This window comes from Pseudohaliea sp., from assembly GCF_054552115.1.
Genome location: NZ_JBTOLW010000003.1, coordinates 57,672 through 171,981, shown reverse-complemented (window position 1 = coordinate 171,981; position 114,310 = coordinate 57,672). Strand labels below are relative to the sequence as shown.

Below are 114,310 nucleotides of genomic sequence, written 5' to 3'. Positions count from 1 at the left end.
CTCACGGCCGATGTCCGGGTCATCGCCGCGACCCACCGGGATATCGAGGAGCGGATCGGCGAGGGCCTGTTCCGCGAAGATCTCTACTACCGCCTCAACGTGTTCCCGATCCACATGCCCGCGCTGCGTGAGCGGCAGGAGGATGTGCCGCTGCTGGTCCGCCATTTCCAGTCATTGCTGCCCGAGCCGGTCGAGTTCACCCCGCCCGCCCTGGCCGCCCTGCAGGGCTACGACTGGCCGGGCAACGTCCGTGAACTCGCCAACCTGGTGGAGCGCATGGGTATCATGCAGCCCGGGCGCCAGGTGCAGCTGCAGGACCTGCCGGAGCGCTACCGCGCGGGCTGCGCCCTGGGCAGTGTCGAGGCGGTGGCCGGCAGTGCGGAAGCGGCGCCGGCAGCCGCTGGCGCCGATGCGGCGCTGCCGGCCGAGGGGGTGGACCTGAAGCAGTACCTCGCCGATGTGGAGGTGTCCCTCATCCGGCAGGCCCTCGAGCGCTCCGGGGGGGTGGTCGCGCACAGCGCCGCGCTGCTCGGCCTGCGCCGCACGACGCTGGTCGAGAAGATCAAGAAGTACGGTATCGAGCTGGACCCGGCCTGAGCCGCCCATCGCCGCCGGCGTAGCTTGGTACGCTTATTGCAGTCCCCTGCTTGCACGCACTGTGGCAGCAGGAGAAACCGGTCCGATGGACGACAGGCACGAGTCGCCCGAGAACCCCTACCGCGCCTTCAACCGGCTCTCGGAGGAGCTGTCCTCCGCCTATTTCGGGCTGGCGGACCGGGTCGCAGGCCTCGAGGCGGAGCTCGCCCGTTCCCGGCAGGAGAAAGAGCGCCAGCGGGAGGAGAAACAGCACCTCGCGGACCGGCTCTCGGCACTGCTGGATTCCCTGCCGGGCGGCGTCGTCGTCCATGACAGCGCGGGTCGCGTTACGGCCGGCAACGCCGTGGCCCGCAGCTGGTTCGGCCTCGAGCTCACGGGACGGACCTGGCCGGAACTGCTGGCCGCGGGCCGGCTGCGCCCGGTGGATGGTGGCCGGGAGCTGGAGGCCGAGGACGGCAGCCAGCTGACCACGTCGCGGCGCTACCTCCCGGGCCGCCGGGAGACGATCATCCTGCTCACGGATGTCACCGAGCAGCGGCAGCTGCAGGCCGCCCTGGAGCAGAACCGCCGCCTCGCCACCATGGGCGAGATGGCCGCCCGGGTGGCGCACCAGCTGCGCACGCCGCTGTCCACCGCCCTGCTGTACGCCAATCATTTGACTGAGGCGGAACTGGAGCCCGGCCAGCGTCAGGCTTTTGGCGCCAAGCTGCTGGCGCGCCTGCGGGATCTCGACCGGTTGACCCGCGACATGCTCGGCTTTGTCCGCGGCAGCCGACGCCGGCCCCGCGACCTGTCCCTGGCCGCACTCTTCGACGACGTCCGGCAGACCCTCGACGCCGGGGTTCGCGAGGGCGGTGCGCTGCGCATCGGCGGCGATGGCGGCTTCGACGGCTCGCTGTGCGGTGACCGCCAGGCGCTGGCCGGTGCCCTCTGCAATCTCGTGGAGAACGCCTGGCAGGTCGGCGGCCCCGGCACCCTGGTCGAGCTGTCCGCGCGCAGGGCCGCGGGCGGCTGTGTCGAGATCCTCGTGGACGATGACGGCCCCGGGGTCAGCGACGAGCTCCGGGAGCGGATCTTCGAACCCTTTTTCTCCGACCGCAGCGGGGGTACCGGCCTGGGGCTGCCCCTGGCCCGCTCCGTGGCCGAGGCGCACGGGGGAACGCTGCGCCTGGTTGCGCGGCCGGGCGGTGGTGCGCGCTTCGTCCTGGCGCTGCCCCTGGCGCCGGGCCGCGGCGACGCGGTCGCCCCCCTGGCCCTGGCGGAGGGCGCGCCGTGAGTGACTTTCGCGTACTGCTGGTGGAAGACGACGACGATCTCCGCGAGGCGCTGAAGGACACCCTGCTCCTGGGTGGACAGCCGGTACGGGCCGTCAGCGACGGGCGCGAGGCGCTGCGCGCCCTCGACGAGGAACCCTTTGGCCTGGTGCTCTCGGACATCCAGATGGCGCCCATGGGCGGCCTCGAGCTGCTTGCCCGCGTGCGCGAGCGACACCGGGAGACGCCGGTGGCGCTGATGACCGCTTTCGGCAGCGTACCGCAGGCCGTGGAGGCGATCCGCCAGGGCGCCATGGACTACCTGGTCAAGCCGGTAGAGGCCCGGGCGCTGCGTGAGCTGGTGGGGCGTTTCCGCGAGCTTGCCGCGGGCTCTGTCGACCTCGTGGCGGAGGACCCGCAGTCGCTGGAGCTGGTCGGCCTCGCGCGCAAGGTCGCGGCGGCGGATATCAGCGTGCTCTTGTCCGGCCCCAGCGGCAGCGGCAAGGAGGTGTTCGCACGCTTCATCCACGGCCATTCCGAGCGCGCCGGGGGGCCCTTCGTCGCCGTCAACTGCGCCGCGATCCCCGAGCAGATGCTGGAAGCGGAACTCTTCGGCCACGAGAAGGGCGCCTTCACCGGGGCGGCCCGCGCCCGGGCCGGGAAGTTCGAGTGCGCCCACGGGGGAACGCTGCTGCTGGACGAGATCTCCGAGATGGACCTGGCGCTGCAGGCGAAACTGCTGCGCGTCCTGCAGGAGCGCGAGGTCGAGCGCCTCGGCAGCAACCGGGCCACGGTGCTGGATGTGCGCGTGGTGGCGACCACCAACCGCGACCTGGGCGCCGAGGTCGCGGCGGGCCGTTTCCGCGAGGACCTTTACTACCGGCTCAACGTCTTTCCGCTGCACCTGCCGCCGCTGCGGGCGCGGCCCGGCGACATCGAGCCCCTGGCGCGGCGTGCCCTGGCCCGCCACGCCCGCGGCCGTCCTCCCGCGCTCGCCGCGCCGGCGCTGCGCCGGCTCGAGGCCTATCACTGGCCCGGGAACGTGCGCGAGCTGGAGAACGTCATCCAGCGCGCGCTGGTGCTGGCGGCGGGCGACGACGAGCTGCAGGCGGAGGACCTCTACTTCGAACAGGCCGCGGAGGTGCCCGCGGCCCCGCCGGCGCCCGGCCGCGGCGCGACCCTGCAGGCGGCCCTCGAGGACCGGGAGTCCGACGAGATCATCGCTGTCCTGGAGCAGGAGGCGGGCCACCGCGGCCGCGCCGCCGAGCGCCTGGGGATCAGTCCGCGCACGCTGCGCTACAAGCTGTCGCGCCTGCGCAAGAGCGGCGTGCCGATTCCCGGTGACCAGGGCGTGGCCCGTGCCGCCGCCGAGCGCTGACGCGCCGGCGGTCGGGTGATTCCAGAGGAGTACAAGCATGAAGGACATGGCCATTCAGCAGGTGCTGACGCAGATGCGCCAACTCAAGGCGGAGGCGGCGGCCGGCGCCCGGGAGACGGCGCCCGCGGACGAGGGGCAGTTCGCCAGCCTCCTCAGCCACTCCATCGAGCAGGTGAACGCGAGCCAGCAGGCCTCCGCCGAACTCAAGGCGGCCTTCGAGCGCGGCGACCCCGATGCCGACCTCGCCAGCGTCATGATCGCCGGGCAGAAGGCCCGGGTGTCCTTCGAGGCCCTGGTACAGGTGCGCAACCGCCTGGTAGACGCGTACCGCGAAATCCAGAACATGCCGATATGATGACCGTGAGCGGGAGGGGCTGAGGCGATGGCGGCGCAGGAATTGACGACGGCGGGTCCCCGCCAGAGCCTCCTGGACCAGGTGCCTGGCCTGCGCCAGCTGTTGCTGCTGCTCGGCCTTGCGGCCGCCGTGGCCGTCGGCGTGTGGGTCGTGCTCTGGTCCCGGGAGGACAGCTACCGGGTACTGTTCAGCAACCTGACCGATCGCGACGCCCTCGAGATTGTCCAGGTGCTGGAATCCTCGGGGGTGCCCAACCGCTACGAGCCCGGCGGCGGCGCCGTCCTCGTCCCCGCCGACCAGGTTCATGCGGCGCGGCTCCAGCTGGCGTCCCAGGACCTGCCGAACAGTGGCGGCGTGGGTTTCGAGATGCTCAACGAGAGTAACGGCATCTCCGACAGCCAGTTCGTGGAGAATGCGCGCTTCAAGCGGGCCCTGGAAGTGGAACTGCAGCGGACCATCGCCAGCATCAGCGCCGTGGCGGGGGCGCGGGTGCACCTGGCGGTGCCGCGGCAGACGGTCTTCGTTCGTGACCGCTCGCCTGCCGGGGCGTCGGTTCTGGTCAATCTCTACCCAGGGCGCCGTCTCGAGCCGGGCCAGGTGGAGAGCATCGTCAACCTGATTGCCTCGTCCGTGCCCGACATGGAGCGCGGCCAGGTCACGGTGGTGGACCAGAACGGCAGCCTCCTGACCCGGGATCCGGAAGCCGAGGAAGCGAACGGCGCGAACAGCATCGACGAGCAGGCCGAGCGTATCGAGCAGCGCCTCACCCGCCGGGTGGAGGAGCTGCTGGCACCGATCGTCGGCCCCGACAACGTCCAGGCCCAGGTGGCGGTCAGCCTGAACCCGGAAATCCGCGAAGAGACCCAGGAACTCTACGACCCGGAAAGCCAGGTCGTGCGCAGCGAGCAGCTCAGCGAACAGCCCGCTACCGGCCTGGGCGACGGCCTCGGCGTGCCCGGCGCGCTCTCCAACGAACCGCCTGCCGCCGAGCCCGCGGCGCCCGCGGCGCCCGCGCCGGGCGGCGAAGCGCCCGCGGAGCCGGAGCCGGAGCCGCTGGCCACCAAAGCCCTGCGCAACTACGAGATCAGCCGCACGGTCCGCTACGTGCAGGCCCCGGTGGGTGCCATCCGGCGGCTCAATGTCGCGGTGGTGCTCAACCAGCGCACCCTGGCCAACGAGGACGGCGAGGTGGAGCCGGTGCCCTACACGGCCGAGGAACTGGAGCGCTTCACGGAGCTGGTGCGCAAGGCGGTCGGCTTCGAGGAGGCCCGCGGCGACGCCGTGAGCGTGGTGGGCACGAACTTCCTGGCCCGGGAAGACCTCGACGACCGGGACATCCCCGAGCCGTCATTCCTGGACCGCTTCGACCTGCTCGGCGCGCTGCGAGTGCTCGCCGCCCTCGTGGTGCTTATAATACTGCTGTTGATGATCGTCCGGCCGACGCTGCGCCAGCTGCTCACGGTCCCGGCGCCGCGCACACAGATGCTGCCGCCGGCCTACGAGGGCCTGCCCGCCGCCGCACCGGGCGGCGCGGATGCGGCGCCGCCCGGTGCGGGCGGTGGCGGCCCGGCGCAAGCGGCGCGCGGCCCGGCGCAGGAGTTTGAGCAGCGCGTGTCGAACGCCAGGGACATCGTCAGGCAGGACCCGAAGCGGGTCGCCCAGGTCGTCAATGACTGGGTCAACGAGGGCGAAGGACAGTGAGCGAGGAAACGGAAGGCGCGGGGGAGAAGCTGTCCGGGGTGGACCGGGCGGCCATCCTGCTCATGTCGCTCGGTGAGCAGGAGGCCTCTGCGGTGCTCAAGCACATGGGCGCCCGGGAGGTTCAGAAGGTCGGCAATTCCATGGCCTCGCTCACCGGTGTCAAGCGCGAGCAGGTGTCGCGGGTGCTCGACGAGTTCATCGCCACCGTGGACGAAAAGACCTCCCTCGGCGTGGACGCGGATGACTACGTGCGCAAGGTCATGCAGGAGGCCCTCGGCGACAAGGCCTCGAACATGATCGACCGGATCCTCCTCGGGCGGGACAGCAAGGGCCTCGAGTCCCTCAAGTGGATGGATCCACGCAGCGTGGCGGAGATGATCCGCCAGGAGCACCCGCAGATCATCGCCATTGTGCTGTCCTACCTCGACAGCGACCAGGCCGCGGAGGTCCTCGGCTTTCTTCCCGAGCGCGCGCGTCCCGACGTGATCATGCGCATCGCCACCCTGGACGGGATTCCGCCGTCGGCCCTGAGCGAGCTGGACGACGTCATCCAGCGCCAGTCCTCGGGCAGCGAGAACGTGAAGTCCTCGAGCGTGGGCGGCGTGCGTACGGCGGCGGAAATCCTGAACCTCGTCGACGGCGTGACCGAGCAGGGCGTGCTGGACTCGGTCAAGGAGACGGATGAGAGCCTCGGCCAGCGCATCCAGGACGAGATGTTCGTCTTCGAGAACCTCATCGACATCGATGACCGCAGCATCCAGACCATCCTCCGGGAGGTGCAGTCGGAGCAGCTCATTGTCGCCCTCAAGGGTGCCGACCAGGCCATCAAGGAGAAGCTGCTGAAAAACATGTCCCGCCGCGCCGCGGAGATGCTCGAGGAAGACCTCGAGGCCAAGGGCCCGGTCAAGGTGGCGGAGGTGGAAGCCGCCCAGAAGGAGATCCTGGTGACCGTGCGCAACCTCGCCGACCAGGGCCAGATCGAGCTTGGCGGCAAGGGCGACGAGTATGTCTGACCTCCTGCTGCGCGAGCACCTGCCGGCCCTGGAGCGCTGGCAGCTGCAGGACGTGGCCGGCGCCGCGCCGGCGCGCAGCGGCGGCCCCCGCCGGGCTGAGGCGCCGCCCCCGCAAAGCGCTGCCGAGCTCGAGGCGCTGCAGAAGCGGGCCTGGGACGAGGCCTACGCCCGGGGCCTGGAGGCGGGGCGCGCCGCGGGCCGGGAGGAACTGGAGCGCGCCGCCGGTCGGCTGGAGAAACTGCTCGACGCCATGGCCCGTCCGCTCGCGGACATCGACGACGAAGTGGAGGAGGAACTCACCCACCTCGCCCTGGCGGTCGCCCGGCAGATCCTTCGCCGGGAGCTTGCGACCAACCCGGCCCACGTCATCGCCGCCGTGCGCGAGGCCCTCGCGGAGCTGCCGGCCAGCAGCCGCGATATCCGTGTGGTCCTCAACCCCGACGACGCGCAGCTGGTGCGCGAGGCCCTGTCCCAGCCCAGCGGCCACGCCCACTGGGAAATTGTCGAGGACCCGGTCATCGCGCATGGCGGCTGCGAGGTGCTCACGCCGCACACCACCGTGGACGCCTCCCTGGAGGCGCGCATCCGCGCCGTGGCGTCCCGCGTGCTCGGCGGCGAACGCGAGGCCGATGCGCCCGCCGACGGGGAGGCGCCGCCGCCGTGAATGCCGCCCGCAGCGCGCGCTGGGCGGCGAACCTGCGCCAGTGCCGGGAGAAGGCGGTGCCTGGGCCGACCCTGTGGGCCACCGGGCGGCTGCGGCGGGTGGTCGGCCTCACCCTCGAGGCCGTGGGCGTCGAGGCGGCCCTCGGTGAGCGCTGCTGGGTTATTCCCGACGACGGCCCCCGGCTGGAAGCGGAGGTCGTGGGCTTCGCGGAGGAGAGCCTGTTCCTCATGCCGGTCGAGGAAATCCGCGGCCTGTCGCCGCGCGCGCGGGTCGTGCCGGCCGGCATGGCGCTCGATGCGCCGGTCGGCGACAGCCTGCTGGGCCGGGTGATCAACGGGGCCGGCATCCCGCTGGATGCCGAGAGCCCGCTGTTGACGGAATCGCGCGCCCCGCTCCGCGGGCCGCTCATCAACCCGCTGGACCGCCACCCGATCAGCGAACCGCTGGACGTGGGCGTACGCACCATCAATTCCCTGCTCACCGTCGGTCGCGGCCAGCGCCTCGGCCTGTTTGCCGGTTCCGGCGTCGGCAAGTCGACGCTGCTGGGGATGATGACCCGCTTCACCACCGCCGACGTGGTGGTGGTGGCGCTGATCGGCGAGCGCGGCCGGGAAGTCCGCGACTTCATCGAGAACATCCTCGGGACCGAGGGCCTGCGCCGGGCCGTGGTCGTCGCCACACCGGCGGACCAGGCGCCCCTGATGCGCATGCGCGGCGCCTGGCTGGCGACGGCGATCGCCGAGTACTTCCGCGACCAGGGCCTGGAAGTGCTCCTGCTCATGGATTCGCTCACCCGCTTCGCCCAGGCCAAGCGGGAGATCGCGCTGGCGGTGGGGGAGCCGCCGGCGACCAAGGGCTACCCGCCATCGGTCTTCGCGAGCCTGCCGGCGCTGGTGGAGCGCGCGGGTACCGGCGTGGCCGGCGGCGGCTCCATCACGGCCTTCTACACGGTGCTGGTCGAGGGCGACGACAGCAACGACCCGGTCGCGGATTCGGCCCGCGCGATCCTCGACGGCCATATCGTGCTCTCCCGCAGCCTGGCCGAAGAGGGCATCTACCCCGCCATCGACGTGGAGGCCTCCATCAGCCGGGTGATGCCCGACATCACCTCCGGGCAGCACCAGGCCGCCGTGCAGCGCTTCCGGCAGATTTTTGCCGCCTACCGGCAAAACCAGGACCTGATCGCCGTCGGCGCCTACCGCAAGGGCTCGGACCCGCGCATCGACGAGGCCATCGCCATGCGGCCGCTGATGATCGATTTCCTCCGCCAGGGCAGCGCGGAGCCGATGAGTCTCGACGCCAGCTTCGGCGCCCTGCACGGTCTCGTTGCCCGCGGCGGCGAAGAGGAGGACAATGGCACGTGAATTGCAGAGCCCACCCGGGAAGGCCGCGCCAGGCGTGTGGCCTCCGTTGACCACAGGCCGACACAACGGGAGTTGAAACTTGGGCATGAAGCGCTCGGATCGTCTGAAACGCGTCGCGGAACACTTCGCCGGGGATCGCGACCTCGCCTCGCGCAAGCTGGTCGAGCTGCGCTCGGCCATGGACGGGGCCGAGCAGCGCCTCGAGGAACTGCGCGCCTATCTCGACGCCTACCACGCGGAACTCGACCAGATCCGCCGCGCCGGCACCAGCTCCGCGAAGCTGCAGAACTACACGGCCTTCCTCAGCCAGCTTCGGGCCGCCCTCGAGCAGCAGGAGCGGCACGCGGAGCAGGCCCGCGATGCCTTCGAACAGCAGATGGCCGTCTGGTACCAGGCGCGCAGCCAGGTGCGCGCGGTGGAGCAGGCCGCGGAGCGGACGGTGGCCGTCGAGCGCAAGGTGCAGGACCGCGTGGAGCAGCGGGAGCTGGATGAACTGGCTCGCTACCGTTTCCTGGAGAAACAGGGGTGACAGCGTCCCCGGCCGCGCTTCCGGTCGCTGCCCAGGTCAGTGCCCCGGCCAGCCCGGGTGGCACCGGCACGCCGGCGGGCGCGTCCGCGCCGGCAACGGCCTTTGCCGCGCTGCTCGGCCTCGTGGCGGCTCAGCCCCCCGGCGGCCGGCCAGCGGCCGGTGGCGCACTGCTCCCGGCGGCGGAGCCGCCCGCCGTCGGTGGCTGGCAGATGCCGGCAGCAGGTGAGGCGGGGGAATCCGCCTGGGGCGCGCCCGAGGCGGTGAGCGCCGGACTCCTGGCGCTTATCGCCGACCTCGACACCGATAGCTTCGCCCTGCCGGGACAGGCGCCGGCGCCGTTGCCGGCGGCCGCTGAAGCGCTCGATCGTCTGCTGCCCGCGCCCGGCCGATCACCGGCGGGCGCCGGCGCCGCGGGTGCCCCGGCCCTCGCCCCGGCCCTTGCCGAAGGCGGTGCGCCCGGGGCGGCGTCGCTGCTCCAGGAGGGCCCCAGGGCCCTGCCGGAGACGCTGCCGTCCGCGGCGATGGGCGCCGGTGCGCCCGCCGGGGCGGCGTCGCCGTCACCGGCAGCCGGCGCGATGCCGCCGCCGGTCCTCGAGGCGCTGCGCAGTGCGGCGCTGTCGGGGCAGCCGGCTTCCGCCGAGGGCGGCAGCGGCAGCGCGCTCACGGCCCTGCTGCAGGCCGGTGGCGCCGAGCGGCTTGCCGAGACACCCCCCGGCCGCCTTCCCCAGGGCGTCCCCCTGCCTCCGCGGGAGCTGAATGCCGCCGCTTCCCAGACACTGGAGCAGGTGGCCTGGATGAGCCGGGAAGGGGTTCACCAGGCGCGGCTGCAGCTGGAGCCCGCCCACCTCGGCCGGGTGGATATCCGCCTCGACCTGGAGGGCGGTGAAGCCCGGCTGCACCTGGGCGCGCAGCAGCCGCAGGTCCGCGAGGCCCTGGAGGCGGTCATGCCGCGCTTGCGCGACGCCCTGGCCGAGCACGGCATGACCCTGACCGACGCGTCCGTTTCGCATTCCGGCCACGAGGGGCCGGCCGCGGAGGGCGAGGGAGAGCGCTTTGCCGGTACCCCGGCAGAGTCCGCGGAGGACGACGGCCCGCTGCGGGCCGATGAGCCCCGGCAGGGCGTCTCCGCGCGCTCGGGGCTGCTCGACCTCTACGCCTGAGGGCGCCTTTCCCCGCCGGCGCACCGCGCGCCAGCGTTCCGTCACCGGGGCTGCAGCGCGCCGGCTGAATAGTCAAGAAATCGACGCCACTCGTCCCCGGTGCCGCCCCGCGGCCAGGAATCGCCCGGCCTTTCCTGGCTGTCAGGGCGCCGATGTGCTGGCACGCCTATTGCAATGACCGGGTGCAGGCAGTAGCGTCCATCGGGCCCTATACACAGCTTCAAGGAACCCTGGTTATGGCAGTCGACGACGATTTCAACGACGGGGCAGACGGTTCCGGGGGGGCGCAGCAAAGCTCGCCCGGCCTCGGCAAGCTCCTGCTGGTCAGCCTGCTGGTCAGCCTGATCAGTGCCGGTGGCGTCGGCGCCGGCGTTTACTTCCTCCTCAAGGCGGACATCGCCGCTCAGCAGCAGGCTGAAGGCGAGGAGGCCGGGGAGGTGGAGGAGGAGGAAGAGGAACCCAAGGAACCGCCAATCTACTACTCCCTGGAGGACCCCTTCATCGTCAACCTGTCCAATGATACGCGGCGCTTCCTGCAGCTCACCGTCGAGCTCATGGCGCGGGACCAGGCTGTGATCGACGCGGTGAAGGAACACCGGCCCCGGCTGCGCAACAACCTGCTGCTGCTGTTCTCCGCGGAGACGCCGGAGTCCATCAGCGCGGCCGAGGGCAAGGAGGCGCTGCGCCTCGCGGCGCTGGCCGAGGTGCAGTCGGTGCTGGAGGACCTGGGCGAGCCGACGGAGGTGGAAGAGCTCTACTTCACCTCCCTGGTGATGCAGTAGGCCGGGGGCGCCGGACTCATGAGCCAGGAAGACGTCCTCTCCCAGGACGAGATCGACGCGCTCCTCTACGGCGTCGATTCCGGCGAGGTGGAAAGTGGCGCGGGCACCGCCGTCGAGGGGGAGGTGCAGTCCTTCGACCTCTCCAGCCAGGACCGCATCGTCCGCGGGCGCCTGCCCACGCTGGAGATGATCAACGAGCGCTTCGCGCGCTACCTGCGCCTCGGGCTCTTCAACATGCTGCGCCGCTCCGCGGAGGTCTCCGTCGCCGGCGTCGAGATGATCAAGTTCCAGGACTACATGCGCACGCTGCCGCTGCCCACGAGCCTCAACGTCATGTCCGTGCCGCCGCTGCGCGGCACCAGCCTGCTGGTCCTCGACGCGCGGCTGATCTTCGCGGTGGTGGACAGCTATTTCGGCGGTGACGGCAGCTATTACACGCGTATCGAGGGCCGGGAGTTCACGCCGGTGGAAACGCGCATTATCGAGCGCCTGCGCGGCCTGATCTTCGGCGATCTCAAGGAAGCCTGGAAGCCGGTCATGGACATCGACTTCAACTTCCACAGCATGGAGATCAACCCCCAGTTCGCCAACATCGTCAGCCCCTCGGAGATCGTCGTGATCAGCCGCTTCGACGTCGAGATCGAGGGCGCGACGGGCCAGGTCCATTTCACCATCCCCTACGCGGCGATCGAGCCGATCCGCGAGGCGCTTGATTCGGGCATGGCCTCGGACCGCATGGAGAAGGACGAGCGCTGGATGCACGCGCTGCGCGAGGAGATCCGCGATGCGCCGATGGATCTCAGCGTCGTGCTGTGCCGGAAGAAGCTCCCGCTCCGGGAGCTGGTCCGCATGAGACCCGGCGACGTGATAGCCGTGGACATACCGGATTACGCGACGGTCCTCGTCGAGGGGGTGCCCTGCTTCGAAGGGGAGGTGGGCCTGTCGAGGAACAAGTACGCGGTCAGCATCGCCAGGCCGCTGAAGCGCGGCAACAACCAGTGAGCGGGAGAGTGACGTGACAGCTGACAACGAAGACCAGGCAGGCGGCGGCGCGGACGAAGCGCCGGAGAAGGCCCAGTTCGACAACCTGGAAAAGGGCGCGGAACCCGCCGAGGGCGATGTCAACCTGGACCTGATCGTGGACGTGCCGGTGACCCTGTCCATGGAGGTGGGCCGCACGGCGATCAGTATCCGCAACCTGCTGCAGCTCAACCAGGGTTCCGTGGTCGAACTGGACCGGGTCGCCGGGGAACCGCTGGACGTGTTCGTCAACGGGACCCTGGTCGCCCACGGCGAGGTGGTGGTGGTGAACGAGAAGTTCGGTATCCGGCTCACGGACGTCATCAGCCCCTCGGAACGGATCAAGAAGCTGCAATGAAGGTCCGCCCGCTGCAGTTCCTGCCCCTCGCCTGGCTGGCCCTGCCGGCCCTGGCCGCCGAGGTGCCCGGCGTCGCCTCCGCGGGCAATCTGGGGCGGATGCTCCTGGGCCTCGGGGTCGTCGTCGCGCTGGTTTTTGCGCTGGCCTGGGCCGCGAAGCGGGTCTCGGGCCTGCGCGGCCTCGGGGCGGCGGGCTCGGGGCCGATCCAGGTGATTTCGCAGCTCCCCCTCGGCACCCGCGAGCGCCTGCTGCTGGTGGAGGTCGACGGCAGGCGGCTGCTGCTCGGCGTGGTGCCGGGGTCCATTACCCGCCTGGACGGCGACGGCGCCCCGGCCGGCGAGGCCTTCAGCGCGCGCCTGGACGCCGCCCGCCGCGGGCAGGGCTGAGACCCCATGGCTTCCCGGCTGCTTTTCCCTCTGCTCCTGCTCCTGCTGCCCCTGCCCGCTGTCGCACAGGGTGTAGGTGAACTGGAGCTGCTGAAAGTCACGCCGGCGGAGGATGGCAGCCAGACCTGGAGCCTGACGCTGCAGGTGCTGGCCCTGATGACGGTGCTCACGCTGCTGCCGTCGATCCTGCTCATGTTCACCTCCTTCACCCGCATCATCGTGGTCCTGGCGATCCTGCGCCAGGCCCTGGGCACGGGCACCACGCCCTCGAACCAGGTGCTCATCGGCCTGGCCCTGTTCCTTACCCTGTTCGTGATGATGCCGGTCGCGCGGGAGGTCTACGAGGTGGCGGCCGCGCCCTACCTCGAGGAGGAGGTCACGCTGCAGGAGGCGCTGGCCAGCGGGGCGGCGCCGCTGCACCGCTTCATGCGCCACCAGGTGCGCGAGAGCGACCTGTCGATGTTCGCCTCCCTGGGCGGCTACGACGAGGGGTTCGCGGCGCCGGAGGACGTTCCGCTCACGGTGCTCATTCCCGCCTTTCTCACCAGCGAGCTGAAGACCGCCTTCCAGATCGGTTTCCTCATGTTCATCCCCTTCGTGATCATCGACCTCGCGGTCGCCAGCGTGCTCATGTCCATGGGCATGATCATGCTGTCGCCGATGATCGTCTCGCTCCCCTTCAAGCTCATGCTGTTCGTGCTAATCGACGGCTGGAGCCTGGTCATGGGGACGCTGGCGTCCAGCTTCTACACGGGAGTGCCCTGACATGTCCCCCGACCTGGTGGTGGAGATCGGGCGCCAGGCGCTCTGGCTGATCGCGCTGCTCGTCGGCCCGCTGCTCCTCTCCGCGCTCGCGGCCGGCCTGCTCATCGGCATGTTCCAGGCGGCGACCTCGATCAACGAGATGACCCTGAGCTTCATTCCCAAGCTGATCGTACTGGCCATCGCCCTGATGCTGACCGGCTCCTGGATGCTGGACCTGCTGGTGTCCTTCTCCCGGGAGCTGATCAAGAGCATACCGGAGCTGATCGGGCTGCCATGACCCCCTTCGCGCTGGACGAGGGCGCGCTGCTCGAGTGGCTCGGGCAGTTTGCCTGGGCGCTGTTCCGTATCGCCGGGATGTTCATGGTCGCGCCGGTCTTCGGCGCCCGCTACATCCCGGCACGCATCCGCGTCGCCCTCGCCTTTGCCAGTGCCCTGGTGCTGTTCCCGCTGCTGCCCGCGGCGCCTGCCGTGGAACCCTTCTCGCTGGCCGGTATCGTGCTGGCGCTTGAGCAGGTGCTGATCGGTGTCGCCCTGGGCTTCGTGCTGCAGCTCGTCTTCGATGCCATCGTCATCGGCATCCAGACGGTGTCCATGAGCATGGGTCTCGGCTTCGCCGTCTTCCTGGACAGCCAGAACGGCGTCCAGGTGCCGGTCCTGAGCCAGCTCCACCTGCTCCTCGCCATGCTCCTGTTCCTGTCCTTCGACGGCCACCTGATGCTGGTCCAGCTCCTCGCCGACAGCTTCCGGGTTCTGCCGATCGGTGCCGGCGCCCTGAACGCGGACGCCTTCTGGCTGGTGGCCTCCCGAGGCAGCGCGCTCTTTCTCGGCGCGCTGAAGATCGCGCTGCCGGCGGCGACGGCGATCCTCATCGTGAACCTGTCCATCGGCGTGATCAGCCGGGCGGCGCCGACGCTCAACCTGTTCGCCATCGGCCTGCCGCTGACCATGCTGGTCGGTTTCCTGGTCATGTTCGCGACCATGCCCACGCTGCAGGGCTCGCTGCTGTTCCTCCTCGAGCAGGCGATGCTCGCCGCTGACCGCCTGCTGCTGCTGGTGAGCTGATGGCCGAAGAGCGCGACGACAACCAGGAACGCACGGAACAGCCTACCCCCAAGCGGCTCCAGGAGAGCCGCGAGAAGGGCCAGGTACCGCGATCCCGGGAGCTGACCATGACCCTCGTGATGCTGGTCGGCTCCGGCTCGCTGCTGGTGTTCGGCGGCTGGTTCGCGGACCGCTTCCGGGCGCTGCTGGCCGGTGGCTTCCGGATCGAGCGGGCCTCGCTCTACGACGACGGCTTCATGCTGCGCCGGCTCGTGGACCTCACCGTGGACAGTTTCGTGCTCCTGGGGCCGCTCCTCTTCGCGCTCCTGGTGGCGGCCCTCGCCGCCCCGGCGCTGCTCGGGGGCTGGGTGTTCAGCTGGCAGGCGATGGCGCCGAAGCTCGACCGCATGGACCCGCTCAAGGGCCTGAAGCGGGTCTTCGGCAGCCAGGGCCTGATGGAACTGTTGAAGGCCATGGGCAAGTTCCTGGTGGTCGCCGCTGCCGCCGCGTTCTTTCTCTGGCTGATCGCCGACCGCTTCCTGGCCCTGTCCCGGCTGCCTGTGGTACCGGCCATCGCCGATGCCGTGTGGCTGGCCGGCCTGGCGCTGCTGGTGACCAGTGCCGCCCTGGTCGTGATCGCGGCCGTGGACGTCCCCTTCCAGCTGGTGACCCACTACAAGCAGCTGCGCATGACCCGCCAGGAAGTGCGCGAGGAGCTCAAGCAGACGGAGGGCCGCCCCGAGGTCAAGGGGCGTATCCGCAGCCTGCAGCAGGAACTGGCCAACCGCCGCATGATGGAGGCGGTACCGGATGCCGATATCGTCATTACCAACCCGGTGCACTTCGCCGTCGCCCTGCGTTTCGATGCGCAGAAGATGGTGGCGCCGGTGGTGGTGGCGAAGGGGTCCGAGCTGGTCGCCCTGGCGATCCGCCGGGTGGCGGAGGACGCCGGCGTGCCCCTGCTGGAAGCGCCGCCGCTTGCCCGGGCCCTGTACCGCAGCGTCGATCTCGGCCAGGCCATCCCGCCGCAGCTCTACGTGGCCGTCGCCGAGGTCCTGGCCTGGGTACACCAGGTGCGCACGCGGCCGGTCGATGCGCCGCCACCGCCGCCCCCGAACCCGGACGTCGGCAACAGCGAGGAAGACGGCCCCTGACTGGTTGGCGCAATTCTTGCTGAACTAGCGGAAAGCCCGCTGACGGTGCCCGTTCTTGCTTGAAAGTGTCAAATTGCCGGCGTTCTTCCAGCGCTCCAGCCTCGTCGGGGTGGGCGGCCCGCTCCTCGTGCTGCTCGTGCTGGCCATGGTGGTGCTGCCGCTGCCCGCACCGGTGCTGGACATCCTGTTCACCTTCAACATCACCCTGTCGATCGCGGTGATCCTCGCCGTGATCTACATCCTCAAGCCGCTGGAGTTCGGCGTGTTTCCCACGGTGCTCCTGCTCGGCACGCTGCTGCGGCTGGCGCTGAACATCGCCTCGACGCGCGTGGTGCTGCTCAACGGACACATCGGGCCGGATGCCGCGGGCAAGGTCATCCAGGCCTTCGGGGACTTCGTGATCGGCGGCAACTACGCCGTGGGCCTGGTGGTGTTCGCGATCCTGGTCATTATCAATTTCGTCGTGGTCACGAAGGGCGCCACGCGGGTTTCCGAGGTCACCGCGCGGTTCACCCTCGATGCCATGCCGGGCAAGCAGATGGCGATCGACGCGGACGTCAATGCCGGCCTCATTGACCAGCAGGAGGCGCGGGCCAGGCGCGAGGAGATCCGCCAGGAGGCTGATTTCTACGGCGCGATGGACGGTTCCAGCAAGTTCGTGCGCGGCGACGCGGTAGCAGGGATCATCATCCTGCTCATCAACATCGTCGGCGGCCTGCTCATCGGCACGCTGCAGCACGGCATGGCCTTCGGCACGGCGGTCGAGCGTTACGCCCTGCTCACGGTCGGCGACGGCCTGGTGGCCCAGATCCCGGCCCTGCTTTTGTCCACCTCCGTGGCCATCATCGTGACCCGCATGTCGCGCTCCCAGGACATGGGCCAGCAGCTCCTGCAGCAGGTCTTCGGGCCGCCGAAGGTGCTGATCTTCACCGCCCTGCTGCTGCTGATGATGGGGCTGATCCCGGGGATGCCCAACGTGGCCTTCCTGCTGCTCGCCGCGGTGGCGGGGGCCGCGGCCTGGCTGATGCACAAGCGCCGGGAAGAGGTCCTGGAACAGGCCCGGGAGGCGGAGCAGCGGGAGCCGGAGGTTCCCCGGGAAGCGCCGCGGGAGCTCGACTGGGAGGACATCGCGCAGGTGGACCCCGTGGGCCTGGAGGTCGGTTACCGGCTCGTGCCGCTGGTCGACCGCGACCAGGGCGGTGAGCTCATGCCCCGCATCAAGGGGGTGCGCAAGAAGCTCTCGCAGTCCCTCGGCTTCCTTATCCCGGCGGTGCACATCCGCGACAACCTGGAGCTCGCGCCCAACCAGTACCGCGTCTCCGTATTCGGGGTCCCCTGCGCCCAGGGGGAGGTGCGCCCCGACCGCGAACTGGCCATCAATCCCGGCAATGTCAGCGCCCCGGTGCAGGGTATCGAGGCCACCGATCCGGCCTTCGGCATGCCGGCGGTATGGATCGATCCGGCGTCCCGGGAGCACGCGCAGACCATGGGCTACACGGTCGCGGATTCGGCCACCGTGATCGCCACGCACCTGAGCCAGCTGCTCAAGAAGCACGCCCACGAACTCCTCGGCCACCAGGAAGTGCAGAACCTGCTCGACCAGCTCGCGAAGACGGCGCCGAAGCTGGTCGAGGACCTCACGCCGAAGACCCTGCCGCTCGCGGTCATCGTCCGGGTGCTGCAGCAGCTGCTGGCGGAAAAGGTACCGGTGCGCAATTTCCGCGGCATCTGCGAGGCCCTCGCCGAGCACGGGGCGCGCAGTCAGGATATTGACACCCTGGTGAGCGGCGTCCGCGTGGCGCTGGGGCGCCAGATCGTCCAGGAGCTCATCGGCATGGCCGAAGAGCTCCCGGTGGTCACGCTCGCGCCGGACCTGGAACAGCTGCTCCTGCAGCTGTCGCAGCAGGATGCGCCGGCGCTGGAGCCCGGTCTCGCGGAGCGCATCCAGGAATCGCTGCGGGCCGCGACCCGGGAGCAGGAGGCGCGCGGTGAGCCCGCGGTACTGCTGGTGCCGGCGGAGTTGCGCGGCATGCTGGCCCGCTTCGCGCGCCAGGCGGTCCCGGGGCTGCATGTGCTCGCACACAATGAAATTCCTGAGGACAGGCAATTGCGCCTGGTGCAGTCGGTTTCCCGCTCCACGGCCGAGACCGCCTGAGCGGGCTGTAACCGGGGCTTAACCGGGGCATACCCGGGGTATGAAAAGGGAGTAAGGCAATGCAGATCAAGCGCTACCTGGCGGAGGACATGCGCCAGGCACTGAAGCAGGTGCGGGAAGAGCAGGGGCCGGACGCGGTGATCCTCTCGACCCGGCAGCTGGCGGAGGGCCTCGAGGTGGTCGCGGCCCTGGACTACGATGCGTCCCTGTTCAACCCGGCGCCCGAGGCACAGGCGGCGCCATCGCCGTCCGGGCAAGGCTTGAAGGCCGGCGCGGAGACGGCCGGGTCCGCCGCGGCGTCCTCCGCAGCGGGAGCCGCGAGCGAAAGCTTCGCCTACCGCCCGTCGCCGCAAACGGGGGAGACCGCGCCGGCGCCCGGTGACGACGATTCGCTGGCGGCGATGCGCCGGGAGATCAAGGCGCTGCGCCGGATGCTCGAGTGCCAGCTCTCCAGTCTCGCTTTCAACGATTTCTCCCGGCGCAGCCCGGTGCGCGCCGATCTCCTGGCCCGGCTGATCCACCTCGGTCTCTCGTCCCCCCTGGCGCAGGACCTGGTGGCGCGCGTGCCGGCCGAGGAACGCGACCCCGCGCGGGCCTGGCAGCACGCGCTGTCCGACCTGTGCCGCATGCTGCCGGTGGATAACAAGGACCCGCTGGCGCAGGGAGGGGTACTCTCCCTGGTGGGCCCCACCGGTGTCGGCAAGACCACGGCGATCGCCCGGCTCGCGGTGCGCTATGCGGAACTGCACGGCCCGGAGCGCGTCGCCATGATCAGTGCCGACAGCAAGCGTCCGGGCGCGCAGGAGTGCCTGTTCTCCTGCGGGCGGCAGCTGAACATCCCCGTCTACCTCGCCGCCGATGCGGACGAGGTGCACGAGCGGCTGGCGCGGCTCGCGCATGTGCCCGTCGTCCTGGTGGACACCGCCGGCGGACTGCGGGACGATCCGCATGCCCACCGGGTTTCGGGGCTCCTGCGCCCCGGCGGGCGGCCGATGACCCGCTGGCTCGTGCTCGCGGCCAACGCCCAGCTGCAGACCCTGGAAGAGGCGCTCATGCTCTACAGTAATCTGCCGCTGAGCGGTATCATTGCCACGAAACTGGACGAGACGGCGAGTCTCGGAGGGTTGCTTAGCGTGATCGCCCGGAATGATGTGCCGCTGACCCTGGTGTCGGACAGCCCGGACCTGCGTCGTCCCCTGCAGTCCGTGAGCGGGCGGCAGTTGCTCAAGCGCGCCGTCGCGCAGCTGCGTGCCTCGCCGCCGCGGCGCATGGACCGGGAGTCACTCGCCCAGCATGTCGGGGAACTGCACTATGCCCTTGGATAAGCCGGCGGGCGCCAGCCCCGCGAACGGCGCGGCTGCGGTGGCGAAGCGCCCGGGCCTGGTGATCGCGGTGACCAGCGGCAAGGGCGGTGTCGGCAAGACCAACGTCTCCGTCAACCTGGCCGTCGCCCTGGCACTTCGGGGGCGAAAGGCCTGGATTCTCGACGCGGACCTGGGCCTGGCCAACGTCGACGTCCTGCTCGGGCTCAACCCGCGGAACAACCTCTCCCACGTGCTGCAGGGCGAATGCGAACTCCGGGATATCGTCCTCGAAGGGCCGGCCGGCGTGAGGATCGTGCCTGCCTCCTCGGGGATCCAGCGTATGGCGGAACTCTCCCGGCTAGAGTCCAGCGGCATCATCCACGCCTTCTCCGAGATGGCCGATGACATCGACGTGCTCATCGTCGATACCGCCGCCGGTATCAGCAGCTCGGTCTCGATGTTTGCCGCCGCCGCGCACCAGGTCCTGCTGGTGGTCTGCAACGAGCCTGCCTCGATCACCGACGGTTACGCGCTGGTCAAGGTGCTGTCGCGGGACCACGGCATCCGCGACGTCCAGGTCCTGTCCAATATGGTTCGGAGCCAGCTCGAGGGCCGCGAACTCTACCAGAAGATCGCGCGGGTAACCGATCGCTACCTCGATGTCACCGCGCGCTACGCCGGTTTCGTGCCCCATGACGACTTCCTGCGCCGGGCGCTGCAGCGCCAGGAGCCGGTTGTCACGGCCTTTCCCGCCTGCCGGGCGACGGACGCATTCAAGAAACTCGCGCAGATGGCCGATACATGGGATGGGCCTGGCGGTGCGCAGGGGCAGGTGGAATTTTTCCTTGAGCAGGCGCTTGGCGTGGCAAGATGACGAGCAGCAACTCCAGGGATGTGTCCCTGGCGGCGGAATACGCGGTGGTCCGCGACCTGTCGCCGGACGCGCTGATCGAGAAGTATGCGCACCTGGTCCGGCGCATTGCCCATCACCTGGGCGGGCGACTGCCGCCCAGCGTGGATGTCGACGACCTGATGCAGGCGGGCATGATGGGCCTGATGGAGGCGGCGAAGAAGTATGCGGGAGACCGCGGCGCCAACTTCGAGACCTACGCGGGGATCCGCATCCGCGGCGCCATGCTCGATGAACTGCGGGGCATGGACTGGGTGCCGCGGTCGGTGCATCGGCGGGTCCGCGACATGATCGAGGCGATGCGCGTGGTCGAGGGGCAGAGCGGCGGCCGGGCAAGCGACGCCGAGGTGGCTGCCCAGATGCAGGTGCCGCTCGAGGAGTACCAGGAGATCGCCCGCGAGGCGGCGCACTGCAGGATGTTCAGCATGGAAGAACTGGCGGGAGGGGACAGCGACCTGCGCGACGCCAGCGAGCGGGCCGGGTCGCCGGAACAGCAGCTGGAGCTCGAGGCGGTCACGGAGCTCCTGGCCCGGACCATCGACGAGCTGCCCGAACGCGAGCGGCTGATCGTCAGCCTGTACTATACGGAGGAGCTGAACCTGCGCGAGATCGGAGAGGTTCTCGGGGTCAGCGAATCCCGGGTCTGCCAGTTGCACGGGCAGGCCCTGGCGCGCCTGCGGGCGCGCTCGGCGTTATGAACAAGCCCCGCCCCGGCGCGGCAGGCAATCACGGAGGTGAGTTTTGAACAAGGACATGCAGATCCTGGTGGTGGACGACTTCTCCACCATGCGCCGGATCGTGAAGAACCAGCTCCGGGAGCTCGGCTTCAGCAACATGCGGGAGGCCGATGACGGCTCTTCCGCCCTCGACGTGCTGAAAGCGACGCACATCGACTTCGTCGTCACTGACTGGAACATGCCCGGCATGGCCGGCATCGATCTTCTGAAGGCCATTCGCGCCGACGACAAGCTCAAGCACCTCCCCGTGCTGATGGTGACCGCGGAAGCCAAGCGGGAGCAGATCATCGAGGCCGCGCAGGCCGGCGTCAACGGCTACGTGGTCAAGCCCTTCACCGCCGCGGCGCTGAAGGAGAAGATCGACCGTATCTTCGAACGCATGGAGCAGGCGCAATGAGCGGACAGGGCGGCATGGACGTAACGGGAGACGCGGCGGAGCGCCAGGCGCCGGCAGACTACATCGGCGCCCTGGAAGCGCTCCTCGAGGCGGCGCGCAAGGATGATGAACAGTTGTTCTCCGCGCTGCTCGATGATCTCACGGCGATGCGGGAGCAGGCGCTCTTCCAGGATGTCGGCAGGCTGACCCGCCAGCTGCACGAGGCGCTCACCAGCTTCCAGCTCGACTCGCGCCTGGCGGATTTTGCCAGCGACGAGTTCCCCGACGCCCGCCAGCGCCTGGACCAGGTCATCACCGTCACCGAGCAGTCGGCGCACAAGACCATGGACCTGGTCGAGGCGATGCTGCCCCGCGCCGAGGCGCTTGCCTCGGGCGCTGAAGCACTCGCCGCGGCCGCGGAAAAGGCCCCGGACGGGGAGGCGCTGAAGCGCGAGGCCGCGTCCTTCGCCCGGGAAGTGACCGAACAGGCCGGTGAGATCCGCAGCGGCCTCTCGGAAGTCATCATCTCCCAGAATTTCCAGGACCTCGCCGGGCAGGAGATCCGCAAGGTCATCCGCCTGGTGACAGAGGTGGAGGAAACGCTGATCAACATGATTCGCGTGGCCGGCAAGAGCGGCCTGCTCACCGACCGCAAGCGGGCGGGGGAGGCCGCCAGCGTGCCGGAAGGGGAGCAGCGGATCACCAGCCAGGACGAGGCTGACGAACTGCTCTCGAGCCTGGGGTTCTGACGGAGGCGGCCATGAGCTTTGAACTGGACGACAGTATTCGCGAAGACTTCCTGGTCGAGGCCAATGAGATCATCGAGCACCTGGGATCGGAACTGGTGCAACTCGAGCAGCAGCCGGAGGACCGGGAGCTCCTGAACAGCATCTTCCGCGGCTTCCACACGATCAAGGGCGGGGCCGGCTTTCTCAATGTCGAGCCGCTGGTGCTCATCTGCCACGGCGCGGAAGAGGTCTTCGACTCGCTGCGCAACGGCAAGCTCGCCCTGGACAACGACATCATGGACAGCGTCCTGCAGGTGGCGGACCTCGTGGTGGAGATGCTGGGCCAGGTGTCCGAGGGTGAAACGCCCTCGCCGCCCCCCCCGGAGCTGGTCAGGAAGCTCCAGCACTATGTCGCCGCTGCCAACGGGGCGCCCGCGAGTGCGCCCGGGGCCGCTGCGGAGGACGCAGGCGAGGCGGAGCCGCCCGGGGCGGAGCCGGCCGGGGCGGAGCCGGCAGAGGATGCCGCGGACCGCGAGTTCGACGCGATGCTCGACGGGGTGCGCGCGGGTCTGTTCGAGGACGAACCCGGGGAGGCGGCACCGGCGGCTGCTGAAGCGCCGGCGGCGGCCGGCGGCGACGAGATCACCGAGGAGGAGTTCGAGGCCCTGCTGGATCAGCTGGAGCAGGGCGGCGGCCAGGGCGCGGCGACTGCGCAGGAGGCTGCGGCCGAAGCCCCGCCGCCGGCCGAGGCCCCGCCGCCGGCCGAGGCCGAGCCGCCGGCCCCGGGAGCGGTGCCGGCTGCCGCCAGTGCCGCGGGCAGCCCGGGTGCTGCGGCCCCGCGGGACAACGCGCCTGCCGCCCCGCCCGAGTCGACGATCCGGGTCAGTGTCTCCCGCCTCGATACGGTCATGAACCTGGTCGGCGAGCTGGTCCTGGTGCGCAACCGCCTGACCAACCTCGGCGCGGACCTGGAGAACGAGGAGCTGAAGAAGACCGTTGCCAACCTCGACCTGGTCACGGCGGACCTGCAGAACGGTGTCATGCAGACGCGCATGCAGCCGATCGGCAAGGTGTTCTCCCGCTTCCCCCGGCTCGCCCGGGATGTCGCCCGCAACCTGCGCAAGGAGATCGAGCTGACCATGCGCGGCGAGGACACGGACCTCGACAAGAACCTCGTCCAGGCGCTGTCGGACCCGCTGGTGCACCTCGTGCGCAACGCCATGGACCACGGCATCGAGGATCCCGCCGTGCGCGAGGCGAACGGGAAACCCCGCAAGGGGCAGGTGGAGCTCTCCGCCGAGCAGGAAGGCAACAACATTGTCATCATCATCCGTGACGACGGCGCCGGCATGGATCCGGAGGTGCTGCGCGCCAAGGCTGTGCGCAAGGGGCTGTTCTCCGCCGAGGCGGCGGCCAAGCTCAGTGACCCGGAGTGCTTCGACCTGGTGTTCCTGCCCGGCTTCTCGACCAAGGAACAGGTATCGGACCTGTCCGGGCGCGGGGTCGGCATGGACGTGGTCAAGACCCGCATCGCCGAGCTGAACGGCAATGTCGAGATCCAGTCGGAGCTGGGCAAGGGCACCTCGGTGCGTGTCCGGGTGCCGCTGACCCTCGCCATCATGCCCACCCTGATGGTGCGCCTGCAGCAGCGTACCTATGCCTTCCCGCTGTCGCAGGTGCTGGAGGTGTTCTCCCTCGACGCGAACAGCGTGCACCAGGTCGCCGGGCGGCCGGTCATGATGGTGCGCGGCAAGCCGCTGCCGCTGGTGTTCCTGCGCAGCTGCCTGGCGAGCAGCGAGGACGACACGGAGGCCGCCAGCCCCTACGTGGTCGTGCTGCAGGTGGGCAGCGGCATGGTCGGTTTCGTCACCGACGACGTGCTCGGCCAGGAGGAGGTGGTGATCAAGCCCCTTGGCTCGATGCTCCACGAGGTGCCCGGCTTTGCCGGTGCGACGATCACCGGCGACGGCAACATCGCCCTGATTTTCGACGTCAATGGACTGATGACACGAGCCGGCAAGCAGGCGGCCTGAACGGGACGAGCCCGGGCGGTCGATCGACCCGGCACGGGCTGCGGAGGCTGACCCATGAGAATCTGGACCATTGCGAACCAGAAAGGCGGGGTGGGGAAGACCACCACCGCGGTAACCCTTGCCGGCTGGCTCCAGGGGCGCGGCCGCCGGGTCCTGCTGGTCGACCTCGACCCGCAGGCGTCGCTCACCAGCTATTTCGGCGTGGACGCCGCCGCCGCGGAACGCAGCGTCTACGAGCTCTTCAACGACCGGGATACCCCCGCGAACGAACTGCTGCTCGAAGCCGATGGCGAGCCGCCGCTCTCGCTGCTGGCCGCGGTACCGGCACTGGCCACGCTCGATCGGCAGCTGGGCAGCCGCCAGGGGCAGGGGCTCATCCTGCGGCGGGCGCTGGAGGCGCTCGAGGGACAGTTTGACAACGTGCTGCTCGACTGCCCGCCGTCGCTCGGTATTCTCATGATCAATGCCCTCGCCGCCGCGCACCGGGTGGTGGTGCCGACCCAGACCGAACACCTGGCCCTCAAGGGGCTGGAGCGCATGATCCGGACGCTGGAGATGGTGAACCGCTCGCGCCCGCGGCGCCTGGAACACCTGGTGGTGCCGACCCTGTTCGATCGCCGGACCCGCGCCGCGAACCACGCGCTGGAAACACTGCGCCAGCGCTACGGCGGGCACACGCTCTGGGACGGCGTGGTGCCGGTGGATACCCGTTTTCGCGAGGCGAGCGAGCGCGGCGTGCCGCTGCCGCGCATTGCCCCGGACAGCCGGGGAGCCGCGGCCTTTCGCGGCCTGCTCGACGATCTGCTGGCGCTCGACGAGCTCGAGAGCGGGGAGCGTGTCGTGGCATGAGCGAAGGCGCACGGGAACTGACCGCTTCCGAGCAGGCCCTCGACCTCTACCTCGAGGACCTGCTGTGGGAGGACGGGGGCGGCGGACCCGGTGAGGAAGCGGGCCGCTATTTCATGTTCGGGCTGGGCGGGCTCGCGGTTGCCGTCCCCGCTGACCGGGTCAAGGGGGAAAGCGCTGATGTGCCCCCGCTGCTTCCCCCGGACGGAGCGCCGTGGCTGCGCCGCAGCGCGGCCGGTGACGGGGGACCCACCGTGATCGACCTTGCCCTGCTCGTGCTGCCGGACGACCTGGCGCCGCGGGCAAGGCCCCTCGAAGGCCGCTTCGAACGGCTGCTGCTGCTGGATGACGGCAGCCTGGGGCTGGCACTGCCGGCGCCGGGCCGCGAGGAACTGATCGACCACGGCCCGGTGTGCTGGCGGGGGCCCCGGGGCCGACGCCCCTGGCTGGCCGGGACCCTGGCGGAGCGGCGCTGCGTGCTGCTCGATGCCGACAGTATTCCGGCCCTGGTGGAGGCTGCCCTGCAGCCGACGCCGGGCACGGGAAGGAAACTTGACAGGACCATATCGCTCGAGGGAGCGAGGGAGACGGGCTGATGAACAGTGAACAGCTGGCGCAGGCCAGTGCGGGCAGCGTGCGTGACGACGCGCTGGATGACCTCAATGCCCGCGTCAGCGCCAACCGGAACGAGTGGCTGCGCTTCGTCGTCGACCGGCAGGATTACGGCATCAACGTGCTGCAGGTGCAGGAGATCCTTTGCGCCGGGGACATCACACCCGTTTCCGGCGCTGCGCCCTTCGTGCTCGGCGTGATCAACGTACGCGGCAATATCGTGACCGTCGTCGACGCCAGGCGTCGCCTCGGGCTGCCGCCCCGGGAGGCTGACGGGGGCATCGACTGGATCGTGATCCTCGATGTCAACGACGAACATGTGGGCCTGGTCGTGGATGAGGTGCTCGAGGTCGAAGTGCTCGACGACAGCCTGGTGGAGAACCTGCAGGGCGATGCCTCCTTCCAGGTCGAGGGGGTGATCGAGAAGGAGACGGGCATGATGATCCTCGTGGACGCGTCCACGATGGCAGGCATCAACGAGGCTTCCGGCCAGCATGGCGCAGCCGCTTGATCCGCTGACGCCCCTGGTGCCGCCGCGGCCTCCCCTGCGTCACCGTGTGCCCGGCCAGGGGCGCCCGCCCCGGGAGCGGCCGGAAGATCGCGGTCAGGAAGATCATGGGGACAAGGAAGGCAAGGAAGGCAAGGAAGACCAGGAAGAGCAACAGCCGCCCGGCGGCATTGGTACCGGCGACCGGGCGGGCTACCCGGATTCCCCCGGGAAAGAGCGGCCGGGGGATGACGAGCACCTGATTGACGACTGGGCCTGAGCGGGGCGGCGGCTCAGAAAAGGTCCACGGACCCCTCGTCGAGATTCTTTTGTAACACGGCCTTGCGTCGCAGCTTCGACCAGGCCTCGTGCTGCCTGCTGATGCGGTTGGCGAGGTCGCCGGTATCGCGGACCGTTTTCACCTCTTCCGCCACGTCGCGCAGGTAGGCGACGCTGCGCCGTGCCTCGGCGAGTGCCTGGCTCGCGATATCCTCGAACTGCAGCGCCCGCACCGCGTCGGACACGGCCTGCTCGAGTTCCTCCTGCCGCCCGGGCTCCGCGGGCTGCTGTCCGGCCAGCCGGTAGAGCTCGTCGAAGCCGGAGGACAGCGCCCCGACCGCTTCGGCGATGATCTCGGCGACGCGCTCGATCTCCTCGTCCACCTGCCCGAGTTCGCTGCCGAGCATGGTGCCGAGTTCCTTGCAGGCCTCGACCGCCGGCGCGCCGTCCGCCCCGGCCTCGTGCTCCGGGGTGTTGCCGGGGCCGCTGGTTCCCGCGCGGCGTGAGGGCGACATGGGGCGGCCTACCCGGACTGCCTGGCCGTGGGCTCGCGCCCGGCCGCAGCCAGCAGGTGTTCAGCGATGGCCTCGAGGGGCAGGACCTCGTCGGCACCCCCGCGCTTGACCGCCTCGCCGGGCATGCCCCAGACCACGCTCGTCTCCTCGTCCTGGGCGATGGTGTGCAGGCCGGCCTCGTGCAGCTCGAGCAGCCCCGCGGCGCCGTCGGCCCCCATGCCGGTGAGCAGGGCGGCGACGGCATTGTTGCCGGCGGATTGCAGCACCGAGCGGAAGAGCACATCGACGCTGGGCCGGTGCCGGTTGACCGGTTCGCCGTCGCTCAGCCTGCACACGTAGCGCGCCCCGTCGCGGACCAGCAGCAGGTGCCGGTCCCCGGGAGCGACGAAGGCGTGCCCGGGCAGCACCTGGTCGCCGTCCTCGGCTTCCTTGACCGACAGCGGTGTCATCCGGTCCATGCGGTCGGCGAAGGCGGCGCTGAAACCGGGGGGGATATGCTGGGCAATGACGATGCCTGGCGACGTGGGCGACATGCCCATGAGCACGCTCTTGATGGCCTCCGTGCCGCCGGTGGAGGCGCCGATGGCGATGATCCGGTCGGTGGTGCGGAAGTGCCGCGCCGGGCGTTTCGGGATCACGGCGTCGGAGGAATGCAGCGGCTGCGGCTCCTCCAGCCTGGCGAGGCGCTTGACGCGGGCCGAGGCCGCGGCGCGCACCTTCGCCGTGAGTTCGTCGACGTAATCGGTCAGCGTGCGGGCAACGTCCAGCTTGGGCTTGGCGACGAAATCCACGGCGCCGAGTTCGAGCGCCTCGAGGGTGACTTCGGCGCCCTGTTCGGTCAGCGTCGAGACCATGACCACCGGCATCGGGCGCAGGCGCATCAGGTTGCGCAGGAAGGTGATCCCGTCCATGCGCGGCATCTCGACGTCCAGGGTCAGCACGTCCGGCTCCAGGCTCTTGATCTTGTCGCGGGCGACGAGCGGATCGGGGGCCGCGCCGACCACCTCGATGTCCGGCGCGCTGTTGAGCATGTCGGTGAGCAGGCGTCGGATCAGCGCCGAATCGTCCACCACCAGAACACGGATCTTTCCTGCCATTCCCTGGGTCAACCCCGTTTGTTAGAAGAGTTCCACGTCGCCCTGCACGGGAGCTTCGACCAGTTCCTCCAGGTACTGGTTCTCGCGCTCGACGATTGTATCGTTGTGCATCGAGCGCAGCTTCTTGACCTGTGCGCGGCCGCTGTCGGGGAAGAAGTTGACCTTGCGCGGATAGGGACTTCCCAGGTCCTCCGAGACCAGCTGCAGGCCCTCAATTTGCAGAAATTCCCGCAGAAAAGCAATGTTTTTCCGGCCGACGCTGGACAGCTTGGAGACGATGGCGCCGCCCCCGAAGGCCTTTACCTCGAGGTTTTCCCGGCGCCCTCCCGCCTTCAGCACTTCGTTGATCAGCTGCTCCATCGCGTAGCTGCCGTAGCGCGCGGAACTGGAGCTTCCGCCCCAGTCGTCCAGCTGCGCGCTGTCGGGCAGCATGAAGTGGTTCATGCCGCCGATGCCGAGCTTGCGATCGCGGATGCAGGCGGAGATGCAGGAGCCCAGCACCGTGGTGATCATCTCTCCGCGCAGGGTGATGTAGTACTCGCCCGGGAGAAGCTTGGCCACGTAGAGCTTGCGGGACGGATCCCAGTAGCGCTTGATGTGCCCAAAGCCCGGCAGGGCGGGGGGGCACTCCGGAATGGCTGCTTTCTGCATGGACAGGACTCCCACGCTTCCGCTCCGTCCTAACCGGTCCGCTGGTAAATGGTGCTGCCCAGCAGCTTGAAGCGGTCGCTGACCCGGTAGAGAGTCTCCGAGTGGCCGATGAACAGGTGGCCGTCGGTCTGGAGCTGGTCCGCGTAGCGCTCGAACAGGGCGCGCTGCGTGTCCTTGCTGAAGTAGATCACGACGTTGCGGCAGAAAATGAAGTCGAAGCGGTTGCGGAAAGGCCACGGGTCCAGCAGGTTCAGCCGCCGGAAGGTGATCATGTCGCGCAGCTCCTGGCGTACCCGCACCTGGCCTTCCCGGGGGCCCCTGCCGCGGAGGAACCAGCGCTTGCGGCGCGCGTCGGAGATCCCGGTGATGCGGTCGAGGGCGTACTCGCCGGCGGCGCCGGTGGCCACCACCGAGCTGTCCAGGTCGGTGGCCAGCAGCTTGATGTTCCAGTCCTCCGGGACCCGCTCCGCGAGCACCATGGCCAGGGAGTAGGGCTCCTCGCCGGTGGAGCAGCCCGCCGACCAGACGCGCAGTTCCTTCTCCCGCTTCTCGCGCAGGAGGCGGGGCAGCAGTTCCCGCTCGAGGAACTCGAAATGGTGCGGCTCCCGGAAAAACGCCGTCAGGTTGGTGGTCAGCGCGTTGACGCAGTGCTCGAGCTCCTCCTCGTTACCGGTCTCGAGGTAGCTGCAGTAGGCGCTGAAGCTTGGCAGCCCCAGGGCCCGCAGCCGCCGCACGAGTCGGCTGTAGACCAGGTTGCGCTTGGCGTCGCTCAGCTCGATGCCGGCTTCCCTGGCGATGAACTGCTTGACGAAGCTGAAGTCACGGTCCGTGAGCTCGAATTCCCGGCTCGGCGCTGGTGCCGTCGTGCCCGCAGGAGCCCGCGCGGTCTCTGCTTCCATGTTGTCGTTATCCCGAAGCTACTGCCTGGTTACGCCCCGGCGCCCGCCCGCGAAGCGCGGCCCGGGGCGCCGGCGACCCGTTGGCCTAGAACTCTTCCCATTCTTCGCCGGCGTCGGCGGCCGGTGCCGGACGCGGCTTGGCGGCGCGGGTGGGCGCCGGGCTGCGCCGCGGCTGGCTGGCCGCTGCCGGCTGCACCCGGCTCTTGGGCGTGGGTCCGGGCTCGGCGGGGGCGTCACCGGTCTTGAAGATGGACACGAGTTCCTGGAGGTTCTTCGACTGGTCATCCATGGACTTGGAGGCGGCCGCGGCCTCCTCGACCAGCGCGGCATTCTGCTGGGTCACCTCGTCGAGCTGCGTGACCGCCTTGTTGACCTCCTCGATGCCCGAGGACTGCTCCTGCGCCGCCGCGGCTATCTCCGCGATGATGTCGCTGACCTTTTTGACCGCCGTGACGATCTCGTTGAGGGTCTCGCCGGACTGGTCGACCAGCTTGCTGCCGTCCTCGACCTTGCTGACGCTGTCCTTGATCAGCGTTTTGATCTCCTTCGCGGCCTGGGCGCTGCGCTGGGCGAGGTTGCGCACCTCTGCTGCGACGACCGCGAAGCCCCGTCCCTGCTCGCCGGCGCGCGCCGCCTCGACGGCCGCGTTCAGCGCGAGGAGGTTGGTCTGGAAGGCGATCTCGTCGATGACGCCGATGATCTCCGAGATCTTGCTCGAGGACTCGTTGATCTCCGCCATGGCGGCCACGGCCTGGCTGACCACCTCGCCGCCCTTTTCCGCTTCCTCGCGGGCGCTGGCGGAGAGCTGGTTGGCCTGGCGGGCATTGTCGGCGCTGGATTTCACCGCCGAGGTCATCTGCTCCATGCTGGACGCGGTCTCCTCCAGGGAGGAGGCCTGTTCCTCCGTGCGCTGGGACAGGTCGGCGTTGCCCTGGGAGATCTCCGAGGCCGAGGAGCCGATGCTCTGGGCCCCGTCGCGGATCTGGCCGATCATGTTGCGCAGGTTCTCCACCGTGCTGTTGGTGTCGTCCTTCAGCTGGCCGAAGAGGCCCTTGTAGTCCTGCTCGATGGTCTGCGTCAGGTCGCCCTCGGCGAGCGCCTGGATCACCTGGCCGACGTCGGTCAGGCCCTGCTCGGAGATTGTCATGAGGCTGTTGAGCAGCTCGCCGAGCTGCTCGAAGAACCCTTCGTAGTGGCTCGTGTCGATGCGCGCGGAGAACTCGCCCTCGGTGGCGCCGGCGACGAGGCCGCGGATCTGGCGCTCGGCGTCCTTCATCTCCGTGATGTCCTTCCACTCGACCATGTTGCCCATGTACTCGCCGTTCGGGCCCTTGATCATGGTGGCGTTGACTTCGAGTTCGACCCCCACGATCTCCATTTCTGCCCTTGCAGGAAGGCGATTCGGGTCCTTGAGCAGGGCCCGCTGGTGCGCCGGATCCTTGTGGAACTGGTCGATGTTCTGCCCGACCAGGTTGTCCGGGTCGAAGCCCGGGAAGCGCTGCCGCATTTCGCTCGCGCGGTTGCGGAACATGGCCATGACCGCGGGGTTGGCGTAGACGATGTTCAGGTCATCGTCACAGAGCATGAGGTTGGAGGTGGCGCCCTCGATTGCCGAGGTCAGGCGCGCCACTTCCTGTTCCCGCTGGCGCGTTTCCGTGACGTCGGACCACTCCAGCGTGTTGCCGACATAATTGCCGTCGGCGTCGATCTGCGCCGTGACGTTCAGGTTGAAGCGCAGCGGGCCCACCTTGATGTCTGTCTTCCAGGGCAGGTTGGCGGGATCGTCGAGGATCCGGCGCTGGTGGGCCGGGTTGGCGTGGAACTGGTCGATGCAGCTGCCCACCAGCCTGCGGGAATCGAAGCCCGCGAACTCCTGGCGCATGACCGCCTCGTTGTCCTGCATGAGCGCCACGGTGGCCTTGTTGACGTAGGTGATGATCATGTCGCGGTCGACCATCATGATCGGCGTCATGGCATTGTCGATCGCCGCGAGCATGACGTCGCCGTCCATGCCGCCGTCGCTCCCGTGCTGGCCCTGCTTGTCCTTGCTGATCGCTGCGTCCATCACGTTGCTCCTCGCCGTCATGGGTTGTTCCTCCGGTAGTGTGTAGGCGCTCAGCATCACCTCGCCGACCATGGTCAGGGCGTTGCGCCAGGCATCCTCGTAATACGTATTCCACGCCCCGCCCGCTGCTTCCGCCATGGCGTCGAGCAGGGTGGCCGCCACCGCTTCGTAGTGCGCCGGCTCGGCGCCGTAGAGCTGGTGCCGGGCGCCCAGGTCAAGCAGCGCTTCCCTGAGTTTTTCGGGCTTGCGCAGGTTGTTGACGACCAGTTGCAGGGCCGCCAGGAGCATGGCCCGCTGCTTGGCCATGTTCGTATCGGCGAACAGCGGCTCGACCGCCGGGTAGTCCTCGAACAGCTTCTCGTAGAAGCGCCCCACGAGCCGCTCCGCCTGGGGCTCGAGGAGCGCAAAGCTCTCTTCCAGCAGCTCGAGGTCCGCGGCGGCGGCTGTCTCGTCGGTCTTCAGCGTGGCTTCCGTGGTCATGGTCATGCCTCCCCGGCGAGCGCATCCGGGCTCGCCGCACCTGCCTTGAAGACCCCCTCGCGCAGGCGGTCCATGTCGAGCAGGAAGATCAGTTTCTCGTTCACCTTCGCGATGCCCTTGATCAGCTGATCATCGATCGAGCCGGAGACTTCCGGGGCGCCCTTCACGGCTTCCGGGTCGACGCTGTAGACCTCGGAGACGGCGTCCACGATCAGGCCCAGGTCCCGCTGCTTGCGGTTGTCCCCTCCGCTGTAGCGCACCACGATGACCACGGTCGTCGGTCCGTAGGCCAGCGGCTCCAGGGAAAAGCGCTCGCGCAGGTCGATGATGGGTACGATGCTGCCGCGCAGGTCGATGATCCCCTTGAGCCAGGCGGGGGCATTGGGTATCGGCCGGGTCTTCGTCCAGCCGCGGATCTCCTGGACCCGGAGGATATCGATACCGTACTCCTCACCATCCAGGATGAAGGTGAGATACTGGTTCATGTCGTCACCGTTACCGCCGACGTGGAGGGCCTCCGCTGGGTTCATGGTCGCCGCCTCATCCCGTGCCCGTTCTGCCGAGCACCTTCTCCACGATCGCCAGTAGCTGCTCCGGGCTGAAGGGCTTGACGATCCAGCCCGTGGCGCCGGCCTGCCGTCCCTCCTGCTTTTTCTCGTCGCTCGATTCGGTGGTGAGCATGAGAATGGGCGTTCGCGCGTACTGGGGCAGCGTGCGCATTTCCCGGACCATCTCGATCCCGCCCATGGACGGCATGTTGACGTCCACCAGGGCGAGGTCGACCTGATGTTCCCGGACCTTTTCCAGGCCATCGCTGCCATCGACCGCCTCCACGACGTCGTGTCCCGCCTGCTTCAGGGTGAAGGCCACCATGCGGCGGAGCGAATTCGAGTCATCCACGGTGAGTATTCGTGCCAAGGTCTCATTCCTTCCCGGTTTTTTCGGTTCCAGTCTGTCACACAGCGTGGTGACCCGCGAGGCTATGGGGGTTAGCGGCATCGCGGCCGATAACTTGAGCCCCGCCCGGGCTTTGTCCACCCCGGGCTGTCGCCGACAGGGGCGCCCATGCCGTCCTGACCTGCAGCGGCCGGCCGGCGAGGGCGGGCCGCCTCCCAAAGGTGACCAGATGTCGATGGAAAAATAAAGCTTTTGTTGTGACGCAAATGGGTACCCGTGCCGCCGGGGCGGCCGGGGGAGCGACCCGGCCGTCGCCGCCGGCTCGGCAGGGCCCGGTGACGTCGCCGGCAGGACCGCTGGACGGCCCTCACCGGCTCCAATACGATCGTCTACCTCCGGGGCAATGACCGGGAAGAGCGTTCGCGGGCGGTGTGCTGTCCGGGTTACGCCCGGGTCCGGGGGTTGCGATATACTCCCCTGCGCCTGGACTCCCCGCAGCCTGCGGCGCTGGAAACCGACAAGGAACAGACACTATGGACCTGGCGACATTACTGGGGATGGTTGGTGCCCTCGGCGTGGTGATGGCGGCGATCATCACCGGTGGTTCGCCCGTCATCTTCATCAACGTCCCCTCGGTCCTGATCGTGCTCGCCGGGACCATGCTGGTGGTGATGATCAAGTTCGACCTCGGCCACTTCCTCGGCGCCTTCAAGGTCGCCCTCGGCGCCTTCTCCAAGAAACTCGAGAATCCCGAGGACATCGTGCAGAAGATCATCGAGCTGGCGACCATCGCCCGCAAGGACGGCCTGCTCGCCCTCGAGAACGTCGAGATCGAGAACGAGTTCCTGCAGCACGGTGTGCAGATGGTGTCCGACGGCCACGCCCCGGATGTCGTCAACACCCTCCTCACCAAGGACCTGCAGCAGACCATCGACCGCCACCAGTGGAGCGCCAAGGTGTTCACGGCGACCGGCGATGTCGCGCCGGCCATGGGCATGATCGGCACGCTCATCGGCCTCGTGCAGATGCTGTCGACCATGAACGATCCGAAAACCATCGGCCCGGCCATGGCCATCGCCCTGCTGACGACGCTCTACGGCGCCATTCTCGCCAACATGGTGGCCTTTCCCATCGCCGACAAGCTCAACCTGCGCAAGGTGGAGGAGGGGCGGATCAAGGCGATCTGCATCGACGGCCTGCTGGCGATCCAGGACGGGCAGAACCCGCGGGTGATCGAGTCCATGCTCAAGACCTACCTCGCCCCCGCCAAGCGCGAGGGGGATGAGAAGAGCGCCGCATGATCGATTTCGGCTCGGAGGAGGAAGAGAACCGGGGGGCGCCCCAGTGGATGGCGACCTTCGCCGACCTGATGTCCCTGCTGCTGGCTTTCTTCGTGCTGCTGTTGTCTTTCTCCAAGATGGATCTCGAGCGCTACAAGACCATCGCCGGCTCCATGAAAATGGCTTTCGGCGTGCAGCAGGAGATGCAGGTCGAGGATATCCCCAAGGGCACGAGCATCATTGCCCGCGAGTTCAGCCCGGGCCAGGCGCGCCCGACACCGATCCGCCAGCTCCAGCAGCAGACGGCGGACACCAGCCGTCCCGATCTGCAGGTGGGCAATCCCGACGCGCCCCCCCTGACCGCGGAGGAGGCCGAAAAGGCCCGGGAGCTGCTGGAGAAACAGCTCGCCGCGCTGGAGCGCGAGACCGCCGCCGACGCCGAGCGGCTCCGCGAGCTGTTCGAGGAAGAGATCCGCGAGGGCCAGATCGAGATCGAGACGAACGGCCGCTTCATTACCATCCGCATCCGCGAGAACGCCTCCTTTCCCTCGGGGTCCGCCACGCTGACGGAGGGTTTCCTGCCGGTCATGGGCAAGCTGCGCACGGCGCTGGCGGACATTCCCGGCGAGATCGCCATCGAGGGCCACACGGACAACGTGCCCATCAGCTCCAGCACGTTTCCCTCGAACTGGGCCCTGTCCGCCGGCCGCGCCGTGTCGGTGACCCACGAGCTTTTGCGCGAGCCCGGTCTCGAGGACCGGCGCATGCGGGTCGTGGGCTACGGGGAGATCCACCCGCTGGCGGATAACGACACGGACGAGGGGCGCGCCAGCAACCGGCGCGTGGAGATTGTCGTCCGCCAGCCACTGGTCGAAGGCGAGGAGGCACCATGAGCAGCGAGCGCGAACGCCGGGAGTACTACCGCATCGACGACGTCCTGCCGCTCTGGCACACGCCTGTTCCGGAACCCGGGGGCGGGGCCGCGGATGCCGGGCCGCAGGACCCGCTCGCGCAACTCGACAGCGAGCTGAACGATGCCATCAACCACGTCTTCCAGGCGGATCCGGCGGCCGGCCAGGCGCTGGGGCTGCTCAACCGCAAGCTGGACCTGCTCGCGGCGCTGCTGCCGGGGCGGGCCGGCGACGGCGAGCGCCGCCACGTTCCCACCGCCGTGAACGTCAGCGGCAGCGGCATCGCCTTCGATAGCTGCGAGCCGCTGCCGGTCGGTGCGCGGCGGCGCCTCGGGCTCCTGCTTCAGCCCTCGCAGGTGGCCGTGGAACTGGATGGCACGGTGCAGGAGAGCGAGGCGAGCGACAACCCGGCTATGCCCTATCGCATCCGCGTGGCCTTCGACGACGACGAGTTCTCCCAGGAGCAGATCATCCGCTACGTGGTCCAGCGCCAGGCGATGCGCAGGGCGGAGGAAGTGGCCGCAGAAGGCGGAGACAGCCCGCCGGACAGCTAGGTCGCCCAGAGGGCCCGGACCTGCTCGGCCAGGGTCATCGGGTCGAAGGGCTTGGCGATCACGCCCCGGGCGCCCAGGCCCTTGAGTCGAGCGACCTCCCCGGGCTGTACCTTGGCGGTGAGGAAGGCAGCGGGCGTGTCCGCCAGCGCCGGCAGTTCACGCAGGGCCGCCAGGGTGGCCGGCCCGTCCATGGCGGGCATCATCACGTCGAGCAGAACAAGGTCCGGGGCGAAGGCCTCCGCCGCTGCCAGGGCTTCGGCGCCGCTGGCGCAGAGTAGAACCTCGAAGCCGCCGACGGTCTCCAGGGCGAGCCCGGCCACGGCCCGGATGTCGGGGTCGTCTTCCACCAGGAGCAGCCGCCGCAGCGCGCGCATCACCGGTGCTCGCCGCCGGTGCCCGGCGCCGCCGTGTTTGCGCGCAGCGCCGGCTCGCCCGCGGGCAGCTCGAACCAGAACGTGGCGCCTTCGCCCTCCACGGAGTCGACGCCGACCCGGCCGCCCATGTGCTCAAGCAACTCGCGGGTTATCGCGAGGCCCAGCCCGGTGCCGCCCCGCTGGCGCGTATCGGAACTGTCCGCCTGGGAGAAACGCTCAAAGATCCGCCCGCGGAAGGCCGCCGGAATGCCGGGGCCCCGGTCGATGACCGCGACGCGCACCGGGTTGCCGGAGGCCTGCAGCACCACGCGAACCATCGCGTCCCGGGGGGAGAACTTGATCGCATTGGACAGCAGGTTGGCCAGGACCTGCTCCAGCCGCCGGGCATCGACCCGTACCTCGGGGCTGGCCGCCGTGACTTCAAGGCGCAATGCCACGCCGTGCTCGGCGGCGTGGCTGCGCTGGTTCTCCAGCGCCTGTTCGAGGAGCGGCACCAGGGGCCGCAGCTCCGCCTCGAAGCGCAGCTTCCCGGCGCTGATCTTCTCGAAATCGAGGAGGTCGTTGATCAGGTGGGAAAGCCGCTGGCCATTGCGGTAGGCGGTGTCGACCAGCTGTCGCATCGGTTCCGGCAGTTCGCCCTGGCTTCTGCCGGCGAGCAGCCCGAGGGCGCCGGTGATCGAGGTCAGCGGCGTGCGCAGCTCGTGGCTGACTGTGGCGACGAACTCGCTCTTGATGCGCTCGGCGCGCCTGCGCTCGGAGATATCCTCGACCATGGACCAGATGAGCTTCCGGCCGCCGTCGTCGCGCAGCATCATGCCGTTCAGCCGCACCGGGTAGCGGCTGCCGTCCTTGCGCAGATACTCCTTCTCGAAGGGGCCGTAGCGGCCGGTGCGCGCCAGGCTTTCCCGCTGCTGCGCCTCCTGCGGTCCGTATTCGGCCGGTGTCAGGTCCCAGTAGCTCAGCCCGATGAACTCCTCGCGCGTGTAGCCGCTGGGCTGGAGCAGGGCGTCGTTCACCTCGAGGAAGGCGCCGCTGTCGTAGTCGTTCAGGGCGATGCCGATCGGCGACAGGTCGAACAGCGCGCGCAGCCGCTCTTCGCTACTGGCCAGCCGGGCCCGGAGCTGCTTTTCCACGAGCAGGTTGATTTCGTCCTCGACGCAGTCGGCGAGGTCGCGCAGGGCCGCGCGCTCGCCGCTATCGAGGGCGCGCGGCCGGCGGTCGATCAGGCACAGCGTGCCGACCCGGTAGCCCTGCGGCGTATGCAGGGGCGCGCCGGCATAGAAGCGGATATGGGGTGCACCGGTCACCAGGGGATTGTCGGCGAAGCGGGGGTCCTCGCTCGCGTCGCCGACCAGGAACACCGCCTCGTCGAGGATGGCGTAGCCGCAGAAGGAGATGTCACGCGCCGTCTCGCAGGCGTCCAGTCCCTGGCGGGATTTGAACCACTGGCGCTGCTCGTCGACCAGCGAGACCAGGGCAATGGGTACGTCGAAAAGCCGCCGGGCCAGGCGGGTCAGCCGGTCGAAGCGCTCCTCCGGCAGGGTGTCGAGCAGCTTCAGGTCGGCAAGGGCGCGCAGGCGCTGCCGTTCGTCCGCGGGTAGCGGTGGAGCCTGCATCAGGCGGATTCCCCTTCACCGTCGGAGCGTGGCAGCTCGAACCAGAAGGTGCTGCCCTCGCCGGGAGTGCTGTCCACACCGATGCGACCGCCCATGCCCTCGACCAGCTGTTTCGCCAGGGCCAGCCCGATGCCGGTACCCTCGATGGCCTCGTAGGCCGACTCGAGGCGTTCGAAGGGCCGGAAGAGCCGGGCCTGTTCCGCGTCGCTGAGGCCGCGCCCCGTGTCGCGCACACTGACCCGGACCCGCCCTTCGGCGGCCGCCGCGCAGGCCACGGCCAGGGTGCCGCCCTCGCTGTTGTACTTGATCGCATTGGAGAGCAGGTTGAGCAGTACCTGCTTCACCCGCACCGGGTCCGCGGCGACCACGAAGTCGCCGCCGCCGGCGAAGGACGGCGCAATGCCGCGCTGGCGCGCCGTGGTCTCCAGCTGTACCAGGCAGTGCTCGATCGCCGCTCCGAGGGCGACCGGCTCGCGCTTGAATTCCAGGTGTCCGCTCTCGATGCGTGCGAGGTCGAGGGTCTCGTTGACCAGCGTCAGCAGGTGCTCGCCTGCCAGGTGGATCTCGCGCACCTGCTCCCCCTGCCCCGTGCTCAGGGGATCGTCGTCCGCCATTTCCAGCAGCTGCGTGAAGCCCAGGATGGCGTTCAGGGGGGTGCGCAGCTCGTGGCTCATGCGCGACAGGAAGTCGTTCTTCGCGGCGGTGGTGCGCACCGCCTCGTCCCGGGCCCGGCTCAGGGCCGCCACGGCGGCCTTGCGCAGGCTGATATCGCGCGCGAAGGCGAAAAACATGGGCTCTTCATCCAGCTGCACCCGGCTGACGCTGATCTCCACCTCTAGGGTGCTGCCGTCCTTGCGGCGGTGGACCGTGTCGAAGCGGTCGTGGCCCCGGGCCAGCACCCGCTGGATGTGCGCCGCGGTTTCCTCGGGGGTTTCCGCCGCCTCGATATCGGGGAGGCTCAGCGCCAGCAGTTCGGCCTCCCCGTAACCGAGCATCGCGCAGAAGGCCGGGTTGGCCCGCCGGATACGCCCGCTGCCATCGACGGCGAAGAACCCCTCGATCGCGGTGCCGAGGATGGCCTCGTTGCGGTGCAGCTCCCGCTCGAGCTCGGCGGTGCGCTGCGCCACGCGCTGTTCGAGGTCTTCGTTGAGCCGGCGCAGCCGGTCCTCGAGCGACTCGCGCTCGGTGACGTCCATGCCGATGGCCAGCAGGCCGCTCACCCGGCCGTCCCCGTCGCGCAGGGCATCGGCGTACCACTCGATGATCCGCTCCGATCCGTCGCGCGTGGCAATGGGCTCGATGTTACTGCTCACCGCCTCGTCCCGGATGGCACCGGCAAAGAGCCCGCGCACATGCGCCTCCTTTCGGGGGGGCACGCAGCTGGTGAACCATTCCCGGCCGCGGAGCTCGTCGAGCCGATAGCCCGACAACCGCTCGAACCAGCGATTGACGTAGTCGATCCGGCCCTGCGGGTCCAGGAGCAGGATAATCACCGGCGCGGTGTCGATCAGGCGCTTGTTGAAATCCCGTTCCCGCTCCAGCGCTTCCTGCGCCGCCTGGCGCGCCTCGTCATTGCGCACCAGGCCTTCGAGGTACTGCAGTTCGCCGCGGCTGTCGAAGACCCCGCGGCCCTCCTCGTAGCACCAGCGGACCGTACCCGCGCGGTCGATCAGCCGATAGTGCAGCTGGAAGTCCCGGCGTTCCGCGACTGCCGCCTGGACCGTGTCCCAGGCCCGCTCCCGGTCGTCGGGATGAATGAGGTCGGCGAAGCTGATCCGTCCGGCCATGAAGGCCTCCGGGGAGTGTCCGGTCAGTATCTCGCCGCCGCCGGACATGAAGGTCACGGTCCAGTTGCGGTCGTTCCGGCAGCGGTAGACATAGCCGTTGAGGCGGTCCGTGACCCGGCGCAGGGTGGTGGCGGTCAGCGTGGTCGTACGCCGGTGGAAGCCGATGAGCCCGGCGGCGAGGAGCAGCGCCGACAGCGTGTGCATGGTGCCCGGCAGGCCGGACCAGGTGGGCGCCGCCGTCCCCCCCGGCAGCCCCGGGAACAGCTGCTGGACGCCGGGGGCCTCGAACAGTGTCAGCACCGCGTAGCTGAGCATGGCAAGGGTCGCCAGGTACAGCCAGCGGATGATGGCAACCGTGTCCTCGACCCGCATCGTGGTCCTGGCCTGGCAGAACAGGCCGCCGGCCGCGAGCGCCGCGGCCGGCGCCCCCAGCAGGCAATGGGCGGCGATCGCCGGGCCGCTGTCCGGCAGGGTGATGGCCAGGGCCGCGGTGCCGAGGCCCACGGCCCCGTAGACGGGCGGCGCCGTCAGGCGGCCGCGGCCGGGGCCGTCGTTCCACAGGCGCCGTCCGAACTCCAGCAGCGCGAGGAAGGAAGCGAAGAGCAGCGCGATGTCCAGCGGTGCCTGCCAGGGTTCGGCATCGCCGGAGACACCCCGCGGGAAGAACTCCCGCAAGCCGTGCAGGCCGGCGAAGAGGGCCAGCCACCCGACGTGCCGGCCGAGCCCGGTGGCTTCACCGCGGCGCAGGGTCAGCAGAGCCGTCAGGGCGAGCAGGAAAAAGGCCAGGCTGTGCAGCTGGAGGACCAGCGCCGGGAAAACATCCGCCCGCTCGGGGATCACGGCGCCGACTCGCCCAGGTAGCGGTTCACTGTCTCGACGAAACGCGGGACGTCGAGGGGCTTGGTCAGGTAGTCGCTGAAGCCCGAGGCCATGCCGCGCTCGATATCACGGGGGATTGCGTTGGCGGTCAGCGCGACCACCGGGACATTGCGCAGGCTGTCCGAGGCCTTGAAGACCTCCAGGACCTGGTACCCGTCCATGGTGGGCAGGTTGATGTCCAGCAGGATCAGGTCCGGCTGCTGGCCCAGCGCCAGCTCGATGCCGCGGGCGGGGGTCGAGGCGGTGAGCAGCCGGAGCGGCGGCCGCTGCTCGAGGAGCTGCGCCACCATCCTGAGGTTGGCGGGATTGTCCTCGATATAGAGCAGCGTCGGGCTGCTGTCAGCGTCTGCCTCAGCGCTCGTAGCGGCCACCTCGGCCGTTGCGGTGTCGGCCTGGACGGTCGCCGGGGGCGGTGCCCCGGCGGGCAGGTCGATCCAAAAGCTGCTGCCCACGCCCGCTTCGCTCTCGACATCCACGGTTCCCCCCATGATCTCGACCAGGTGACGGGTGATGCTGAGGCCGACGCCGGTACCCTCGATGCCCGTGCTCTCGGCACCAAGGCGGTTGAAGGGCTGGAACAGCTCGGGCAGCTTCTCCGCCGGGATGCCCCGGCCGCTGTCGGTCACCCGGATGCGCAACCGGCCCTCGCCATCGGCGTCCGCCGCCAGCCGTACCGTTCCGTCTTCGCGGTTGTACTTGACGGCGTTGGAGAGCAGGTTGAGCAACGCCTGCTTCAGCCGCATCCGGTCGGCCTGAACCACGGCGCCCTCCGTCCCCTCCCGGGCGACGGTGATGCCGCGCAGCGCTGCCTGCGGCCCGACCAGGGCGAGGCATTCATCGACGACGGGGCCGAGGTCCACGGCCTCGATCGAGAGCTCCATCCTGCCCGATTCGACCTTGGCCAGGTCCAGGACCTCGTTGATCAGCTCGAGCAGGTGGTGGCCGGCCTTGAGCATTTCATCCACGCTCTCCCGCTGCTCCCCGTCGAGCTTCTCGTCGTAGGCCAGCAGCTGGCCGAAGCCGAGGATCGCGTTCATGGGCGTACGCAGTTCGTGGCTCATGCTGGAGAGGAAGGCGGACTTGGCCTGGTTGGCCTCGTCGGCCGCCCGCAGGGCGGCGACCAGGGTCTGCTCGAACTCCACGCGCTCGCTGACGTCCTGCACGGTGCCCGTCAGCCGCAGCGGTCTGCCCTCCGCGTCACGATCCATCCGCGCCCGTTCGTGCAGGTGGCGGATCGAGCCGTCGGGCCGGGTGATGCGATAGATCTGGTCCCGGTACCCCGACGCTGCCGCCAGGCGCTCGTTCTCCCGGACCTGGGCCCGGTCGTCCGGGTGCACCGCCGCCTCGAAGACCTCGAAGGTCGGCGTGAAGCCGCCGGGCTCGTGGCCGAAGATCCGGTAGACCTCGTCGGACCAGGCCAGTTCGCGGCTTGCGAAGTCGGCGGTCCAGCTGCCGATGGATGCCAGCCGCTGGGCCTCCACCAGCTGCCGCTCCCGCTCGCCCAGGGCGAGCTCGGCGAGGCGGCGCTCAGTGATGTCCGTGCGGATCGAGACATACTGGTAGGGCCTGCCATCCTCGTCGAGGAAGGGCGTGATCGTGGATTCGACCCAGTAGGGCTCGCCGCTCTTGCGCCGGTTGCAGAGGACGCCCTGCCAGACCTTCCCTCCGGCGATGGTGCGCCAGAGGTCCCGGTAGAACGCCGGCGGGTGTTCGCCGGACTTGACGATGCGGTGGTTCTGGCCGAGCAACTCGTCGAGGCGGTAGCCGCTGACCCGGCAGAACATCTCGTTGGCGTAGGTGATGCGGCCCGCGGCGTCGGTGGCGCTGACCAGCGCGTGCCGGTTCAGTGCCAGGTGTTCGCGCTCGCGCTCGTAGAGCGTCAGCTCCAGGCGCCGCTGTACCGCGGCGCTCTGCCGCGCGCGCCGCGCCCGGGCCGTGACCGCAGAGACGAGGTGTTCGGAGGACACCGGCTTGGTGAGAAAGTCGTCGCCGCCCAGGTTCAGCGCCAGCAGCTGCTGGTCGCTATCGGTTTCCGCGGACAGGAACAGGATCGGCAGATCCGGGAAGTCGTCGCTGTCGCGCACCAGGGCGGCCAGCTCCAGGCCGCTGATATCCGGCATGTAGATGTCCAGCACCAGGGCATCGGGGCGGAAGTCCTCCAGGGCCCTCAAGGTGTCGCGCGGCTCCTCCACGGCCCGGACGGTCATGCCGGCCGCGCGCAAGGCCGCGGCCCCGGCCTCCAGCAGCAGGGGGTCATCATCGACCAGGAGCACCCGGTAGGGCTCCGCCGGGACGCGCTCGGTGAACGCGTCCAGCAGGTCGATCAACACCGCGGGCATGAACGGCTTGCGCAGGTAGCGGCAGGCGCCGGCCCGGCAGGCCGCGAGGCGGAGTTCCAGGTCGTCGCTGGTCGAGGTGACGACCAGTGGCGGGCAGTCTTCCCGGGTGGTCTTCAGCGCCCCGAGGAGTTCGACCCCGGCGGTGTCGCTCCCGGGCGCATCCATCGTGACGACGACTGCGTCGGGGCGTTCCTTCCCGGCGAGTGCTGTGCTCAGTGCGCCGGGGTCGTTGAACAGGCGCACCCGGTAGCCGACCCCACGCAGGGCGGTCGCGAGCTGCCTCGCCTCTTCCCGGTCCGTTTCCAGCAGCGAGATCAGTGGCCGGCGCTCGCTGTGTTGCCGGGCCGCGGGTGGCGGCAGGGTGGGGGCTCTTTCCTGCAGCGTGTCGGCTGCCAGCCGCTCGAGGCGCGCCAGTGCCTCGCCGAGGGCGGCCCAGGTCGCGTCGTCCGGCTGCGTGCCGGCTTCCAGCATTGCCTTGAGCCCCTGTTCGACCTGCCGTGCCGCGCTCGACAGCGAAGGCAGCCCGAAGGTTCCGGCGCTCCCGGTCAGGCTGTGAAGCCTGTGGTGCAGGGTGCGGGCCGCGGCAGGCTGCCACGCCGGGGGGGCGAGCTCCCGGTGCAGGACGCGCAGTTCCGCGAGCCGGTCCGGAAGCTCTTCGGCGAAGCGGCGTTGCAGGGCCTGCAGCGGGTTTCCTTTGGGAGACATGGTGTGGAACTCGTTTCCGGAACGGCGGCCAGCCTGAATCGGTGCACGGCACTGGGAAGTGTACCCCGAGGCAGCGCGCCCATCATCTCAATAACCCGGCTCGTCGCAACCCCGGGGCCGCCGGCGGTCAGCAGGCGCTACTGCAGCCAGATCCGGTAGCGCTTCGGCCCTTTCTCGAAGCACATGATCTCGCGTGGGGAGACGCCGTGCGCCCGGATGTCGTCCATGATCGCGGGCAGGTCCCAGTCGTCTGACTCCCGCAGGTACGCCAGCGTGTCCTCCGGGATGAGCTCCTCCAGCCGGAGCACGGCCTCGGCCGGCATGGACAGGTCGACGATGCTGTCCTGGCCCTCCGACACGTTGACGCGGAGGTAATCCGCGAGCCGGACCGAGGAAAGCACCTGCCGCGCCCGCGCGGCGATGTCCGGCGCCACCGGGGGAACGGCCATGGCGCGCGCCTCCGCGATCACCTCCGCCGCCAGCACCTCGTGCAGGACCTGCCACCACTTCATCCCCGCCCGCAGTTCGTTGAGCTGCTGCGCGAGACCGAAGAAGCCGCGGAGCAGCAGGATATGGGAGGGTGGCCCGGAGGCACGGAACCACCACCTGTTCTCGCCCAGCAGGCTTTCGAAGCGGGCTTTCAGGTCCCAGTGCTGAATGAAGAAATTCTGTTCTTCCTTGAACGGCGCGAAAAGGATATGCGCCAGCGTGCCCAGGCCGCCGGAGATGAGCGCCAGCTTCTCGGCGTCGAAGCCCATGGCGCCAAAGGCGTCGAGGGCGTTCAGGTCCTCGCCCTCGCGCACCGCGATGATCGTGCGCAGGAGCGCCATGCGCTCGGACCGGGCCACCGGCACCGTGCAGCCGAAGTCCATCAGCACCACCTCCGGTGAGCCGTCGGCGCGCTTGCGGAAGGCATAGTTGCCGGCGTGCGGGTCGCCGTGGACCTCGCCGACCTCGATCATGCTCTTGAGCAGGGTGCCGAGGAGGGTGCGCCCGATGGCGGCGCGCGCGTCCACCGGCCAGGTCGCCGCCCGCGCCAGCGGAACCCCCGACTCCCAGGCCTGGGTCAGGACCCGCGCCGTGGTGAATTCGGGAAAGACTTCCGGCACCACGAGGCCGGGGATGCGGACGGCCTCGCGGAAGCGCCGCTGCCGCCCGGCCTCGTTGCGGTAGTCGAGCTCGCGGACCATGTTGTCTTTCAGGGCGCGCTTGTAGCCGTCGAGATCGAAACCCCATTTGCGCACCGGCCCGACGCCGGGCATCAGGCCGAACAGCCGCATTTCCCCATCGATGGCATCGGCGATGAAGGGGTACTGGATCTTGACCGCGACATCGGTGCCGTCCGGCAGGGTCCCCCGGTGCACCTGGCCCAGGGAGGCCGCGTGCTCGGATTCGCGCAGGTCCGCAAAAACCTGTTCCGCCGGCCTGCCGAACTCCGCCTCGATCACCGGCAGCATGTCCGCCAGGGGCAGCGGCTCGATGGAGTGCACCAGGTCGCTGAACGCGTCGCCGTGCTCTCCGGCCGCCATGAGCTGGCCGAACTTCATGGTGACACCGCGGGAGTCCGCGAACATGGCCGCCAGCGCCCGTCGTGCCTTGTCGCGGGTGTCGGGGTCGTCGGCGTTCTTCAGCTTGCGGGCAGCGAGGCCGATCCTCGCTGCCCGCACGCCCCGGTCGAGGAAGTTCGAAGCAGCCATCGATTGCCCTCAGTGCCTGGCGCGGGTTTCGCGCCAGGCGGCCTCGAACGGCGTCTCGGGAAAGTGACTCTGCCGGGCGGGCCGCACGCGCGGTGCGAAATAGTCGATGTATTGCGACGTCCAATGGTCCCAGAGCCGGGGGTCATCGCGGCCCCAGTCGCGGTAACAGGCCTTGAGCCTGTCGAAGACGTCCGGCGCGGCCGCAACCTCGCCGGCCGGGACCGTGGCTTCCAGGAGGGGCGGGCCCTTGCCCCGGTAGGGGTCGACGTAGACCGTGACGCGCCGCAGCGGGGTGACCGCGTCGCCGTCGACGTCGGCCTCGAACACGAGGTCGAGGCGGTCCCGGTGGCGGCGCTTTTCGTTGACACGGCCGAGGCTCAGCATCACGCCCTCGCGCAGGCCTTCCCGGGAATCCGCTTCGTGAAAGAAGAGGAAGCCCATCAGCTTCTCCCGCGCCGCCGGTCCATCGTCGAGGAGCTCGTCGATGAAGTCCCGCGCCTCGCCCTCCTGGGTGAAGGCAGGCGAGGCCAGCACGGCCCGGGCATCCGCCACCAGTTCCCCGTCCCGCGTGAAGTCGAGCCGGTAGCTCTGGAAGTTGCGCACGCCGTACTTGTTCCAGGGCCGGGACCAGCCGATCTTGCGTGCCGCCCGGTAGGCTTCAAAGGCGTTCATGATCGCACGCAGGACCGCCGGGGGCTGCGAACGCCTGTTGAGCGCATTCATCGCTGCCCGGTAGGCTTCGCCGTCCCTGATCTCGTAGGTGGCGTCTCCGTCCATCGGCCGCTCCCGGTCTGCCTGCGAGTTGCTGTGGGTTGCTGTGGCGGGGTGAGCGCTGCTTCGGGCCCCTTCCTGCGGGGAAGTGGCCACGCGACACCCGGTGTTGAGTGTAAACTACCCATCGCCGCCCCGCAGCAGGCGCGCTGCCCCGACGGGGGCAGGTCTCAAGGACCCGTTCCGCCGTCCCCGGCGGGGGGGCTGCCCGGGAGACCGGGGTGCGGCCCCCTCCGCCCGGGTTTTCCTGCGCGCTTTCCTCGGGGCTTTCCTCCCGGTGACGAAACACCGGAAACAGGGTATGTTGCGGTGCATGAACTGCCTGCATACGACTATCGGCTGAAAGGTCGCCGGCCGGGCACGTCTCGGGCCGGCAGCCGGTGCCTGGGCGCCCGGTTCCTTCGCGGCCTTGTGAACAAGGGATGACAGCAACCATGGATCGGCCCGGTGCGCCCCCGGCGCGGTGGCGGGGAATTCCGTCGGCATTGTTTCTGCCGATGCTGCTCTCCGCCTGCGCGGGGCTGCCCTCGGTGGAGCCCGACGGCCAAAGCGTGCATGAGCGCATCGATCGCGTGGCGGAGGAACTGGCCGGGCTTGCGGCGGATCTCGAGGCCGCGCGGGAAGAGCGCCGGAACCTGGCCGGAAACGTGGCAGCGGCGCAGGCTGCGCTCTCCGCTTTGCCCCCGAAGCTTGACGCCCTGGAGCAGCTCGTCGCTACAGAAAAGCCGCCGCCGGCCCCGGCGTCCGGCTGCGAGCCCGCGGAAGCCGCCGACGCCCTGGCGGACAAGCAGGTGGTCGGCCGCCGCGAGGAAGTCTGGATCGAGGATCTGCAGCTGGCGCTGCCGGCACGCATCGATACCGGGGCCGAGACCGCCTCCCTGGATGCCCGCGCGATACGCGAGTTCGAGCGTGACGGCGACGAGTGGGTCCGCTTTGACATCGTCCATCCCGGGACCGGGGAGCCCCTTACCCTGGAACGCCCCGTCGCCCGCGTCGTGCGCATCCTCCAGTCCACCTCCGAAGAGGCGGAGCGGCGCGTGGTCATCGAGCTCGGCATCGTCCTCGGCGAGGTGCGGCAGATGGCCGAATTCACCCTCAGCGACCGCAGCCACCTGGATTTCCAGATGCTCGTCGGCCGAAATATCCTCAAGGACCTGATGGTCGTCGACGTGGGCCAGTCCAATATCGCGCCCTACCGCGCGGCCGAGCCGCCCGCTCCGTGAGCCCGCGCGTCACCTTTTTTGGCACGGTGGCGCTCCTCGCCGCCTCGGGCATCCTCATCGCGATCCTGCGCTTCCTGGAAACGGGTACGCCCTTCCTGCCGGGGCAGGAGCGCTCGGTCTGGCAGGTGGAGGCGCGGGTGGATCTCGTGGCCCTCGGTGGCCCGGTCACCGTGAGCCTGTCCGTGCCCGAGGAACTGCCGCAGTTCACGGTGACCCAGGAGCAGGCCGCTTCCCCCGGCTACGGCTTCGCCATCGTGGAAGACGGCGGCGACCGGCGGGCGGAGTGGACGCGGCGGGAGGCGCAGGGCGCGCAATCGCTCTACTATTCGGCCCAGTTCCTGCCCCGCCCGCGGGCACCCGCGGCGCCGCCACCGGAACGGCCGCGGCCGGACTCCGTGTTCTGGACCGAGGTGCAGGGCACCGCCGCGGCGGAACTCCTGGCCCGGGCCGGGGAGACGAGCAGCGACCCGTCGAGTCTCGCCCGGGAACTCGTCAAGCTCATGGCGGCCCGCCAGGGCGACCAGAATGCCGCGCTGCTCCTGGGCCAGGCCGAGTCCCGCGCCGCGCTTCTGAACAAGCTCCTCAACGATGCCGGCGTGCCGGCGCGGCAGGTGCTCGCGCTGCAGCTGGAGGACGCGCGCCGCCGCCAGGACCTGAGGCCCATGGTGGAGGTTTTCCAGGCCGGCGAGTGGACGCTCATCGACCCGCAGACCGGGGCTGCCGGCGTCCCGGAAGACCTGCTCCTCTGGCACCGCAGGGGCCGCTCCCTCATCGACGTGAGCGGCGCCCGCCAGTCCCGGGTGAACTTCTCCATGCTGCGCCAGTCCGTGCCGGCGGAGACGCTTGCGCGGGCGGCGGCCGGCGACAGCGCCTTCTACAAGGTCGGGCTGCACAGCCTGCCCATCGAGGAGCAGGGCATGTTCAAGATGCTCCTGCTCCTGCCCCTGGGGGCGATGGTGGTGGTCTTCATGCGGGTCCTCGTGGGCGTCCGTACCGCGGGCACCTTCATGCCCGTCCTCATCGCCCTGGCGTTCCTGCAGACATCCCTGCTGCCGGGGCTGGCGAGCTTCATTTCCGTCGTCGCCCTGGGCCTCATGATGCGCGGCTACCTGTCGCGGCTGAACCTCCTGCTGGTCGCGCGGATCGCGACGCTCATCGTGCTGGTGATCTTCATCATCTCGGCGCTGAGCATTCTCGGCTATCAGCTCGGCTACAGCACCGGCATGATCATCACCTTCTTCCCGATGATCATCATCGCCTGGACCATCGAACGTATGAGTATTCTCCGGGAGGAGGAGGGGGGACGCGAGGTACTGGTACAGGGTGCCGGCAGCCTGGTCGTTGCCGTCGCGGCCTATGCCCTCATGCGCTGGCCCCTGGTGCAGCACCTCACCTTCAACTTCCCGGAGCTGAATCTCGTGCTGCTCGCCGCAATCCTGGCCATGGGGCAGTACACCGGCTACAAGCTGTCGGAACTGCGCCGCTTCCACGCCATCGAGGAGGAGTGGCGGTGAGGCGCTGGGTTTCACCGCGGCGTCTCGAGCGCTACGGTATGCTCGGCATGAACGCGCGCAACCTCGACTTCGTCCAGCGCTACAACGAGCGTTCGCACTTTCCGCTGGTGGACGACAAGCTGCGCACCAAGCTCCTCGCGGAGGAGCATGGCGTGCCGACGCCCTCCCTGCGCCTGGTCCTGCGCGCCCAGCACCAGGTCGGGCGCGTGGGCAGCCGGCTGGAGGCCCTCGAGGGCTTTGCGATGAAGCCCGCCAAGGGCTCGGGCGGCAAGGGCATCTGGGTCATCCGGCGCCAGGATGAAGACGGGTGGGTCAAGGCCTCCGGCGCCCGGGTGGGCCTCGCCGACCTGCAGCGGCACCTGTCCAACACGCTCGCCGGGCTCTATTCCCTCGGCGGCAATCCGGACGCGGTGCTGCTGGAGGACCTGATCAGCGCCGACGACTGTTTCAGCGGCTATTCTTTCGAGGGCGTGCCGGATATTCGGGTCGTCGTCTTCCGCGGCTTTCCGGTGATGGCCATGCTGCGCCTCTCGACCCACGACTCGGACGGCAAGGCCAACCTGCACCAGGGCGCGGTGGGCGTGGGCCTGGCCCTGGACAGTGGCCGCTGCCTGCGCGCGGTGCAGTTCGGCCAGCCGCTGACCCTGCACCCGGACACGGGCCGCCCCCTGGATGCCATCCGCGTTCCGGGCTGGCGTGAGCTGCTGTTGCTCGCGGCACGCTGCCACGACATGACCGGGCTTGGCTACCTCGGGGCAGACCTGGTCCTGGACCGGCAGCGGGGTCCGCTGCTCCTTGAGCTGAACGCCCGGCCCGGCCTGGCCATCCAGATCGCCAACGGCTGCGGCCTGCTGCCGCGGCTGCGCCGCGTGGAGGCACTCGGCGACCGGCGCCTCCCGGAGCCCGCCGAGCGCGTGGCTTGGGCCATGGAAGCCTTTGCGGGCCGCTGATCGGCCGCGGCCTTGATCCAGGTCACTGCACCCGGGCGGTGGATGCTTAAACTGAAAGCTGCCGGGTCGTGCCGCGCGCACGCTCCGGCGAGACCTCAATAACGCTAACAGTCCAGAGAAACATGGCCGGCGCGGAAGGCGTGCGGCAACGCGTTACCGTTATTGGGAGAGATTCATGCAACCCCTGGCAACCCTGAAAGCCCTGGCGGCAGCCGTCGCCCTCAGCGCGCCCCTCGCGCAGGCTGTCGAACCCATCGCTCCGATCGAGCCGCCAACCGGCGTGAACAGCGCCAAGGCGGCAATCGGCAAGCAGCTGTTCTTTGACCCGCGCCTGTCGAAGTCCGGCTTCCTTTCCTGCAATTCCTGCCACAACCTGTCCATGGGCGGCTCGGACAACCTGCCGTCTTCCATCGGTCACGGCTGGCAGCAGGGCCCGATCAACTCGCCGACGGTGCTGAATGCGCGCTACAACGTCGCGCAGTTCTGGGATGGCCGCGCCGGCGACCTCCAGGAGCAGGCTGCGGGACCGATCGCCAACCCGAAGGAAATGGCCATGCCCCACGACCTCGCCCTTGAGGTCATCGCGTCGATTCCCGGCTACCTGGAGGCGTTCGCGGCGGCCTATGGCGACGAGGCTGTGACCCTGGAGCGGGTCACGGAGACCATCGCCGAGTTTGAACGCACCCTGGTGACCCCCGGCGCCCCCTTCGACCGCTGGCTCCAGGGCGACGAGGCCGCGCTCAGTGATGATGAAAAGGCGGGTTACGCCCTGTTCAAGGACAGCGGCTGCACGGCCTGCCATAACGGCCCGGCGGTCGGCGGTGGCATGTTCCAGAAGATGGGCCTGGTCCGGCCCTACGAGACCGACAACCCCGCCCAGGGCCGCTACGCGCTGACCGGCAAGGAAAGTGACCGGATGGTCTTCAAGGTGCCGACGCTGCGCAATGTCGAGCTGACCTATCCCTACTTTCACGACGGGGGCGCCGAGACCCTGGACGAGGCGGTGCGTGTCATGGGCCGGCTGCAGCTCGGCCGCGAGTTCAGCGACAGCGAGGTGGCGCAGCTGGTGGCTTTCCTGAAGTCGCTGACCGGTGAGCTGCCGCAGTTCGCGCTGCCGGTACTGCCCCCGTCCGCGCCGGACACGCCGCGGCCGAACCCCTACGGCCCTTGACCGGAACGAAAACACGCAACTGACCTTTACCCCGCGCGAGCGGGGTTTTTTCGCTCATACGGCGGTGCCAGTTGTGACGGGGCGAGGGCGGGCGTCTTCTCTCAGTCGCTCCCCGATACACGCTTTGTGAGAGAAGACGCCCGCCCCCACCCCTCGCGCCGCAGCTACGTCCAGGGCTGAAGCGGTAGGGGCGGCTGCCGGAAGGTGCGGCCACCAAGCGTGTAACGGGGAGCGACTGAGAGAAAGTTCCCGCGCTCTCCCCGGGATTTTGCGATGGGTTTTACCGCGGCGTCAGCGGTTCAGAAACACCCCGTGCTCGTTGTACCAGCGCTCGTCGAGCTCCCAGCGCACCGCGCGGACATCGTCCTCGGCCTCGACCAGCTTCGCGGCCCGCGACTGCTTTTCCACCAGCGTGTCCTGGGCCGCCATCATGGCCGGGTCGTCGACCGGGGTGTTGCGCAGGGCCGGGAACGCCGTGCGCAGGAACTGCATGACCGGCACCTCCGCTGAGCGCGGGCTGCCCATGATGGCGATGCCGTTGGCGAGGCTCTTTACCCGGAAGGGATAGGGGTACCCGGCGAGCTCCGTATCGGCCGCGAGCATGGCATTGATGTCGGCAACCCGCGTGTCCCGGTTCAGGTACCAGTAGCCGGCGGCGATGATGACCACGGCGACGAGGCCGACGAGATACTTCTTCGCAAAGCTGTCCATGGCTCCTCCTTGTACACGGCAGAGCCGGGATTTTCCCACGGTGTTTCCCGCCAGCGCATGACCCCTGTCAGTGTTTTGTCCCGCTCAACCACCGCCGGGGCACGATTACCGGGCGTTGTTGCAAAAAATAAAAACACGAACAATAATAATTCGTATTCAGTGCCAAGGGTTTTCACGGATGCTGCCGGGGCCGCGGTGGCTGCAACAGGGAGATGGACAATGATAGAAACGACGACCGGGGCCCGGCGCCCCCTGGTGCTGGCGGCGGGGCTGCTGGCAACGGTGCTGCTCGTGACCCTCGGCGGTTGCGCCAGCGGGGGCCCGCGCAGCGCAGAAGCTACCGCTCCCCCGCCGGCCGCGGACCGGGAGGCGATCCTTGCGATGGCGGGCGATTACGCCGTGACCTTCGACTTCGAGGAGACGGTTAGCTTCGATACCGCCTACGAGCCCGCGGAGCCCTACCACTCCGGCGCCTTCGAGGTGGTGCGGGTGATCCGCGACGAGCCCCGCGTGATCGAGCTGCAGCACATCCTGGTCGTGGGTGCCGATGGCAAGCAGCTGCCGGTCAAGCACTGGCGGCAGAAGTGGGTGTACGAGCCGGCCTACGTCTTCGACTACCTCGGTGACAACCGCTGGCGCCGCCGCGACCTGGACCCTGCCGAGGCTGCCGGCCGCTGGGCGCAGTTCGTCTACCAGGTCGATGACAGTCCCCGTTACGCCGCCCTCGGTGACTGGCGGCATGACCGGGGCACGGCTGCCTGGACCTCCGAGCCCGCGCTTCGCCCGCTGCCGCGCCGGGATGCGACCAAGCGCGACGACTACGATGCGATCCGCGCAGTGAACCGCCACGCACTCACGCCGGAAGGCTGGGTGCACGAGCAGGACAACACCAAGCTGCGTCTCGGCGAGGCCGGCCCTGCGCCGCTGGTACGGGAGGTGGGTGTCAATCGCTATGCGCACCACAGCGACTTTGCCGTCGCCATCGCCGAGGATTACTGGCGCGATACCGCCGCCTACTGGGACGCCGTGCGCGAGCTGTGGACGCGCCTGGAACAGGAGCAGGGTGAGATCGGCCTGACGCTCGAGGGCGAGCCGGAGGCGATGTACGCCGACTTCCTCGGCCATGCCGATGCGCTGGCGAGCGGCGAACGGACGCTCGACGGGGCGGTCGCCGACGCCCGGGAGACGCTGCGCCGCTACACGGTCGACAGCACGGCGCTTGCCCGTCGCTGAGGCCGGTCAGCGGGGCATTGCGAACACCCGCAGCTGGTTGCGGCCCGCGCGCTTGGCGTCGTAGAGCGCCCGGTCCGCCCGGTTCACCAGGTCGTAGGGATCGTCGAGCTCGGCGGTGTAGGCGGTGGCACAGCCCAGGCTCACGGTCACATAGGGGGCAATGTCGCTCTCCGGGTGGCGCAGCTTCAGGGCATCCACCTGCTCCATGAGCCGCCGGGCCACGCGTGTCGCACCGTCGCCGTCGGCGTCGTAGAGCAGAATCACGAACTCCTCGCCGCCGTAGCGCGCCACCAGGTCATTGTCGCGCAGCAGGTCCCCGCGGAGGGCATCGGCGATCTGACGCAGGCAGTCGTCGCCGGCCTGGTGACCGAGACTGTCGTTGTACTGCTTGAAGCGGTCGATATCGAGCATGATCACGCTTACCGGCCGCTGCGCCCGCGCGGCCATCTTCCAGGCCGCCGCCAGCCGCTCTTCGAAGTAGCGCCGGTTGGCAACACCGGTGAGGCTGTCGATGCGCGAGATCTCCTCCACCTTGGCGAGCGCCGCCCGCAGTTCCTCCGTGCGCCGGTTCACGAGCTGCTCGAGGTGCAGTTCCCGCGCCCGGGCCCGGCTTCCGAGCAGTCGATAGGCGAGGACGAGGACCGCGGCGAGGAGCAATGCGCCGCCGAGCGGGGCGAGGGCGGTTTCGTACCAGTGCGGTGCCCGCACCAGGCGCAGGCTGGCGCTGTCGCCGTTCGGTGCCGGGAACGGACCGGGGCCGAGCATGGCCTGTACCCTGAACAGCTGTTCACCGGCCGGGAGGGCACTGAAATAGGCGGTGCGGCGGCTGCCGGCAGCCTGCCAGGGCCCGTCGTCGCCCACCCGGTAGCGGAAGCGGACGCCCTCGGCGTTGCTGAGTTGCGGCGCCGTGTAGTCGATTTCCAGGCTGCCCAGCTCCGCCGGCAGCGCCAGGAGGCGTTCCAGGGGCACGCTCTCGCCATTGACGCGCACCGCCTCGATGTAGGTGTGCAGCGGCGGTTCGGCGGCCGTCGCCACGGTGGGGTCGAAGGCCACCACGCCGCGGTTGGTGGGGAACCAGAGCCGCCCGTCCGGCCCGGCCGCTGCGGCGGGCTGGTACCCGCCCTGGAACTGGGCGGAGCGCAGACCGTCGCGCTCGCTGAGCAGGCGCGCCACTATTTTCTTCCGCTCTCCGCGGGCAACGGCGTCCAGGCTGTCGCGATCCGCCCAGACGAGCCCGCTGATGCCCGACAGCCACAGCCTGCCGTGCCCGTCGTCGAGGATGGCCATCACCGAGGATTGCGGCAGGCCCTGGTCGCGGCCGAAGGTGAACAACCGGTCGCCCTCCAGCCGGGCGAGGCCGCCGTCCCGGCTGCCGATCCACAGCACGCCGCGCTCGTCCTCGTAGCTGTCCGTGATCACGTTGCTGGCGAGACCGTCAGCCCGGGTATAGAGGCGTGCCGCCTCCCCGCTCCAGGCGAACAGGCCGTCGTTCGTACCCAGCCAGAGCGTTCCGTCTGCGCCCTCGCCGAGGTGCCGTACGAGCGTATCCGCCACGGCCTGCTGCACCGGCGCCGGCGCCGCCTTGCCCGCGACCCAGCGGTCGACCCCGCCATCGCTGGCGATCCAGATACTGCCGTCGCGGGCTTCAAGCATGGCCAGGATGTGTGCTCCCGCCAGCTTCTCGACCGTGCCGATGAGCGGGCCACCGCGGCTGTCGGCGAAGCGCAGCAGGCCGCTGCCGAAGGTGCCGACCCAGAGCTCGCCGTTTTTTCGCACCATCAGCGAGGAGACGCTGCTGCCGGCCAGCTCCGGGTAGGGTCGACTGGTCGCACCATCGGTGTCGACACGGTAGAGACCGCCGTTTTCCGAACCGACCCAGGCAATACCGCTGTCGTCGACGGTGACCACGAAGGTACTGTCCGACACGCCCTCGGCGTCGCCGAAGGGCAGGAAAGCGCTGCCCCGGATGCGAAACAGGCCCTGCATGGTGGCGACCCAGACGTTGCCGTCCCCGTCTTCCGTGAGATCGAAGACGTGGCCGGCCTTGTCCAGGGGGAAGCGCTCGCGGCTGCCGTCAGCGTGCTGGCGCCAGAGGCCGCGGCCGTAGGTGCCCAGCCAGAGGCCTCCGTGCCGGTCCCGCAGCAGTGCCTGCACGGGAAGGGGATCACCGAGGGCGAAAGCAGCCAGGGTGCTGCCCGGACCCAGCCGGTACAGGCCGCCGCTGGCGGTCCCGGCGACCAGGCCCAGCCGTCGATCGCGGGTCAGCAGGTGGACCTGCGTGGAGTCGAGGCCGTCCGCCATACCCAGGGCCCTGAACCGGTCGCCATCGAAAAAGCTCAGGCCGTCCGTGAGGCTGCCGACCCATACTGTCCCCTGCCCGCCCTCGGTGATACGGAAGGTCCGGTTGCCGGCCAGTCCGTCGCTCTCGGTCCAGCTGCGGAATTCGCCGTCCCGGTAGCGGCTGACGCCCCCGCCGGTGGCAAACCAGGCGTCGCCCTCAGTGCTGACGTGGATGTCGTAGACGGTGTTGTTGGCCAGGCCCTCCGCCGCGGTGAGCGCGGTGAAACGGCCGCCGGTCATGCGCAGGACGCCGCCGCCGTAGGTGCCGATCCAGAGCTGCCCGTCCTCTGTCCACTCGATGACGCGCACGTCACTGCTCTGGAAAGCCGGGTCGGTCTCCGCATTGAAGACGGTGAAATTGAGGCCGTCGAAGCGCACGAGGCCGCCGCGGGTGGCGAGCCAGAGATACCCCGCCGGCCCCTGGCGAGCCATCCAGACGGTTTCCGACGGCAAGCCCTCGTCCCGGCCGAAGTGATCCAGCAGGTACTGGCTCGGGCGGCGGTTATCATTGACGGCGCCGGCCAGCGCGGCGGCTAGCGCGAGCCAGCAGCAGAGAACGGCGCGCGCCCCCTCCCGCAGGCGCGCGCCGGAAGCGGCGCCGATGCCGCGACGGGCGGATCCTGGACTAGGTCGCATGTAAGATCTGAAGGCTCGCCTGCTCGCGTTGCTCATCCTGAGCATACTCCCCGCGCTGCCGCCGGCACAGCACAGCTGCTGCCGCTGGTATACTTTTCGTGGATCAACTCACATTATCGCCAAATAGTTCCGGGGGCAGTATGCGCAAACTGCTGGCAGGGGTATACAAGTTCAAGACAGAGATCTTCCCCGAGCGGCAGGAGCTGTTCACGGAGCTCTCGCTCGCGCAGAATCCCCGGATACTCTTCATCACCTGCTCCGATTCGCGCATCGACCCCAACCTCGTGACCCAGGCGGCGCCGGGTGACCTGTTCATCATCCGCAATGCGGGCAACATCGTGCCGCCTCATGAGCGCCACGCCGGCGGCACGACCGCCGCCATCGAGTACGCCGTCGCCGCGCTGGGGGTGAAACACGTGGTGGTCTGCGGCCACACGGACTGCGGGGCCATCAAGGGCGCCATGGCGCCGGAGGAGCTCGGTGAGCTTCCGCACACGAGCGACTGGCTCGGCCATACGCTGGCGGCGGTGGCCACGGTGCGCGCGCGGCACGGGCAGATCCGCGGCGAGCACCTGTCGGAGTTGACGGAAGAGAACGTGGTGCTGCAGCTGCGCCATCTCATGACCCATCCCGCGGTAGCGGCGGCCATCGCCAGCGGCGCGCTGGAGCTCCACGGCTGGATTTACGACATCGGCCAGGGAGACATCCGTTGCTACGACGAGCGGGAACGGTTGTGGCGCAGCGTCGAGGACGTCTACCGCGAGCAGCCGGGGCTGGCGGAGGAAATCGCTGGCAACCTGCCGGGGCACGACAGCCACTGATGCCGAACTGCTTCGCCACCTGCCGGTAGCTCCTGCGATGGCGCCTCAGCTCGATCAGCTTCCGGGTCCGCCCCCGGGCCGGTGCTAGCCCCGCCGCCAGCGATGGTAGCGTTCCAGCAGCGCGAGCACCCGCTCCGGCGCGTGGGCCTTTTTCCAGGCGCCGGCAGCGAACTTGTTCGCTTCCGCCCAGGTCGGGTACGCGTGGATGGTGCCGAGGAGCCTGTTCAGCCCCAGCTTGTGCTTCATGGCCAGGACTACCTCTGCCAGCAACTCGCCCGCGTGGTCGCCCACGAGCGTGGCGCCCAGGATCCGGTCCTTCCCGGGGGCCGTGAGGATCTTCACGAAACCCCGCGGCTGGCCGTCGGCGATGGCGCGGTCCAGGTCCTCCAGGTCGTAGCGGGTCACGGTGACTGCGATGCCGCGCTCGGCGGCTTCGGCCTCCGTGAGCCCGACGCTCGCCACCTCCGGGTCCGTGTAGGTGACCCGGGGGATAACCCGGTAGTCGACGGTAAAGCGCTTGAACTGGCCGAAGAGCGCGTTCACGGCGGCATACCAGGCCTGGTGTGATGCGACATGGGTGAACTGGTAGGGTCCCGCCACGTCGCCGGCGGCGAAAATGTTCGGGTAGAGGGTCTCCAGGTAGTCATTCGCGACCAGCGGTGCGGCGGTGTCGATGCCCAGTTCCTCGAGGCCGTAACCGGCCAGCCGCGGCCGCCGGCCGATGGCGCAGAGCAGCGTGTCGAAGGTGTGGCGGTGCTCGACACCCTCGCACTCCGTGACCAGCACATCCGCCGCGCCGTCCTCGCCCGGCTCACAGCGCACGGCGCGGTGGCCGGTGTGCACGCTGACGCCGTCGGCAGCGAGGGTCGTGGCGATGATACCCGCCGCCTCGCTGTCCTCCCGGCCGAGCAGCCGCGGCAGCATCTCGACCACCGTGACCCGGCTGCCCAGCCGGGCAAAGGCCTGGGCGAGTTCGCAGCCGATAGGCCCGCCACCGAGCACGACCAGCCGCGCGGGGGGCTCTCGGCGGGACGCCATGGCATCCCAGAGCGTCTCGCTGGTCAGGCACTCCACCGCATCGAGGCCGGGCAGGGGCGGTACCACCGGGGCGGCACCGGTGGCAATGACGATGGCGCGGCTCGTCAGCCGCTGCTCGTTTCCGTCCCCGTCGCGGATGCTGACGGTCCAGGGGTCCACGATCCGCGCGTAGCCGCGCGCGACGTCGACGCCCAGGCCCTCGTAGCGCTCCACGCTGTCGTGGGGCTCGATGGCCCGGATCACCGCCTGCACGCGCCGCACCACCGTGGGGAAGTCCACCGTCGGTTCGCCCCCCGGCCGGATGCCGTAGCGCTCCGCATCGCGCAGGCGCGCCGCGAGGCGGGCACTGGCGAGCAGGGCCTTGCTCGGTACGCAGCCGGTGTTCAGGCAGTCCCCCCCCATGGCCCCCGCTTCGACCAGGGTCACCCGCGAGCGCACGGTGGCGGCGATGTAGGCAGAGACGAGGCCGGCCGCACCGGCGCCGATGACCAGCAGGTTGCGGTCGAAGCGTTTCGGCTTCTGCCAGCGCCGGTAGACCCGGCGGCGCTTCAGCGCTTCCGTGAGCTTGCGGGCGAGCAGCGGGAACAGGCCGAGGAGAACGAAGGAACCGATGAGCTCCGGCGAGAGAATCCCGCTCGCGCTCTCCAGCTGCCCGAGCCGGGTGCCGGCGTTCACGTAGACGATCGTGGCCGGCAACATGCCGACCTGGCTCACGAGGTAGTAGGTGCCGGCGCGGATCGGCGTGAGCGCCATCAGCAGGTTGATGATGAAAAAGGGAAACACCGGCACCAGCCGCAGCGTGAAGAGGTAGAACGCGCCGTCGCGGCGCATGCCGTCGTTGATGGCCCGGAGCCGGTCACCGAAGCGGTCCTGCACCGTTGCGCGCAGCAGGTAGCGCGCGACGAGGAAGGCGAGCAGGGCGCCGATGCTCGAGGCGAAGGAGACGATCAGCGTGCCCTGGGCGAGGCCGAAGAGCGCGCCGCCGGCGAGGGTCATGATCGCGGCGCCCGGCAGTGACAGGGCGGTCACCGCCACGTAGACGGCGAAGTAGCCGACGATCAGGGCCAGCGGCTCGCTCTCGCGCAGGGCCTGGAACTGCGCCACGCTCTCGCGGGCGTAGGCGAGGGTCAGGTAGCGGTCGAGGCCGAGACCGAAGAACAGGCCGATGGCGACGGCAATGGCGAGGAACAGGGCGAGGCGGCGCATGGCGGGATCCTTGCTGGGGGCAGGGTCGAGCTTCCGGTAGCAGGAGCACGCCACAACGCCGCGCGCCCCTGCGCCGGGGACCCTAGCACGGCGCCGGGGCGCCCGCGAGCGATGCGGGACGCGGGCGCACCGGCGTGATCGTAGCGGGTGCCGCTACTGCATGGAACGCAGCATCCAGGCGGTTTTCTCGTGCACGCGCATGCGATCCGAGATCAGCGCGGCCGAGGACTCGTCATCCGCGGCCTGCGCCGCGGCGAGGGCTTCGCGGCACGTGTTTACCACCTGCTCGTGGCCGTGGGTCAGGATGCGGACCATCTCCGCTGCTGGCGGGATTTCGTCGATTTCCTCGATGGCCGACAGCGCCGCGAACTGCCGGTACGTGCCCGGTGCGATGACCCCGAGCGTGCGGATACGCTCGGCGATTTCATCGACAGCCGTGGCCAGTTCCGTGTAGTGCTCCTCGAACATGAGGTGGAGCTCCCGGAACTGCGGCCCGGTAACATTCCAGTGGAAGTTGTGCGTCTGCAGGTACAGCGTATAGGAATCCGCGAGAAGCCGCTTCAGGCCCTCCGCGATGGTTTTCCGGTCCTGGGCTGCAATGCCGATAGCAACGTGTTCCATGTGTCCTCCCGTAAAGGATTTGTGGATGCCGGCGCCGGGTTCAGCGCCTTTTGTGATGTCAGCGTAGCGGCCGGCGTCAGATCGGTGAAGCGGTTAATTCTGATCATTGATATCGGCGTGGCGGATAAGGGGCCCGCGTCGGATCCTGTGCTATCTTGGCCGCCCAGCACCTGCCGGAGACTTCCCGATGCGCGATGCCGATGCCCCCGCCCTGGATCTTGCCTGGGTCCGCAGCCGGTTCCCCGCCCTGGCCGCGCTCGGTGAGCAGGTGTTCTGCGCCAATGCCGGCGGCACCTTCGTCGCCGAGCCGGTACTGGCGATCCTCGACGACTACCAGCGGCGCCTGCGGGTGCAGCCCTACAGCCCCTTCGAACCGTCCCGGGAGGCGGGCGCGGCGATGGACCGGGCGCGCGAGGGCTGGGCGGACGCGCTGGGGGTGCCGCTGTCGCAGCTGACCTTCGGGCCTTCCACCTCCGCCAACAGCTACGTCATGGCCCAGGCTCTCGCGCCGGGCTGGGAGCCGGGTGACGAGATCGTGGTCGCGGTGCAGGACCACGAGGCCAACCAGGGCGCCTGGCGGCGGGCCGCGGCGGCGCGCGGTGTCACCGTGCGCGAATGGCCCGTGGACCCGGTGAGTGGGGAACTCGATCCCGGGGACCTCTACCCCCTGCTCGGGCCGCGCACGCGCTGGGTGTTCTTTACCCAGAGCTCGAACATCCTCGGCAGTACCAACCCGGTGAAGACCATCGCCGCCGCCGTGCGCGAGCGCTCAGATGCCCTGGTCGCGGTCGATGCGGTCGCCCACGCCCCGCACGAGCTGTGCAGCCCGGCCGAACTGGACGTCGACCTGTACCTGTTCAGTGTCTACAAGGTTTATGGCCCGCACCAGGGCCTCATGGTGCTGTCGGAGGCTGCCGAGGCGGTCGCGACACCGCAGTGCCACTACTTCCTCGAGGGCGACAGCCACAAGCGCTTCAACCCCACGGGGCCGCAGCACGCAGCGGTAGCAGGCTGTGCCGGGGTCCTGGACTATTTCGATGCGCTGGCCGTCCGGCTTGGCGTGCCGGAAGCCGCCCCGCGCCGCGAGCGGCTGGCGAGCGTGGGGGCCGCCATGGCCGCGCACGAGGCCGGCCTCGCCGCGCCGCTGCTGGCACTGCTGGCCGACCGCGATGACGTGCGCCTGCTGGGCCGGCGGGACACTGCGAAGCGCTCGGCCACCGTATCCTTCGTCCCGGCGCGGCAGGCTCCGTCGGCAGTGGCCGCCGGCCTGCAGCGCGCCGGCATCGGCGCGGAGAGCGGGCACTTCTATGCCCACCGCCTGCTCGAGGCCATGGGCATCGACCCGGCGAGCGGCGTGGTCCGCCTGTCGCTGGTCCACTACAACAGCCCCGAAGAGGTCGAGCGGATCTGCGAGGCGCTGGGAGACGCGCTCGGCTGACCCGCTTCCGTTCGCGGCCCGCCGCTGCCACCATTCGCCACAATCCATCGCCAGACCGCCACGGGCCTGCCTCCGTGCTGCCCGCCGCGCGCGCTGTAATGCCCCTTGCCCGCCGGCACAGCCGGCATTCCCGGAGCAAGGAGACAGCCATGAACAAGCCCCTCACTACCGCAGCCAGCATCCTCGTCCTCGGCGGTGTACTCGCGGCACCGGCCGGCGCGGCCGTAGCCACGGACGTCAAGCGCGACGCGACGACCCTTACCGCCATTGCCGCCGGCGCGGCTGCCGGCGGTCCCCTCGGTGCGCTTGTCGGCGCCCTCGGTGGCGCCTGGCTCGGCGAGCAGGTCGAGCGCGCGGACCGCTTGCCTGCGGTCAGCGCCGAGCTCGCCGAGCGGGAGCGCGACGTTGCCGGTCTCGAGCAGGACCTGGCCGCGCTGGGCGAGGCCCTGCGTGCCGAGCGGCGGGAGACCGCCCGCTACGCGCGCATGGCGCTGGAGCAGCTCGAACTGGAACTGCTGTTCCGCACCGGCGAGAGCCGGCTGACGGACGCCGGCCGGGCGCGGCTCGGCCTGCTCGCGCAGTTCCTGGCCGCAAACCCGGATATCGAGGTGCGCGTGGATGGCTACGCGGACCCGCGTGGGCCCGCCGCCGACAACGCCGTCCTCGCCCGGGACCGCGCGCAGGCGGTTGCCAGTGCGCTGGTGGATGCGGCTGTCCCGGCAGAGCGCGTCTCGGTCCACGGCCATGGCGAGGACCACTCCCGGGCTGCTGAGGGCGATCTCGACGGTTATGCGCTGGAGCGTCGCGTGCGCATCGAGCTGCGTCGCCGCGGCGCGGCCATCGCCAGCAGCGATTGAGGGACCGTCATCCCGGCGCCCGGCAGTTTCGACCTTGGTGGAAGGGTGTGCGAGGTGCCTCTTGTCTATACTGCGCCGGGATAGCGGGCGGACCGCCGCCCGCCGCTACGGCCAGCAGGGGGACACCATGGACAGGGATCAGGCCATCGCACACTGGCGGGCGGCCGCGGAAGCCATCGACTGGGTCCGCGCCCCGGAGACCATCCTCGACGACAGCGCCGCGCCGCTCTACCGCTGGTACAGCGACGGCGAGTGCAACACCTGCCACAACGCCATCGACCGGCACGTGGAGGCGGGGCGCGGCGACGAACTGGCCCTGATCTACGACAGCCCGGTGACGGATGCCGTCGCCTATGTCACTTACCGCGAGCTTCGCGACCAGGTCGCCGCCTTCGCCGGCGGACTCCGGGAACTCGGCGTCGGCCGCGGCGACCGGGTGGTGATCTACATGCCCATGGTGCCGGAGGCGGTGATCGGCATGCTCGCCTGCGCCCGCCTGGGCGCCGTGCACTCCGTGGTCTTCGGCGGTTTTGCCGCCAGTGAGCTCGCCTTCCGCATCGACGATTGCCAGGCGAAGGTGGTGCTCTCCGCCTCCTGCGGCATCGAGCACGCGCGGATCATTCCCTACAAGCCGCTCCTCGACGCCGCGGTCGAGGCCTGTGAGCACAAGCCGGCGCACTGCGTCATCCTGCAGCGCGAGGCCGAGGCGGCCGAGCTGGTGCCGGGGCGGGACCTGGACTGGGAAACGGTGGCCAGCAGCGAACCCGCGCCCTGTGCGACGGTCGCTGCCACGGACCCGCTCTACCTCCTCTACACCTCCGGCACCACGGGCAGCCCCAAGGGCGTCGTGCGCGACAACGGCGGACACATGGCGGCCCTCTACTGGAGCATGGCCAACATCTACGGCATCGATCCGGGGGACGTGTTCTGGGCGGCGTCGGATATCGGCTGGGTCGTGGGCCACTCCTACATCGTCTACGGTCCGCTGCTGCGCGGCGCGACCACGGTGCTCTTCGAGGGCAAGCCCGTGGGCACGCCGGACGCTTCGACCTACTGGCGCCTCATCGAGCGGCACCGGGTAAAAGTGCTGTTCACGGCGCCGACGGCGATCCGTGCGATCAAGCAGCAGGACCCCAACGGGGAGGGCGCAGAGGCCTTCGATCTCTCCAGCCTCGAGTACCTGTTCCTTGCCGGTGAACGGGCGGATCCGAACACGATCATCTGGGCGGAGGAGCTGCTGGATGTCCCGGTGATCGATCACTGGTGGCAGACGGAGCTGGGCTGGCCGGCGATCGCCGACTTTGCCGGCGAGGATTTCTTTCCCGTGCGTCACGGCTCCTCGGGCAAGGCGGTGCCGGGGTTCGACATCGCCGTCCTCGACGAGGCCGGCAAGCCGGTACCCCGCGGCGAGATGGGCGCCCTGGCGATCCGGCTGCCCCTGCCGCCCGGCGCGCTGCCGACGCTCTGGAACAACGATGAGGGTTTCCGCGCCAAGTACCTCGAGCGCTTTCCCGGCTACTACGATGCCGGCGACGCGGGCTACATCGACCAGGATGGCTACATCCACATCATGGCGCGCACCGATGATGTCATCAATGTGGCCGGCCACCGCCTGTCCACGGGGCGCCTGGAGGAGGTGATCGCCTCCCACCCGGACGTGGCCGAATGCGCGGTGTTCGGGGTGCGCGACAACTTGAAGGGGCAGGTGCCGCTGGGGCTTATGATACTCAATGCCGGGGTGGCGCGGCCGGAGGCGGAGATTGCCGCGGAGGTTGTCGCCCTGGTGCGGAGCGAAGTGGGCCCGGTGGCCGCCTTCCGCCATGCGCGGGTGGTGCCCCGCCTGCCCAAGACCCGCTCCGGCAAGATCCTGCGGGCCACGTTGCAGAAGATCGCCAACGGCGAGGACTACCGCGTGCCCGGCACCATCGACGACCCGGCCACCCTCGACGAGCTTGCGCCGCTGCTGCGGGGCGCCGGGGCCTAGACGCGGGGCTGCCGGCGGGGCAAGCTGGCAGGTCCGTAACAGTGAAAGGATCCCGCCATGCCCGGTGACGGACGCCACACGCTGACCGTGCGGCGCGTCGGTATCGACACCTACCGGGAGAACGTCGCCTTTCTGCACCGGGATTGTCACGTCTACCGCAGCGCGGGCTTCCAGGCCCTGAACAAGGTCGAGATCACCCCCGCCGACGGGGGGGAGCCCGTGCTCGCGGTGCTCAACGTCGTCGATGATGACGCCATCACCCGCCCGGACGAGCTCGGCCTCAGCCTGCAGGCCTTCCAGCAGCTGGGTTTCGCGGAGGGGGAGGCGGCCCGGATTGCGCACGCGCGGCCGCCGCGCTCCATCGGCGCGGTGCACCGCAAGATCGCCGGCGAGACCCTCGGCTACCCCGCTTACCGGGATATCGTCCGCGAGATCGGCGAGCACCGCTATGCCAAGATCGAGATGGCGGCATTCCTGGTGGCCTGTACCCAGGGCGGCATGGAGCGCGACGAGGTGCTGCACCTCACCCGCGCCATGGCCGAGAGCGGCGACCGGATAGACTGGAAGGAACCGCTGGTCGCGGACAAGCACTGCATCGGCGGCATTCCCGGCAACCGCACCAGCATGCTCGTGGTGCCCATCGTCGCCGCCCACGGCATGTTCATTCCCAAGACCTCCAGCCGGGCGATCACCTCGCCCGCCGGCACCGCCGATACCATGGAGGTGCTGGCCAACGTCGAGCTCAGCGCCCGCCGCTTCAACGAGGTGGTGCGCGCGCAGCGCGGCTGCCTGGCCTGGGGCGGCACCTCGCGGCTCGCGCCGGTGGACGACATTCTCATCGCCGTGGAGCGCCCCCTGTCCCTCGACTCCCCGGGGCAGCTCGTGGCCTCGATCCTCGCCAAGAAGATCGCGGCCGGTGCGACACACCTGCTCGTCGATATTCCCATGGGGCCGACCGCCAAGGTCAGTACCCAGGGCGAGGCGCTCCGGCTGCGCAAGCTGTTCGAGTTCGTTGGCGATCGGACCGGCCTGCACGTGGAGGTGATCATCACGGACGGGCTTCAGCCCATCGGCCGCGGCATCGGGCCCGTGCTCGAAGCCCGGGATGTCATGCAGGTGCTGGAGAACGACCCGGACCAGCCCCGGGACCTGCGCGAGAAGGCACTCCAGCTGGCCAGCCGCATCCTCGAATTCGACCCGGACGTGCGCGGTGGCCAGGGCTATGTGCTCGCGCGGGACATCCTCGATTCCGGCCGGGCCCTCGAGCGCATGCGCGCGATCATGGAGATGCAGGGCGTCAACCCGTCGCCGCCGGAGCCCGGGCGCCTGCGCCGGGAGCTTGCCGCGCCCCGGGACGGCAAGGTGGCGTCGATCGACAACCTGCAGCTGGCGCGTATCGCGCGGCTGGCCGGCGCACCGCTGGACCAGGGTGCCGGTGTCGACCTGCTGCGCAAGGTGGGCGAGCCGGTGCGCGAGGGTGAGCCCCTCTACGCGATCCACGCGGCCTTCGAGGCGGATTTCGCCTTCGCCTGCGAGGCCGCCGAGGCCGACAGCGGCTTCGTGGTGGCGGTGGACGGCTGAATGGGCGCGGCCGTCGACGTTGTCCTCGGCTTCGCCGACTACCGGGCACCGGCAGAACGCCTGGCGGCCGCGCTCGGTGTCGCCTATGCCGAGGTCGAGGTGCACCGCTTCCCGGACGGGGAGAGCCGGGTGCGCCTGCCGACGCCGGTGCCGCCACGAGTGCTCTTCTGCCGCAGCCTCGACCGGCCCAACGACAAGCTGGTCGAGCTCCTCCTCGCGGCGGCGACGGCCCGGGAACTCGGTGCCGAAGCGCTGGCGCTGGCGGCGCCCTACCTCTGCTATATGCGCCAGGACAAGGCTTTCCACCCCGGCGAGGCGGTCAGCCAGCGCATCATTGGCCGGGAGCTGGCGCGCTGCTTCGGCACCGTCGTCACCGTCGACCCGCACTTGCACCGCACGCCGGTGCTGGCGGACGCGGTGCCGGTACCGCGGGCCCTCGCCCTGAGCGCCGCGGAACCGCTCGCGGCGCGCCTGGCCGCGCGCGAGGATGCGCCGCTGTTGCTCGGCCCTGATGAAGAGTCCCTGCAGTGGGTCGAGGCGATCGCCGACCGCGCCGGCCTCGAGCACGCCGTCGCGGCGAAAACCCGCAGCGGCGACCGCGCCGTGGCCATCGAGCTGCCGCCCGTCACCGTGGCCGGGCGCGCGGTGGTTCTCGTCGACGACGTGGCGAGTACCGGGCGCACCCTCGCGGAAACCTGCCGGGCGCTGCGCGCGGCGGGTGCGTCCCGCGTGGATGTCGCGGTGACCCACGCCCTGTTCGCGGATGACGCCCTGGCGGTGCTCGCCGGGGCCGGTGTGGGCGAGGTGCTGAGTACCGACTCGATCGTGCACGAGAGCAACGCCGTGGCGCTTGCGCCGCTGCTTGCGTCCGCACTCCGCGAGACCTGAAGCCGCCACCTGCAGCGGCTATACTGGCGGCCCCGCAGCAAGCCCGGAACACCCCATGGAACTGACCGCCGAACTCAGCCTCTACCCGCTGCGCGAGGATTACGAGCCGCCGATCCGCGCGCTGATCGACGACCTGGCCGCCGAGGCCGGGCTCACGGTGGTGACCAATGCCATGAGCACGCAGCTCCGCGGTGACTTCGACACGGTGATGAGCACTGTGGCCGGCGCCCTGCGCGCCAGCGCAGAGCGCTTCGGCAGGCAGGTGCTCGTGTGCAAGTTCATTCCAGGTGCGCTGGCTATCGACGCGGCGCCCTGACCGGTGGCGGCGGCCTGGCAATGGCTCGCAACCTGGGAGGCGCTCGCCGTCCTCCTCGGCATCGCCTACCTGCTGCTGGCGGCTCGGGAAAGCCTCTGGTGCTGGTGTGCCGCCTTTGCCAGTACGGCGATCTTTCTCGTGCTCTTCTGGCAGGTCCGCCTGTACCTGGAGTCGGCGCTTCAGGTCTACTACCTCGGCATGGCGGTCTACGGCTGGTGGCAGTGGAAACGCCCCGGTGAGGCCGGCACCCTGGCGATCAGCCGCTTCGGACCGCGGGATCACTTTCTCGCCATCACCGGCGTCCTCGTGCTGTCCGTCCTGTCCGGGGCGCTCCTGACCCGCTATACCGATGCCGCGCTGCCGTATCTCGACGCCTTCACCACCTGGGGGGCCATCGTCACCACGTGGATGGTGGCGCGGAAGATCCTGGAGAACTGGCTGTACTGGATCGTCGTCGATGGGGTGAGCATTGTGCTCTACCTTGACCGGGGACTGGAACTGACAGCGGCGCTTTTCGCCGCGTATCTCGTGATCGTAACCGTCGGTTTTTTCACCTGGCGGCGCCACTACCGCGCGCAGGTCGCGCTTTCGGGCTAAGCTTGTCGGATGGCCGCGCGGCGGAGACCGACATGCTGAGCGCAACCCTCCTGGCTACGCCCGTGGGCTCCCTGCAGCTGATTGCCCGCGACGGGCTGCTCGAGCGGATCGCCTTCCCCGGTACCCACGTTGAGCGTCTCCCCGCGGGCGACGCGCCCGTGCTCAGCCGCGCCGCGGCGCAGCTGGGCGAATACTTCGCGGGACGGCGCCGTGTCTTTGACCTGCCTCTGGCTGCCGCGGGAACGGCATTCCAGGAAACGGTGTGGGCGGCGCTCGCGGCCATCCCCTTCGGCGAGACGCGCAGCTACGGTGACCTCGCCCGCGACCTGGGCCGGCCCCGGGCCGTGCGCGCCGTCGGGGCGGCCAACGGCCGCAACCCGCTGCCCATCGTCGTGCCCTGCCACCGGGTGATCGGCGCCGACGGCAGTCTGACGGGCTACGCCGGCGGCACGGCGCGCAAGCGCTGGCTGCTGGAGCTGGAAGGCTGGCGCGGCTGAGGGGCCGCGCCCGGGGGATCAGCCCGGCGACTAGGTCGCCGAGGCGTCGTAGATGCTCTGGATCGAGCGGTTTAGGGCGGCGTTGAACTCGTCGTCGCTCTGCTGCGCGGACAGCCCCTCGGTCAGGGCGCGGGAGAAGCTGGCGATCACGCCCGGGTTGCGGGCGAGGCGCTCGTTTGCCTCCGCGCGGCTGTAGCCGCCGGACAGGGCCACGACCCGGAGCACTGCCGGGTGGTCGACGCAGGCACTGTAGAAACCGTCCTCTTCAGGCAGCGTCAGCTTGAGCATGACCTGCCGTCCGTCACCGAGCTGGTCCAGCGCGGCGAGGATGCCTGCCTTGAGCTGCTGCTCCGCGGCGGCCTTGTCGGGGCAGCGGATGTCGACCTCCGGCTCGACGATCGGCACGAGCCCCGCGTCTATGATGCGGCCGGCGACCTCGAACTGCTGTGCCACCACGGCGTCGATGCCGGCATCGTTCGCCTCCTTGATGACCGAGCGCATCTTGGTGCCGAAAATCCCGGCGCTGACCGCGCGGCCGAGCAGGTCGTCTAGCCCCGGCATGGGCTTCATGCGCTGCACGCCGTCGGCGAGCTCGTCGAGGCCCTTGTCGACCTTGAGGAAGGGCACGACGTGCTTGACGCCCCAGAGGTACTCGGGCGTCGCCCGGCCCAGGACTTCCCGCTCCATGGTGTCCTCGAACAGGATGGCGCCGAGGATGCGGTCCCCGTCGAAGGCCGGGGCAGTCATGATCCGCGTGCGCATGGCGTGCACGAGGTCGAACATCTCGGCGTCGGTGGACCAGGCATCCTCCTCGATACCATAGAGGTGCAGGGCCTTCGGGGTGCTGCCTCCGCTCTGGTCCAGGGCGGCGATGAAGCCGGTGGCGCTGCGGATTTTCTCGCGTTGTTCGTCGACTTGGCTCACGGGTGCTTTCCGTTCAGGTGGTGGCTGGGGGAGCGGGGCTGCGCGGACAGGGTCCGGCCCCGCAGCTCTATGTTAGGCCATAGGAGGTGGCGCCGTGAAGGCGGCGTGTGTGCGGTCAATAGAAACGCAGGTCACCGAGGGCGAGATCCACCGGCCCCGGCTGGCCGATGGCCACGAGGCCGATGCGGCGCAGCCGGGAAAGGTCCAGGGACGCTTCGAGGCGGTGCGGGGCAAAGACGGTAAAGGGCAGGGTGACGGTGGTCCAGGTTTCCGGGACCCGGAAGCGGGCCCGGTAGCTCTGCCAGGGGCGCCGGACGTCGTCCGTGCGCAGGTGCAGGCCGTATTCCTCGCCGTCGCCGCAGACCGTCAGGGAAAGCCCCGTGAAGCCGCTCGCATCGACGCTGCTGCCGTCCGCGGCGAGATCGATGGCCATCTGCAGGAACCCCCCGTTGTTGGCGAGGCTCACGGTCCCGGTCAGGCGCCGGGCGCGACGGCCGGCGACAAGTTCCGTGCGCAGCTGCCCGCCCGAGACCCCACCCATCACCGTGTCCGCGACACAGGTCCAGCGGCCGCCGCCGGGCGGGTCGCCGTTGAGGTCGTCGATGATCGCGGCTGTCATTCAGCCCTGCCCCGGGCAGCGGTGAATTTCCACGGTGGCATGGACGACGCGCAGGTCGACGGGCAGGCGGGCCTTCACGTCACCGGGCGTGAGTTCATCGTGGCTCACCACGGCGATTTCGGCCGCGTGCAGGCCCGGTCCGATGGACCACAGGTGCAGGTCGGTGACGCTGTCGTGGCCGTGGCTCTCGATGGCGCGCCTCAGCTGGTCACACAGCGGCTCGGGCGCCTGCCGGTCGAGCAAGGTATGACTGGTGTCGCGCAGGAGGCCCGCAGACCAGCGTGCTACCAGGAGCGCACCGACGATGCCCATGGCAGGGTCCATCCAGTTGAGGCCGAGGTACTTGCCGGCGAGCAGGGCGAAGATGGCCAGCAGCGAGGTCAGCGCGTCGGCGAGGACGTGGAGGTAGGCTGAGCGCAGGTTGTGGTCATGTCCGTGGGCGTGTTCATGGTCGTGATCAAGGCTGTGCTCATGATAATGGCCATGCCCGTGTCCATGGCTGTGCCCGTGGTCGTGATCCCCTCCCAACAGCAAGACGGAGACACCATTCACGATGAGGCCGAGCACGGCTACGCCGATGGCCTGGTCAAAGGCGATGGGCACCGGCGCAATGAAGCGCGCCACGCTCTCCCAGGCCATGGCGAGGCTGAAAGCGGCGAGCAGCAGGGCGCCGGTGAAGCCTCCCAGCGCGTTCACCTTGCCGGTGCCGAAGCTGAAGCTCGGGTTGGCGGCGTGACGCCGCGCATAGACATAGGCGAAGGCCGTTATGCCCAGGGCCACGGTATGCGAGGCCATGTGCAGGCCGTCGGCGAGCAGGGCCATGGAGCCGAAGAGTATGCCGGTGCTGATTTCGAGGACCATGGTGGCGGCGGTAAGGACGATGACGAGCAGCGTGCGCCGCTCGCCCGCACGGCGCCGGTCCTGGCCGAAGACGTGGCGGTGGGTCCAGAGATGCAGGTTGTCGCTGTGCATGGTATCTCCCGCTCAAGGGTCATGCCGATGGTACGCGCCCGGCGCCGCCGGCTCACCCCCCCTGGCAGGCGTCAGGCGGGCCGGGATAGCGTCGCCAGCAATTCCAGGTGCGGTGTGTGGGGGAACAGGTCCAGGGGCTGTACCTCATCGAGGTGGAAGCCGGCGTCGAACAGTGCCTCGAGGTCGCGGGCGAAGGTGGCGACATCGCAGGAGATGTAACGAATCGCGCTGAGTCGGGGGGCGCGCCTGATGAAGGCCGGCAGCTGGCGCAGGCCCTCGCGGGGCGGGTCCATCACCAGCAGCTCCGCGCTCGCGAGCGCTGTTTCCAACGCGACCGGGGCCGTTTCGGTAAAGAGGTCCAGCGCCAGCGTGTTGACGGCGGGCAGGCCCCGGGTTTGCAGGGTGGCGATGGCGTCGCCGGCGCTGTCCAAGGCCAGCACGGGGCGGCAGCCGCCCGCTGCCAGCACGTCCGTGAAATTGCCGGAGCCGGCGAAGAGCTCCACGGCGGGGCGTCCCGCCAGGTCTGTGATCGAACCGGCCAGCCACTCGCGCATGCGCGTATTCTGCGCGCTGTTGCCCTGGCGGAAGGCCTGCGGCGCATTCGGCGTGACGGCCTCCGGACCCTGCTCGTCGTCGATCGGCAGGACGGTGAGCGGGCCGCGGCGCCGCGGTCGCCAGGCGGGTTCCGGCAGTTGCGCCCGCAGGGCCGCGAGGGTCTCGCGGTTGCGCGCCGTGAGTACCGGGCAGTCGTCGATCGGTGCCAGCCGGTTGGAGCCGGCGGCGAGAAAGCCGATGCGCTCGCCGTCGCTGCGCAGGCGGGCGCGGTTGCGGTAGCCCAGCGTCTCGGGGGCTGCCCAGATGGGTGCCTGCGCCTCGGCGACCCCGAGACGTTCGAGTGCCTGGCGCAGCCGGGCCTCCTTGGCCGCGAGCTGTGCGTCGTAGGCCATGAACTGCCAGGGACAGCCGCCGCAGCGCGCGTCGTCATGGCCGTGGTGCGGGCACGGGGGCGATACCCGGTCGGGGGAGGGCGCTTCCAGCGCGACCAGCGCACCGGTGGCGGCGCGGCCGCGGCGGCCGGTGATCCGGAAGCGGCCGCGCTCGCCAAGCCAGGCGCCGGGCACGAAGCACACCTGGCCGCCGGGGTGTTCCACGATACCCTCGCCGGTCGCCGCCACATCCCGTACCGTTCCCGGGAACTCATCGCCGATCGCGGGCGCCTGCCGTGAAAGCCGGCGACGCGCCTGTGTCGGGCCGCGGGGCTTGCCGCGGCGTTGCGGAGGTGCTTTCCTCGGCATGACTGGGTATCCAGGATGGTCGCGATGAGCGGGATGCTACCGGAGATAGGGGCGCTGCGCGGAATTTTCCGCCGCGTTCGCGAAGGCGGCGCCCTGCGCGCCGGCAGGAAGTTGCTGGGTGGTGCGCTGCTGCTGGTGGTCGCGGGTTGCGCGTCCATCGACCGGGATTACCCGCGCGAAGCCGCCTACGCTCTGCCGCCAGCGGATACGCAGCTCGCGCGGTCCGTCGCGCCGCTCCTTCAGGGTCGACCGGCCGGGCACGCGGGATTCCACGTTATCAGCGACGGCATTGACGCCCTGGCGATCCGCCTGCTGCTGGCTGCCCGGGCCGACACCAGCATCGACCTGCAGTACTACCTGATCAAGAACGACCTCACGGGCCGTGCCCTGGTGGCGGCGCTGCTGGATGCGGCGGACCGGGGGGTGCGTGTGCGCCTGCTCCTCGATGACGTATTCACGGGGGGCTACGACGAAGGCCTGGCGGCTCTGCACACGCACCCGAACATCGCCATCCGTATCTTCAACCCTTTCCGCCGCGGAGCCCTGGGGCGTGCCGTTAGCGGTGTGACGGAGTTCCGGCGCATCAACCGGCGCATGCACAACAAATCCTTCACCGTGGACGGCCAGGTGACGGTCGTCGGGGGGCGCAACATCGCAGACGAGTATTTCGGGGCCCGCGAGGATGCGCGCTTCTCGGACCTCGATGTGCTCGCCGTCGGCCCGGTCGTCGCCGACGTGTCGGTGATGTTCGACCGCTACTGGAACCACGAGACAGCGTTGCCCGTGCCGGCTTTCGCGCGCATGCCGGAAGACCCCGCGGCGGCCCTGGCGCAGCTGCGAAGAGTGGTCGCCGACTGGAAGGCGGAAATCGCAGCTTCCCGCTACGCCGAGGCACTCAGGCGCAACGCGCTGCACCTGTTGGACGAGAGTGCCGGCAGCCTGACCTGGGCGCCTTACACGCTGATCTACGATTCGCCGGACAAGGGTGTACCGTCCCGCGCCGGTGAAGCGCCCCTGATCACGGCGCCGCTGGCCGATGCCTTCCGCGCTGCGCAGGAGGAGGTGTTCATCGTGTCGCCCTACTTCGTACCCCGGCGCAGCGGGGTGGCGGCCCTGGCGGGCTTGGTTGACCGAGGGGTCACTGTAACAGTGGTCACCAACGCGCTGGCGGCGAACAACCAGTTCGCGGTGCATGCAGGCTATGCGCCGTCGCGCAAGCCGCTCCTCGAAGCCGGTGTGGCGCTCTACGAGACGAGGCCGGACGCTGACGTCGCCGGCGCCGAGCTGGTCGCCGCCAGCGGCGCGAAGGCGACGCTGCATACGAAGGCCTTCATCATCGACCAGCGCGAGCTGTTCATCGGCTCCTTCAACTTCGACCCGCGCTCCGCGAACCTGAATACCGAATCCGGCGTGATCATCCGCTCAGCCGCGCTGGCGCGGGGAATCAACGACCTTGTCGTAGCGGCGCTGCCGGAGCAGACCTACGCGCTGTTCCTCGAGGAGCACGGGCGCCTGCGCTGGCGCGATCAGCGGGATGGCATTGAGCGCGTATGGACCCACGAGCCGGAGACGAGCTGGTGGACCCGCGCGGTGGCTGGCTTCATGCGCCTGCTGCCGATCCGCAGCCAGCTTTAGTCACACAGAACCGCTCTCCGGGCGGTCTACCGCTTCAGTTCCCGGAAATGCACGTGATGCCTACTCGAGTCGATAGGCCGAGTGGCAGGAAACGCAGGCGCCCAGCACGGGCGAGAGTGCCTTCAGCGCCGCCTCGGCATCGCCCTCGCGGGCGACGTCGGCGAAGTGGCTGGCCGCTTCGTGCATGCCGATACCGACGCTGCGCATGGGTGATGGGAAGAAGCGCCCGGGGCCCATGCCCCGGGTCGCGGCCGCGTGTTTGCCCATGGAGGACAGGCCGAGGTCGCGCTCTGCCACCTCGGCCGCGCCTGCAAGATCCCCCTTGCCCAGCAGGTCGACGAGCTGCTGCACCGTGGCAGTGTGCTGGATCATCTCCTCGCGCAGGAGCGCCCGCTGCAGCGGCGGCATGGCGACGGCCTCGCGGCTGTCCTCAGGCACGGCCGCCGCCGTTGCGCGTGCCGACTCCGGCGCCGCGTGGGCGCTAGCGCCGAGCGTCAGTAAAGCGAGCAGGGGCCAGTGTCGCATGGAGACCTCCAGTCAGACGGTAACCGCGTTACCGCGGAAGATCCGCGCCAGGTAGCGGCTTTCCGCCGGGCTCGGCGCGGGGACGGCGCACTGCAGCACCGCCTGCACCAGGCGCTCCATCTCCTCCTCGAGCTCCTGCTCGTTCGCCGGCTCCTCGGCCCGGGCGCGGCGGGTGAGCTGCACCTGGTTGACCGCCGGCGTCGTCGGCAGCCGCTCCGTCTCCACGCCCAGGGTCACCGTGAAGGCGTGCAGCGCGTTCTTCACGAAGAGGGCGAGGGCGAACTCCTCCCGGGAGGAGACGAAAGAGGTGTCCGGCGTCAGCAGCACGATCTGGCAGTTCGGCACCAGCGCCGCCCGGCGGGCGACGCGGAAGTGGTGCGTGAGCTGTTCCTCGACCAGCCGCGCGAAGTCCGTGTGCGAGAGCACCCGGTCCCAGGACTCGCCCTTCTCCGCCGCGAGGGCGTTGAAGGGCAGCCGCGCGAAGGGCGCGCTCACGACCACGTCGAAGCCGCCCTGATTGTGCAGGAGGTCGTCCAGGGCCGCTTCCAGGTCGTCGCCGATCACGCGCACGTCGATCGGGATGCTGGCCTTCGGCTCCAGGCCGTGCTGGATTTCCTCCTGTGCTTCCTTCGAGCGGGTGAGCACGGACAGCGACGCGATGCCGAGGTCGATGAAGCCCTCGCCGATGGCGGCGAGCTCCTCGCGCATGGCGTCGCCGATGAGCACGACGCGCTTGCCCTTGAGCTTTGCCAGGCGCTCCCGGTCCGGCGGCAGCAGCAGTTCACCCTCGGTGACGGAGCGGTCGAACTTGAGGCCGCCGGAGGGGTGGAAGGTCTCGCCGCTGGCGATGTCGTCGGCGAGGTGGAACACCGTCGACAGGCCGATCTGCTCGTCCGTGGGCATCTTGTGCAGGTGCAGCCTGTTGAGGATGCCGGTCTCGATACCCTTCGCCGCCTTCTTCACGGCGCTGTCGTCGAAGAACGGTGTTGGCGTGTCGACGAAGCTATCCAGGAACTGCTCGGCAATGGCCGGCGGGAACAGGCCGCCGGTGGTGAGCCGGTCCATGAGCTTGCCGGCGAGGTCCCGGTTGAGCAGGTAGGCGGTGGAGTTGCCGCCTTCCCGGCTCTCCTCCACCTGCACGAACAGCTTGGCCAGCGCCTTCGCCGTGCGCGGCAGCTTGATGTCACCCACCGCGTTCTTCGCCAGCACCAGCAGGTCCTCGGGCGTCATGCCCTCGCCGAGGGCGGCGAGGACTGCGGCATGGATGCGGTTCAGGCGCTTGTTTTCCAGCACCAGGCGGCCGCGGCGCTCGAACAGCCCCGGCGCACCGCCGAGGCCGCGCAGGCGGGCGCCGTCCACCGGCCCCGGGGCCAGGGCGTTGATCTGGATCTCTGGCCCGAGGTGGCGCGACAGGATCTCCGCGAGGACACGCTGGCCGGCCTTGGAAACGGCGTAGTCGGCGCGGTTCGGGTAGGCCACGGCCACGTACTTTTCGCCGCCGAAGTAGCTGGAGACGTTCATGACCACACCGGACCCGCGCGCCTTCATGAGCGGCGCGTACTTGCGGATGAGCGAGTAGTTCGAGATGAGGTTCGCATCCATGGTGCGGTTCCACGCCTCGAGGGTCATGTCGACGACCATTTCCTCGGCGCCGGAGATGCCGGCGTTGTTGATCAGGAAATCGACATGGCCGAAGAGGTCGATGGAGTGCTGGAAGAGCTTTTCCAGGGACGCCCCGTCACCGACGTCGGTATCCGCGAGGATATGCACCCGCTCCTCCGGCGTCGGATAGCCGATGCCGCGCAGTTCCTCCACGATCTCGTCGCGGGCCTCGCGGAGCCTGGGCTCGCTGCGCGCCGAGAGCAGGACCCGCGCGCCGGCGATGGCGAGGAAGCGGCCGAGCTGCAGGCCGATACCGAGGCTGCCGCCGGTGATGACCGCGGTCTTGCCCTTGTGCAGGCCCGGGAGCACGCGCTGGATCGCTGCGGGCATGCTGCCCTTGCCGGTGGCGCGCTTGATGCTTTTCGGTACCCAGAGATTGATCGGGTCCATGCGCCGGACCCGGTTGGTGAGCGTGGCCGCCCAGTCCGCCGAGAAGGTGAGGTTGTCCTCCTCCTGGTTGTCATAGCGCACCAGCTGGTTCGGCAGCACCGACCAGCATCGCTCGCCCTTCTTCTGCTGTTGCGAGTCCTCGTGGCGCCAGGTGCGCAGCAGTGCCTCGATGGCGGCCCGCTTGATCTCGTTCAGGTAGTTGCCGTGACCGTCGCTCGGGTTGGTGACGTAGGTCAGCGCCGGAGCCTCGGTGATCGTGCCCCAGCGGTCCAGGTTGTTGGCCAGAGCCCTGGCGAAGGCTACAGGGGAGACGATCTCGTCGCGGACGAAGTCCGCCACGTCCTCGTCGCCGGCGGTGCTCAGGGAGTAGCCGTGCACGCCATTGCCCGAGCGCGGCAGTACGACGACGGCATCGAGGCGGCCGAAATGGTCGCGGATGTAGTCGAAGCAGCGGTCGGCGGATTCACCGCGAAGCGGTTCCAGGTGCAAGAGGTGCAGCTGGTCGAGCCCGCGGGACGCCGTGAGCGAGCGGGCATAGCCGAGGGCCTCCAGGGTGCGGAAGGCGAGGACGACGCGGGCGCCGCTCACCAGGTGGCGCTCGGCGAACACCAGCGCCTCCTCGTACTCGCTGCCGCCCAGGATGAACACGACCTGACCGGTCAGGTCCTCGAGGCGCTTGTCCGGCCAGGATACGAGCTTGGCGCGGCTCTGCGCCGGCACCTGCATGCCGTTGGTGACCTCGAAGGCGTGGCCGGACAGCGACGCCGACTCCCCGGTCGACAGGAAGGTGATGGTGGAGGCGACGTCCGCGGGTGTCGGGTAGCGGTACTCCAGCTCCCCGTCCGGCCCGGGGCGGCGCGCGATCATCAGGTCGCGGAACTCCTTCGAGGTGCTGCCCGGCTCGGCGCCCTGCAGCGCATCCATGTTGGCGAACACATTGTCGATGCGTTCCGACTCGATGGGGCCGGGGAAGACGGTGTTCACCCGGATACCGCGTTCGTCACCGAGCTCCAGCGCTAGGCCGTGGGAGAGGGCATTGAGGCCGCTCTTGGGGACCGTGTAGGGGATGCGTCCGTAATAATGCGTGCGCGAGAAGATCGTCGAGACGTTCACGATGGAACCGCACTCCGCCATGTGGGGCACCACGGCGCGTGCCATGTTCCAGGGTGCGGCGAGCAGGTTCATGGCGGAGTCGAGCATGGTCTGGTCGTCGCCGCGGGCGCGCATCTCCGCCTCGCTGAAGGGGATCTCGCGCAGCGTGCGCCGCGGCCCGGCGGCGCCGGCATTGTTTACCAGCACGTCGATGCGGCCGAAGTGCTCGAGGGCCGTGGCGACGATGTCGCGGCAGACCTGTGGGTCGGCGGTATCGCCGAGGGCCGGCGCCATCGCCGCGCGGTCGAACCCTTCCGCGGCGAGCTCGTCCATGAACGCCTCGAGCTTGTCGGCGTTGCGCCCCGTCATCACCACCTTTGCGCCCTCACGCAGCAGGCTGCGGGAAATCCAGCTGCCGATACTGCCGGCGGCGCCGGTGAGGATGATGACCTTGTCCGCGAGGCGGGCCCCGGCGGTGCTGGCGGTGGGTGTGGTGTTGTCGTTCATCGCAGTGCTCCTGCCGATCCCGTATCGATGTGTTGCAGGGTCTCGCCCCGTTTCTCCGCCTCGCGGATGGCCCAGGCGCGGTACAGCTCGTCGCGCGTCTTCAGGCCCGCCCGCGGCAGGCCGTGCACGGCCACGTAGTTGGCGCCGGCGTGGCGGTTCTCCCACATGGCCTGGTGTGCCTCGTGGATCTCCTCGAGGGGCACCGGCACCGGGGCCATCACGTCACCCATGCCCGCGGCGATGCGCTCCTGCATCTCGGCGAACTCCCGCGCCGTGTTCAGGTGCGTGCCGCGGATTTCCGCGCTGGGCATGAGGATGCGCCGCTGGCGCATCCACACCTGCGGGGCGTAGAAGGACAGGCGCTGGCCGGCGAGGTCCTCGGCATAGACCACCTTGCCGACGTTCGGCTTGACCAGTGCGGTGGCGAGGCCGAGGCCGTCGCGGCCCGGGCGCTCGAAGACCACGTCCGGCAGGCCGCGCTTGTCCAGGGTATTGCGCAGGAACGGCGCGACTGCCGAGCCGATGGGCTTGAGCGTGCGATCGGAGAAGCGGCGCACCGCTTCCTTGAACTCCGCGGATTCGTTGAACGCGTCCGGCAGCACCGGGAAGGGTCCCGGCGGGTCGAACTCGTCGCCGAGGCGGCGGGCGATGGCGTCGATGCTGACAACGCCCGTAAGGCGCGTGCCGAAGCCGAGGGAGGTCACGAACTCCCGCTGCGATACCGTGTCGGCGAGCACGGCGACCTGGGCGCCCAGGCTGCAGCCTACCTCGATGGCTTCGATGGCCACCGGGTCGACGATGCCGTCCCCGGCGCCGGGGCCATAGACCACCAGCAGCGTGTTGCCGGCGCGCAGGCCGGCGCGCTCGAACACGGCCGCCGGCGTCGAGGCGCCCGGCTTGCCCATGAACGAGAAACGGTAACCCGAGGATGCACCGTAGAAGGTAAGCACACCGTTCTCGCCGAGCGCCTGGAAGGAGCGGGGGAAGGCGTTCTCGCCGGCGTGGGAGACCACGTAGTCGACGTCGCCGCCGGCAGCGCTGCGCACGAAGTCCACGAACGGCTCGCCGGCTTTCTCCCAGGCGTCCCAGCCCGCGGGGTCGTCCGGCACCGGCGTGAAGCAGCCGGCCCAGCGCTCGTCGCGGCGGTTCACCGGCTCGCCGCCGAAGGCGCGGACGCGCTCGCCGCGCGCGTCCGAGGAGACCATGCCGACCACGGACAGCCCGGTCTGCCGCGCCGTGCGCAGGCAGTCGAGGCCGGTGCCCGTGGCCGCACCCTCGACGAAGAGGCGGCGCCCGGGCTGGATGTCCAGGGTCGTGAACAGGGCGCGGTGGATCGTGCCCTGGGTGAGGCCGTAGGAACCGGCCTCCTCGATGGTCAGCGTCGGCAGCTTCCTGTGCAGCTGCGGTCCCTGGACCACGAGGAACTGGGCGTGGCTGCCGTCGTTGCGCTCATAGCCCTGGATGCGGAAATCCGCTGCCATCGGGTCGAGGCCCTGGTCCGGCGACAGCAACTCGCTCTGGCCCGAGTAGATCGTCACCAGGTCGCCGACGGCGAGGCGCCCCTCGCGCACCAGCTCCTCGCCGAGCTGGGCGATGAGGGCCACGCCGCCGGAGCCGGTGACCTGCACATCGGCGTCCCGGGCATCGAAGGGAGAGACCGGGATCCCGGTGATGGCCCAGATGTCGTTGAAGTTCATCTCCGAGGCGAGCAAATAGACGAGGGCCTCGTTCGGGCCCGGCTTGGGCGTCGGGAACACCAGCAGCTTCTCGGCGACCGCCGGGTCGCCGTGCGCCGGTGCGCCGTCGACGGTGCTGCGGGCGACCCCCATGCCGTACTGGTAGGGCGGCAGCGGCGTTACCCCGGGGTAGAAGGGCGCATCGAGGGGCAGGAGCTCGCCCGCCGCCTCGAGTTCCGCTCTTGTCGCTGCATCTGCATCCGGCGCGACCGGGTTGTACTTGAGGGGCAGCGGCGCGCTGCGCCGCTCCAGGAAGGCCGTAATACCCACGGGGCCGGCCGCCGGGTCACAGACCGCCTCGGCAAAGAGCCGCGCCTCGTGCTTGAGGCCCGCGGCCTGGCCCTCGCGGGCACCGTAGCCGATGGCGTCGATGATGCGGTCGAGGCAGTGGCCGCGGCCGCCGGCGCGCAGCTGAGCGAGCGTCGGTGCCAGCCGCGGGTCCTCGAGCAGGCTGTCGTCGTAGGGCAGCTGCTTCTCCCGGGCCGCAAGGTATGCCCGATGCCGCTCCATGGCGGCCGTGAGCAGGCCGCCGCCCTCGAGATACTCGCGCACGAGCGCCATGGCGGCCTCGACTGGTCCCCGGCGTTCGACGACGACGTCGACCAGGCCGGCGGTCTCGGCTTCCTGCGCGTCCAGGGCCCGGCCGGAGGCGATCAGGCGCACCGCCTCGAGCAGCCCCTCATCACCGCGGCGCTGGTACAGGCGCCGGGTCAGCCGCTGCGTGCCGCCGTAGCCGGGCAGGAGGTTCAGGTTGATCTCCGGCTGGCCGAAGCGGGCGTGCCGGTCCGCAACCACGCAGGCGCAGGCGAGCATGAGTTCGCAGCCGCCGCCCAGGGCGGGGCCGTTGACCGCGGCGACCACGGGCTTGCCGAGGTTCTCCAGCAGCGAGAAGGCCGTGTGTGCCGCGTTCGGGGGCGTCTGCGCGGACTCGAGGTCCCCGGCCTCGCCGACTTCCAGCAGCTCCTTGACGTTGGCGCCGGCGACGAAGGCGCTGCCGGCGCCGGTGATCACCAGGGCCTCGATGTGGTCCTGGTGGGTGATGTGCTGGAGCACCGTGTTCAGCTCGTCGAGGGAGCGCTCGTTCAGGGAGTTCACCGGCGGCGAGTCGATTACCAGCAGGGCGATCTGCCGCCCGGGCAGGATGTCATGGGTCTCCACCCGCAGGTGCCGGTAGCTCTGCACGATCTGCCGCGCCTGGGCCAGCTGGCCGAAGGCCTTCCACTGCGCCACGGTGTCGCGGATTTCATCGACGACCTCCGGGTTGCGCAGCGTCGACAGGTCGCCGAGCGGGTCCCCGAGAAGCAGCGAACGAAGCGTCCGCCGCATGTACTTGCCGGAGCGGGTTTCCGGGAAGGCGGACACGACGAGAAAGTCCGAGGGCACGGCCGTAACGCCCTTTTCGGCGCGCACCAGCCCCTGCAGCCGGGCGAAATCGTCGTCGCCAAGGCGTGAGCCCGGCGCGGGGATCAGGAACGCCACCGGCGTCTCCCCCTTCTCGTCGTGCGGCGCGCCGACGACCACGGCGTTGCCCACCGGGGAATCCGAGCGCAGGGTCTTGTCGCGCAGGATGGCGCCCTCGATCTCTTCGGTGCCGATGCGGTGCCCCGAGACGTTGATCACGTCGTCCGAGCGGCCGTGCAGCGTGATGCCGCCGTCATCGAGTTCCCGCGCGTAATCGCCCTGCGTGTAGGCGAGGCCGTCGGTCCAGCGGTTGAAATAGACGTCCGCGAAGCGCTCGATGTCGCCGCGCCATGCGTCCGTGCCGAGCTTCTCCGCATCGCCCCAGATCGTGCGGGCGAGGTAGGGGTAGGGCTGAGTGAGCACGAGCTCGCCCTTCTCGCCCGCTTCGGCGCGGCGCCAGGCCGTGGCCCGGCCCGCCTCGTCCATTTCCGTGGCGATGCGGACCTCGGCCTGGATCCAGGGCAGCGGCCAGGTGCGCGCATCGGGCTTCAGGTCCTTGAGGTCGCCCCACGGGCAGGAGAACACCATGCCGCCGTGTTCCGTGGCCCAGTAGGAGTTGATGTAGCGCGGGCAGAGGCGTTCCATACCGAACTGCTGCACGGCCGGTGACACGGGCTCGGCACAGAAGGTCGCGACCTTGACGCCACTCATGTCGTAGGCGGCCATGTCCTCGATGCTGGCCGGGTCGGTCATTACCGCCTTGAGGAAGGTCGAGCCCGCCTTGAACAGGGTGACGCCGTGGCGCTCGATGGCCGAGGCGAAGCGGCCGGCGTGCGGAAACAGCGGCGAGCCCTCGACGATCACCGTGGTGATGCCCCGGGCCAGCGGCGCGGCCATCTGGTAGGATTGGCCTGTGATCCAGCCCGGATCGCCGACCACGTAGAGCCGGTCCTCATCCCTTGCATCGAACACCATGCGCATGGTGTGCGCGATGCCGGCCAGCCAGCCGCCGTGGGTGTGCACCACGCCCTTGGGTTTGCCGGTGGAGCCGGAGGTGTAGATCACGAACAGCGGCCAGTCGGCCGGTACCGGGACCGCCGGCTGGCTGCCGGCCAGGGCACGCCAGTAGTCACCGTCGTCGAGCGTATCGAGCGCCTCCAGGCTGTCTGCCCGGAAGCCGGCCTCGGCCGCCGCCGCGAGTGCCTCGCTCGTGGCGTTGGCGACGAGATCCGACGACCAGCGGTCCCGCGGCTGCACGACAACCTCCTGGCCCGTATAGCGCACCACCACGACCTGCTCTACCGTATGGCCGACGCCGGCGAGTTCCCTTGCGACGGCCGTGCGCAGCTCCGCAGAGCGCTCCGCAGGCAGGCTTTCCTCGGCGGCCAGGGCCGCGCCGAGCTCGCGCATGAGGTCGCTGCGCTCCAGGGTGATTTCCCCCGCGACGCCGTCGCGCACGGCGTTGACGATGCGATCCCGGGCCTCGCCGAGGTCGTAGTCCGCGAGCACACGCTCGAAGCAGGCCAGGGCCGCGGTGCGGGGAATGAAGTTGTCGAGGGCCTGGTCGGTGAATGCCTCCTTGTAGGGCACGACCTCCGCATTGCGGTAGCCGCCATCGGCAGTGATCACCACGCGGGCGCCGGCGTCGTAGATCCGGTCCGACAGCGTCTTGGCGGAGAAACCGCCGAAGACCGGCGTGTAGATGATGCCGAGGCGCTTGGCGGCCTCGGTGTAGTAGATCTGCTCGAGGATATTGGGCAGGTTGAAGGCGATCCGGTCGCCCCGCGAAAGGCCCAGCGTCGTCAGCACCCTGGCCCGCAGTACTGTTTCCCGCAGCAGCCGGCGGTAGCTGATGTGCTCCTCGTGCACGGGGCCGCCGCGGCCATCATTGCGGGACGGGTCCCAGCGGTCGCCCTCGAAGATGATCGCCGTGTGGCTGCCACGACCGCGCAGTACGTGCCGGTCGACCTCGTTGAAGCAGGCGTTGGTCTCGGCGCCGACATACCAGCGGTAGAAGGGGGCAGCGCTGTCGTCGAAGCCGGTGTGCCAGGGGCGCCAGTCATCCTCGTGGCCCGCTTCGGTGGCGCCGTCGGCCGAGAGGCGGTGCCAGCCGCCGGCCGGGTCGCGGTTCACCCAGCCCTCGCCGTCGAACCAGTGCAGTTCGCTGGCCGCGATGGTGCCGTGGTAGGCCCCGGGATCGTCGATGGCCTGCTGCCGTTGTGCCGCTTCGTCCGCCTCGCTGGGCAGACGCCCCCACAGGTCGCTGTTCGCCGTCACGCGATCCCTCCCCCTCAGTTGTGATGTCGTTATGGTGTGGTTGCCGATCCGCTCCCCTGGGGCCGAGGTTTGCGCGGCGGCAGGAACAATTACGCCGGCCGGCAAACGGCGGATCAGGCCACGCCACGCCAATAGGCCGGCCCGCAGGCAGCCGGTTTACGAAACGTAGAAGGGGATTCCCGCCGGTGCCAGGAGCAAATGGCACCAATCCCACGCCTCAGGCACGGGAAGGGGTGTCCCTTGACGTTCCGGGGGCTAGCGTCGCGCACGGTGGGGGGCAGTGGCGCCCACCCGGGGGGTCTACCAGTCGAGCACGTAGGCGAACACCAGGGGACCACGATGGACGCGTCGGACTCGATGATGAAGCGCGGCGTATCCACGGCCAGCTTGCCCCGGGTGATTTTCTCGTTCGGGACAGCCCCGGAATAGGAGCCGTAGCTGGTCGTGGAATCGGAAAGCTGGCAGAAGTAGCTCCACTTCGGCGTGGACCGACCGAGGTTCTGCTCCAGCATCGGCACGACGCAGATGGGAAAGCCACCGGCGATGCCGCCGCCGACCTGGAAGAAGCCGAAGCCGTGCTCGCCGCCCTCACTGGCGTACCAGTCCGCGAGCGCGATCACATAATCGATCCCGCCCTTCATTACCGACCGCTCCACCTCACTGGTGATCACGCGGGCGGCGAAGATGTTTCCCGTGGTCGAGTCCTCCCAGCCGGGCACCACCATGGGCAGGTTCTTCTCGGCAGCTGCCACCAGCCAGGAGTCCTTCGGGTCGATCTGGCAGTGCTTCTCGAGGACACCGGAGCGCAGGAGTTTGAAGAAGTACTCGTGTGGGAACCGGGCCTCGCCGGTCTCCCCGGCGCGCTGCCACAGGGCGACGATCGCTTCCTCGATGCGGCGGATGGCTTCCTCCTCCGGAATGCAGGTATCGGTGGCCCGGTTGAGGTGCCGATCGAGCAGTGCCTGCTCCCCGGCGTCGCTCAGGTTGCGGTAGTGGGGGACCCGCTCGTAATGGTCGTGGGCGACGAGGTTGTACCGGTCCTCCTCGAGGTTGGCGCCGCTGCAGGAGATGGCGTGGACCTCGCCCCGGGCGGATCATCGATCCGCCCGGGGCGGGCACGTGGCTGGCCGGGGCGACGGGTGCTAGGCTTGTAGCCCTGAAGTTGCCATCGCACCAGGTGCCGTGAATCGATTGTTCCGCTCTTTCCTGTCCCGCCCCGGGCTGTGCCAGGCCGTCCTGGCCCTGTGCCTTCTCGGGCAGCTGTGTGCGCCGGCGCTCGGCCTTGCCCTGCCCTGTGCGATGCCTGCCGGGGGAGAACATGCCATGGTGATGGAGGCGCACGATAGCGGCATGGTCGCCGTCGATAGCGCGGACTGCTGCCAGGATGAGGGCCCCTGCCTCATGGCCCAGTGCATGGCGCCGACCGGCGCCTGCGCCGCGCCGCCGGCCCTGGAACGGCTGCCCGTGGCGGCTGCCGGCGCCGCGGCACCCCTGTTCACCCCCCGCGTGCTTCCCAGGCGCCATTTCCGTCCCCCCATCGCTGCCTGACACGGGGTAGCTGTGCCCGGCGCAGGCGGCGCTGCGGCCGTACCGGCGCCCGGCCTGTCGATGCCCCGCTGTCGTACCCGCCCGACCGGCGTCTGCCGGTCGGACCGGGCTTCCGTGAAGACTGAAACGGTGGATGGAAAACTATGGACTATCCCTTTACCGCCGCCGGGCGGCTTTCACGCCGCGTCGCGAGGGCGCTGGGGGGCGGGCTGTTACTGTTCGCTGCACTACCGCTGCTCGCAGGAACCCGGACGCTCGACCAGGCCATTGCCGATGCCCGGGCCAGGGATCCCTGGCTCGCGGGCAGCGAATGGCGCCAGGAGAGCTTCCGCGCCCGCGGCCGCGCCGCCGGCGCACTGCCGGATCCGGTGTTGCGCCTCGGCGCCGCCAACCTGCCGATGGACAGCTTCGCCTTCAACCAGGAGGCGATGACCCAGTTCCAGGTGGGACTTTCCCAGGCCATACCGCGCGGCGCTACCCGGGAACTTGAGCGCGAGCGCCTGGAGGCCCTCGGGGGGGAGCAGGCCAACCGCCGGGACGAGCGTCGCGCCCAGGTAGCCCTGATAGTGACGGAGTTGTGGCTGGACTGCACCCTGGCCAGCCGCACACGCGCGCTCATCGAGGAAGACCGTGACCTGTTCCTGCAGCTGCGCGAGGTGGTGGCCTCGCGCTACCGCAGCGCGCTCGGGGATGCCCGCCAGCAGGATCTGGTGCGCGCAGAACTGGAGCTCACGCGCCTCGATGACCGGCTGACGCGGCTTACCGAGCGAGAAGACATCGCGCGCTCGCGTCTCGGCGAGTGGCTCGGCCCCGGCGCACGGCAGCTGGCAACATCGCTGCCGGAACTCGCGCTGGTTGAGCCCGCCGTGCGCGGGGCTGAGCCCCTCGCGCCGGAACGGCTCGCGGCGCTGCTCGGCAATCACCCCAGCGTGCGCAGCGTGGAACGCCGCATCGCCGCCGGGGATACGGGGGTGGCCCTCGCCGAAGAGCGCTACAAGCCCGCCTTCACCGTCAACGCCGGCTATGGCTACCGCGAGGACGCTATGGATGGCAGTTCACGGCCCGACTTCTTTTCCCTCAGCGTAGCCGTGGACCTGCCCCTGTTCCCCGATGAGCGCCAGGATCAACACGTGCGCGCGGCCCGAGCGGAGGCTGAGGCTCTGCGTACGGAACGGGCACTCCTGCTGCGGGACCTGCGCTCGGGGCTGGAGACCGCCCGGGCCCGCCTCCTGCGCCTCGACGAGCGGCGCGCGCTTTACCGCGATCGTCTCCTCGACGAGATGGCGCAGCAAGCCGAGGCTGCGCGGGCGGCCTACGGCGCCGACAGCGGCGATTTTGCCGAGGCGATCCGCTCACGTATCGACGAGCTCGATACGCGCATCGAGGCCCTCGCCATCGAGGTCGAGCGCCAGCGCACCATCGCCCGCCTCAACTACTACCTCGCCGGCAGTGAGGGGGAAGAACGGCCATGAACAGATCACTTCGAACCGGCTTCGGACTGCTCGCAGCAGCCGGGGCCGGAGCAGGTCTCACCCTGCTGCTGACGGCTGAGCCGTCGCCTGCCGACAGCGCATCGGCACCGACCCGCGAGCCCCTGTACTGGGTCGCGCCCATGGATCCGTCCTACCGTCGCGACGGGCCCGGAAAATCCCCCATGGGCATGGACCTGGTGCCGGTCTACGAGGAAAGCGGCTCGGAAGGTCCGGCCGGTACCGTGCGCATAGCGCCGGCCGTGGAAAACAACCTCGGCGTGCGCACGGCGACCGTCGAGCGGCGGGTGCTGCGCCCGACGCTGCGCACTGTCGGCTACGTGCGCTGGGATGAGGATCGCCTGACCCACGTGCACCCGCGTGTGTCGGGCTGGATCGAGACGCTCCACGTGAGGGCGGCCGGTGACCCGGTGCGTGCCGGCGAGCCGCTCTATACCCTTTACTCGCCGGCTCTCGTGAATGCGCAAGAGGAGCTCGTGCTGGCGCTGCGCGCCGACAACCGCGCGCTCGTGCGGGCGGCCCGGGACCGGCTGGCCGCGTTGAAGGTGCCGGCGTCGCTGGTGCGGGCGATCGAGGAAGACCGCGCCGTGCGTCAGACCGTGACATTCACAGCCGAGCACGATGGCCTGGTTGACGAGCTCGGCATTCGCGAGGGCTTCTACGTGGAACCGGGCACGACGCTCATGGCCATCGGCGCCCTCGACAGCATCTGGGTCGAGGCCGAGGTGCTCGAGCGGCAGGTGGAGCGGGTCCGCATGGGCATGCCGGTACACATGACCGCGGACCACTACCCCGGGCGCGAGTGGCGCGGGCGGGTGGATTTCATCTATCCCTCCCTGGACCCGGTGACGCGCACCCTGCGCCTGCGCCTGCGTTTCGCCAACCCGGACGGCGCGCTGCGGCCGAACATGTTTACCCGCGTGGTCCTGGAGGCGCCCGCCGGCGATCCGGTACTGGCGGTGCCGGCCGAAGCGGTGATCCGCACCGGTGACGGTAACCGGGTGGTGCGTGCGTTCGGCGATGGACGTTTCCGCGCCGTTGCCGTCGAGCTGGGCGCGCGCGGCCACCGCTTCGTCGAGGTGCGCGCCGGCCTCGCCGCCGGTGACCGCATCGTGACCTCCGCCCAGTTTCTCCTCGACTCCGAGTCCAGTCAGCGGGCGGGCCTGGCGCGGCTCTCTGCGGGGCGGATCGGCGAAGCCGGGGCGGAGGACGGTGCCGTGGATCAGGACACCAGGGATCACGCGGGGATGGATCACGGCGCGATGAACCACGAGGCGATGGATCGCGAAGCGATGGATCACGAAGCGATGGATCGCGCCAGCGGCGAGGGGACACCGTGATCGCCGCGCTGATTCGCTGGTCGCTGCACAATCGCTTCCTGGTGCTGCTCGCCACCGTGGCCCTGGTCGTTGCGGGTGCCTGGGCCCTCTACCGCACGCCGGTGGATGCCATCCCGGATCTGTCAGACGTGCAGGTGATCGTGAAAACCCCCTACCCGGGCCAGGCGCCGCAGGTCGTGGAAGACCAGGTGACCTATCCGCTGACCACCGCGCTCCTCTCCGTGCCCGGAGCGCGCACCGTGCGCGGCTACTCGTTCTTCGGCGACTCCTACGTCTACGTCATCTTCGACGACGGCACGGACCTGTACTGGGCGCGGGCCCGGGTTCTCGAGTACCTGAGCCAGGCGGCGCCGTCGCTCCCGGACGGCGTCCGCCCGGCGCTCGGCCCGGACGCCACGGGTGTCGGCTGGGTCTACCTGTATGCCCTGGTGGACCGCAGCGGCCGCCATGACCTTTCCGAGCTGCGCAGCCTGCAGGACTGGTTCCTGCGCTACGAGCTGCAGGCCGTGCCGGGCGTTGCCGAGGTGGCAACCGTCGGCGGCATGGTCAGGCAGTACCAGGTGAACGTGGACCCGCAGAAGCTGCGCGCCTATGGCCTGCCCCTGGCGCAGGTGCAGACGGCGATCCGCCGCGGCAACGGGGAGCAGGGTGCGTCCGTGCTCGAGCTCGCCGAGGCCGAGTACATGGTGACCACGAGCGGTTATATCGACAGCGTCGAGGACCTCGCCGCGATTCCGCTCGGGGCGAGCGACGCGGGGACGCCGCTGCAGCTGCGCGACGTCGCCACGGTCGGCCTCGGGCCGCAGCTGCGCCGCGGTGTCGCCGAGCTAAACGGCGAGGGCGAGGTGGTCGGCGGCATCGTCGTCATGCGCTACGGCGAGAATGCGCGGGCGACCATTGAAGCCGTGAAGGCAAGGCTCGAGACGCTGCGCGCGGGCCTGCCGGCGGGTGTCGAGGTCATCACCGTCTACGACCGCTCGGGCTTGATCGACCGGGCCGTCGACAACCTCTGGCAGAAACTGCTGGAGGAGTTCCTCGTGGTCGCCCTGGTCTGCCTTGCGTTCCTTTTCCACCTGCGCTCCTCGCTGGTGGCGGTGGCCAGCCTGCCCGTCGGCATCCTCGCGGCTTTCGTGGTCATGCACTGGCAGGGTATCAACGCCAACATCATGTCCCTGGGCGGTATCGCCATCGCCGTGGGGGCCATGATCGACGGTGCCATCGTGCTGGTGGAAAACCTGCACCGGCACGCCGAACGCGAGCCCCTGCACGCGGGCAACCGCTGGCAGGTGGTGCAGGCGGCGGCGACGGAGGTGGGCCCTGCCCTGTTCTTCAGCCTGCTGATCATCACGGTGAGCTTCCTGCCGGTATTCACGCTGGAGGCGCAGGAGGGGCGCCTGTTTGCGCCGCTGGCCTTTACCAAGACCTATGCCATGGCCGCCGCCGCCGCGCTGTCCATCACCCTGGTGCCCGTGCTCCTCGGCTACTTCGTCCGCGGCCGGCTGCGGCCCGAGGCGCAGCACCCGGTGAACCGGGCTCTGGTGGCGGCGTACCGGCCGCTCCTGCGCACGGTCTTGCGCTACCCGCGGACGGTGGTCGTCGTGGCCGTGCTGCTCGTGGCCAGCGCCTTCTGGCCCCTGTCGCGCCTCGGCAGCGAATTCATCCCGCCCCTGGACGAGGGCGACCTCATGTACATGCCGACCACCTACCCGGGCCTGTCCATCGGCGAAGCGCGGCGCCTGCTGCAGCACACCGACAAGCTCATCGCCACGCTTCCCGAGGTCGCGCGCGTCTTCGGCAAGGTCGGGCGCGCCGAAACGGCGACGGACCCGGCGCCGCTGACCATGATCGAGACCTTCATCCAGCTGCGCCCGCGGGAGCAGTGGCGGCCGGGCATGACCACGGAGCGCCTGAAGGCCGAGCTCGATCGGCTCATCCGGCTCCCGGGCGTGACCAATGCCTGGGTGATGCCCATCAAGACCCGTATCGACATGCTGGCGACAGGCATCAAGACGCCGGTGGGTATCAAGGTGGCCGGCCCCGAACTCGGCGGGATCGAGACTATCGGGCGCCGGCTCGAGGGGATTCTCAAGGATCTGCCGGGCACGGCTTCCGTCTACTCCGAGCGCGTCGCCGGCGGTCGCTACCTCGCCATCGACATCGACCGCGAACGGGCGGCCCGCTATGGCCTCAATGTCGCCGACCTGCAGGACGTGGTCGCGACGGCGGTCGGTGGGGCCGGGGTCGGCGAGGCGGTGGAGGGGCGCGAGCGCTACCCGATCAACCTGCGCTACCCGCAATACTGGCGCGACTCGCCAGAGCAGCTGGCGGAGCTGCCGATCGTGACGCCGGGAGGACGACACCTCGCCCTCGGCGACGTGGCGTCGATCCGGGTCGAGGACGGCCCGCCGGGCATCAAGAGCGAAAACGCCCGGCTGAACGGCTGGACCTTCGTGGACATCGCCGGCATCGATGTGGGGCGCTACGTCACTGCGGCGCGGAAAGCGGTCACCGCGGAGCTGGACCTGCCGCCCGGTTATTCGCTCACCTGGTCGGGCCAGTACGAGTACCTCGAGCGCGCGCGGGCGCGCCTCAGGCTCGTGGTGCCGCTGACCCTCGCCCTCATCGCCTTCCTGCTCTACCTGAATTTCCGCCGGGTGGCGGAGGTGCTCGTCCTGCTCGCAACGCTGCCGCTGGCACTCGTCGGCAGCCTCTGGCTGCTCTGGGCCCTGGGCTACAACTTGTCGGTGGCCGTGGGTGTGGGCTTCATCGCCCTGGCGGGCGTGGCCATCGAGACCGGGGTGATCATGCTCGTCTACCTGGACCAGGCCCTGGCGGATCGGTCCGATGCGGTGCCGCGGGACCGGGAAGCCCTGCGCGAGGCAATCCTCGCCGGGGCGACGCGGCGGGTGCGCCCGGTGCTCATGACGGCCGCGGCGACCACCCTGGGCCTGCTGCCGATTCTGCTCGGCGGCGGTACCGGCAGCGAAGTCATGAGCCGCATTGCGGCGCCGATGGTCGGCGGCATGGTGAGCGCCACGCTGCTGACCCTGCTGGTACTGCCGGCAGTGTTCCTGCTCTGGCGGGGGTGGCGCCGCTAGCAGCGCCTGAGCAGCTGCTTCACCCGCTGCCTCGCCAGGCCCTCCTCCCGGCCCAGGGCCCTGGCGATGACCCGCTTGGCCCGCTGCTCGTAGCGAAGGTCCAGGAGATACAGGCCGGCGAGCCAGCGGTAGGCGGCGAGGCGCTGAAAGACCGAGGGCGACCGGGCCAGCTGGCAGAGGGCGGCGAAGCGCTCCTCCAGGGGCAGGCGCTCCAGCGCTGCTTCGAGCTCGAGAAGCACTGGCGCCGCCGGTTCTGTCACCTGCCAGAGGGCGTTGAGGTCCTGCCGGGCATCGTCGCAGGGAGCCATGGGGTCCTGCCGGGTGTCGTCGCGTTCAGGGGCTTTGGTCACGGTGCAGTACCTCCCTCGCCGACCGCCCGGAGCTTTTCCTCGGGGTCGGCAAACTGGATCGGGGTGGTGAAGCCCCGGGGCTTGATGGCGAGAATCGGGGTTTCGGCGGCGGCGAGGATGGCCTCGGCGGTGGTGCCGATCAGCACGCCGGGCAGGGCGCTCGTGCCTACGGTGCCGAGAACCACCAGCGAAGCCCGGGTCTTCCGCGCCAGGGCCGGGATGACATCGACCGGCGAGCCGCGCTCGAGGTGGCGTTCCAGGCTCACCGCCGGGGCGCGGCTGCCCGCCTCACGGGCGAGACCCTCGAACCAGGCGCGGTGGTCGCTCTCCTGGGCCGCGAGGTAGCTGTTGACCTCGGCGGGCGAAAGGCCCGCCCGGGGATGGTCGAGGAGGCGCTCCCCGTAGGGCTGCCAGGCGTGGACGAGGTGCAGCGTCGCGCCGCGGGCCGCGGCGAGGTTGCAGGCCGTGGCCGCCAGCTCTCGCGCAAACCGCTCCGCCGCGCCGCTGTCCGCGGTCACCTCGCGGTCGATGGCGAGGAGGAGCCTGTCACTGTGTTCCGCCCGGTCCGGGTGGAGGGTCCAGACCGCGGCAGGGCACTTGCGCACGAGGTGCATACCGGTGGGGTTGAGCGCTGCGCCCGGCCCGCCGGCGGTCGTTTCCGAGATATGTACGACGAGATCGAAACCCTGCCGGGTCACCTGCTCGGTGACGGCGAGGAAGGGGCTGCCGGTGAGCACCGCATAGTCGAGAGGCACCCGGCCCTGGTGCGGGGCGCAGAGGCCGCGCAGGCGTTCGAAGGCGAGGCTCCAGTCCAGGGCCTTGAGGCGCGTCACGGCGCCGCCCGTATCGAGTGCCGGCGCGGGGGCGATCACATCGCAGACGCTGAGGGCCGCGCCGGACTGCTCCGCAAAGGTGACCACCTCGGCGAGACACTCGGCATCGGCGGCCTCGGCGTAGACGAGGATGTTGCGGAAGACGCTCACGGGGCGAGCCCGGCGAGGAGCAGGATGGCGAAGGCGCCGGCGGCCGCGAGCGGTGCCCGGGGCGGGGCCACCGAGCGCTCCGTCAGGGCCACGAGCAGAAAGGCCGCAATCCACTGCCACGGGCCGGCCAGCCCGCCCGGGCCGGCGGCGAAGGTGATGACCAGGGCGAGGGGCAGGGCCAGCGCAACGGCACTGGCCCACGCGTGCTGGCGCGGCGAAGGCACGATCGGCTCCCGGCCTGCCCGCGCCAGCAGCGCCTGCCCGGTCTCACTCCGGCTCGCGGCGCAGGCGATGGCTGCGATGACCTGCAGTCCGGCAAGCGCCGGCAGGCCGAGGGCGAGGGCCGTGGCGGCCATGCCTGCGTGAGCGACGACTGCCGGGCGCAGGGGGCCCGCAAAACGCGGTGCGCCCGCACGGGCCATGGCCAGCAGGGCCAGGAGTGGTCCGGTAGCGAGGAGCAAGGGGGGCAGGCTGTGCAGGGCGGGTGCGAGGGTCATGGCGCCATCCTTCTGAGCGATGGCGGCAGTATCCCGGTGCATTCATGGCAAGTAAAATAGATATATATTAGAAAATGATTCTATAATTGAGAACTAATGGCAGGCTGTTCTGTTTTTCTTAAGAGTCCTGTGATTGCGTTTGCTTATTCGGAGGTGGCTCGTGCGACTCAACTACCGGCATCTCTATTACTTCTGGCGCGTTGCCACCGAGGGCAACCTCACCGCCGTGGCAAAGAAGCTCCACGTCTCCCAGTCGGCGCTGTCTTCGCAGATCCGTCAGCTCGAGGAGAGCACGGACACGCAGCTGTTCGACCGCAGCGGCCGGCGCATGGCTCTCACCGATGCCGGGCAGCGGGTTCTCGGCTACGCCAACGATATCTTCGCCAAGGGTGAGGAACTGGAGTCGATGCTGCGCCACGGCATGGAGCCGGAGGCGCAGATGCTGCGCATCGGCATGCTCTCGACGCTGTCCCGCAACTTCATCGACCACCTGGTCACGCCGCTGCTCATTGACCGCAAGATCCGCTTCACGCTGCACGCGAACACGTTGGACGGGCTCCTGGACGGCCTCGCCCGGCACCAGCTCGACGTCGCGCTCACCAATGGCGACGTACGTGGCAGCGACGAGCAACGGTGGCAGAGTCAGCTGCTGGCGAGCCAGCCGGTCTCCATCGTCGGGCCGCCGGAGCTCCGCCCGGAGACAACTTTTCCCCATGGCTATGACGGCAAATACTGGGTGCTGCCGTCGCGAGAGAGCGAGGTGCGGCGGGCCTTCGACGGTCTCTGCACCCTCTGGCAGTACGCGCCGGACATCCAGGCCGAAGCCGACGACATGGCCATGCTGCGCCTGCTCGCCCGGGACGGCGATGCGCTGGCGGTACTGCCCACGGTCGTCGTCCGCGACGAGATCCGCCGCGGACAGCTCGTCGAGTACATGACCCTGCCCAATGTCTTTGAGTACTTCTACGCCATCACGATCAAGCGCACTTACGTTCCCACGGCGCTGCAGACGCTGCTGGTGGATATCGGCCGGGTGGAATAGGGCGCTCCGGCCGGCGTTTCAGCGGCCGCTTCAGCTGTCGATGACGACGATGTCCGCGGGCCGCTCCGCGCGCAGGATCTCCCGGATCTCCTGCGCGAGCTCGCGGAACAGGGCCCGGGCGGGAGAAGACGAGCGCCAGGCCATCGCCTGGATGCGGGCGATGCTGTCGCCGTGCAGGTCCGTGACGCGAAGCTCGCTCTGGTCGTGGATCTCCGAGGCCACGTAGAGCGAGGGCAGGAAGGCCATCCCGGTTCCCATCACCACCATGTGCCGGAGCGTGTCCAGGCTGGTGCCCTCGAAGTCCCGGCGTACGGTGGCGCCCAGGCGCTCGCAGAGCTGGGCCACCTGGCGGTGAAAATGGTGGTGTTCCTCGATACTCAGAACCTCCTCGCCGAGCAGGTCCTCGCGGTTGATCCGCGCCTTGCCGGCGAGATGGTGGTCGTTGGCCATCACCAGCTTCAGCGGTTCCCGGAACAGGGGCACGATGGTGAGTTGCCGGTCGGAGACCGGCAGCGGCGTGAAGATGAAGTCGTGCTGGTTGTTGCGAAGGCCTTCCTCGAGGTCCCTGGGCACGCTCTCGCGCACGTAGAGGCGCAGGCCGGCGTACTTGCGGTGCAGGGGCGGCAGGATATGTGGCAGCAGGTAGGGTCCGAGCGTGGGGGGAACACCGGTGCGATAGGTGACTACGGCGCCGCCGGAGAGGGTGGCCGCCCGGTCGACAAAGCCCTGGAACTCTTCCAGGACGCGGCGGGCGCTGCCCAGGAGCTCGCGGCCCTCCGGCGACAGGGCGGCGCCACGCCGCGAGCGCTCGAAGAGCTGCAGGCCCAGGCCCGACTCCAGCGCCGCAATCTGCGCCGTCAGCGCCGGCTGCGTCACCCCCAGGCCGTCGGCTGCGCGCCGAAAGCTGCCGGTTTCGGCGATAGCGGAAAGATAGCGCAGCTGCTTCAGGGACACCTTGTCCGGGTTCAGGGCGGCGCTGCGCTGCGCCGCGGGGTGGTCAGCCTCGGTCACGCTGTCGTCCTCGTCCTGCCGCTACTTAGCGGTTTGCGATAAGCAAATCTTATCACAAAATCCTGTTAACCGCCGTATGCCTTCCGCCCGGTGATCCCTAAGGTTTCAGGGAACGACATCAGGGCCGGTACGGCGTACCGGCGCAAGTACAGAGCGGAGGCAACAACATGGACCACCTGGTCGACGGTATTCTCAAGTTCAAGCGCGACGTCTTTCCGGATCATAGGGAACTCTTCGGCGAACTCGCCACCGGGCAGAGCCCGGAAGTCCTGCTCGTCACCTGTGCCGATTCCCGCATCGACCCGAACATGGTCACCCAGACCAAGCCCGGGGACCTCTTCATCTGCCGCAACGCGGGCAACATCGTGCCGCCGCACGTGAGCCAGGCCGGTGGCGTGACCGCCTCCATCGAGTACGCCGTGGCCGTGCTCGGGGTCGAGCACATCGTGGTCTGCGGCCATACCGACTGCGGCGCCATGAAAGGCGCTCTCGCCACGGAAGCGCTCACGGACCTGCCGCACGTCAAGGAGTGGCTGGACCACGCCCGCAGCGCCGTGGAGGTGGTACGTGCCCGGCACGGGCACTGCGGCCCCGAGCACCTCGACGAACTCACTGAGGAGAACGTGCTGCAGCAGCTCCAGCACTTGCGCACCCACCCGGTCGTCGCCGCGCGGGTCCGCGCCGGCACGCTGCAGCTGCACGGCTGGATCTACGACATCGAGACCGGTGAGGTGAGCTGCTACGAGGAAGAGTCCGACAGCTTCATGCCGATCGAAGAGCGCTACGAGCGCCTCGCGGCACGCAAGGCTGCGGCGGCGAGCGCCTGAGGGCCGGGGAGAGAGCGATGCGACTTGAATTGAACAACCTGCGCGGCGACATCTACGGTGGTATCACCGCCGGGGTCGTCGCTCTTCCCCTGGCCCTCGCCCTCGGCGTGGCCTCGGGACTGGGTCCGATTGCCGGTCTCTACGGCGCGATCTTTGTCGGTTTCTTCGCTGCGCTCTTCGGGGGCACGGCGTCGCAGATTTCCGGCCCCACGGGCCCGATGGTCGTCGTCGTCGCAGGCCTCGCCGCCAGCCTGTCCGGTCGCCCCGAGCTGATCTTCACGGCGATCTTCCTGGCGGGCATTATCCAGGTGGTGTTCGGGGCGCTCGGCTTCGGCAACTATATCCGCCTTGTGCCGTACCCGGTGGTCTCGGGCTTCATGAGCGGTATCGGCGCGATCATCATCATCCTGCAGGTCGGCCGCCTGATCGGCGGCGAGCCGCCCGGCGGTACCATCCCGGCGCTCGTCTACATCCCGACCGCGGTGTCAGAGCTGAACCTGTCGGCCGCCGGCGTCGGCGCCGTCGCCCTGGCCACGGTGTTCCTCTGGCCGCCGAGCTGGGGCAAGTACCTGCCCGGTCCGCTGGCGGCACTCGTGATCTGCACCTGCCTGGGGCTCGCCCTGCCGTCGGCGCCCGTCCTCGGCGATATTCCCAGCGCGCTGCCCAGCCTGCACCTGCCCGTGTTCGAGCGCGATGCCATGTTCCTCGTGCTGGAGGCCGCGGTGATCCTCGCCGCCCTCGGCGCCATCGACTCGCTGCTCACCTCGCTGGTGGCTGACAACATGACCCGGACGCGGCACAACTCGAACCGGGAGCTGCTGGGACAGGGTATCGGCAACACCGTGGCCGGCCTCTTCGGTGCCCTGGCCGGCGCCGGCGCCACCATGCGCACGGTGGTCAACATCCGCACCGGCGGCCGCACCCGCCTGTCCGGCATGCTCCATGCGCTGCTGCTCCTCGCCGTCGTGCTCGGCCTCGGCCCGCTGGCGGCGAAGATTCCGCACGCGGCCCTCGCCGGCATCCTCGTCAAGGTGGGCTGGGACATCATCGACTGGCGCTACCTGAAGAACGCGCACCGCGGCCCGCGCTGGGATCTCGCCCTCATGGTGCTGGTCCTCGGCCTCACGGTCTTCGTCGACCTGATCACGGCGGTCGGTGTCGGCGTGGTACTCGCGGCGCTGGCCTTCGTCCGCCAGGTGGCCGAGCAGCAGACCCGGGCGATCCGCGAGATGCAGTTCGAGCCGGACTCCGAGGAGGAGGCGGCGTTGCTCAAGCGCGCCGAGGGCCTGGTGCAGGTCTTTGACTTCGGGGGCCCGCTCAGCTTTGGCGCCGCGGCAGATCTCGGCCACCACGTGCGCGAGCGCACCCGCAAGGGGCGCGGTGCGGCAGCCCTGGTCCTCGACTTCTCGAGTGTCCCCTTTATGGATGTGTCGGCGGCCCGAGCGGTGGAGACGATTGCCACCGATGCAACCGAGGCCGGCAAGCACGTTTACGTGACGGGGCTCCGGGAGGAGGTGGCCTCGGTGCTGGCCGGTCTGGATGCGGACCACCACCTGCCCACCGATACCCGCTTCACGTGTCGCATCGACGCGGTGCGCCAGGCGGTGGAGGACCTTGAGCGCGGGCGTATCGACGCGGCGCCGCATGGCGTAGCGCCCGCGCCGGCCTGACGCTTGCCTGCTACTGGAAAAGCCGCTGCCGGGAGGCAGCGGCTTTTTTGCGGCGCTGCTACTGGCCCGCCGCGGTGCGCCGGCGCGGCAGGAAGTGCGTGTCGATGCCCTGGTCGCGCAGCTTGCTGTAGACGCGGTTCAGGTGGGTGCGCAGGGTGGCGTGGCTGATGCCGAGGTCGGCGGTGATCTCCGTGTTACTGCGGCCGCGCAGGAGCAGGGAGACGACTTCCAGTTCCCGCGGGGTGAGGTCCTGGGCCCGGTAATAGGCCATGGCCTCCTCGTACTTCTTTTCCAGCGGCTGGAGCAGGGTGACGACGCGCTCGCTGCTGCAGATGAGCGTCACGTCGTAATGGCCGTCATCGATGCGGGCATTGCGGTGGACGGTTGTTCCCCAGTCGGGCCACTGCAGGCTGTCGTCTTCCCGGTGCAGGGCCATGCAGCCGTCCTCGCACACGTTGCCGCTGCGATCGCCGCAGATGCTGCGGCAGCGGTCATTCTGTACGAGCACGGCGCGGCTCGCGTCCTTGATGCAGATGCCGAGTTCGGCGCTGGTGAGAGCTTCTTCGAGCACAGTCAATCCTCCACTGGGCGTTTAGCGTTTCAGGGTAGCGGATTCGCCCTTCCGGCGGGCAGGCAATCCGGCGCGCCCTTGATCGCGATCAAGGGCGCGGTGGTCGCCGCTGGCGCAGGCAGCCGGTAGACCCGGTCGGCGATGTCGGCGAGAGCGGGGCGGTGCGAAACGGCAAGTATCGTCAGCCTCCCCTTGAGGCGCTGAAGCGTCCGGCATATCGCCGCCTCGCTGACGTCGTCGAGGGCGCTGGTGGCCTCGTCGAGGATCAGCAGCCGGGGGCGGTGGGCCAGGGCCCGGGCGATGAGAATGCGCTGCCGCTGGCCGCCGGAGAGGCGCCCGCCGCGCTCGCCCACCACGTGCGCAAGGCCCCCCGGCAGCCGGGCGACGAGGTCCCAGGCATCGGCCTCGCGCAGCGCCCGCTCGGCGTCGGCCGCGCCGAGGGCCGGATCGCCCAGGGTGACGTTGTGCAGCACGCTGTCGTGGAGCAGGTGGGTTTCCTGGGGGACGTAGCCGATCTGCTGCCGCCAGGCCGCCAGGGCGGTCTCTTCCAGCGGCTGACCGTCGACCAGCACCTGTCCCTCGGCGGGCGTCGCAAAGCCCAGCACCAGGTCCAGGAGCGTTGACTTGCCCGACCCGGAGGGGCCTATCAGCGTGGTCAGCGTGCCCGCGGCAATGTGCAGGTCGAGCCCGGCGAAAAGCGGCACGTCGTCATAGGCGAAGCGGATGCCGGCCAGGGTGATGCCCTGGCGGAGGGTCGGTGGTGGCCGCGTGCCGGCCCGCTCGGCGGCGCCGCGTGCCGCGGTAATGGTCTCCCGGCAGGACAGGTAGGCGCTTTCGCCGATCGCGACCTTCTGGTATTCCTTTTGTACCTTGCCCAGCTGGGCCAGCATCCTGCCGAGCACGAGGACCAGCACCAGCACCGTCGGGAACGGCATCTGCAGCGGCGCGAGCGCGACGTAGAGGCCGCCGACAATGGCGACGGCGAAGAGCTCCTCCTGGCCGGCGGTCAGTGCTGCCGCGCTCACGACCTGCCGGCGCAGGGCGCGGTCCAGGCGCCGGTTCTCGGTGGCCAGCGCCGCTTCTACCAGGGGCTCCCGGCCCATGGCTTTCAGGGGCCGCGCGGAGAGCAGGATATCCGCGAGTTGCCCGGCGAGATCGCGCATGGACGCCGTTTGCCGGTGCCCCGCGCGGCGCGAGGCGGCGACGAGGAGGCCGCAGGCGCCGATGACCACGACGCCGGCGGCCAGGCCCGCCAGCGTCGCCTGCCAGGAGATCGCCAGGGCGACCGCGGCGTAGACCAGCGCCTGCAGCAGGAAGGTCGCGGCGTTTATCCCGGCGATGAAGGCGGTGGCGACGCGCTGCGTCTCCATGCTCACGGTGTTGGTGAGCGCGCCGCCGGGTAGCGAGAGGAAGTGCCCCCAGCGGCTGGCGAGCGTGCTTTCCAGGAGCTCGTGGCGCAGCGCGGTCACGAAGCGCGTCGCCGTGGTGCCGACCTGGCTGTGGGCGAGCAGCAGCAGCGCGCTTTTCAGGGTGATGCCCAGGAGTATCAGGAGCAGGAGAGGGCCCAGTTCGGGCTCGATACCGGCGGCAGTCAGCCAGCGCACGACGGCGTAGCCCGGCCCGTCACCGGCCTCGCCCTCCACGGCCACCGTGAGCATGGGCAGGAGGCTGCCGAGACCCAGGCCCTCGGCGAGGCTGGCGAGGAGCAGGACGAGCAGGAGGAGCGTGCCGCGCAGCGGATAGCGCCGGAAGATGTCGCCGAGCAGCCGCATGCTCAGGCCTCGATGCGGCCGGGCCAGCGCCGGCGCATGCAGAGCCACTGGCCGGGGCGCTCGCGGATCCAGGCTTCGAAGAGCGCGTTCAGCCGCCGGCTTAGCGCGAGCACACCGGCGCGGGACGGGGCATCGCCTTCCAGCGGGGCGAGCACCTGGACGCGATAGCGCCCATGGGCAAGACGCTCCACCCGCACGGGAACCAGCGGGCAGCCCCGGCGCAGGGCGAGCCAGGCCGGGCTGATGGCGGTGATGGCCGGCCGGCCGAAGAACGGCAGCGGCTCACCGAAATCCGTGCGCTGGTCCGGAAGCAGCCCCACGGACCGGCCCGCCTTCAGCGCCCCGAGCAGGGTGCGGATGGAGTCGGTTTTCGGCACGAAAGTGCAGCCGAGGGCGCTGCGGTGGTGCTGCAGCATGGCATCAACGAACGGGTTGCTCTGCGGCGCATAGACCACGCTCAACGGGATGCCGAGGCGGCTCAAGGCGAGCCCCGGCAGTTCCCAGTTTGCCAGGTGGGCGGTGACGAAGACCGCGGGCCGGCCTTCGTCAATCAGTGCCCGGGTCGCCGGGTGTACCTCGGTTGCCAGTGCGTCCGCGTCCCCGCCCGCGTAGCGGCCGAGGTGGGGGTACTCGGCGAGGACCGCGCCGAAGTTGCTCCAGACCTCGCGGGCGATGGCCTCGCGTGTCCCGGGGTCGAGATCGGGGTAGGCGAGCTCGAGGTTGCGGGCGACGAAGCGCTGCTTGCGGGTCAGCGGTCCCAGCCAGCGGAACAGCCGGCCGCCCGCCGCAGCGGCCAGGCGTGCCGGAAGCAGGCCGGCGCAGGCCCAGAACGCGCCGAGAGCGAGCGCCTGCGCGCGCCAGGCGATGCGGCGCCACCGGCCAGTGGCGGCGCGGGGAGTAGCCGTTCGGGCGGTCATGGCGTGTGGTTTGTCGCTGTCCGTCGCACGGCGCGCACGGTAGCAAAAGGGGTTGTGGCGCCGGATAAACCCCGGGGGAGGATTGCCGCGCTCGTGCCCTGGGCTAGCTTCGGCGCGAACTTCACCGACCAGCTGGGAAACGATGACCGCACCGCTGACAGCCGCCTGCCTGGAAAAGCCCGTTGAAACAATGGCTTGGCTTCTGCAGAGCGATCGGGCCGGGGACAACAACCAGGTCCTCGCCCTGGGGGAACTACTCGGTCTGTCCGCGGTCCTGAAACGGGTCGTGTACCGCTCGCCGGTACTATTACCGAAGATCATTGCGGCCCGGTCCAGCAACCTGCTCGTCGCTGGCGTGGACCGCTCCCGGAGTACGCCGCTGGCGCCGCCGTGGCCCGACCTGGTCATCAGTGCCGGCCGGGAGATGGAACCGGTGGCGCGCTGGATCCGCCGGCAGTCCCGGGGACGGACCCGCCTCGTGCATATGGGGCGTCCCTGGGCACCGCTGGAGGCCTTCGACCTCGTCATCAGTACGCCCCAGTACGCGCTGCCGGAGCGGGATAACGTCCTGGTGATCGGCCTGCCCCTGCACCGCGTGACCCGCGACCGCCTGGCGGCGGAGGCAGCGGCCTGGGCGCCGCGGTTCGCCGACCTGCCCGGGCCGAAAACGGCGGTGCTGCTGGGCGGCAACAGCGGCTCCTTCGTGTTCAGTCCGCGCAAGGGCGCCGAGCTCGGACGCCTGGTGAACGAGCGGGCCCGCTCGGAGGGCGGTTCCCTGCTGATCACCGACAGTGCGCGGACGGCCCGGGAGACCTTCGAGGCGTTCCTTGCGCAACTCACGGTACCGAGCTATGTGTACCGCTGGCGGGAGGGGGGTGCGGCCAATCCCTATTTTGCCTTCCTCGGCCTCGCTGACCGCCTGGTCACCACGGGCGAGAGCGTATCGATGCTGGCCGAGGCCAGCGTGACCCGCAAGCCGCTCTTCATCTACGACCTGGCCGAGCCTGTGCCCGACGGCGCTACCCGCCTCCAGCGCCTGCGCGCGTCGCTGCGCTACCACGCGCTGCGCGACCGTGTTGCGCATCTTTTCGGCCCGGCGTACATGCAGCGTGACATCGGTGTCATCCAGCGCCAGCTCGTCGACAGCGGCTCTGCGGCCTGGCTGAACCGTGCTGGCGCACCGGCCTGCGACCCCGCCCCGCGAAGCGAGCAGACCGCCGACGATCTGCGCGTGCTGTGGTCGATCCGCGATCTCCTCGGCCGGGCGCTGCCGTGCTGAGGCGCCGGATCACGCTGGTCACGGCCCTGGCCGGCCTGCTCGCGGCAAACCTGTTGCTTGCCCGGCTTCCCTGGGCGTCCCTGGCAGCGGCCTACCAGGAGAACAGTGCCCTCGAGTACGCCCAGCTGGCGCTCACGGCACTCGCGGCCCTGGTCGCTCTGCGCCGCGTTGCCTCGGCACCCGACGAGTTCGGCCGCCGGCTCTTTGCCGCCCTGGCCCTGGCGCTGCTGGCCATCACCTATCGTGAGGCGGACTTCCGGGCCTGGATTTCGCCCGGCAGCCCGCTGCACCAGCTCTCCTACCTGCTCAAGTACGTGATTTTTCCCGCCTGCTACGGGTACCTGCTCTGGCTGCTGCTCGATTGCCTTCGCCGGGAGCCGCCCCGGTTGCTGCGTTTCGTCTTCTCCGGCGTGGGCGTCCTGCTGCCGCTTGCCATGGGCCTGGTGCTGCTGGCCGCGGCCCTCGACAAGGGGCTCCTGGACCTCGCGGTCCGGAACCGGCTGCTCGAGGAGGTGCTCGAACTGAACGCCTACGCGCTCCTGCTTTTCCTGGTCGTCCTCGGCGAGGGCCCCTCCCCTCCCGGCTGTCGCCCGGCGCAGGGCTGTGGCACCGCGTCCCCGCAGTCGCTATCGCCATGACGGCCGCGGAACCGAAGCGCCTCCTGCCCGCGGGTACCGCCGCACGCTGGCCGTTGACAGCGCTCGACACCGGCGCTCTCCCGGGCGCCATGCCGCCCGGGCTGCGCGCCGGCACCCTGCGCCTCGGCGTACTCAGCAACGCGAACAGCGGTCACAACCGTCGCAAGCTCGGCCGCCTCGAGGCGCTGGCGCGGCGCTACCCCCATGTCGTGCACCTGAGTACGGGCCACGGCGACGACGTGCGTGAGGCGCTCGCCGAATTCGCCCGCCACGGGATTGATGTTCTCGCCATCAATGGCGGGGACGGGACCATCGCCCGGGTCCTGGGCGAGATACTGGAGCGGCAGCCCTTCCCGGCGCGCCTGCACATTGCGCTGTTGCCCGGGGGTACGGCGAACATGACTTCGGACCGCCTCGGCGTGCGCGGCAGCCTGCCGAGGGCAGCGCGGCGCCTGTTCGAATGGACAGGCGGCACCGGGCGTGACGCCTGCCCGGTGCTGAACCGGCCGATCCTGCGGGTGCGCTTCGCCGATGGCCGCGACAATGCCTACGGCATGTTCCTCGGTGCCGGTGCTGTCATCCAGGGGACGGAGTATGCTCATCGCACGGTCCACGCCCGCGGCCTGCGTGACAACGCCGGTCTCACCGTTGCCGTGGCGCGCACCCTCTGGGGGCTGCGCCGGGGGGACCCGCGCTTCAGCCGCGCGGTCAGGCTATCCGTGACGGCCGATGGCCGTGAGTTCCTGTCGGCCCGGCCGGTCGGTGTGTTGATGGTAAGCTGCCTCGAGAGACTCTTCCTGGGGATAAAGCCGTTCTGGGGTCCTGGCGAGGGTCCGCTTTGCAGCACGGTGATCGGCCCCTCGCCGCGCCGCCTCTTTCGCAGCCTGCCCTGGCTCCTGGCGGGCCGCCCCACCGTCGCCATGACGGAGACCGGCGGTTACCGGAGCTGCCGCGCCTACCGGCTGGGCCTGCACCTGGACGGTACGCTGAATATCGATGGAGAGCTGCACGCCGTTGATTCCACCAACGGCGGCGTCACGGTCGACGCCGGTGGAACGTTCAATTTCCTGAGGCTGTGACCGCTCCCGGCGGTCCGGCCGCCTGCATTGAACGCGCTGACTTCGCAAGCGTGCACTGATAGTGAGGTTCGGGCGATAGCTCGCGCCCGCGCAGTGGCGGATGCTCTCGGCGTCGACCCGTTAGGGGAAATCCCGCAGCCTACAGGGCTCGAATTGCAGGGGTACGGTCAGAGAAAATCCTCCCCGGCTCAGGGCCGGGAGAGGAGGGATTGGTGGAGGCGGCGGGACAGCTGATCCATGCCTTTCGACATGGGCTGGACTATTCCTTCACCTGCCTCGGGGCGTGCCCGGTGGCAGGGGAGGGCGTGTTGTGGACACCGTAATGCCCACCCTAGTACTCCCTGGGTGCTCCTGGCACCGGTAGGAGCCTATGAGTCTCTAGCCGGCTTGCTGGTTTCCCATTCACCGGACGGCGTTGGCGTAGGGCTTTTTGCTGCCAGCCCGGTAGCGTTCACCGTATGAGCCCTCTTTTTCCAACGGGGATCACTCCCCGTGGCGACCATGGTGTTAATCGAACCCGCGTCCGCCAGTACTCCGCCTTCGGCTCTACATGCTTAGGATCCGTCTATTGCTTTAGCCTTCCACAGCCCGACGGGCAGGACGTGGTCGGCGAGCCCCGTTCGTTTTAACAGCCTGACCTGGGGCGAGCCCGGCTGCGATCCAGTTCTCTATGACAGTCAACAGCGCGGTACTGGCACCTTGCTGAGGACCGCTGGGGCCGAAGCCACCAGGTGAGGGTCACGATGGACCGCTTACGCGGCCAGCGCTACCTCGTAGTTGTCGTCGTTGGCAACTATTGGTTTGCAGCTTTGGATTTACGTGATTGGCTGCCATCACGGCATGCACCTCAGGGTTCGTTACTGCCGTCGAATCCGTATCGCCCCCAGGTTCCGGCGAGAGCATAACACACCAGGCATCTCTCACCGTCATCTACTTCGACCGCCGCGCGGATGACAAGTTCCCCGGCAGCGAGGACGGCAACGGCGGGGCCGGCCGCGGCGGTGGCCCCCGGCCCGCCGGGCACTGCATAATGCCGGTCTCGTCGATCCTGTTTCCCGGAGCCCCCGTGAGCGAGAAGCTCGAACAGATGGCCTTCCTCAGCATGCTCGTGGCGGTCACGCTGCTTTTCGGCCTGCTGCTCTGGCCGTTCCTGGCGCCGCTGCTCTGGGCGGCGATCATCGCGGTGCTGTTCCACCCGGTGCAGGTCTGGCTGTCCCGGCGCTGGGGGGAGCGGCCGAACACGATCGCCCTGGTCACGCTGCTCGGCTGCGTCGTGCTGGTCGTACTGCCGGTGCTTTTCCTGCTGATCTCCTTCCTGCAGCAGGGTTTGGCGCTGTTCGAGAAGATCGAGGCGGGCCAGCTCCAGCCCGGTGTCTACCTCGAAAAGGTCCGCGCCGCCTTTCCCGGCATCCAGTCCCTGCTGGAGCGGCTGGATATCGACATGACCACCGCGCGGGAGAATGCGGCGGAGGCGGCCGTGACCGCCAGCCAGTTCCTGGCCCGCAATGCGCTCGCCTTCGGCCAGGGGGCTTTCGGCTTCATGCTGCAGCTGGCACTCATGCTCTATGTCGCCTTTTTTCTCCTCCGCGACGGCCGGGCCCTGGTCGAGCAGCTCATCCACGCCCTGCCCCTGGGGGATGAGCGCGAGCGGCACCTGTTCCAGAAGTTTGCCGAGGTGGCCCGGGCCACGGTAAAGGGCAACCTCTTGGTGGCGATGGTCCAGGGGGCGCTGGGCGGGCTGATTTTCTGGATCCTCGGCCTGCCCGGCCCGCTCCTCTGGGGGGTGGTGATGACCGTGCTCTCCCTGATCCCCGTGGTCGGTGCCGGGGTGATCTGGCTGCCCGCCGCGCTCTATCTCTACGCGGTGGGCGAACTCGTGTCGGCGACCGTGCTCATCGCCTACGGGGTACTGGTCATCGGCCTGGCGGACAACATCCTGCGGCCCATCCTGGTCGGCCGGGACACCAAGCTTCCCGACTGGATGGTCCTCCTGTCCACCCTCGGCGGCATTGCGCTGGTCGGCATCAACGGCTTTGTCGTCGGCCCGCTCATCGCCGTGCTCTTCGTCGCCTTCTGGCAGATTTTCAGCGACGAGTTCAACCCGGGTACGCGGCTGGCACCGCCTGCCGCCGATGGCCCCGGCGAGGACTGACGCCGGTTGGCCTGCGTGCCGCCGGGTCAGGCAGCGGTGTCCGGTCCGTCGTCCCCGTCGGCTGCGTCCTCCACCGCATAGCCCCCGGTCTCCGGGTAGGGCTCCGGCTCTTCCAGCGGCGCCTGCGGTGACGGGCGCTCGACGACGCGGCGCTTGCCCTTCGCTGACTGCGCGAGTTCGCGCAGGCCGTCCGGGTCGAAGGCATCCACGCGAAGCACGTCGTAGAGGGCGGTCAGGGCAGCCAGCAGTGGTTCGCGCTCCTCCTCTTTCACGATGCCTTCGCCCACGGCCCAGTTCACCAGTTCCGCGCGCTGGTGGCCCATGAGCAGGGCAATGCCGTCGAGCTCGTCCTCGTCGCGCTTGCGGATCGCCGCATGCAGCCGGTCGCGGATGTGTGCCGTTTCCCGGGCGAGGCGATAGGCGTTCAGCACCCGGCCGAGGGAATCGTCCGGGTTCTCGTTGCGATAGCAGCCGGCGGCGAGGGCGTCCCGCAGCGGCGTGTCCTCGACGATGGCGGCCGCGACAGTGCGGCCCAGGGTGTCGTCGGGCCCCGCCAGGCGCGTATGCCCCGGCGGGAAAAGCAGCCAGCGCAGCGGGCGGCGCAGGGCCGGCACCGGGAAGTTGTCCACCGCGCCGCGCAGCGCGTCCTGCAGGTCCGCGAGGTTGCGCTTGAGGCACCACTCCACCAGCGGCCTCTGCTCTGACGGATAACCCTGGTCGTGCCAGAACTTGATCACCGCCGAGGCGTAGTAAAGGGCCACCAGGCTGTCGGCCATGCGGCCGGACAGGCGCTGCCGGGCCTTCAGCCCGCCGCCCACGGACAGCAGGGTGACGTCCGTGAGCAGGGCGAAGGCCGCCGAAAAGCGCGCCAGCTGGCGGTAATGGCGTTCGAGGTCCGCCCGGACGGGCACGCCCTCGAGGCGCCCGCCGGCATAGGCCAGCAGCAGGGCGCGCAGGCCGTTGCGCACGGTGTGCGCCATGTGGCCGTAGAAGACGCCGTCGAAGGTCCGCGCGCCGCGCGTGCTGTCACCGTCCCGGGCGGCCTCGATCTCCCGGGTGATGAACGGGTGGCAGCGGATCGCTCCCTGGCCGAAGACCATCAGGCTGCGGGTCAGGATGTTGGCCCCCTCCACCGTGATCGCGATGGGCACCGCCTGGTAGGCGCGGGCGAGGAAGTTCCGCGGCCCGGTGATGACGCCGCGACCGGCGACCACGTCCATCGCGTGGTTGATGGCCCGGCGCATCAGGTCCGTGTTGCGGTACTTGAGCAGTGCGGAGGGCACGGAGGGGCGCACGCCGCGATCGAGCATGCCGACGGTGAGCAGGCGCGCGGCGTTCATCTGGTAGGCGTGGCCCGCGAGCGGTTCCAGCGCCTCCTGCACGCCCTCGAACTCGCTGATGGAGCGGCCGAACTGCTCCCGCGTGTAGGCGTAGGCGCCGGTGGCGAGGCTCGCGAGCTTGCCCGCGCCGGTGCCGAGGGCCGGCAGGGAGATGGAACGGCCGATGGACAGGCACTCCAGGAGCATGGTCCAGCCCTTGCCGATACCCTCGCGGCCGCCGATGACCTGCTCCAGCGGGATGAAGATATCGTTGCCCCAGGTGGGTCCGTTCATGAAGACCGTGTTCATGGGCAGGTGGCGCGCGCCCGCGTGCACGCCCTCCAGTTCCCGGGGAACGAGCACACAGGTCACGCCCACGACCTCGTCGCCGCCGAGGAGCCGGTCCGGGTCGTAGACCTTGATGGCGAGGCCGATCAGCGTCGCCACCGGTGCCAGCGTGATGTAGCGCTTGTTCCAGGTTACGGAGAGACCGAGCACTTCCTCGCCCTGCCACTGGCCGCGGCAGACGATGCCCTTGTCCGGGATGGCGCCGGCGTCGGAGCCGGCGACCGGGGAGGTGAGGGCGAAGCAGGGGATCTCGTCACCGCGCGCCAGGCGCGGCAGGTAGTAGTCCTTCTGCTCGTCGGTGCCGTACTCGAGCAGCAATTCACCCGGGCCCAGGGAGTTCGGCACCATCACGGTGACGGCGGCGGAGACGCTGCGCGTGGACAGCTTCATCACGGTCTCCGAGTGGGCCGTGTGCGAGAAGCCCTTGCCGCCATAGGCCTCGGGGATCATCAGCCCGAGGAAGCCATCCGCCTTGATCTGCTCCCACACCGGCGCGGGGAGGTCGAAGTCCTCGTGGACCATCGTCCAGTCGTCGAGCATGGCGCAAAGGTTCTCCACCGGTCCGTCGACGAAGGCCTGTTCCGCCTCGCTCAGCTGGGCGGGCCGGGCGTTCAGCAGCCTGTCCCAGTCCGGGCTGCCGGAGAAGAGCTCACCGTCCCAGTCCACGGAGCCGGATTCCAGCGCCTGCGCCTCGGTGTCCGAGAGCGTCGGCAGCATGCTGCGGATGCGGCCGAGCAGCGGGCGGCTCAGGAACCGCTCCCTGAGCGGATTGGGCTGCATGAGCAGGAGCGCGGCGCCGATGAGAACGGCGGCGAGCACCAGGGTGAAAGTGCCTATGCCGTCCAGCAGCACACCGAGCCCGGTGGCGATGACGATGACGGTGCGGGCCTGGTTCACCGCGGTACCGCGGTAGATGAGAACGAGAGCAGTGATGATAAAGAGCAACAGGGTCATGGCGGCGCTCCTCGGAAGATGGCCCTAATAACCGTAGCCGAAGTCGGGCCATTTTCCAGCGCTCGCCGGCGGGAGGATTTGGCATCTGCGTCCGCGCTCGTTAGGGTGGGGGATTCATTCCCACGTTGGAGGAGTCATGCCCGATGACAAGCATTCCTATAACCCCGAGAAAGGCTATGTCGCCCTGCTGGGCTGGAGCCTGAATGCCATCGAGGCGGCGGACCAGTTCGACCGCCGCTATGTCGTGGTCGCCCCGGACTGGGCAGAGGAGTACTGCCAGACCCACGATATCCCCTACCTGCCCTGGAACTTCGAGCGCCTGAACGATCGCTCAGTGGAAATCGCCCAGACGCTCAAGGACATGGGTGTCGATGTTGCGATCCCCCTGTTCGAGGAAACGGTCGAGTGGGCCGGCGCGATCAACGCCGTGCTCCTCGACAAGCCGCGGCTCTTCGGCCAGGCCATGCTGCTGCGCGACAAGGCCCTGATGAAGCGCCGGGCCCAGCTCGGCGGCATTCGCGTCGGCATCTTCGAGGAGGCCCACGACAAGGACGACGTGATCCGCTTTCTGAAGCGCGTGAACCAGACGCTCCTCAAGCTCGACGGCGACCCGAACGACCCGATTCACCTCAAGGCCTTCGACAAGGCGGGCTGCCTCGGTCACCGGGTCATTCGCACGCCGGACGAGGTGGACACGATCCCGGAGGAAGAGTTTCCCGTGCTCATGGAGTCGCACCTCGACGGCTGGGAGTTCGCGGTGGAGGCCTGGATTCACGACGGCAAGATCGCCTTCCTCAACATCTCCGAGTACGTGACTCTCGGTTACTCGGTCTTCGTGCCCGCCACGCCGGACCTGGAGCAGTACCGCGACCAGATCCGCCAGCAGATCGAGCTGCTGATCAAGACCTTCGACATCGATTTCGGCTTCCTGCATCCGGAATACTTCGTGACCAGCGACGGCACCATGTACTTCGGCGAGGTGGCCTACCGGCCGCCCGGCTTCAAGGTCTTCGAACTGCTGGAGCGCGCCTACGGCTTCAATGCCTACCAGGGCCTGATTCTCGCCTTCGACCCGAAGGCGACGGCCGAGGAGATCGCGGCTTTCTTCCCGAAAGAGGTGGTCGACGCGAAGACCTACGCCGGCTGCTTCGGTGTCTATCCCCGGCGGCGCGTGGTGAGCCGGCTGGAGATGCCCCCGGAAACGGAGGATCATCCCTATTTTGAATCCCATGAGCTCACACCGCCCCTGGAGGAGACGGTGACCAAGCGCACGGCGTTCGGCACGCACTGGGGGCTCGTGTACTTCCAGGGGGATGACCCCTACAAGCTGCGCGACCTGCTCAAGGCCCAGGAGGAACTGGACTTCTATGTCTGAGGGTATTGGCGGTCATGCAAGCTAGCATCGAGCAGGAGCTGCCCGAACGGCTCGCACTGCGGGCCCGGCGTCTCGACGATGCTCTCGAGGCACTGGGTGGCGCCAGCCGGGTGACGCACGGGGCGAAGGTGCCCCGGGTCCTCGACGCGGCGCGCCAGGTGCTGGCGGAAGAGGGCGGACTCGCCCTGCTGCGGGAGCGTATCGCGGCGCTGGACGCGGCCGGCGTTTTCCGCGGCTCGGACTGGGACCACCCGGAACAGCTCGTCCCGGCCCTGGCGCGGCAGGCGCTGCACAGCCCGGATCCCGCCACCGTGGTCATCGAGGTGCTCAGCGAGCTTCGCTTCCTCGCGATCGCGGAGGGCAGCTACGCGCAGCCGTCAGTGAGCCCGGACGCCGCGCACAGCCACCTGGTACGGGTGGTCGCGCTGAACCTGTCGATCCTCTTCGGTCTCGTCGGCGAGGCGGAGCGGCAGCAGGATGCGCGCCTCGGCGCCATTGCCCGGCAGGTCATCGCCTACGTGGTCGACCAGCTCGGCTTCGACCAGGTGATCGACGAACTCATTGCGGAGATCTGGCGGATCCTCGAGCAGCGGCCCATACAGGTCGAGCCCGTCCGCGAGATGATCACACAGATCGCGCGCTGCCTGCAGGACCCGTCCATCGACCTCGGTGGCAGCGGCCGCGGCGCCGAGCGGCTGGTGAGCAGCCTTTTCGGGCCGACGCGGGCCTGCAGCGAGGATCCGGGCATCGCCGTCTACGGGGAGCGTCTGGCGGCGATGGACGCTGTCACGCTGCAGGGCGAGGTGATGGGCCTCGCCCGCTCCATGCACGACACGGGCCTGGTGTCTCCCTATCACGCGGTTGCGGTCCGGCATCTGCTCGCCAGCGGCCAGGGCACCCTGTTGCCAGACGTGCTGGGGCTGTCGAGCACGGGCCGGGACTGCCTGCTCTGCTACCAGGGGTTGGTGCACGCGCTGGTCGAGGCGGCGATCCATCCGCAGAGCTGCCAGGCCCTCTACGGCCTGGCCTTGCTGCTGGAGCGCGGCATCCTCTACCAGCCGCCGGTCGCCCCGGCGCTCTGGCGCCAGTTGCGGCTGGTGCTGTCGCCCGCTGCGCGGGAGCGCCTGCTGCAGGTGTACGGCGATCAGCCGCCGCCGGAGCAGCGGCTCCTGGCGGGGGTGCTCGCCGTGCTCGGCCAGCCCCTGGGCATCGGCCAGGGCAACAACCCCACCTGCCAGTCGGCGCGGGCGCTGTCCATGTGGTCCTACAGCGACCCCGATTATCTCCTGCAGATGGTCGCCTGGGCCGCCCGGGACGACGAGATCATCATGCACTTCGAGGGGCAGGGCATTTCCTCGCGCGCGGGCGCCCCGCCGGCGGTGCCGGTGCTGGGCTTCGACCTCGACCCGGTGTCGCTGCTGGTGGTGCCGCACCTTGACCTGATCTACGCGCAGATGATGCAGCGCTGCGTCGGGCGCCAGGAGGACCCGCACTGCTGGGTAAACCCCGAGTTCCACGGCTGGTGGGCGGGCCGCGGCTTTCGCATCAATGTGGATGTGGCCACCGGCAAGCTGGCGGCCCTCGAAGACTTCCTGCGTCACTTCTTCGCCTCCTACCACCCCTACTACAACGGCAACCAGCCGCTGATTCATCCCCAGCCGGCGGGCATCGCGGTGACCGACAGCGCGGCGCGCTTCGTCGGCTGGCACGCGATCACCATCCTTCGCGTTGCCCTCGACCAGGACGAGGTGATGCGGGTGTATTTCTTCAACCCGAACAACGACAGTGGCCAGGACTGGGGCGACGGGGTGGTGGTCAGCACGGCCGGTCACGGCGAGCGCTACGGGGAGTCGTCGCTGCCGTTCGTCGAGTTTGCCTCGCGCCTGTACATCTTCCACTTCGATCCCCTGGAGCCGGGCGCTCCGGAGTCGGTGGAAGAGAGCGTGGTGGCCGGTTGCGCCGAACGTGTGCGGGGCAGCTGGGCGGCGGACCGGATACCGGAACTCGCCGCCCAGGCGCTGCCGCCGCCCTGAGCGATCAGGCGGCCATCAGCTGCCGCAGCACGTAGTGCAGGATACCCCCGCCGGCGTAGTAGCCGGCCTCGTTGGCGGTGTCGATGCGCGCTTTCAGCTCGCAGGAGCGGGTGCTGCCGTCGGGGTAGCTCACCTCGAGGGTGACCGCCTGCCCCGGCGCGACGCCGCCGGCGATCCCGCGCAGTGACAGCATCTCCTGGCCGGTAAGCGCCAGGGACTTGCGGCTCTCACCTTCCGCGAACTGCAGCGGCAGTACGCCCATGCCGATGAGGTTCGAGCGATGGATGCGCTCGAAGGACTCGGCGATCACCGCCCGTACGCCCAGGAGCAGGGTGCCCTTCGCTGCCCAGTCCCGGCTCGAGCCCGTGCCGTACTCGCGCCCGGCGACCACGACCAGCGGCGTGCCCTCCTTGGCGTAGCGCATCGCGGCATCGTAGATCGGCAGCTGCTCGCCGCTCGGCACGTGCCGCGTGTAGCCGCCCTCGACGCCGTCGAGCATTTCGTTGCTGATGCGCACGTTGGCGAAGGTGCCGCGCATCATGACCTCGTGGTTGCCCCGGCGGGAGCCGTAGGAGTTGAAGTCCGGCTTGTGGATGCCGCGCTCCACCAGGTAGCGCCCGGCCGGGCTGTCGGCGCTGAAGGAACCGGCCGGCGAGATGTGGTCCGTGGTCACGCTGTCCCCGAGCAGGGCGAGGATACGCGCGCCATCGACGTCCGCGAGGGGCTCGGGCTCCGGCGCCATACCCTGGAAGTAGGGTGGATGCTGGATGTAGGTTGAGCTGTCGGACCACTGGTAGGTCTTGCTGTCCGGCACGCGGATGGCCTGCCAGGTGGCGTCGCCGTCGAAGACCGAGGCGTACTCGTCCCGGAACATGGCGGTGCTCACCCGGGCGACGGCGTCGGCGACCTCGGCCTGGGTCGGCCACAGGTCCGCCAGGTACACGGGCCTGCCCTCGGCGTCTTCGGCGATCGGGTCCCTGCTGATGTCGAGGCGCACGTTGCCGGCCAGCGCGTAGGCCACCACCAGCGGCGGCGAGGCGAGCCAGTTCGCCTTCACCAGCGGGTGTACCCGGCCCTCGAAATTGCGGTTTCCGGACAGCACGGAGGAGACCGTCAGGTCGCCGGTGACGATCGCCTTCTCGATCGGCTCCGGCAGCGGGCCCGAGTTGCCGATGCAGGTGGTGCAGCCATAGCCGACGAGATTGAAGCCAAGCTGGTCGAGGGCGTCCTGGAGCCCGCTGGCGGCGAGGTATTCGGTCACTACGCGCGAGCCCGGGGCGAGGGAGGTCTTGACCCAGGGCTTCACCGCGAGCCCGCGGGCCACCGCTTTCTGCGCGAGCAGGCCGGCTGCCATCATCACGCTGGGGTTGGAGGTATTGGTGCAGGAGGTGATCGCGGCAATCACCACGGCGCCGGGGTTGACGTGCATCGCCTCGCCGTCCAGCTCACAGACCTGGCTGCTGGCGTGCAGGTAGCTGGCGTCGATGCCCACGGCGCCCTGGCCGCCCTCGCCCTCGAGGCGGGCGGCGTCCTGGTCGGGTGCGCCCTCGCCCTGTTCCATGAGCAGCTCGAAGGTGCTGCGCACCTGGCCGAGGCCCACCCGGTCCTGGGGCCGCTTCGGCCCGGCGAGACTCGCCTCGACGTCGTTCATATCGAGCTCCAGGACGCTGGAGTAGGACGGTTCGTGCCCCGGCTCGCGCCAGAGCCCCTGCGCCTTGCAATAGGCCTCCACGAGGGCGACCTGGTCGGCGTCGCGGCCGGTCAGCTCCAGGTAGGCCAGCGTCTGCTCGTCGACCGGGAAGAAACCGCAGGTGGCGCCATATTCCGGCGCCATGTTGGCGATGGTGGCGCGGTCCGCCACCGGCATCTCGGCGAGGCCGTCACCGAAGAACTCCACGAACTTGCCGACCACGCCGTGCTTGCGCAGCATCTCGGTGACCGTGAGCACCAGGTCCGTCGCGGTGATGCCCTCGCGCAGCTTCCCGGTGATGCGGAAGCCGACGACTTCGGGGATCAGCATCGAGACCGGCTGCCCGAGCATGGCCGCCTCCGCCTCGATACCGCCCACGCCCCAGCCGAGCACGCCGAGGCCATTGATCATGGTGGTGTGGGAGTCCGTGCCGACCAGCGTGTCCGGGAAGGCCATGAGGTTGCCGTCCCGGTCGTCGCTCCACACCGTGCGCGCGAGGTACTCGAGGTTCACCTGGTGGCAGATGCCCGTACCGGGCGGGACCACCCGGAAGTTGTTGAAGGCCTGCTGGCCCCAGCGCAGGAACTCGTAGCGTTCGCGGTTGCGCTGCATCTCGATGGCCACGTTGTCGGCGAAGGCCCTGGGCGAGCCGTATTCGTCGACCATGACGGAGTGGTCGATGACCAGGTCCACCGGGGAGATCGGGTTGATCTTCGCCGGGTCGCCGCCGGCGCTGGCGAGCGCGTCGCGCATGGCCGCGAGATCCACGATGGCGGGAACGCCGGTAAAGTCCTGCATCAGCACCCGCGCGGGGCGGAACTGGATTTCCGTGTCCGAGCGGTTGTAGTCCAGCCAGGCGGCCATGGCGTCGAGGTGCGCACGACTGACGGTCTCGTCGTCCTCGTGGCGCAGCAGGTTCTCGAGCAGGACCTTCAGAGAGTAGGGCAGGCGCTCGAGGTCGCCGAGCTGGCGGGCCGCGCGGGGCAGGCTGTGATAGCCGTAGCTGCGGTTGCCGACCTGCAGATCGGTCAGGGTATCGAGGCTGTTCTTTGCACTGGCATGGGTCACGGTGGCCTCCAGGTTGTCCGGGGGGTGCCCCGTCGCCGGGGCGTGGTGAGGGCGCCGGGGCGGCGCGCTGGCCGCGCCCGGCGCTCCGCGGGGGGCTGGGCCGCTAGCTCGGCATCTTGGTGGTGCGCAGGTAGGGCAGGCGAATCTCGACCTCGCCGAACTTTGCCTTCGCCGCGTCGTCGTCCAGGGACAGCGCGACAATCACGTCCTGGCCGTGCTCCCAGTTCGCGGGGGTGGCGATCGGATTCCCGTAGGTGGCCTGCAGGGCGTCGAGGGCGCGCAGGACCTCGGCGAAGTTCCGGCCGACGCTCATGGGGTAGGTCATGGACAGCTGCAGCTTCTTGTCCGGGCTGATGATGAACACGGAGCGGACGCTGGCCGAGTCGGCGGCGGTACGGCCGTCGGGCAGGTAGGCATCCGCCGGCAGCATGTCGAAGGCCTTGGAGACCTCGAGGTTCTCGTCGGCGATGATCGGAAAGCCCGCGGGATGGCCGCAGAAGGTCTCGATGTCGGCCTTCCACTGCTTGTGATCCTCGACCCCGTCCACGGACAGGCCGATGACCTTCGTGCCGCGCTTCTCCCACTCGGGGGCGAGCGTGGACACGGCGCCGAACTCGGTGGTGCACACCGGGGTGAAGTCCTTGGGGTGGCTGAACAGGATCGCCCAGCTGTCGCCCACGAAGTCGTGCAGGCTGAAGGCCCCCTGGTCGGTTTCCACGGTCAGGTTGGGGATGGTGTCGTTGATGCGAAGACCCATAACGTCGCTCCTCTGTCGTTGGCGGGAGGGGCCCCGAGTATAGACCCTGAGACCGGGCACCGTCCTGCCCCGCAGTACTGTCAGGCTCAGAAACCGCCGCCAGCGGCGAGCCAGGCCGTCTCCGCCTCGCTGTTCTCCCGGCCGAGGGCGGCGTTGCGCCCCGGGTAGCGGCCGAAGCGCTCGATCTCTTCGCGGTGCCGCTGCTCGTAGTGCAGGGCAGTGGCGTTGCCGAGGGCGGTGAACAGGCGCAGCGCCTCATCGTGCACGATGAGGGATTCGGAGTGCATGTAGGGCATGTAGGTGAAGTACCGCTGGTCCTCATTCATGCGCCGGTCGTCGCC

Annotated in this window: 96 protein-coding genes and 1 other RNA gene (2 of these 97 only partly in view); 60 read left to right on the top strand and 37 right to left on the bottom strand. The window is 69.5% G+C overall.

Going from position 1 to position 114,310, the window contains the following annotated elements; genetic code table 11:
* The 29 genes from ACX93N_RS03155 to ACX93N_RS03015 all read left to right on the top strand — a co-directional run.
* Window positions 1-597, top strand: partial view of a sigma-54 interaction domain-containing protein gene (locus tag ACX93N_RS03155; protein WP_459426935.1) — the 3' portion only. Its footprint begins 450 nt before the window's first position; only the last 597 of its 1,047 coding nucleotides appear in the window; its start codon lies beyond the left edge, outside the window; its stop codon occupies window positions 595-597.
* Between the two features lie 85 nt (window positions 598-682).
* On the top strand, window positions 683-1,873 hold the full coding sequence (locus ACX93N_RS03150) for a sensor histidine kinase (RefSeq protein WP_459426934.1): 1,191 nt from the start codon (window positions 683-685) through the stop codon (window positions 1,871-1,873).
* On the top strand, window positions 1,870-3,228 hold the full coding sequence (locus ACX93N_RS03145) for a sigma-54-dependent transcriptional regulator (protein ID WP_459426933.1): 1,359 nt from the start codon (window positions 1,870-1,872) through the stop codon (window positions 3,226-3,228). The genes ACX93N_RS03150 and ACX93N_RS03145 overlap by 4 nt, the downstream gene beginning before the upstream one ends.
* 37 nt (window positions 3,229-3,265) lie before the next feature.
* Window positions 3,266-3,583 carry a flagellar hook-basal body complex protein FliE gene (gene fliE, locus ACX93N_RS03140; RefSeq protein WP_459426932.1) on the top strand — a complete coding sequence of 106 codons (318 nt, stop codon included), beginning with the start codon at window positions 3,266-3,268 and terminating at the stop codon, window positions 3,581-3,583.
* Window positions 3,584-3,610: 27 nt separating this feature from the next.
* On the top strand, window positions 3,611-5,284 hold the full coding sequence (gene fliF, locus ACX93N_RS03135) for a flagellar basal-body MS-ring/collar protein FliF (RefSeq protein ID WP_459426931.1): 1,674 nt from the start codon (window positions 3,611-3,613) through the stop codon (window positions 5,282-5,284).
* Window positions 5,281-6,297, top strand: coding sequence for a flagellar motor switch protein FliG (gene fliG / locus ACX93N_RS03130; protein ID WP_459426930.1), 1,017 nt, complete (start codon window positions 5,281-5,283; stop codon window positions 6,295-6,297). Before fliF ends, fliG begins: the two co-directional genes overlap by 4 nt.
* A complete protein-coding gene (locus ACX93N_RS03125) occupies window positions 6,290-6,961 on the top strand; it encodes a flagellar assembly protein FliH (RefSeq protein WP_459426929.1) in 672 nt (223 codons plus the stop codon). The genes fliG and ACX93N_RS03125 overlap by 8 nt, the downstream gene beginning before the upstream one ends.
* A gap of 32 nt (window positions 6,962-6,993) precedes the next feature.
* Complete coding sequence (gene fliI, locus ACX93N_RS03120; protein WP_459426943.1) at window positions 6,994-8,325, top strand: flagellar protein export ATPase FliI; 1,332 nt, start codon at window positions 6,994-6,996, stop codon at window positions 8,323-8,325.
* A gap of 85 nt (window positions 8,326-8,410) precedes the next feature.
* On the top strand, window positions 8,411-8,854 hold the full coding sequence (fliJ, locus tag ACX93N_RS03115; protein WP_459426928.1) for a flagellar export protein FliJ: 444 nt from the start codon (window positions 8,411-8,413) through the stop codon (window positions 8,852-8,854).
* The gene (locus ACX93N_RS03110) at window positions 8,851-10,014 is read left to right on the top strand and encodes a flagellar hook-length control protein FliK (RefSeq protein ID WP_459426927.1); all 1,164 of its coding nucleotides are present in this window, start codon (window positions 8,851-8,853) and stop codon (window positions 10,012-10,014) included. Before fliJ ends, ACX93N_RS03110 begins: the two co-directional genes overlap by 4 nt.
* Before the next feature lie 236 nt (window positions 10,015-10,250).
* Window positions 10,251-10,796 carry a flagellar basal body-associated FliL family protein gene (locus ACX93N_RS03105; RefSeq protein ID WP_459426926.1) on the top strand — a complete coding sequence of 182 codons (546 nt, stop codon included), beginning with the start codon at window positions 10,251-10,253 and terminating at the stop codon, window positions 10,794-10,796.
* Between the two features lie 18 nt (window positions 10,797-10,814).
* Window positions 10,815-11,798, top strand: a complete 984-nt coding sequence (gene fliM / locus ACX93N_RS03100) for a flagellar motor switch protein FliM (RefSeq protein ID WP_459426925.1) — start codon at window positions 10,815-10,817, stop codon at window positions 11,796-11,798.
* A gap of 13 nt (window positions 11,799-11,811) precedes the next feature.
* Window positions 11,812-12,174 (top strand): flagellar motor switch protein FliN, encoded by a 363-nt coding sequence (gene fliN, locus ACX93N_RS03095; RefSeq protein WP_459426924.1) that lies wholly within the window; start codon window positions 11,812-11,814, stop codon window positions 12,172-12,174.
* Window positions 12,171-12,560 (top strand): flagellar biosynthetic protein FliO, encoded by a 390-nt coding sequence (gene fliO, locus ACX93N_RS03090; protein WP_459426923.1) that lies wholly within the window; start codon window positions 12,171-12,173, stop codon window positions 12,558-12,560. Before fliN ends, fliO begins: the two co-directional genes overlap by 4 nt.
* A gap of 6 nt (window positions 12,561-12,566) precedes the next feature.
* Window positions 12,567-13,325 carry a flagellar type III secretion system pore protein FliP gene (gene fliP / locus ACX93N_RS03085; protein ID WP_459426922.1) on the top strand — a complete coding sequence of 253 codons (759 nt, stop codon included), beginning with the start codon at window positions 12,567-12,569 and terminating at the stop codon, window positions 13,323-13,325.
* Window position 13,326: 1 nt separating this feature from the next.
* Window positions 13,327-13,602: a flagellar biosynthesis protein FliQ gene (gene fliQ, locus ACX93N_RS03080; RefSeq protein ID WP_459426921.1), complete on the top strand. Its 276-nt coding sequence runs from the start codon at window positions 13,327-13,329 to the stop codon at window positions 13,600-13,602.
* Window positions 13,599-14,387 carry a flagellar biosynthetic protein FliR gene (gene fliR / locus ACX93N_RS03075; protein WP_459426920.1) on the top strand — a complete coding sequence of 263 codons (789 nt, stop codon included), beginning with the start codon at window positions 13,599-13,601 and terminating at the stop codon, window positions 14,385-14,387. Before fliQ ends, fliR begins: the two co-directional genes overlap by 4 nt.
* Window positions 14,387-15,520, top strand: coding sequence for a flagellar biosynthesis protein FlhB (gene flhB, locus ACX93N_RS03070; protein WP_459426919.1), 1,134 nt, complete (start codon window positions 14,387-14,389; stop codon window positions 15,518-15,520). The genes fliR and flhB overlap by 1 nt, the downstream gene beginning before the upstream one ends.
* Window positions 15,521-15,575: 55 nt before the next feature.
* Window positions 15,576-17,675 carry a flagellar biosynthesis protein FlhA gene (gene flhA / locus ACX93N_RS03065; RefSeq protein WP_459426918.1) on the top strand — a complete coding sequence of 700 codons (2,100 nt, stop codon included), beginning with the start codon at window positions 15,576-15,578 and terminating at the stop codon, window positions 17,673-17,675.
* Between the two features lie 59 nt (window positions 17,676-17,734).
* The gene (gene flhF / locus ACX93N_RS03060; RefSeq protein WP_459426917.1) at window positions 17,735-19,000 is read left to right on the top strand and encodes a flagellar biosynthesis protein FlhF; all 1,266 of its coding nucleotides are present in this window, start codon (window positions 17,735-17,737) and stop codon (window positions 18,998-19,000) included.
* Window positions 18,987-19,853, top strand: a complete 867-nt coding sequence (locus ACX93N_RS03055; RefSeq protein ID WP_459426916.1) for a MinD/ParA family protein — start codon at window positions 18,987-18,989, stop codon at window positions 19,851-19,853. Before flhF ends, ACX93N_RS03055 begins: the two co-directional genes overlap by 14 nt.
* Entirely contained in the window at window positions 19,850-20,587 is a 738-nt protein-coding gene (locus ACX93N_RS03050) for an RNA polymerase sigma factor FliA (protein WP_459426915.1), read from the top strand. The genes ACX93N_RS03055 and ACX93N_RS03050 overlap by 4 nt, the downstream gene beginning before the upstream one ends.
* A gap of 43 nt (window positions 20,588-20,630) precedes the next feature.
* On the top strand, window positions 20,631-21,023 hold the full coding sequence (cheY, locus tag ACX93N_RS03045; RefSeq protein ID WP_459426914.1) for a chemotaxis response regulator CheY: 393 nt from the start codon (window positions 20,631-20,633) through the stop codon (window positions 21,021-21,023).
* Window positions 21,020-21,751, top strand: coding sequence for a protein phosphatase CheZ (locus tag ACX93N_RS03040; protein ID WP_459426913.1), 732 nt, complete (start codon window positions 21,020-21,022; stop codon window positions 21,749-21,751). The genes cheY and ACX93N_RS03040 overlap by 4 nt, the downstream gene beginning before the upstream one ends.
* An 11-nt stretch (window positions 21,752-21,762) precedes the next feature.
* Window positions 21,763-23,763, top strand: coding sequence for a chemotaxis protein CheA (locus tag ACX93N_RS03035; protein WP_459426912.1), 2,001 nt, complete (start codon window positions 21,763-21,765; stop codon window positions 23,761-23,763).
* 54 nt (window positions 23,764-23,817) lie between these two features.
* A complete protein-coding gene (locus tag ACX93N_RS03030) occupies window positions 23,818-24,612 on the top strand; it encodes a ParA family protein (RefSeq protein ID WP_459426911.1) in 795 nt (264 codons plus the stop codon).
* Window positions 24,609-25,205, top strand: coding sequence for a hypothetical protein (locus ACX93N_RS03025; RefSeq protein ID WP_459426910.1), 597 nt, complete (start codon window positions 24,609-24,611; stop codon window positions 25,203-25,205). Before ACX93N_RS03030 ends, ACX93N_RS03025 begins: the two co-directional genes overlap by 4 nt.
* On the top strand, window positions 25,205-25,732 hold the full coding sequence (locus tag ACX93N_RS03020; RefSeq protein ID WP_459426909.1) for a chemotaxis protein CheW: 528 nt from the start codon (window positions 25,205-25,207) through the stop codon (window positions 25,730-25,732). The genes ACX93N_RS03025 and ACX93N_RS03020 overlap by 1 nt, the downstream gene beginning before the upstream one ends.
* Complete coding sequence (locus tag ACX93N_RS03015) at window positions 25,716-25,988, top strand: hypothetical protein (RefSeq protein ID WP_459426908.1); 273 nt, start codon at window positions 25,716-25,718, stop codon at window positions 25,986-25,988. Before ACX93N_RS03020 ends, ACX93N_RS03015 begins: the two co-directional genes overlap by 17 nt.
* Before the next feature lie 13 nt (window positions 25,989-26,001).
* Here the strand turns inward: ACX93N_RS03015 and ACX93N_RS03010 are convergent, their stop codons facing one another.
* The 7 genes from ACX93N_RS03010 to ACX93N_RS02980 form a co-directional block, all read right to left on the bottom strand.
* On the bottom strand, window positions 26,002-26,502 hold the full coding sequence (locus tag ACX93N_RS03010; protein ID WP_459426907.1) for a hypothetical protein: 501 nt from the start codon (window positions 26,500-26,502) through the stop codon (window positions 26,002-26,004).
* An 8-nt stretch (window positions 26,503-26,510) separates the two neighbouring features.
* A complete protein-coding gene (locus tag ACX93N_RS03005; protein WP_459426906.1) occupies window positions 26,511-27,599 on the bottom strand; it encodes a protein-glutamate methylesterase/protein-glutamine glutaminase in 1,089 nt (362 codons plus the stop codon).
* A 21-nt stretch (window positions 27,600-27,620) separates the two neighbouring features.
* Window positions 27,621-28,250, bottom strand: coding sequence for a chemoreceptor glutamine deamidase CheD (gene cheD / locus ACX93N_RS03000; RefSeq protein ID WP_459426905.1), 630 nt, complete (start codon window positions 28,248-28,250; stop codon window positions 27,621-27,623).
* Window positions 28,251-28,279: 29 nt separating this feature from the next.
* Window positions 28,280-29,149: a CheR family methyltransferase gene (locus ACX93N_RS02995; protein ID WP_459426904.1), complete on the bottom strand. Its 870-nt coding sequence runs from the start codon at window positions 29,147-29,149 to the stop codon at window positions 28,280-28,282.
* Window positions 29,150-29,234: 85 nt separating this feature from the next.
* On the bottom strand, window positions 29,235-31,694 hold the full coding sequence (locus tag ACX93N_RS02990; protein WP_459426903.1) for a methyl-accepting chemotaxis protein: 2,460 nt from the start codon (window positions 31,692-31,694) through the stop codon (window positions 29,235-29,237).
* Between the two features lie 2 nt (window positions 31,695-31,696).
* On the bottom strand, window positions 31,697-32,224 hold the full coding sequence (locus tag ACX93N_RS02985) for a chemotaxis protein CheW (RefSeq protein ID WP_459426902.1): 528 nt from the start codon (window positions 32,222-32,224) through the stop codon (window positions 31,697-31,699).
* 10 nt (window positions 32,225-32,234) lie between these two features.
* A complete protein-coding gene (locus ACX93N_RS02980; protein WP_459426901.1) occupies window positions 32,235-32,612 on the bottom strand; it encodes a response regulator in 378 nt (125 codons plus the stop codon).
* A 512-nt stretch (window positions 32,613-33,124) separates the two neighbouring features.
* Here ACX93N_RS02980 and pomA point away from each other — a divergent pair.
* Genes pomA through ACX93N_RS02965 form a run of 3 tightly spaced genes read left to right on the top strand, consistent with a single transcriptional unit; the run spans window position 33,125 to window position 35,336 of the window.
* On the top strand, window positions 33,125-33,892 hold the full coding sequence (pomA, locus tag ACX93N_RS02975; RefSeq protein WP_459426900.1) for a flagellar motor protein PomA: 768 nt from the start codon (window positions 33,125-33,127) through the stop codon (window positions 33,890-33,892).
* A complete protein-coding gene (locus ACX93N_RS02970; protein WP_459426899.1) occupies window positions 33,889-34,764 on the top strand; it encodes a MotB family protein in 876 nt (291 codons plus the stop codon). The genes pomA and ACX93N_RS02970 overlap by 4 nt, the downstream gene beginning before the upstream one ends.
* Entirely contained in the window at window positions 34,761-35,336 is a 576-nt protein-coding gene (locus tag ACX93N_RS02965) for a PilZ domain-containing protein (protein ID WP_459426898.1), read from the top strand. Before ACX93N_RS02970 ends, ACX93N_RS02965 begins: the two co-directional genes overlap by 4 nt.
* Here ACX93N_RS02965 and ACX93N_RS02960 read toward each other — a convergent pair.
* The 6 genes from ACX93N_RS02960 to ACX93N_RS02935 all read right to left on the bottom strand — a co-directional run bounded on the left by ACX93N_RS02960 (window position 35,333) and on the right by ACX93N_RS02935 (window position 45,510).
* Window positions 35,333-35,710: a response regulator gene (locus ACX93N_RS02960; protein ID WP_459426942.1), complete on the bottom strand. Its 378-nt coding sequence runs from the start codon at window positions 35,708-35,710 to the stop codon at window positions 35,333-35,335. The genes ACX93N_RS02965 and ACX93N_RS02960 overlap by 4 nt on opposite strands.
* Window positions 35,710-37,326 carry a GAF domain-containing sensor histidine kinase gene (locus ACX93N_RS02955; RefSeq protein ID WP_459426897.1) on the bottom strand — a complete coding sequence of 539 codons (1,617 nt, stop codon included), beginning with the start codon at window positions 37,324-37,326 and terminating at the stop codon, window positions 35,710-35,712. Before ACX93N_RS02955 ends, ACX93N_RS02960 begins: the two co-directional genes overlap by 1 nt.
* Entirely contained in the window at window positions 37,326-39,953 is a 2,628-nt protein-coding gene (locus ACX93N_RS02950) for a sensor histidine kinase (protein WP_459426896.1), read from the bottom strand. Before ACX93N_RS02950 ends, ACX93N_RS02955 begins: the two co-directional genes overlap by 1 nt.
* Complete coding sequence (locus tag ACX93N_RS02945) at window positions 39,950-43,036, bottom strand: response regulator (RefSeq protein WP_459426895.1); 3,087 nt, start codon at window positions 43,034-43,036, stop codon at window positions 39,950-39,952. The genes ACX93N_RS02950 and ACX93N_RS02945 overlap by 4 nt, the downstream gene beginning before the upstream one ends.
* A 137-nt stretch (window positions 43,037-43,173) precedes the next feature.
* Window positions 43,174-44,733, bottom strand: a complete 1,560-nt coding sequence (locus tag ACX93N_RS02940; RefSeq protein WP_459426894.1) for an AarF/UbiB family protein — start codon at window positions 44,731-44,733, stop codon at window positions 43,174-43,176.
* Between the two features lie 9 nt (window positions 44,734-44,742).
* The gene (locus ACX93N_RS02935) at window positions 44,743-45,510 is read right to left on the bottom strand and encodes a hypothetical protein (RefSeq protein WP_459426893.1); all 768 of its coding nucleotides are present in this window, start codon (window positions 45,508-45,510) and stop codon (window positions 44,743-44,745) included.
* Window positions 45,511-45,989: 479 nt separating this feature from the next.
* Between ACX93N_RS02935 and ACX93N_RS02930 the strand changes: the two genes are divergently transcribed.
* The 4 genes from ACX93N_RS02930 (at window position 45,990) to ACX93N_RS02915 (ending at window position 50,362) form a co-directional block, all read left to right on the top strand.
* Window positions 45,990-46,727 (top strand): ATP-dependent zinc protease family protein, encoded by a 738-nt coding sequence (locus tag ACX93N_RS02930; protein ID WP_459426892.1) that lies wholly within the window; start codon window positions 45,990-45,992, stop codon window positions 46,725-46,727.
* Window positions 46,724-48,241 (top strand): inactive transglutaminase family protein, encoded by a 1,518-nt coding sequence (locus ACX93N_RS02925; protein ID WP_459426891.1) that lies wholly within the window; start codon window positions 46,724-46,726, stop codon window positions 48,239-48,241. Before ACX93N_RS02930 ends, ACX93N_RS02925 begins: the two co-directional genes overlap by 4 nt.
* Window positions 48,238-49,191: an alpha-L-glutamate ligase-like protein gene (locus ACX93N_RS02920; RefSeq protein WP_459426890.1), complete on the top strand. Its 954-nt coding sequence runs from the start codon at window positions 48,238-48,240 to the stop codon at window positions 49,189-49,191. Before ACX93N_RS02925 ends, ACX93N_RS02920 begins: the two co-directional genes overlap by 4 nt.
* A 175-nt stretch (window positions 49,192-49,366) precedes the next feature.
* Window positions 49,367-50,362, top strand: coding sequence for a cytochrome-c peroxidase (locus ACX93N_RS02915; RefSeq protein WP_459426889.1), 996 nt, complete (start codon window positions 49,367-49,369; stop codon window positions 50,360-50,362).
* Between the two features lie 291 nt (window positions 50,363-50,653).
* On the opposite strand, the gene ACX93N_RS02910 is transcribed toward ACX93N_RS02915, so the two are convergent.
* Window positions 50,654-51,073 (bottom strand): hypothetical protein, encoded by a 420-nt coding sequence (locus tag ACX93N_RS02910; protein ID WP_459426888.1) that lies wholly within the window; start codon window positions 51,071-51,073, stop codon window positions 50,654-50,656.
* A gap of 219 nt (window positions 51,074-51,292) precedes the next feature.
* On the opposite strand from ACX93N_RS02910, the gene ACX93N_RS02905 reads away from it, so the two are divergent.
* On the top strand, window positions 51,293-52,306 hold the full coding sequence (locus ACX93N_RS02905; RefSeq protein WP_459426887.1) for a DUF6607 family protein: 1,014 nt from the start codon (window positions 51,293-51,295) through the stop codon (window positions 52,304-52,306).
* 6 nt (window positions 52,307-52,312) lie between these two features.
* On the opposite strand, the gene ACX93N_RS02900 is transcribed toward ACX93N_RS02905, so the two are convergent.
* The gene (locus ACX93N_RS02900; protein ID WP_459426886.1) at window positions 52,313-55,282 is read right to left on the bottom strand and encodes a ligand-binding sensor domain-containing diguanylate cyclase; all 2,970 of its coding nucleotides are present in this window, start codon (window positions 55,280-55,282) and stop codon (window positions 52,313-52,315) included.
* Between the two features lie 140 nt (window positions 55,283-55,422).
* On the opposite strand from ACX93N_RS02900, the gene ACX93N_RS02895 reads away from it, so the two are divergent.
* Window positions 55,423-56,103 carry a carbonic anhydrase gene (locus ACX93N_RS02895; protein ID WP_459426885.1) on the top strand — a complete coding sequence of 227 codons (681 nt, stop codon included), beginning with the start codon at window positions 55,423-55,425 and terminating at the stop codon, window positions 56,101-56,103.
* An 84-nt stretch (window positions 56,104-56,187) separates the two neighbouring features.
* Here the strand turns inward: ACX93N_RS02895 and ACX93N_RS02890 are convergent, their stop codons facing one another.
* Together ACX93N_RS02890 and ACX93N_RS02885 are read right to left on the bottom strand one after the other, a co-directional pair.
* Window positions 56,188-58,347, bottom strand: a complete 2,160-nt coding sequence (locus ACX93N_RS02890; protein ID WP_459426884.1) for an FAD-dependent oxidoreductase — start codon at window positions 58,345-58,347, stop codon at window positions 56,188-56,190.
* Window positions 58,348-58,500: 153 nt separating this feature from the next.
* Complete coding sequence (locus tag ACX93N_RS02885; protein WP_459426883.1) at window positions 58,501-58,968, bottom strand: Dps family protein; 468 nt, start codon at window positions 58,966-58,968, stop codon at window positions 58,501-58,503.
* Between the two features lie 187 nt (window positions 58,969-59,155).
* On the opposite strand from ACX93N_RS02885, the gene ACX93N_RS02880 reads away from it, so the two are divergent.
* The 8 genes from ACX93N_RS02880 (at window position 59,156) to ACX93N_RS02845 (ending at window position 67,126) form a co-directional block, all read left to right on the top strand.
* Entirely contained in the window at window positions 59,156-60,406 is a 1,251-nt protein-coding gene (locus ACX93N_RS02880) for an aminotransferase class V-fold PLP-dependent enzyme (protein WP_459426882.1), read from the top strand.
* A 149-nt stretch (window positions 60,407-60,555) separates the two neighbouring features.
* Window positions 60,556-61,263 carry an OmpA family protein gene (locus ACX93N_RS02875; RefSeq protein WP_459426881.1) on the top strand — a complete coding sequence of 236 codons (708 nt, stop codon included), beginning with the start codon at window positions 60,556-60,558 and terminating at the stop codon, window positions 61,261-61,263.
* 127 nt (window positions 61,264-61,390) lie between these two features.
* Entirely contained in the window at window positions 61,391-63,247 is a 1,857-nt protein-coding gene (locus ACX93N_RS02870) for an AMP-binding protein (protein WP_459426880.1), read from the top strand.
* A 57-nt stretch (window positions 63,248-63,304) separates the two neighbouring features.
* Window positions 63,305-64,828: a thymidine phosphorylase family protein gene (locus tag ACX93N_RS02865; protein ID WP_459426879.1), complete on the top strand. Its 1,524-nt coding sequence runs from the start codon at window positions 63,305-63,307 to the stop codon at window positions 64,826-64,828.
* The gene (locus tag ACX93N_RS02860; RefSeq protein WP_459426878.1) at window positions 64,829-65,716 is read left to right on the top strand and encodes a ribose-phosphate diphosphokinase; all 888 of its coding nucleotides are present in this window, start codon (window positions 64,829-64,831) and stop codon (window positions 65,714-65,716) included.
* Between the two features lie 55 nt (window positions 65,717-65,771).
* Window positions 65,772-66,032: a YkoF family thiamine/hydroxymethylpyrimidine-binding protein gene (locus ACX93N_RS02855; RefSeq protein ID WP_459426877.1), complete on the top strand. Its 261-nt coding sequence runs from the start codon at window positions 65,772-65,774 to the stop codon at window positions 66,030-66,032.
* Window positions 66,033-66,035: 3 nt separating this feature from the next.
* Window positions 66,036-66,629 (top strand): nicotinamide riboside transporter PnuC, encoded by a 594-nt coding sequence (gene pnuC / locus ACX93N_RS02850; protein WP_459426876.1) that lies wholly within the window; start codon window positions 66,036-66,038, stop codon window positions 66,627-66,629.
* A 32-nt stretch (window positions 66,630-66,661) separates the two neighbouring features.
* The gene (locus tag ACX93N_RS02845) at window positions 66,662-67,126 is read left to right on the top strand and encodes a methylated-DNA--[protein]-cysteine S-methyltransferase (protein WP_459426875.1); all 465 of its coding nucleotides are present in this window, start codon (window positions 66,662-66,664) and stop codon (window positions 67,124-67,126) included.
* Between the two features lie 30 nt (window positions 67,127-67,156).
* On the opposite strand, the gene ACX93N_RS02840 is transcribed toward ACX93N_RS02845, so the two are convergent.
* The 4 genes from ACX93N_RS02840 to ACX93N_RS02825 all read right to left on the bottom strand — a co-directional run bounded on the left by ACX93N_RS02840 (window position 67,157) and on the right by ACX93N_RS02825 (window position 70,936).
* Window positions 67,157-68,050 (bottom strand): fructose bisphosphate aldolase, encoded by an 894-nt coding sequence (locus ACX93N_RS02840; protein WP_459426874.1) that lies wholly within the window; start codon window positions 68,048-68,050, stop codon window positions 67,157-67,159.
* Between the two features lie 115 nt (window positions 68,051-68,165).
* Window positions 68,166-68,669 carry a CIA30 family protein gene (locus ACX93N_RS02835; RefSeq protein WP_459426873.1) on the bottom strand — a complete coding sequence of 168 codons (504 nt, stop codon included), beginning with the start codon at window positions 68,667-68,669 and terminating at the stop codon, window positions 68,166-68,168.
* On the bottom strand, window positions 68,670-69,641 hold the full coding sequence (gene dmeF / locus ACX93N_RS02830; protein WP_459426872.1) for a CDF family Co(II)/Ni(II) efflux transporter DmeF: 972 nt from the start codon (window positions 69,639-69,641) through the stop codon (window positions 68,670-68,672).
* Window positions 69,642-69,712: 71 nt separating this feature from the next.
* Window positions 69,713-70,936 carry a class I SAM-dependent RNA methyltransferase gene (locus ACX93N_RS02825; RefSeq protein WP_459426871.1) on the bottom strand — a complete coding sequence of 408 codons (1,224 nt, stop codon included), beginning with the start codon at window positions 70,934-70,936 and terminating at the stop codon, window positions 69,713-69,715.
* Between the two features lie 24 nt (window positions 70,937-70,960).
* On the opposite strand from ACX93N_RS02825, the gene ACX93N_RS02820 reads away from it, so the two are divergent.
* Entirely contained in the window at window positions 70,961-72,571 is a 1,611-nt protein-coding gene (locus ACX93N_RS02820; protein WP_459426870.1) for a phospholipase D family protein, read from the top strand.
* A gap of 60 nt (window positions 72,572-72,631) precedes the next feature.
* Here the strand turns inward: ACX93N_RS02820 and ACX93N_RS02815 are convergent, their stop codons facing one another.
* The 4 genes from ACX93N_RS02815 to ACX93N_RS02800 form a co-directional block, all read right to left on the bottom strand.
* The gene (locus tag ACX93N_RS02815) at window positions 72,632-73,096 is read right to left on the bottom strand and encodes a cytochrome c (protein ID WP_459426869.1); all 465 of its coding nucleotides are present in this window, start codon (window positions 73,094-73,096) and stop codon (window positions 72,632-72,634) included.
* 12 nt (window positions 73,097-73,108) lie between these two features.
* Window positions 73,109-76,747 carry an SDR family NAD(P)-dependent oxidoreductase gene (locus ACX93N_RS02810; protein ID WP_459426868.1) on the bottom strand — a complete coding sequence of 1,213 codons (3,639 nt, stop codon included), beginning with the start codon at window positions 76,745-76,747 and terminating at the stop codon, window positions 73,109-73,111.
* A complete protein-coding gene (locus tag ACX93N_RS02805) occupies window positions 76,744-82,161 on the bottom strand; it encodes an AMP-binding protein (protein ID WP_459426867.1) in 5,418 nt (1,805 codons plus the stop codon). Before ACX93N_RS02805 ends, ACX93N_RS02810 begins: the two co-directional genes overlap by 4 nt.
* A 113-nt stretch (window positions 82,162-82,274) precedes the next feature.
* Window positions 82,275-83,231 carry a deoxyhypusine synthase family protein gene (locus ACX93N_RS02800; protein ID WP_459426941.1) on the bottom strand — a complete coding sequence of 319 codons (957 nt, stop codon included), beginning with the start codon at window positions 83,229-83,231 and terminating at the stop codon, window positions 82,275-82,277.
* Window positions 83,232-83,343: 112 nt separating this feature from the next.
* Here ACX93N_RS02800 and ACX93N_RS02795 point away from each other — a divergent pair, with 112 nt between their 5' ends.
* The 4 genes from ACX93N_RS02795 (at window position 83,344) to ACX93N_RS02780 (ending at window position 89,637) form a co-directional block, all read left to right on the top strand.
* Entirely contained in the window at window positions 83,344-83,709 is a 366-nt protein-coding gene (locus tag ACX93N_RS02795; protein ID WP_459426866.1) for a hypothetical protein, read from the top strand.
* Between the two features lie 143 nt (window positions 83,710-83,852).
* On the top strand, window positions 83,853-85,181 hold the full coding sequence (locus tag ACX93N_RS02790; RefSeq protein WP_459426865.1) for a TolC family protein: 1,329 nt from the start codon (window positions 83,853-83,855) through the stop codon (window positions 85,179-85,181).
* Entirely contained in the window at window positions 85,178-86,539 is a 1,362-nt protein-coding gene (locus ACX93N_RS02785; RefSeq protein WP_459426864.1) for an efflux RND transporter periplasmic adaptor subunit, read from the top strand. The genes ACX93N_RS02790 and ACX93N_RS02785 overlap by 4 nt, the downstream gene beginning before the upstream one ends.
* Complete coding sequence (locus ACX93N_RS02780; protein ID WP_459426863.1) at window positions 86,536-89,637, top strand: efflux RND transporter permease subunit; 3,102 nt, start codon at window positions 86,536-86,538, stop codon at window positions 89,635-89,637. The genes ACX93N_RS02785 and ACX93N_RS02780 overlap by 4 nt, the downstream gene beginning before the upstream one ends.
* Here ACX93N_RS02780 and ACX93N_RS02775 read toward each other — a convergent pair.
* Genes ACX93N_RS02775 through ACX93N_RS02765 form a run of 3 tightly spaced genes read right to left on the bottom strand, consistent with a single transcriptional unit; the run spans window position 89,634 to window position 91,467 of the window.
* A complete protein-coding gene (locus ACX93N_RS02775) occupies window positions 89,634-89,987 on the bottom strand; it encodes a hypothetical protein (RefSeq protein ID WP_459426862.1) in 354 nt (117 codons plus the stop codon). The genes ACX93N_RS02780 and ACX93N_RS02775 overlap by 4 nt on opposite strands.
* A complete protein-coding gene (locus ACX93N_RS02770) occupies window positions 89,984-90,970 on the bottom strand; it encodes a universal stress protein (protein ID WP_459426861.1) in 987 nt (328 codons plus the stop codon). The genes ACX93N_RS02775 and ACX93N_RS02770 overlap by 4 nt, the downstream gene beginning before the upstream one ends.
* Entirely contained in the window at window positions 90,967-91,467 is a 501-nt protein-coding gene (locus ACX93N_RS02765) for a hypothetical protein (protein ID WP_459426860.1), read from the bottom strand. Before ACX93N_RS02765 ends, ACX93N_RS02770 begins: the two co-directional genes overlap by 4 nt.
* 160 nt (window positions 91,468-91,627) lie before the next feature.
* On the opposite strand from ACX93N_RS02765, the gene ACX93N_RS02760 reads away from it, so the two are divergent.
* Window positions 91,628-92,509 (top strand): LysR family transcriptional regulator, encoded by an 882-nt coding sequence (locus tag ACX93N_RS02760; RefSeq protein ID WP_459426859.1) that lies wholly within the window; start codon window positions 91,628-91,630, stop codon window positions 92,507-92,509.
* 30 nt (window positions 92,510-92,539) lie between these two features.
* On the opposite strand, the gene ACX93N_RS02755 is transcribed toward ACX93N_RS02760, so the two are convergent.
* A complete protein-coding gene (locus ACX93N_RS02755; RefSeq protein ID WP_459426858.1) occupies window positions 92,540-93,520 on the bottom strand; it encodes a hydrogen peroxide-inducible genes activator in 981 nt (326 codons plus the stop codon).
* Window positions 93,521-93,687: 167 nt separating this feature from the next.
* Between ACX93N_RS02755 and ACX93N_RS02750 the strand changes: the two genes are divergently transcribed.
* A complete protein-coding gene (locus ACX93N_RS02750) occupies window positions 93,688-94,347 on the top strand; it encodes a carbonic anhydrase (RefSeq protein WP_459426857.1) in 660 nt (219 codons plus the stop codon).
* Between the two features lie 17 nt (window positions 94,348-94,364).
* Complete coding sequence (locus ACX93N_RS02745) at window positions 94,365-96,017, top strand: SulP family inorganic anion transporter (protein ID WP_459426856.1); 1,653 nt, start codon at window positions 94,365-94,367, stop codon at window positions 96,015-96,017.
* A gap of 58 nt (window positions 96,018-96,075) precedes the next feature.
* On the opposite strand, the gene ACX93N_RS02740 is transcribed toward ACX93N_RS02745, so the two are convergent.
* Genes ACX93N_RS02740 through ACX93N_RS02730 form a run of 3 tightly spaced genes read right to left on the bottom strand, consistent with a single transcriptional unit; the run spans window position 96,076 to window position 99,277 of the window.
* Window positions 96,076-96,588 (bottom strand): LuxR C-terminal-related transcriptional regulator, encoded by a 513-nt coding sequence (locus ACX93N_RS02740; protein ID WP_459426855.1) that lies wholly within the window; start codon window positions 96,586-96,588, stop codon window positions 96,076-96,078.
* A gap of 29 nt (window positions 96,589-96,617) precedes the next feature.
* Complete coding sequence (locus tag ACX93N_RS02735) at window positions 96,618-98,360, bottom strand: ABC transporter ATP-binding protein (RefSeq protein ID WP_459426854.1); 1,743 nt, start codon at window positions 98,358-98,360, stop codon at window positions 96,618-96,620.
* Window positions 98,361-98,362: 2 nt separating this feature from the next.
* Entirely contained in the window at window positions 98,363-99,277 is a 915-nt protein-coding gene (locus ACX93N_RS02730) for a lysophospholipid acyltransferase family protein (RefSeq protein ID WP_459426853.1), read from the bottom strand.
* A gap of 190 nt (window positions 99,278-99,467) precedes the next feature.
* On the opposite strand from ACX93N_RS02730, the gene ACX93N_RS02725 reads away from it, so the two are divergent.
* The 3 genes from ACX93N_RS02725 to ACX93N_RS02715 are packed head-to-tail and all read left to right on the top strand — an operon-like array spanning window position 99,468 to window position 102,273.
* Window positions 99,468-100,556 carry a mitochondrial fission ELM1 family protein gene (locus ACX93N_RS02725; protein ID WP_459426852.1) on the top strand — a complete coding sequence of 363 codons (1,089 nt, stop codon included), beginning with the start codon at window positions 99,468-99,470 and terminating at the stop codon, window positions 100,554-100,556.
* Window positions 100,550-101,194, top strand: a complete 645-nt coding sequence (locus ACX93N_RS02720; protein ID WP_459426851.1) for a hypothetical protein — start codon at window positions 100,550-100,552, stop codon at window positions 101,192-101,194. Before ACX93N_RS02725 ends, ACX93N_RS02720 begins: the two co-directional genes overlap by 7 nt.
* Window positions 101,191-102,273, top strand: a complete 1,083-nt coding sequence (locus ACX93N_RS02715) for a diacylglycerol/lipid kinase family protein (RefSeq protein ID WP_459426850.1) — start codon at window positions 101,191-101,193, stop codon at window positions 102,271-102,273. Before ACX93N_RS02720 ends, ACX93N_RS02715 begins: the two co-directional genes overlap by 4 nt.
* A 508-nt stretch (window positions 102,274-102,781) precedes the next feature.
* Here the strand turns inward: ACX93N_RS02715 and ssrA are convergent.
* Window positions 102,782-103,150: a transfer-messenger RNA gene (gene ssrA / locus ACX93N_RS02710) on the bottom strand.
* Between the two features lie 189 nt (window positions 103,151-103,339).
* On the opposite strand from ssrA, the gene ACX93N_RS02705 reads away from it, so the two are divergent.
* On the top strand, window positions 103,340-104,425 hold the full coding sequence (locus ACX93N_RS02705) for an AI-2E family transporter (RefSeq protein ID WP_459426849.1): 1,086 nt from the start codon (window positions 103,340-103,342) through the stop codon (window positions 104,423-104,425).
* A gap of 26 nt (window positions 104,426-104,451) precedes the next feature.
* Here the strand turns inward: ACX93N_RS02705 and ACX93N_RS02700 are convergent, their stop codons facing one another.
* Window positions 104,452-107,046: an acyl-CoA dehydrogenase gene (locus ACX93N_RS02700; protein WP_459426848.1), complete on the bottom strand. Its 2,595-nt coding sequence runs from the start codon at window positions 107,044-107,046 to the stop codon at window positions 104,452-104,454.
* Window positions 107,047-107,182: 136 nt separating this feature from the next.
* On the opposite strand from ACX93N_RS02700, the gene ACX93N_RS02695 reads away from it, so the two are divergent.
* Both ACX93N_RS02695 and ACX93N_RS02690 read left to right on the top strand, forming a co-directional pair.
* On the top strand, window positions 107,183-108,421 hold the full coding sequence (locus ACX93N_RS02695) for an ATP-grasp domain-containing protein (RefSeq protein WP_459426847.1): 1,239 nt from the start codon (window positions 107,183-107,185) through the stop codon (window positions 108,419-108,421).
* 14 nt (window positions 108,422-108,435) lie between these two features.
* Window positions 108,436-110,454 carry a hypothetical protein gene (locus tag ACX93N_RS02690; protein ID WP_459426846.1) on the top strand — a complete coding sequence of 673 codons (2,019 nt, stop codon included), beginning with the start codon at window positions 108,436-108,438 and terminating at the stop codon, window positions 110,452-110,454.
* Between the two features lie 4 nt (window positions 110,455-110,458).
* Here the strand turns inward: ACX93N_RS02690 and acnA are convergent, their stop codons facing one another.
* The 3 genes from acnA to ACX93N_RS02675 form a co-directional block, all read right to left on the bottom strand.
* Window positions 110,459-113,212, bottom strand: coding sequence for an aconitate hydratase AcnA (gene acnA / locus ACX93N_RS02685; RefSeq protein WP_459426845.1), 2,754 nt, complete (start codon window positions 113,210-113,212; stop codon window positions 110,459-110,461).
* Window positions 113,213-113,315: 103 nt separating this feature from the next.
* Window positions 113,316-113,969: a peroxiredoxin gene (locus ACX93N_RS02680; RefSeq protein WP_459426844.1), complete on the bottom strand. Its 654-nt coding sequence runs from the start codon at window positions 113,967-113,969 to the stop codon at window positions 113,316-113,318.
* An 86-nt stretch (window positions 113,970-114,055) separates the two neighbouring features.
* Window positions 114,056-114,310: the 3' end of a DUF924 family protein gene (locus tag ACX93N_RS02675; RefSeq protein WP_459426843.1), read on the bottom strand. The gene runs 282 nt beyond the window's last position; only the last 255 of its 537 coding nucleotides appear in the window; its start codon lies beyond the right edge, outside the window; it ends in the stop codon at window positions 114,056-114,058.

What these genes read in the sequence shown, in the direction of transcription:
- ACX93N_RS02730 (WP_459426853.1), bottom strand. Translation starts at nt 99,277, where the DNA reads ATGACCGCCCGAACGGCTACTCCCCGCGCCGCCACTGGCCGGTGGCGC.
- flhB (WP_459426919.1), top strand. Translation starts at nt 14,387, where the DNA reads ATGGCCGAAGAGCGCGACGACAACCAGGAACGCACGGAACAGCCTACC.
- fliR (WP_459426920.1), top strand. Translation starts at nt 13,599, where the DNA reads ATGACCCCCTTCGCGCTGGACGAGGGCGCGCTGCTCGAGTGGCTCGGG.
- ACX93N_RS02875 (WP_459426881.1), top strand. Translation starts at nt 60,556, where the DNA reads ATGAACAAGCCCCTCACTACCGCAGCCAGCATCCTCGTCCTCGGCGGT.
- ACX93N_RS02895 (WP_459426885.1), top strand. Translation starts at nt 55,423, where the DNA reads ATGCGCAAACTGCTGGCAGGGGTATACAAGTTCAAGACAGAGATCTTC.
- ACX93N_RS02845 (WP_459426875.1), top strand. Translation starts at nt 66,662, where the DNA reads ATGCTGAGCGCAACCCTCCTGGCTACGCCCGTGGGCTCCCTGCAGCTG.
- flhF (WP_459426917.1), top strand. Translation starts at nt 17,735, where the DNA reads ATGCAGATCAAGCGCTACCTGGCGGAGGACATGCGCCAGGCACTGAAG.
- ACX93N_RS02900 (WP_459426886.1), bottom strand. Translation starts at nt 55,282, where the DNA reads ATGCGACCTAGTCCAGGATCCGCCCGTCGCGGCATCGGCGCCGCTTCC.
- ACX93N_RS02885 (WP_459426883.1), bottom strand. Translation starts at nt 58,968, where the DNA reads ATGGAACACGTTGCTATCGGCATTGCAGCCCAGGACCGGAAAACCATC.
- ACX93N_RS02935 (WP_459426893.1), bottom strand. Translation starts at nt 45,510, where the DNA reads ATGGACGGAGACGCCACCTACGAGATCAGGGACGGCGAAGCCTACCGG.
- ACX93N_RS02735 (WP_459426854.1), bottom strand. Translation starts at nt 98,360, where the DNA reads ATGCGGCTGCTCGGCGACATCTTCCGGCGCTATCCGCTGCGCGGCACG.
- ACX93N_RS02955 (WP_459426897.1), bottom strand. Translation starts at nt 37,326, where the DNA reads ATGCAGGCTCCACCGCTACCCGCGGACGAACGGCAGCGCCTGCGCGCC.
- ACX93N_RS02905 (WP_459426887.1), top strand. Translation starts at nt 51,293, where the DNA reads ATGATAGAAACGACGACCGGGGCCCGGCGCCCCCTGGTGCTGGCGGCG.
- fliJ (WP_459426928.1), top strand. Translation starts at nt 8,411, where the DNA reads ATGAAGCGCTCGGATCGTCTGAAACGCGTCGCGGAACACTTCGCCGGG.
- ACX93N_RS02695 (WP_459426847.1), top strand. Translation starts at nt 107,183, where the DNA reads ATGCCCGATGACAAGCATTCCTATAACCCCGAGAAAGGCTATGTCGCC.
- ACX93N_RS02985 (WP_459426902.1), bottom strand. Translation starts at nt 32,224, where the DNA reads ATGAACCCAGCGGAGGCCCTCCACGTCGGCGGTAACGGTGACGACATG.
- ACX93N_RS02690 (WP_459426846.1), top strand. Translation starts at nt 108,436, where the DNA reads ATGCAAGCTAGCATCGAGCAGGAGCTGCCCGAACGGCTCGCACTGCGG.
- fliE (WP_459426932.1), top strand. Translation starts at nt 3,266, where the DNA reads ATGAAGGACATGGCCATTCAGCAGGTGCTGACGCAGATGCGCCAACTC.
- ACX93N_RS02825 (WP_459426871.1), bottom strand. Translation starts at nt 70,936, where the DNA reads ATGCCGAGGAAAGCACCTCCGCAACGCCGCGGCAAGCCCCGCGGCCCG.
- ACX93N_RS02835 (WP_459426873.1), bottom strand. Translation starts at nt 68,669, where the DNA reads ATGACAGCCGCGATCATCGACGACCTCAACGGCGACCCGCCCGGCGGC.
- ACX93N_RS02910 (WP_459426888.1), bottom strand. Translation starts at nt 51,073, where the DNA reads ATGGACAGCTTTGCGAAGAAGTATCTCGTCGGCCTCGTCGCCGTGGTC.
- fliQ (WP_459426921.1), top strand. Translation starts at nt 13,327, where the DNA reads ATGTCCCCCGACCTGGTGGTGGAGATCGGGCGCCAGGCGCTCTGGCTG.
- ACX93N_RS02960 (WP_459426942.1), bottom strand. Translation starts at nt 35,710, where the DNA reads ATGCGCGCGCTGCGGCGGCTGCTCCTGGTGGAAGACGACCCCGACATC.
- ACX93N_RS03050 (WP_459426915.1), top strand. Translation starts at nt 19,850, where the DNA reads ATGACGAGCAGCAACTCCAGGGATGTGTCCCTGGCGGCGGAATACGCG.
- ACX93N_RS02820 (WP_459426870.1), top strand. Translation starts at nt 70,961, where the DNA reads ATGAGCGGGATGCTACCGGAGATAGGGGCGCTGCGCGGAATTTTCCGC.
- ACX93N_RS02940 (WP_459426894.1), bottom strand. Translation starts at nt 44,733, where the DNA reads ATGGCTGCTTCGAACTTCCTCGACCGGGGCGTGCGGGCAGCGAGGATC.
- fliM (WP_459426925.1), top strand. Translation starts at nt 10,815, where the DNA reads ATGAGCCAGGAAGACGTCCTCTCCCAGGACGAGATCGACGCGCTCCTC.
- ACX93N_RS02855 (WP_459426877.1), top strand. Translation starts at nt 65,772, where the DNA reads ATGGAACTGACCGCCGAACTCAGCCTCTACCCGCTGCGCGAGGATTAC.
- dmeF (WP_459426872.1), bottom strand. Translation starts at nt 69,641, where the DNA reads ATGCACAGCGACAACCTGCATCTCTGGACCCACCGCCACGTCTTCGGC.
- ACX93N_RS02990 (WP_459426903.1), bottom strand. Translation starts at nt 31,694, where the DNA reads ATGACCACGGAAGCCACGCTGAAGACCGACGAGACAGCCGCCGCCGCG.
- ACX93N_RS02700 (WP_459426848.1), bottom strand. Translation starts at nt 107,046, where the DNA reads ATGACCCTGTTGCTCTTTATCATCACTGCTCTCGTTCTCATCTACCGC.
- ACX93N_RS02715 (WP_459426850.1), top strand. Translation starts at nt 101,191, where the DNA reads ATGACGGCCGCGGAACCGAAGCGCCTCCTGCCCGCGGGTACCGCCGCA.
- ACX93N_RS02765 (WP_459426860.1), bottom strand. Translation starts at nt 91,467, where the DNA reads ATGACCCTCGCACCCGCCCTGCACAGCCTGCCCCCCTTGCTCCTCGCT.
- ACX93N_RS03105 (WP_459426926.1), top strand. Translation starts at nt 10,251, where the DNA reads ATGGCAGTCGACGACGATTTCAACGACGGGGCAGACGGTTCCGGGGGG.
- ACX93N_RS02725 (WP_459426852.1), top strand. Translation starts at nt 99,468, where the DNA reads ATGGCTTGGCTTCTGCAGAGCGATCGGGCCGGGGACAACAACCAGGTC.
- ACX93N_RS03125 (WP_459426929.1), top strand. Translation starts at nt 6,290, where the DNA reads ATGTCTGACCTCCTGCTGCGCGAGCACCTGCCGGCCCTGGAGCGCTGG.
- ACX93N_RS03010 (WP_459426907.1), bottom strand. Translation starts at nt 26,502, where the DNA reads ATGTCGCCCTCACGCCGCGCGGGAACCAGCGGCCCCGGCAACACCCCG.
- ACX93N_RS03150 (WP_459426934.1), top strand. Translation starts at nt 683, where the DNA reads ATGGACGACAGGCACGAGTCGCCCGAGAACCCCTACCGCGCCTTCAAC.
- ACX93N_RS02785 (WP_459426864.1), top strand. Translation starts at nt 85,178, where the DNA reads ATGAACAGATCACTTCGAACCGGCTTCGGACTGCTCGCAGCAGCCGGG.
- fliP (WP_459426922.1), top strand. Translation starts at nt 12,567, where the DNA reads ATGGCTTCCCGGCTGCTTTTCCCTCTGCTCCTGCTCCTGCTGCCCCTG.
- ACX93N_RS02965 (WP_459426898.1), top strand. Translation starts at nt 34,761, where the DNA reads ATGAGCAGCGAGCGCGAACGCCGGGAGTACTACCGCATCGACGACGTC.
- ACX93N_RS02815 (WP_459426869.1), bottom strand. Translation starts at nt 73,096, where the DNA reads ATGCGACACTGGCCCCTGCTCGCTTTACTGACGCTCGGCGCTAGCGCC.
- ACX93N_RS02750 (WP_459426857.1), top strand. Translation starts at nt 93,688, where the DNA reads ATGGACCACCTGGTCGACGGTATTCTCAAGTTCAAGCGCGACGTCTTT.
- ACX93N_RS03035 (WP_459426912.1), top strand. Translation starts at nt 21,763, where the DNA reads ATGAGCTTTGAACTGGACGACAGTATTCGCGAAGACTTCCTGGTCGAG.
- ACX93N_RS03020 (WP_459426909.1), top strand. Translation starts at nt 25,205, where the DNA reads ATGAACAGTGAACAGCTGGCGCAGGCCAGTGCGGGCAGCGTGCGTGAC.
- ACX93N_RS03005 (WP_459426906.1), bottom strand. Translation starts at nt 27,599, where the DNA reads ATGGCAGGAAAGATCCGTGTTCTGGTGGTGGACGATTCGGCGCTGATC.
- ACX93N_RS03030 (WP_459426911.1), top strand. Translation starts at nt 23,818, where the DNA reads ATGAGAATCTGGACCATTGCGAACCAGAAAGGCGGGGTGGGGAAGACC.
- ACX93N_RS03040 (WP_459426913.1), top strand. Translation starts at nt 21,020, where the DNA reads ATGAGCGGACAGGGCGGCATGGACGTAACGGGAGACGCGGCGGAGCGC.
- ACX93N_RS02810 (WP_459426868.1), bottom strand. Translation starts at nt 76,747, where the DNA reads ATGAACGACAACACCACACCCACCGCCAGCACCGCCGGGGCCCGCCTC.
- ACX93N_RS02945 (WP_459426895.1), bottom strand. Translation starts at nt 43,036, where the DNA reads ATGTCTCCCAAAGGAAACCCGCTGCAGGCCCTGCAACGCCGCTTCGCC.
- pomA (WP_459426900.1), top strand. Translation starts at nt 33,125, where the DNA reads ATGGACCTGGCGACATTACTGGGGATGGTTGGTGCCCTCGGCGTGGTG.
- ACX93N_RS02745 (WP_459426856.1), top strand. Translation starts at nt 94,365, where the DNA reads ATGCGACTTGAATTGAACAACCTGCGCGGCGACATCTACGGTGGTATC.
- ACX93N_RS03025 (WP_459426910.1), top strand. Translation starts at nt 24,609, where the DNA reads ATGAGCGAAGGCGCACGGGAACTGACCGCTTCCGAGCAGGCCCTCGAC.
- ACX93N_RS02790 (WP_459426865.1), top strand. Translation starts at nt 83,853, where the DNA reads ATGGACTATCCCTTTACCGCCGCCGGGCGGCTTTCACGCCGCGTCGCG.
- ACX93N_RS02860 (WP_459426878.1), top strand. Translation starts at nt 64,829, where the DNA reads ATGGGCGCGGCCGTCGACGTTGTCCTCGGCTTCGCCGACTACCGGGCA.
- ACX93N_RS02680 (WP_459426844.1), bottom strand. Translation starts at nt 113,969, where the DNA reads ATGGGTCTTCGCATCAACGACACCATCCCCAACCTGACCGTGGAAACC.
- ACX93N_RS03055 (WP_459426916.1), top strand. Translation starts at nt 18,987, where the DNA reads ATGCCCTTGGATAAGCCGGCGGGCGCCAGCCCCGCGAACGGCGCGGCT.
- ACX93N_RS02970 (WP_459426899.1), top strand. Translation starts at nt 33,889, where the DNA reads ATGATCGATTTCGGCTCGGAGGAGGAAGAGAACCGGGGGGCGCCCCAG.
- ACX93N_RS02995 (WP_459426904.1), bottom strand. Translation starts at nt 29,149, where the DNA reads ATGGAAGCAGAGACCGCGCGGGCTCCTGCGGGCACGACGGCACCAGCG.
- cheD (WP_459426905.1), bottom strand. Translation starts at nt 28,250, where the DNA reads ATGCAGAAAGCAGCCATTCCGGAGTGCCCCCCCGCCCTGCCGGGCTTT.
- ACX93N_RS02870 (WP_459426880.1), top strand. Translation starts at nt 61,391, where the DNA reads ATGGACAGGGATCAGGCCATCGCACACTGGCGGGCGGCCGCGGAAGCC.
- ACX93N_RS02915 (WP_459426889.1), top strand. Translation starts at nt 49,367, where the DNA reads ATGCAACCCCTGGCAACCCTGAAAGCCCTGGCGGCAGCCGTCGCCCTC.
- fliO (WP_459426923.1), top strand. Translation starts at nt 12,171, where the DNA reads ATGAAGGTCCGCCCGCTGCAGTTCCTGCCCCTCGCCTGGCTGGCCCTG.
- ACX93N_RS03015 (WP_459426908.1), top strand. Translation starts at nt 25,716, where the DNA reads ATGGCGCAGCCGCTTGATCCGCTGACGCCCCTGGTGCCGCCGCGGCCT.
- ACX93N_RS02880 (WP_459426882.1), top strand. Translation starts at nt 59,156, where the DNA reads ATGCGCGATGCCGATGCCCCCGCCCTGGATCTTGCCTGGGTCCGCAGC.
- ACX93N_RS02890 (WP_459426884.1), bottom strand. Translation starts at nt 58,347, where the DNA reads ATGCGCCGCCTCGCCCTGTTCCTCGCCATTGCCGTCGCCATCGGCCTG.
- ACX93N_RS02865 (WP_459426879.1), top strand. Translation starts at nt 63,305, where the DNA reads ATGCCCGGTGACGGACGCCACACGCTGACCGTGCGGCGCGTCGGTATC.
- fliF (WP_459426931.1), top strand. Translation starts at nt 3,611, where the DNA reads ATGGCGGCGCAGGAATTGACGACGGCGGGTCCCCGCCAGAGCCTCCTG.